The 115,343-nt window shown below is 71.5% G+C and carries 80 protein-coding genes and 10 pseudogenes (2 of these 90 only partly in view); 31 read left to right on the plus strand and 59 right to left on the minus strand.

The genetic code is table 11. The annotated features are described in order from the left end of the window. From CCZ36_RS34705 to CCZ36_RS04650, 8 genes and pseudogenes are all read left to right on the plus strand, one after another. On the plus strand, positions 1-198 hold the final stretch of the coding sequence (locus CCZ36_RS34705; RefSeq protein WP_164873485.1) for a non-ribosomal peptide synthetase. 2,208 nt of this gene lie to the left of the window's left edge; 198 of the gene's 2,406 nt are visible here — the last part of the coding sequence; the start codon falls outside the window, past its left edge; its stop codon occupies positions 196-198. A 71-nt stretch (positions 199-269) separates the two neighbouring features. Beyond that, a complete protein-coding gene (locus CCZ36_RS35520) occupies positions 270-974 on the plus strand; it encodes a condensation domain-containing protein (RefSeq protein ID WP_443069838.1) in 705 nt (234 codons plus the stop codon). After that, positions 971-14,701: pseudogene (locus CCZ36_RS34710) on the plus strand (amino acid adenylation domain-containing protein); the annotation flags it as partial. The gene CCZ36_RS35520 and the pseudogene CCZ36_RS34710, both read left to right, overlap by 4 nt. Further along, positions 14,701-20,925, plus strand: a complete 6,225-nt coding sequence (locus CCZ36_RS35530) for a non-ribosomal peptide synthetase (protein ID WP_128817072.1) — start codon at positions 14,701-14,703, stop codon at positions 20,923-20,925. The pseudogene CCZ36_RS34710 and the gene CCZ36_RS35530, both read left to right, overlap by 1 nt. Beyond that, on the plus strand, positions 20,922-22,946 hold the full coding sequence (locus CCZ36_RS36300; RefSeq protein WP_250645212.1) for a condensation domain-containing protein: 2,025 nt from the start codon (positions 20,922-20,924) through the stop codon (positions 22,944-22,946). The genes CCZ36_RS35530 and CCZ36_RS36300 overlap by 4 nt, the downstream gene beginning before the upstream one ends. Positions 22,947-22,966: 20 nt before the next feature. Continuing rightward, positions 22,967-26,377 (plus strand): annotated as a pseudogene (locus CCZ36_RS36305) (amino acid adenylation domain-containing protein); the annotation flags it as partial. Between the two features lie 43 nt (positions 26,378-26,420). Next, a complete protein-coding gene (locus CCZ36_RS04645) occupies positions 26,421-27,743 on the plus strand; it encodes a cysteate synthase (protein ID WP_069739844.1) in 1,323 nt (440 codons plus the stop codon). A 62-nt stretch (positions 27,744-27,805) separates the two neighbouring features. Continuing rightward, the gene (locus CCZ36_RS04650; protein WP_069739843.1) at positions 27,806-28,414 is read left to right on the plus strand and encodes a GOLPH3/VPS74 family protein; all 609 of its coding nucleotides are present in this window, start codon (positions 27,806-27,808) and stop codon (positions 28,412-28,414) included. Between the two features lie 49 nt (positions 28,415-28,463). On the opposite strand, the gene CCZ36_RS04655 is transcribed toward CCZ36_RS04650, so the two are convergent. After that, positions 28,464-29,831: a hypothetical protein gene (locus tag CCZ36_RS04655; protein WP_128817075.1), complete on the minus strand. Its 1,368-nt coding sequence runs from the start codon at positions 29,829-29,831 to the stop codon at positions 28,464-28,466. A 233-nt stretch (positions 29,832-30,064) separates the two neighbouring features. After that, positions 30,065-30,856, minus strand: a complete 792-nt coding sequence (locus CCZ36_RS04660) for a LysR family substrate-binding domain-containing protein (protein ID WP_128817076.1) — start codon at positions 30,854-30,856, stop codon at positions 30,065-30,067. Positions 30,857-30,914: 58 nt separating this feature from the next. Here CCZ36_RS04660 and CCZ36_RS04665 point away from each other — a divergent pair, with 58 nt between their 5' ends. After that, the gene (locus CCZ36_RS04665) at positions 30,915-31,316 is read left to right on the plus strand and encodes a DUF5997 family protein (protein ID WP_069739840.1); all 402 of its coding nucleotides are present in this window, start codon (positions 30,915-30,917) and stop codon (positions 31,314-31,316) included. Positions 31,317-31,710: 394 nt separating this feature from the next. Here the strand turns inward: CCZ36_RS04665 and CCZ36_RS04670 are convergent, their stop codons facing one another. The 4 genes from CCZ36_RS04670 to CCZ36_RS04685 form a co-directional block, all read right to left on the minus strand. After that, the gene (locus tag CCZ36_RS04670; RefSeq protein ID WP_069739839.1) at positions 31,711-32,208 is read right to left on the minus strand and encodes a peptidylprolyl isomerase; all 498 of its coding nucleotides are present in this window, start codon (positions 32,206-32,208) and stop codon (positions 31,711-31,713) included. A 75-nt stretch (positions 32,209-32,283) separates the two neighbouring features. Next, positions 32,284-33,453 carry a serine hydrolase domain-containing protein gene (locus CCZ36_RS04675; protein WP_128817077.1) on the minus strand — a complete coding sequence of 390 codons (1,170 nt, stop codon included), beginning with the start codon at positions 33,451-33,453 and terminating at the stop codon, positions 32,284-32,286. 129 nt (positions 33,454-33,582) lie between these two features. Continuing rightward, on the minus strand, positions 33,583-34,158 hold the full coding sequence (locus CCZ36_RS04680) for a histidine phosphatase family protein (RefSeq protein WP_069739837.1): 576 nt from the start codon (positions 34,156-34,158) through the stop codon (positions 33,583-33,585). 110 nt (positions 34,159-34,268) lie between these two features. Next, a complete protein-coding gene (locus tag CCZ36_RS04685; protein ID WP_128817078.1) occupies positions 34,269-35,723 on the minus strand; it encodes an aminotransferase-like domain-containing protein in 1,455 nt (484 codons plus the stop codon). On the opposite strand from CCZ36_RS04685, the gene CCZ36_RS04690 reads away from it, so the two are divergent. Together CCZ36_RS04690 and CCZ36_RS04695 are read left to right on the plus strand one after the other, a co-directional pair. Further along, positions 35,722-36,744, plus strand: coding sequence for a DMT family transporter (locus CCZ36_RS04690; protein ID WP_128817079.1), 1,023 nt, complete (start codon positions 35,722-35,724; stop codon positions 36,742-36,744). The genes CCZ36_RS04685 and CCZ36_RS04690 overlap by 2 nt on opposite strands. Positions 36,745-36,839: 95 nt before the next feature. After that, positions 36,840-37,049: a DUF1918 domain-containing protein gene (locus CCZ36_RS04695; protein WP_069744331.1), complete on the plus strand. Its 210-nt coding sequence runs from the start codon at positions 36,840-36,842 to the stop codon at positions 37,047-37,049. A 134-nt stretch (positions 37,050-37,183) separates the two neighbouring features. Here CCZ36_RS04695 and CCZ36_RS04700 read toward each other — a convergent pair whose 3' ends face one another. Further along, on the minus strand, positions 37,184-38,488 hold the full coding sequence (locus CCZ36_RS04700) for a glycoside hydrolase family 10 protein (protein ID WP_128817080.1): 1,305 nt from the start codon (positions 38,486-38,488) through the stop codon (positions 37,184-37,186). Between the two features lie 201 nt (positions 38,489-38,689). Here CCZ36_RS04700 and CCZ36_RS04705 point away from each other — a divergent pair, with 201 nt between their 5' ends. Then, positions 38,690-39,547, plus strand: coding sequence for a 3-hydroxybutyryl-CoA dehydrogenase (locus CCZ36_RS04705; protein WP_069739832.1), 858 nt, complete (start codon positions 38,690-38,692; stop codon positions 39,545-39,547). Positions 39,548-39,735: 188 nt separating this feature from the next. Here CCZ36_RS04705 and CCZ36_RS04710 read toward each other — a convergent pair whose 3' ends face one another. Further along, a complete protein-coding gene (locus CCZ36_RS04710) occupies positions 39,736-40,878 on the minus strand; it encodes a MerR family transcriptional regulator (RefSeq protein WP_128817081.1) in 1,143 nt (380 codons plus the stop codon). A gap of 71 nt (positions 40,879-40,949) precedes the next feature. Here CCZ36_RS04710 and CCZ36_RS04715 point away from each other — a divergent pair, with 71 nt between their 5' ends. The 3 genes from CCZ36_RS04715 to CCZ36_RS04725 are packed head-to-tail and all read left to right on the plus strand — an operon-like array spanning position 40,950 to position 43,254. Beyond that, a complete protein-coding gene (locus CCZ36_RS04715) occupies positions 40,950-41,354 on the plus strand; it encodes a GntR family transcriptional regulator (protein ID WP_128817082.1) in 405 nt (134 codons plus the stop codon). Then, on the plus strand, positions 41,351-42,247 hold the full coding sequence (locus tag CCZ36_RS04720; RefSeq protein WP_128817083.1) for an ABC transporter ATP-binding protein: 897 nt from the start codon (positions 41,351-41,353) through the stop codon (positions 42,245-42,247). The genes CCZ36_RS04715 and CCZ36_RS04720 overlap by 4 nt, the downstream gene beginning before the upstream one ends. Beyond that, positions 42,244-43,254, plus strand: coding sequence for a transporter (locus tag CCZ36_RS04725; protein ID WP_128817084.1), 1,011 nt, complete (start codon positions 42,244-42,246; stop codon positions 43,252-43,254). The genes CCZ36_RS04720 and CCZ36_RS04725 overlap by 4 nt, the downstream gene beginning before the upstream one ends. A 170-nt stretch (positions 43,255-43,424) precedes the next feature. Here the strand turns inward: CCZ36_RS04725 and CCZ36_RS04730 are convergent. The 11 genes and pseudogenes from CCZ36_RS04730 to infC form a co-directional block, all read right to left on the minus strand. Further along, positions 43,425-44,381, minus strand: a pseudogene (locus CCZ36_RS04730) (CocE/NonD family hydrolase C-terminal non-catalytic domain-containing protein); the annotation flags it as partial. Between the two features lie 32 nt (positions 44,382-44,413). After that, positions 44,414-45,310, minus strand: a pseudogene (locus CCZ36_RS04735) (ATP-grasp domain-containing protein); the annotation flags it as partial. A 396-nt stretch (positions 45,311-45,706) separates the two neighbouring features. Further along, a pseudogene (locus tag CCZ36_RS04740) lies at positions 45,707-46,236 on the minus strand (NUDIX domain-containing protein). 87 nt (positions 46,237-46,323) lie between these two features. Then, on the minus strand, positions 46,324-47,676 hold the full coding sequence (locus CCZ36_RS04745) for a transcriptional regulator (protein WP_069739827.1): 1,353 nt from the start codon (positions 47,674-47,676) through the stop codon (positions 46,324-46,326). Positions 47,677-48,140: 464 nt separating this feature from the next. Further along, positions 48,141-50,654: a phenylalanine--tRNA ligase subunit beta gene (gene pheT / locus CCZ36_RS04750; RefSeq protein WP_128817086.1), complete on the minus strand. Its 2,514-nt coding sequence runs from the start codon at positions 50,652-50,654 to the stop codon at positions 48,141-48,143. Further along, a pseudogene (pheS, locus tag CCZ36_RS04755) lies at positions 50,654-51,792 on the minus strand (phenylalanine--tRNA ligase subunit alpha). The gene pheT and the pseudogene pheS overlap by 1 nt, the downstream one beginning before the upstream one ends. Positions 51,793-51,959: 167 nt before the next feature. Continuing rightward, on the minus strand, positions 51,960-53,117 hold the full coding sequence (locus CCZ36_RS04760; RefSeq protein WP_128817087.1) for a sensor histidine kinase: 1,158 nt from the start codon (positions 53,115-53,117) through the stop codon (positions 51,960-51,962). Between the two features lie 173 nt (positions 53,118-53,290). Next, entirely contained in the window at positions 53,291-54,136 is an 846-nt protein-coding gene (locus tag CCZ36_RS04765; protein ID WP_069739823.1) for a TrmH family RNA methyltransferase, read from the minus strand. A 118-nt stretch (positions 54,137-54,254) separates the two neighbouring features. Beyond that, on the minus strand, positions 54,255-54,638 hold the full coding sequence (gene rplT, locus CCZ36_RS04770) for a 50S ribosomal protein L20 (RefSeq protein WP_003970214.1): 384 nt from the start codon (positions 54,636-54,638) through the stop codon (positions 54,255-54,257). A 107-nt stretch (positions 54,639-54,745) separates the two neighbouring features. Then, entirely contained in the window at positions 54,746-54,940 is a 195-nt protein-coding gene (gene rpmI / locus CCZ36_RS04775; protein WP_003970213.1) for a 50S ribosomal protein L35, read from the minus strand. Between the two features lie 121 nt (positions 54,941-55,061). Beyond that, positions 55,062-55,778: a translation initiation factor IF-3 gene (gene infC / locus CCZ36_RS04780; protein WP_079134319.1), complete on the minus strand. Its 717-nt coding sequence runs from the start codon at positions 55,776-55,778 to the stop codon at positions 55,062-55,064. Between the two features lie 378 nt (positions 55,779-56,156). Between infC and CCZ36_RS04785 the strand changes: the two genes are divergently transcribed. Beyond that, complete coding sequence (locus tag CCZ36_RS04785) at positions 56,157-56,474, plus strand: DUF1844 domain-containing protein (RefSeq protein WP_128817088.1); 318 nt, start codon at positions 56,157-56,159, stop codon at positions 56,472-56,474. A gap of 87 nt (positions 56,475-56,561) precedes the next feature. Here CCZ36_RS04785 and CCZ36_RS04790 read toward each other — a convergent pair whose 3' ends face one another. The 4 genes from CCZ36_RS04790 to CCZ36_RS36380 form a co-directional block, all read right to left on the minus strand. Further along, the gene (locus tag CCZ36_RS04790; protein ID WP_069739822.1) at positions 56,562-57,275 is read right to left on the minus strand and encodes an MIP family channel protein; all 714 of its coding nucleotides are present in this window, start codon (positions 57,273-57,275) and stop codon (positions 56,562-56,564) included. A gap of 119 nt (positions 57,276-57,394) precedes the next feature. After that, positions 57,395-58,123: an SseB family protein gene (locus tag CCZ36_RS04795; RefSeq protein ID WP_069744318.1), complete on the minus strand. Its 729-nt coding sequence runs from the start codon at positions 58,121-58,123 to the stop codon at positions 57,395-57,397. Positions 58,124-58,273: 150 nt separating this feature from the next. Beyond that, the gene (gene mycP / locus CCZ36_RS04800; protein WP_069739820.1) at positions 58,274-59,455 is read right to left on the minus strand and encodes a type VII secretion-associated serine protease mycosin; all 1,182 of its coding nucleotides are present in this window, start codon (positions 59,453-59,455) and stop codon (positions 58,274-58,276) included. After that, a complete protein-coding gene (locus tag CCZ36_RS36380) occupies positions 59,452-60,165 on the minus strand; it encodes a hypothetical protein (RefSeq protein ID WP_164873489.1) in 714 nt (237 codons plus the stop codon). Before CCZ36_RS36380 ends, mycP begins: the two co-directional genes overlap by 4 nt. A 958-nt stretch (positions 60,166-61,123) precedes the next feature. Between CCZ36_RS36380 and CCZ36_RS04815 the strand changes: the two are divergent. After that, a pseudogene (locus CCZ36_RS04815) lies at positions 61,124-62,330 on the plus strand (amino acid deaminase/aldolase). Positions 62,331-62,358: 28 nt separating this feature from the next. On the opposite strand, the gene CCZ36_RS04820 reads toward CCZ36_RS04815, so the two are convergent. Both CCZ36_RS04820 and CCZ36_RS04825 read right to left on the minus strand, forming a co-directional pair. Beyond that, the gene (locus CCZ36_RS04820) at positions 62,359-63,444 is read right to left on the minus strand and encodes a DUF2510 domain-containing protein (protein WP_128817090.1); all 1,086 of its coding nucleotides are present in this window, start codon (positions 63,442-63,444) and stop codon (positions 62,359-62,361) included. Positions 63,445-63,490: 46 nt separating this feature from the next. Next, positions 63,491-64,426, minus strand: coding sequence for a LysR family transcriptional regulator (locus tag CCZ36_RS04825; RefSeq protein ID WP_069738823.1), 936 nt, complete (start codon positions 64,424-64,426; stop codon positions 63,491-63,493). A 70-nt stretch (positions 64,427-64,496) separates the two neighbouring features. Here CCZ36_RS04825 and CCZ36_RS04830 point away from each other — a divergent pair, with 70 nt between their 5' ends. Continuing rightward, positions 64,497-65,693 (plus strand): TDT family transporter, encoded by a 1,197-nt coding sequence (locus CCZ36_RS04830; RefSeq protein ID WP_128817091.1) that lies wholly within the window; start codon positions 64,497-64,499, stop codon positions 65,691-65,693. On the opposite strand, the gene CCZ36_RS04835 is transcribed toward CCZ36_RS04830, so the two are convergent. The 4 genes from CCZ36_RS04835 to CCZ36_RS04850 all read right to left on the minus strand — a co-directional run bounded on the left by CCZ36_RS04835 (position 65,632) and on the right by CCZ36_RS04850 (position 70,776). After that, positions 65,632-66,342: a helical backbone metal receptor gene (locus CCZ36_RS04835; protein WP_069738821.1), complete on the minus strand. Its 711-nt coding sequence runs from the start codon at positions 66,340-66,342 to the stop codon at positions 65,632-65,634. The genes CCZ36_RS04830 and CCZ36_RS04835 overlap by 62 nt on opposite strands. A 27-nt stretch (positions 66,343-66,369) precedes the next feature. Then, a complete protein-coding gene (locus CCZ36_RS04840) occupies positions 66,370-66,915 on the minus strand; it encodes a helix-turn-helix domain-containing protein (protein WP_069738820.1) in 546 nt (181 codons plus the stop codon). A 164-nt stretch (positions 66,916-67,079) separates the two neighbouring features. Beyond that, positions 67,080-69,701 carry an ABC transporter permease/substrate binding protein gene (locus CCZ36_RS04845; protein ID WP_128817092.1) on the minus strand — a complete coding sequence of 874 codons (2,622 nt, stop codon included), beginning with the start codon at positions 69,699-69,701 and terminating at the stop codon, positions 67,080-67,082. Then, positions 69,694-70,776, minus strand: coding sequence for a quaternary amine ABC transporter ATP-binding protein (locus CCZ36_RS04850; protein ID WP_069738818.1), 1,083 nt, complete (start codon positions 70,774-70,776; stop codon positions 69,694-69,696). The genes CCZ36_RS04845 and CCZ36_RS04850 overlap by 8 nt, the downstream gene beginning before the upstream one ends. Positions 70,777-71,096: 320 nt before the next feature. Here CCZ36_RS04850 and CCZ36_RS04855 point away from each other — a divergent pair, with 320 nt between their 5' ends. Next, complete coding sequence (locus CCZ36_RS04855) at positions 71,097-72,005, plus strand: 5'-3' exonuclease (protein ID WP_069738817.1); 909 nt, start codon at positions 71,097-71,099, stop codon at positions 72,003-72,005. Between the two features lie 70 nt (positions 72,006-72,075). Then, positions 72,076-72,927: a siderophore-interacting protein gene (locus tag CCZ36_RS04860; RefSeq protein WP_069738816.1), complete on the plus strand. Its 852-nt coding sequence runs from the start codon at positions 72,076-72,078 to the stop codon at positions 72,925-72,927. 203 nt (positions 72,928-73,130) lie between these two features. Here CCZ36_RS04860 and CCZ36_RS04865 read toward each other — a convergent pair whose 3' ends face one another. Next, entirely contained in the window at positions 73,131-73,880 is a 750-nt protein-coding gene (locus tag CCZ36_RS04865) for a MerR family transcriptional regulator (RefSeq protein ID WP_128817093.1), read from the minus strand. A 177-nt stretch (positions 73,881-74,057) separates the two neighbouring features. On the opposite strand from CCZ36_RS04865, the gene CCZ36_RS04870 reads away from it, so the two are divergent. From CCZ36_RS04870 to CCZ36_RS04890, 5 genes are all read left to right on the plus strand, one after another. Continuing rightward, positions 74,058-74,972 (plus strand): hypothetical protein, encoded by a 915-nt coding sequence (locus tag CCZ36_RS04870; protein ID WP_206515710.1) that lies wholly within the window; start codon positions 74,058-74,060, stop codon positions 74,970-74,972. Then, positions 74,969-75,409: an ABA4-like family protein gene (locus tag CCZ36_RS04875; protein WP_128817095.1), complete on the plus strand. Its 441-nt coding sequence runs from the start codon at positions 74,969-74,971 to the stop codon at positions 75,407-75,409. The genes CCZ36_RS04870 and CCZ36_RS04875 overlap by 4 nt, the downstream gene beginning before the upstream one ends. Before the next feature lie 115 nt (positions 75,410-75,524). Further along, positions 75,525-76,109 (plus strand): sigma-70 family RNA polymerase sigma factor, encoded by a 585-nt coding sequence (locus tag CCZ36_RS04880; RefSeq protein WP_128817096.1) that lies wholly within the window; start codon positions 75,525-75,527, stop codon positions 76,107-76,109. Further along, positions 76,106-76,858 (plus strand): anti-sigma factor, encoded by a 753-nt coding sequence (locus CCZ36_RS04885; protein WP_069738811.1) that lies wholly within the window; start codon positions 76,106-76,108, stop codon positions 76,856-76,858. Before CCZ36_RS04880 ends, CCZ36_RS04885 begins: the two co-directional genes overlap by 4 nt. Positions 76,859-76,920: 62 nt before the next feature. Continuing rightward, positions 76,921-78,291, plus strand: a complete 1,371-nt coding sequence (locus CCZ36_RS04890; protein WP_069738810.1) for a cryptochrome/photolyase family protein — start codon at positions 76,921-76,923, stop codon at positions 78,289-78,291. Positions 78,292-78,352: 61 nt separating this feature from the next. Here CCZ36_RS04890 and CCZ36_RS04895 read toward each other — a convergent pair. The 5 genes and pseudogenes from CCZ36_RS04895 to CCZ36_RS04915 form a co-directional block, all read right to left on the minus strand. Next, positions 78,353-79,155 (minus strand): annotated as a pseudogene (locus CCZ36_RS04895) (DUF1295 domain-containing protein). Beyond that, complete coding sequence (locus CCZ36_RS04900; protein WP_128817097.1) at positions 79,152-80,504, minus strand: SAM-dependent methyltransferase; 1,353 nt, start codon at positions 80,502-80,504, stop codon at positions 79,152-79,154. The pseudogene CCZ36_RS04895 and the gene CCZ36_RS04900 overlap by 4 nt, the downstream one beginning before the upstream one ends. Beyond that, positions 80,501-81,765, minus strand: a pseudogene (locus tag CCZ36_RS04905) (class I SAM-dependent methyltransferase). Before CCZ36_RS04905 ends, CCZ36_RS04900 begins: the two are co-directional and overlap by 4 nt. After that, positions 81,762-82,487: a DUF1365 domain-containing protein gene (locus tag CCZ36_RS04910; RefSeq protein WP_128817098.1), complete on the minus strand. Its 726-nt coding sequence runs from the start codon at positions 82,485-82,487 to the stop codon at positions 81,762-81,764. The pseudogene CCZ36_RS04905 and the gene CCZ36_RS04910 overlap by 4 nt, the downstream one beginning before the upstream one ends. Beyond that, the gene (locus CCZ36_RS04915) at positions 82,481-83,755 is read right to left on the minus strand and encodes an NAD(P)/FAD-dependent oxidoreductase (RefSeq protein ID WP_128817099.1); all 1,275 of its coding nucleotides are present in this window, start codon (positions 83,753-83,755) and stop codon (positions 82,481-82,483) included. Before CCZ36_RS04915 ends, CCZ36_RS04910 begins: the two co-directional genes overlap by 7 nt. 218 nt (positions 83,756-83,973) lie before the next feature. On the opposite strand from CCZ36_RS04915, the gene CCZ36_RS04920 reads away from it, so the two are divergent. After that, the gene (locus tag CCZ36_RS04920; RefSeq protein WP_128817100.1) at positions 83,974-84,621 is read left to right on the plus strand and encodes a fasciclin domain-containing protein; all 648 of its coding nucleotides are present in this window, start codon (positions 83,974-83,976) and stop codon (positions 84,619-84,621) included. A gap of 152 nt (positions 84,622-84,773) precedes the next feature. Then, positions 84,774-85,211 carry an SPW repeat protein gene (locus tag CCZ36_RS04925; RefSeq protein ID WP_069738803.1) on the plus strand — a complete coding sequence of 146 codons (438 nt, stop codon included), beginning with the start codon at positions 84,774-84,776 and terminating at the stop codon, positions 85,209-85,211. 186 nt (positions 85,212-85,397) lie between these two features. Here the strand turns inward: CCZ36_RS04925 and CCZ36_RS04935 are convergent, their stop codons facing one another. The 12 genes from CCZ36_RS04935 to CCZ36_RS04990 form a co-directional block, all read right to left on the minus strand. Further along, positions 85,398-88,238 (minus strand): DEAD/DEAH box helicase, encoded by a 2,841-nt coding sequence (locus CCZ36_RS04935; protein ID WP_069743891.1) that lies wholly within the window; start codon positions 88,236-88,238, stop codon positions 85,398-85,400. 81 nt (positions 88,239-88,319) lie between these two features. Continuing rightward, a complete protein-coding gene (locus tag CCZ36_RS04940) occupies positions 88,320-89,213 on the minus strand; it encodes a diacylglycerol kinase (protein WP_128817102.1) in 894 nt (297 codons plus the stop codon). A gap of 18 nt (positions 89,214-89,231) precedes the next feature. Next, positions 89,232-90,197, minus strand: a complete 966-nt coding sequence (tatC, locus tag CCZ36_RS04945; protein ID WP_069738800.1) for a twin-arginine translocase subunit TatC — start codon at positions 90,195-90,197, stop codon at positions 89,232-89,234. A gap of 49 nt (positions 90,198-90,246) precedes the next feature. Continuing rightward, the gene (tatA, locus tag CCZ36_RS04950) at positions 90,247-90,543 is read right to left on the minus strand and encodes a Sec-independent protein translocase subunit TatA (protein WP_069738799.1); all 297 of its coding nucleotides are present in this window, start codon (positions 90,541-90,543) and stop codon (positions 90,247-90,249) included. Between the two features lie 217 nt (positions 90,544-90,760). Continuing rightward, entirely contained in the window at positions 90,761-90,958 is a 198-nt protein-coding gene (locus CCZ36_RS04955) for a hypothetical protein (protein ID WP_069738798.1), read from the minus strand. A 65-nt stretch (positions 90,959-91,023) separates the two neighbouring features. After that, positions 91,024-91,362, minus strand: a complete 339-nt coding sequence (locus CCZ36_RS04960) for a hypothetical protein (protein WP_176734669.1) — start codon at positions 91,360-91,362, stop codon at positions 91,024-91,026. Positions 91,363-91,385: 23 nt separating this feature from the next. Next, a complete protein-coding gene (locus CCZ36_RS04965; RefSeq protein ID WP_069738797.1) occupies positions 91,386-92,342 on the minus strand; it encodes a helix-turn-helix transcriptional regulator in 957 nt (318 codons plus the stop codon). Positions 92,343-92,355: 13 nt separating this feature from the next. Beyond that, on the minus strand, positions 92,356-93,309 hold the full coding sequence (locus tag CCZ36_RS04970) for a helix-turn-helix transcriptional regulator (RefSeq protein ID WP_069738796.1): 954 nt from the start codon (positions 93,307-93,309) through the stop codon (positions 92,356-92,358). A gap of 161 nt (positions 93,310-93,470) precedes the next feature. Continuing rightward, a complete protein-coding gene (locus CCZ36_RS04975; RefSeq protein ID WP_069738795.1) occupies positions 93,471-93,842 on the minus strand; it encodes an FKBP-type peptidyl-prolyl cis-trans isomerase in 372 nt (123 codons plus the stop codon). Between the two features lie 87 nt (positions 93,843-93,929). Beyond that, positions 93,930-94,910, minus strand: coding sequence for an FKBP-type peptidyl-prolyl cis-trans isomerase (locus CCZ36_RS04980; RefSeq protein ID WP_069738794.1), 981 nt, complete (start codon positions 94,908-94,910; stop codon positions 93,930-93,932). Positions 94,911-95,097: 187 nt separating this feature from the next. Further along, a complete protein-coding gene (gene pafA, locus CCZ36_RS04985) occupies positions 95,098-96,459 on the minus strand; it encodes a Pup--protein ligase (protein ID WP_006123373.1) in 1,362 nt (453 codons plus the stop codon). A 9-nt stretch (positions 96,460-96,468) separates the two neighbouring features. Then, positions 96,469-97,749, minus strand: coding sequence for an MFS transporter (locus CCZ36_RS04990; protein WP_069743889.1), 1,281 nt, complete (start codon positions 97,747-97,749; stop codon positions 96,469-96,471). A 135-nt stretch (positions 97,750-97,884) separates the two neighbouring features. Between CCZ36_RS04990 and CCZ36_RS04995 the strand changes: the two genes are divergently transcribed. Beyond that, the gene (locus CCZ36_RS04995; RefSeq protein WP_069738792.1) at positions 97,885-98,919 is read left to right on the plus strand and encodes a LacI family DNA-binding transcriptional regulator; all 1,035 of its coding nucleotides are present in this window, start codon (positions 97,885-97,887) and stop codon (positions 98,917-98,919) included. Between the two features lie 46 nt (positions 98,920-98,965). Here CCZ36_RS04995 and prcA read toward each other — a convergent pair whose 3' ends face one another. From prcA to arc, 6 genes and pseudogenes are all read right to left on the minus strand, one after another. Then, entirely contained in the window at positions 98,966-99,784 is an 819-nt protein-coding gene (gene prcA, locus CCZ36_RS05000) for a proteasome subunit alpha (protein WP_069738791.1), read from the minus strand. 59 nt (positions 99,785-99,843) lie between these two features. Then, positions 99,844-100,689 carry a proteasome subunit beta gene (gene prcB, locus CCZ36_RS05005; RefSeq protein ID WP_069738790.1) on the minus strand — a complete coding sequence of 282 codons (846 nt, stop codon included), beginning with the start codon at positions 100,687-100,689 and terminating at the stop codon, positions 99,844-99,846. After that, a pseudogene (locus CCZ36_RS05010) lies at positions 100,641-100,830 on the minus strand (endonuclease domain-containing protein); the annotation flags it as partial. The gene prcB and the pseudogene CCZ36_RS05010, both read right to left, overlap by 49 nt. A 105-nt stretch (positions 100,831-100,935) precedes the next feature. Continuing rightward, positions 100,936-101,154: a ubiquitin-like protein Pup gene (locus tag CCZ36_RS05015; protein WP_010057120.1), complete on the minus strand. Its 219-nt coding sequence runs from the start codon at positions 101,152-101,154 to the stop codon at positions 100,936-100,938. A 129-nt stretch (positions 101,155-101,283) separates the two neighbouring features. Continuing rightward, positions 101,284-102,795: a depupylase/deamidase Dop gene (gene dop / locus CCZ36_RS05020; RefSeq protein WP_030712229.1), complete on the minus strand. Its 1,512-nt coding sequence runs from the start codon at positions 102,793-102,795 to the stop codon at positions 101,284-101,286. A gap of 237 nt (positions 102,796-103,032) precedes the next feature. Beyond that, a complete protein-coding gene (arc, locus tag CCZ36_RS05025) occupies positions 103,033-104,799 on the minus strand; it encodes a proteasome ATPase (RefSeq protein WP_006123382.1) in 1,767 nt (588 codons plus the stop codon). Between the two features lie 240 nt (positions 104,800-105,039). On the opposite strand from arc, the gene CCZ36_RS05035 reads away from it, so the two are divergent. Then, on the plus strand, positions 105,040-105,351 hold the full coding sequence (locus CCZ36_RS05035; protein WP_069743886.1) for a ferredoxin: 312 nt from the start codon (positions 105,040-105,042) through the stop codon (positions 105,349-105,351). Between the two features lie 40 nt (positions 105,352-105,391). Here the strand turns inward: CCZ36_RS05035 and CCZ36_RS05040 are convergent, their stop codons facing one another. The 3 genes from CCZ36_RS05040 to CCZ36_RS05050 form a co-directional block, all read right to left on the minus strand. Beyond that, positions 105,392-105,973, minus strand: coding sequence for a hypothetical protein (locus tag CCZ36_RS05040; RefSeq protein ID WP_069738788.1), 582 nt, complete (start codon positions 105,971-105,973; stop codon positions 105,392-105,394). 200 nt (positions 105,974-106,173) lie between these two features. Beyond that, the gene (locus tag CCZ36_RS05045; RefSeq protein ID WP_069738787.1) at positions 106,174-107,091 is read right to left on the minus strand and encodes a tRNA (adenine-N1)-methyltransferase; all 918 of its coding nucleotides are present in this window, start codon (positions 107,089-107,091) and stop codon (positions 106,174-106,176) included. Positions 107,092-107,122: 31 nt separating this feature from the next. Then, the gene (locus tag CCZ36_RS05050; protein WP_069738786.1) at positions 107,123-108,373 is read right to left on the minus strand and encodes a site-2 protease family protein; all 1,251 of its coding nucleotides are present in this window, start codon (positions 108,371-108,373) and stop codon (positions 107,123-107,125) included. A gap of 177 nt (positions 108,374-108,550) precedes the next feature. On the opposite strand from CCZ36_RS05050, the gene CCZ36_RS05055 reads away from it, so the two are divergent. After that, positions 108,551-109,396: a RecB family exonuclease gene (locus tag CCZ36_RS05055; RefSeq protein ID WP_069738785.1), complete on the plus strand. Its 846-nt coding sequence runs from the start codon at positions 108,551-108,553 to the stop codon at positions 109,394-109,396. A 9-nt stretch (positions 109,397-109,405) separates the two neighbouring features. Then, positions 109,406-110,077: a response regulator gene (locus CCZ36_RS05060; protein ID WP_006123389.1), complete on the plus strand. Its 672-nt coding sequence runs from the start codon at positions 109,406-109,408 to the stop codon at positions 110,075-110,077. A 135-nt stretch (positions 110,078-110,212) separates the two neighbouring features. Here the strand turns inward: CCZ36_RS05060 and CCZ36_RS05065 are convergent, their stop codons facing one another. The 3 genes from CCZ36_RS05065 to metH form a co-directional block, all read right to left on the minus strand. After that, a complete protein-coding gene (locus tag CCZ36_RS05065; protein ID WP_128817103.1) occupies positions 110,213-111,811 on the minus strand; it encodes an ABC transporter substrate-binding protein in 1,599 nt (532 codons plus the stop codon). Positions 111,812-112,115: 304 nt separating this feature from the next. Continuing rightward, positions 112,116-112,826, minus strand: a complete 711-nt coding sequence (locus CCZ36_RS05070) for an HAD family hydrolase (RefSeq protein WP_069738783.1) — start codon at positions 112,824-112,826, stop codon at positions 112,116-112,118. 143 nt (positions 112,827-112,969) lie between these two features. Continuing rightward, a protein-coding gene (metH, locus tag CCZ36_RS05075) for a methionine synthase (protein ID WP_128817104.1) crosses the window boundary here: on the minus strand, positions 112,970-115,343 show its 3' portion. It continues 1,139 nt past the right edge of the window; only the last 2,374 of its 3,513 coding nucleotides appear in the window; its start codon lies off the right edge, out of view; its stop codon occupies positions 112,970-112,972.

The following is a 115,343-nucleotide window of genomic DNA, read 5'->3' on the forward strand; positions in this document are numbered from 1 at the left end:
CTCGCCCTGCAGGCCCACCACCTGGTCCGTGACCACACCACCCTCGAAATCCTGCTGGGGGGGTGCGCGCCCTGCTCGACGGCGACACGGGAGCGCTGCCGGTGCCGGTGCCGTTTCGGGAGTTCGTGGCGCAGGCGCGCCTGGGTGTGTCGCGTGCGGAGCACGAGCGGTTCTTCGGGGAGCTGCTCGGCGGCGTGAGTGAACCGACGGCACCGTTCGGGCTGCTGGATGTGCACGGCGACGGCTCGGACGTCGCCGAGGCCACGGCCGTGCTGGACACCGGTCTCGCCGCTCGACTGCGGGAACAGGCACGGCGTCTGGGCGTGAGCCCGGCGACGCTGTTCCACCTGGTCTGGGCCCGGGTCGTCGCGGTGACATCAGGCCGTGACGACGTCGTGTTCGGCAGCGTGCTGTTCGGCCGCATGCAGGCGGGCGCGGGCGCGGACCGGACACCGGGTCTGTTCATCAACACCCTGCCCGTGCGCGTGCCGACGGGGCAGGTGTCGGTGGGTGAGGCCGTACAGGGGATGCGGCAGCAGCTCGCCGACCTCCTCGTCCACGAACACGCCCCCCTCATGCTGGCCCAGCATGCCGCCGACCTCCCGGCGGAGACGCCACTGTTCACCTCCCTCCTCAACTACCGGCACAGCGCGGGCGCACCGGGTGACGAGCCGAGCATCGGCCTGGACGGGGTCGAGCTCCTGTCGGTCCGTGAGCGGACGAACTACCCCGTGACGGTGTCGGTCGACGACACGGGTGACGGCTTCGGTCTGACGGTTCAGACGGCCGCCCCGCTTGACGCCGAGTCCGTGTGCGGTCTGCTGGGTGCCGCGACCGAGGGTGTGGTTGCTGCGCTGGAGCACGAGTCGGGGGTCTGCTGCTGGGCCGGGTGCCGGTTCTGGGCGACGCGGAGCAGGACCGTCTGGTGCGGGAGTGGAGCGGTGAGTCCCGTCCGGTGGCGGAGGCGTCGCTGACAGAGCTGTTCGCGGCTCAGGCGGCTCGTACGCCTGATGCGACCGCGGTGGTCTTCGAGGGTGTCGCGTGGTCGTATGCGGAGCTGGACGCGCGGGCGAACCGGTTGGCGCGGTTGCTGATCTCGCAGGGTGTGGGCGCGGAATCACTGGTCGCGGTCTGTATGGAACGTTCCGCGGACCTGGTGGTGTCGCTCCTCGCGGTACTGAAGGCCGGTGGCGCGTACGTGCCGGTGGATCCGGAGTACCCGGCGGAGCGCATCGCGTACGTCCTGGAAGACGCACGGCCGGCCCTGGTCCTGACCAGTGAGTCGGTCCGGTCGGTCGTGCCGGTGGTGGAGGGACTGGAGCAGGTCGTCATCGACGACGCACGGACGGTCTCCGCACTGGCGGACCTGTCCGGTGATCCGGTTCGCTCTGTCGAGGTCCTGCCGTCGCACGTGGCGTATGTGATCTACACGTCGGGTTCGACGGGACGCCCGAAGGGTGTCGCGGTTCCCCACGGGAACGTGGTCGCGCTGTTCGGCGGGACGGATGGCTGGTTCGGTTTCGGTACGGACGACGTGTGGGCGTGGTTCCACTCCTTCGCGTTCGACTTCTCGGTGTGGGAGCTGTGGGGTGCGCTGCTGCACGGCGGACGCCTCGTGGTCGTGCCACGCGAGGTCTCACGCAACCCGCGTGAGGTTCTGGACCTGCTGGTCACCGAACGTGTGACCGTGCTCAACCAGACACCCTCGGCGTTCTACCAGCTGATGGCGGCCCAGAGCCGGGACCCGCAACTGGGTCAGCGGCTGGCATTGCGGTGTGTGGTGTTCGGCGGAGAGGCACTGGACCCGTCACGCTTGCGCGACTGGTACACACACCACGCGGCGGACGCGCCGGTGCTGGTGAACATGTACGGCATCACCGAAACCACCGTCCACGTCAGCTACAAGCCCCTCGACGAAACTGTGGTCGCCGCCGACACGGGCAGTGTGATCGGCGTGGGCATCCCGAACCTGCGGGTGTTCGTCCTCGGTTCGGACATGCGGCCGGTACCCGTGGGTGTCGCGGGCGAGCTGTACGTCGCGGGCGCTCAACTCGCCCGCGGATACCTGGGCCGCCCCGGCCTGACCGCCGAGCGGTTCGTCGCCAACCCCTTCGGCGGCCCCGGTGAACGCATGTACCGCACAGGCGACGTCGTCCGCTGGCGCACGGACGGAAACCTGGAATACCTCGGACGCGCCGACGACCAGGTCAAACTGCGCGGCTTCCGCATCGAACTCGGCGAAATCGAAACCGCGTTGCTCTCACACACGGCCCTCACGCAGGCGGCCGTGCTGGTACGGGAGGACACCCCCGGCGACAAGCGCCTCACCGCGTACGTCGTCCCGGCCACCCCCGGCGACACGATCGACACGGCGGCACTGCGGGCCCACGTGGGCTCCCGACTGCCCGAGTACATGGTCCCGTCCGCAACAGTCGTCCTGGACACCCTGCCCCTCACGGTCAACGGCAAGCTCGACCGCCGCGCACTCCCCGCACCCGAATACACGGCCGTCAGCTCCGGCCGGGCACCCTCGGGCGTACGGGAAGAGATCCTGTGCTCGGTGTTCGCGGAGGTCCTCGGTGTGCCCGGCGTGGGCGTCGACGACAACTTCTTCGAACTGGGCGGCCACTCCCTCCTCGCCGTCTCCCTCATCGAACGCCTGCGTGAGCGGGGCGTGTCGGTCAGCGTGCGGGACTTGTTCGCAGCCCCGACCGTGGCCGGCCTGGCGGCTGCTGCGGCTGACGGCGAACTGGTGCCGGTGCCGGAGAACCTGATTCCGGCGGGCTCCGAGAGCATCACGCCGGACATGCTGCCGCTGGTGGACCTGACGGCGCAGGAGATCGAGCGGATCTCGGCCCGCGTGCAGGGCGGCGCGGCGAACATCGCCGACATCTACCCGCTGGCCCCGTTGCAGGAAGGCATCTTCTTCCACTCGGTGCTGGGGGGCGACTCCGGCGCGGACGTGTATGTGCTCCCGACGGTCCTGGCGTTCGATACGCGGGACCGCGCCGACCGCTTCCTCCAGGCATTGCAGTCGGTCGTGGACCGGCACGACATCCTCCGTACGGGCTTCGCGTGGGACGGTCTGCGAGAGCCGGTGCAGGTCGTGGTCCGACGCGCCGAGGTTCCGGTGGATGAGGTGGATCTCGGCTGTGTCGACGGGGACTTGACGCAGGGGCTTCTTGATCTGTGCAGCCCGTCCCTGGACATTCGGCAGGCCCCGCTGCTGCGGGCCACTGTCGCGGCGGAGCCCGGCAGCGACCGCTGGCTGCTCGCCCTGCACGTCCATCACCTGGTGCAGGACCACACCGCTCTGGCCGTGCTGCTGGGTGAGGTGCGCGCCCTGCTCGACGGCGACGCGGGAGCGCTGCCGGTGCCGGTGCCGTTCCGGGAGTTCGTGGCGCAGGCGCGCCTGGGTGTGTCGCGTGCGGAGCACGAGCGGTTCTTCGGGGAGCTGCTCGGCGGCGTGAGTGAACCGACGGCGCCGTTCGGGCTGCTGGATGTGCACGGTGACGGCTCGGACGTCGCCGAGGCGACGGCCGTCCTGGACACCGGTCTCGCCGCTCGACTGCGGGAACAGGCGCGACGTCTGGGCGTGAGCCCGGCGACGCTCTTCCACCTCGTGTGGGCGCGGGTCGTCGCGGTGACATCAAGCCGTGACGACGTCGTCTTCGGCAGCGTGCTGTTCGGCCGCATGCAGGCCGGAACAGGCGCCGACCGCACACCGGGTCTGTTCATCAACACCCTGCCCGTACGGGTACCCACGGGGCAGGTATCGGTGGATGAGGCCGTACGAGGGATGCAGAGGCAGCTCGCCGACCTCCTCGTCCACGAACACGCCCCCCTCACCCTCGCCCAACAGGCCGCCGACCTCGCGGCCGAGACGCCACTGTTCACCTCCCTCCTCAACTACCGGCACAACGAGCGTCCGCGTGAGGAGATGGGTCTCGACCTCGCAGGTGTAGAGATCGTCTACACGCGTGAGCGGACGAACTACCCGCTGACGGTATCGGTCGACGACACCGGCGAAGGCTTCGGCCTGACAGTGCAGGCGAGTGCTCCGATCGACGCGGAGTCGGTATGTGGCCTGGTCGGCGCTGCGGCCGAGGGCATCGTCACAGCGCTGGAGGACGAAGCCGCGAGCCAGGCCCTGCACCGGATTCCGGTTCTGGGTGCGGTGGAGCGGGACCAGCTGGTACGTGGGTGGAACGAGACGCATCGGTCTGTTCCGCAGGTGTCGTTGACGGAGTTGCTGGCGGCTCAGGCGGCTCGTACGCCTGATGCGACCGCGGTGGTCTTCGAGGGTGTCGCGTGGTCGTATGCGGAGCTGGACGCGCGGGCGAACCGGTTGGCGCGGTTGCTGATCTCGCAGGGTGTGGGCGCGGAATCACTGGTCGCGGTCTGTATGGAACGTTCCGCCGACCTGGTCGTGTCGCTCCTCGCGGTACTGAAGGCCGGTGGCGCGTACGTACCGGTGGATCCGGAGTACCCGGCGGACCGCATCGCGTACGTCCTGGAAGACGCACGGCCGGCCCTGGTCCTGACCAGCCGGGCGACGGACGGCGCCGTTCCCGAAACGGCGGACGCCCCAGCGCGAGTCCAGGTGGACGGGTCCGACGTGCTGGCACAGTTGGAGACGCTGTCCGGTGACCCGGTTCGCTCTGTCGAGGTCCTGCCGTCGCACGTGGCGTATGTGATCTACACGTCGGGTTCGACGGGACGCCCGAAGGGTGTCGCGGTTCCGCATCAGGGCGTGGTGAACCGCCTGCTGTGGATGCAGGACATGTTCGCTCTGGACAGCTCGGACCGGGTGGTGCAGAAGACACCGTTCGGGTTCGACGTGTCCGTGTGGGAGTTCTTCTGGCCACTGATCACCGGCGCGGGCCTGGTGGTGGCGCGGGCAGGCGGCCACCGCGATGCCGGATACCTGGCAGAGCTGATCCGCCACGAAAAGGTCACCGTCGCGCACTTCGTACCATCGATGCTGCGCGTGTTCCTGCGCGAACCGGACACGGCCACATGCACCGGGCTGCGCTGGGTGGTATGCAGCGGCGAAGCACTGACAGCAGAGCTGCGGGACCAGTTCTTCGACGTGCTCGAAGACGTCGAACTCCACAACCTCTACGGCCCCACCGAAGCATCGGTGGACGTGACCGCCTGGCCCTGCACCCCGGACGAAGGACCGGCCGTGCCGATCGGACGCCCGGTATGGAACACCCGCGTCCACGTCCTCGACACGGCTCTGCGTCCCGTACCGGCAGGCGTGGCCGGCGAGTTGTACCTGGCGGGTGATCAACTCGCCCGCGGATACCTGGGCCGCCCCGGCCTGACCGCCGAGCGGTTCGTCGCCAACCCCTTCGGCGGCCCCGGTGAACGCATGTACCGCACGGGCGATGTCGTCCGCTGGCGGGCGGACGGGAACCTGGAGTTCCTCGGCCGCGCCGATGACCAGGTCAAACTGCGCGGGTTCCGCATCGAACTCGGCGAAATCGAAGCCGCGTTGCTCTCACACACAGCCGTCACGCAGGCCGCCGTGCTGGTACGGGAGGACATCCCCGGGGACAAGCGCCTGGTCGCCTACGTCGTCCCCGCCGCCCCCGGCGACACGGTGGATACGTCGGCGCTGCGGGGCCACCTGGGCTCCCGACTGCCCGAGTACATGGTCCCGTCCGCAACAATCGTCCTGGACGCCCTGCCCCTCACGGTCAACGGCAAGCTCGACCGCCGCGCACTCCCCGCACCCGAATACACGGCCGCCAGCTCCGGCCGGGCGCCCGCCAACGCGCAGGAGGAAATCCTGTGCTCGGTGTTCGCCGACGTCCTCAACGTCCCCCACGTGAGCGTCGACGACAACTTCTTCGAACTGGGCGGCCACTCCCTCCTCGCCGTCCGCCTCGTCAGCCGCCTGCGGTCGGCCCTGGGCGTGGAAATCGGCGTCCGGACAGTGTTCGAAGCACCGTCCGTAGAGTCCCTGCTGAAACGACTCGAAGACGCCGAACAAGCCCGGCCGGCCTTGTCCGCACAGACCCGCCCCGAACTGGTACCACTGTCCTTCGCCCAGCAACGGCTCTGGTTCCTCGGCGAGCTGGAAGGCCCCAACGCCACATACAACATCCCCGCAGGCATCCGCCTGCACGGAACACTGGACACCCAAGCCCTGAGCGCCGCACTCAACGACGTAGTGGCACGCCACGAGGTACTGCGCACCGTGTTCCCCACGATCGACGGCCAACCTCAACAACACATTCTCGACACGGACCAGGCCCACTGCGAGCTGAAAACCGTCCATGTCTCCTCCCCGCAGGAAACGGCAGAGGCGATGACCGAAGCCGCCGCGTCCGTATTCGACCTGTCAGCCGACCTCCCCCTGCGCGCATGGCTGATCCCCACCGGCCCGGACGAACACATACTGATGCTGGTACTCCACCACATCGCCGGTGACGGCTGGTCCATGGCACCCCTGGCACACGATCTGTCCCTCGCCTACACAGCACGCACCACCAACACCACCCCCGCATGGCAACCGCTCCCCGTCCAGTACGCCGACTACACCCTGTGGCAACGCGACCTCCTCGGCCAGGAAACCGACCCGCACAGCGTCCTGGCACGACAGCTCGCCTACTGGCGCCACACCCTCGCCGACCTCCCCGACGAACTCGCACTCCCCCTCGACCGCCCACGACCCGCCACCGCGACACACCACGGCGGCATCGTCGACCTCACCGTCGAACCCGACACCCACACCCGCCTCCTCCACACCGCCCGCACCCACGGCGTCACCCTGTTCATGGTCCTCCAAGCAGCCATGGCAGCACTCCTCAGCCGACTCGGCGCAGGCCGCGACATCCCCCTGGGCGTCCCCGTCGCAGGACGCTCGGACGAAGCACTCGAAAACCTCATCGGGTTCTTCGTGAACACCCTCGTCATCCGAACCGACCTGACCGGAGACCCCACCTTCACCGAACTCCTCGAACGAGTCCGCGACACCGGACTCGGCGCATACGCACACGCCGACATCCCCTTCGAACGACTCGTCGAAGAACTCGCCCCCACACGCTCCATGGCACGCCACCCCCTCTTCCACATCATGCTCAGCCTGGACACGCATGCGGACGCGGTCGTGGACCTGCCCGGGCTCGAGGCCGAAGTGATCGCGAGCAAGGACTCGGCCGCCAAGTTCGACCTCGACCTGAACGTGCGGGAGCGGTTCGACGCCTCCGGAGCCCCGGCCGGTCTCCGTGGCACGGTCGTCTACGCCGCGGACCTGTTCGACGAGGCCACGGTCGCGGAACTCGTCGAGCGCTTCGTGCGCGTACTGGAGGCCGTGACGGCCGATCCGCACCAGCCCGTGAGCCGGATCCGGATCCTCGGCAACGCGGAGCTGGACCGGATCCTGACCGAGTGGAAGCACTCCGCGGCGGGCGTCCCGACCCGCACGGTGCCCGTGCTGGACGCCGCCCCGCAGAGCGGAGCGGACGCCGGCGGCAAGGTGTTCGTGCTCGACGCGGCCCTCCAGCCGGTCCCTGTCGGTGTCACGGGCGACCTGTACGTCGCGGGTGGCCTGACAGACCACGGTTACGAGGGCCGCCCCGGCCTGACGGCGGAGCGCTTCGTCGCGTGCCCGTTCGAGACCGCCGGTGAGCGGATGTACCGCACGGGTGACGTCGTCCGCCGGCGCGCCGACGGCAGCCTGGAACTCGTGGGCAGCGCACACCAAGAGCACGAGGCGAACGCGTCGACGGCTGCCGGCGAGGGACAGTCCGCTCGGGGACGTGGTCCTTCGTCCGTTCAGGAGGAGATCCTGAGCTCGGTGTTCGCGGAGATGCTGGACCTGCCCCAGGTCGGCGTCGACGACAACTTCTTCGAGCTCGGCGGGCACTCCCTCATGGCCGTCAAGCTCGTCGTACGCCTGCGTGAGCTGGGCATGCCCGTGAGCGTGCGGAGTCTGTTCGCGACGCCCACGGTGGCCGGGCTCGCGGCCGCCGTCAGCGCGGAGGGCCAGAGCACGGTGACCGTGCCGGAGAACCTGATCCCCACGGGTGGTGCCGACCTCATCACTCCGGAAATGCTGCCCCTGGTCGAGCTGACGACGGAGGAGATCGAGCGGATCTCGGCCCGCGTGGGTGGCGCGGCGAACATCGCCGACATCTACCCCCTCGCCCCCCTCCAGGAAGGCATCTTCTTCCACTCCGTCATCGGCAACGAGAACGGGGCGGACGTGTACGTGCTGCCGACGGTGCTGCGGTTCGACTCCCGGGAACGGCTCGACCAGTTCCTGAGCGTGCTCCAGACTGCCGTGGACCGACACGACACTCTGCGGACGGGGTTCGCGTGGGAGGGGCTGCGCGAGCCGGTGCAGGTCGTGGTCCGGCACGCCGGGATTCCTGTGAATGAGGTGAATCTCAAGGGTGCTGAAGGTGACTTGACGCAGAGGCTCCTCGATCTGTGCAGCCCGTCCCTGGACATCCGGCAGGCCCCGCTACTGCGAGCCACTGTCGCGGCGGAGCCCGGCAGCGACCGCTGGCTGATGGTCATGCAGGCCCATCACCTGGTCCAGGACCACACGGCGATGGGCGTCCTCTTCGCGGAGGTGAGCGCGTTGCTCCGCGGTGACGCGGAGGAACTGGCCGCTCCGGTGCCGTTCCGGGAGTTCGTGGCGCAGGCGCGCCTGGGTGTGTCGCGTGCGGAGCACGAGCGGTTCTTCGGGGAGCTGCTCGGCGGCGTGAGTGAACCGACGGCGCCGTTCGGGCTGCTGGATGTGCACGGCGACGGCTCGGACGTCGCCGAGGCAACGGCCGTGTTGGACACCGGTCTCGCCGCTCGACTGCGGGAACAGGCGCGACGTCTGGGCGTGAGCCCGGCGACGCTCTTCCACCTCGTGTGGGCGCGGGTCGTCGCGGTGACATCAAGCCGTGACGACGTCGTCTTCGGCAGCGTGCTGTTCGGCCGCATGCAGGCCGGAACAGGCGCCGACCGCACACCGGGATTGTTCATCAACACCCTGCCCGTACGGGTACCCACGGGGCAGGTATCGGTGGGTGAGGCCGTACGAGGGATGCAGAAGCAGCTCGCCGACCTCCTCGTCCACGAACACGCCCCCCTCACCCTCGCCCAACAGGCCGCCGACCTCGCGGCGGAAACGCCGCTGTTCACCTCCCTCCTCAACTACCGGCAGAACGCCAACGCCGCCCAGCGACTGGGCAGGTCGATCGCGGAACTCAACACCGGCCTGGACGGGGTCGAGCTGCTGTCGGCTCACGAGCGGACGAACTACCCGCTGACGGTGTCGGTCGACGACACCGGCGAAGGCTTCGGCCTGACAGTGCAGGCGGCTGCCCCGATCGCCGCGCAAACGGTGTGCCACCTGGTCAGCTCCACGGCCGAGGGTGTGGTCGCTGCGCTGGAGGACGAGTCGGAGGGTCTGCTGCTGGGCCGGGTGCCGGTTCTGGGCGACGCGGAGCAGGACCGTCTGGTGCGGGAGTGGAGCGGCAAGTCCCGCCCGGTGGCGGAGGCTTCGCTGACAGAGCTGTTCGCGGCTCAGGCAGTACGCACGCCTGACGCGACCGCGGTCACTTTCGGCGATACGCAGTGGTCGTATGCGGAGCTGGACGCGCGGGCGAACCGGTTGGCGCGGTTGCTGATCTCGCAGGGTGTGGGCGCGGAATCACTGGTCGCGGTCTGTATGGAACGTTCCGCCGATCTCGTGGTGTCGCTCCTCGCCGTGCTGAAAGCCGGCGGCGCGTACGTACCGATCGACCCGCAGTACCCCGCCGACCGCATCGCCTACGTCCTGGAAGACGCACGGCCGGCCCTGGTCCTGACCAGCCGGGCGACGGACGGCGCCGTTCCCGGAACGGCGGACGCCCCAGCGCGAGTCCAGGTGGACGGGACCGACGTGCTGGCACAGTTGGAGACGCTGTCCGGTGACCCGGTTCGCTCTGTCGAGGTCCTGCCGTCGCACGTGGCGTATGTGATCTACACGTCGGGTTCGACGGGACGCCCGAAGGGTGTCGCGGTTCCCCACGGGAACGTGGTCGCGCTGTTCGGCGGGACCGATGGCTGGTTCGGTTTCGGTACGGACGACGTGTGGGCGTGGTTCCACTCCTTCGCGTTCGACTTCTCGGTGTGGGAGCTGTGGGGTGCGCTGCTGCACGGCGGACGCCTCGTGGTCGTGCCACGCGAGGTCTCACGCAACCCGCGTGAGGTTCTGGACCTGCTGGTCACCGAACGTGTGACCGTGCTCAACCAGACACCCTCGGCGTTCTACCAGCTGATGGCGGCCCAGAGCCGGGAACCGCAACTGGGTCAGCGGCTGGCACTGCGGTGTGTGGTGTTCGGCGGAGAGGCACTGGACCCGTCACGCTTGCGCGACTGGTACACACACCACGCGGCGGACGCGCCAGTGCTGGTGAACATGTACGGCATCACCGAAACCACCGTCCACGTCAGCTACAAGCCCCTCGACGAAACTGTGGTCGCCGCCGACGCGGGCAGTGTGATCGGCGTGGGCATCCCGAACCTGCGGGTGTTCGTCCTCGGTTCGGACATGCGGCCGGTACCCGTGGGTGTCGCGGGCGAGCTGTACGTCGCGGGCGCTCAACTCGCCCGCGGATACCTGGGCCGCCCCGGCCTGACCGCCGAGCGGTTCGTCGCCAACCCCTTCGGCGGTCCCGGTGAACGCATGTACCGCACAGGCGACGTCGTCCGCTGGCGCACGGACGGGAACCTGGAATACCTCGGCCGCGCCGACGACCAGGTCAAACTGCGCGGCTTCCGCATCGAACTCGGCGAAATCGAAACCGCGTTGCTCTCACACACGGCCCTCACGCAGGCGGCCGTGCTGGTACGGGAGGACACCCCCGGCGACAAGCGCCTCACCGCGTACGTCGTCCCGGCCACCCCCGGCGACACGATCGACACGTCGGCGCTGCGGGCCCACGTGGGCTCCCGACTGCCCGAGTACATGGTCCCGTCCGCAACAGTCGTCCTGGACACCCTGCCCCTCACGGTCAACGGCAAGCTCGACCGCCGCGCACTCCCCGCACCCGAATACACGGCCGTCAGCTCCGGCCGGGCACCCTCGGGCGTACGGGAAGAGATCCTGTGCTCGGTGTTCGCGGAGGTCCTCGGTGTTCCCGGCGTGGGCGTCGACGACAACTTCTTCGAGCTGGGCGGCCACTCCCTCCTCGCCGTCTCCCTCATCGAACGCCTGCGTGAGCGGGGTCTGCCCGTGAGTGTGCGGAGCCTGTTCGCAACGCCCACGGTGGCCGGGCTCGCGGCCGTCGTCGGCGCGGGAGGCCACGGCGCGGTGGCCGTGCCGGAGAACCTGATCCCGGCAGGCGCCGAGAGCATCACGCCGGACATGCTGCCGCTGGTGGACCTGACGGCGGAGGAGATCGAGCGGATCGCGGCCCGGGTGCAGGGCGGCGCGGCGAACATCGCCGACATCTACCCCCTCGCCCCCCTCCAGGAAGGCCTGTTCTTCCACCACCTGATGACCGGTGAGGGCGAGGCGGACGTCTACCTCCAGCAGACCCTGCTGCGGTTCGACGCCCGGCAGCGCGTCGACCGGTTCGTCGAGGCGCTCCAAGCCGTCACGGTGCGGCACGACATCCTCCGTACGGGCTTCGCCTGGGAGGGGCTGCGGGAGCCGGTGCAGGTCGTGGTCCGACGCGCCGAGGTTCCGGTCCACGAGGTCGCACTCGATGGGGTCTCCGAGGGGCAGGACGCGGCCCAGCAGCTGCTGGACGCCGCGGACAGGACCATGGACGTCGGCCGTGCTCCGCTGCTGCGCGCGTACATCGGTGCGGAACCGGGCAGCGACCGCTGGCTGATGCTCCTTCAGAACCACCATCTCGTCGAGGACCACACCGCTCTGGAGTTGCTCCTCGCCGAGGTGCGTGCCCATCTGGAGGGCCAGGAGGACACGCTGCCGGTGCCGGTGCCGTTCCGGGAGTTCGTGGCGCAGGCGCGCCTGGGTGTGTCGCGTGCGGAGCACGAGCGGTTCTTCGGGGAGCTGCTCGACGGCGTGACCGAGCCGACAGCGCCGTACGGTCTCCTCGACGTACGGGGCGACGGCACCGCGGTGGACGAGGTCATGAGCACTCTCGACGAGGCCGTGTCCGCTCGTCTGCGGGAGCAGGCGCGACGTCTGGGCGTGAGCCCGGCGACGCTGTTCCACCTCGTGTGGGCGCGGGTCGTCGCGGTCACGTCGGGCCGTGACGACGTCGTGTTCGGCAGCGTGCTGTTCGGCCGCATGCAGGCCGGAACAGGCGCCGACCGCACACCAGGCCTGTTCATCAACACCCTGCCCGTGCGCGTGCCGACCGGTCGGGTCTCGGTGGGTGAGGCCGTACGGGGAATGCAGAAGCAGCTCGCCGACCTCCTCGTCCACGAACACGCCCCCCTCACCCTCGCCCAGCAGGCCGCCGGGCTGCCCGCGCAGACCCCGTTGTTCACCTCCCTGCTCAACTTCCGGCACAACACGGCCGGCAGCACGGGTCCGGACGAGGTGATGACCGGCGCACTGGAGGGTGTCGAACTGCTCTCGGCCCACGAGCGCAGCAACTACCCCCTCACCGTGTCCGTCGACGACTCGGGATCCCGCTTCGACGTCGTCGTCCAGGCTGCCGCGCCCCTCTCGCCGCGGGCGGTGACCGGGCTGATCCACGCGGCCGCAGCGAACCTCGTCACCGCACTCGAGGAGGAGACCGGCGCCACCGGGCTCCACGAGGTGCAGGTCCTCGACGAGACGGATCAGCGTCAGCTCCTCACGCGGTGGAACGACACCGCGCACGAGGTTCCTGTCACGACGCTGCCGCGGCTCTTCGCCACCCAGGCAGGGCGGACCCCGGACGCCGTCGCCGTCACCTTCGAGGGCACGGAGCTGTCGTACGCCGAACTGGACGCCCGCACCAATCGTCTGGCCCGGCTGCTCATCGCCCGTGGGGTGGGTCCGGAGTCCGTGGTCGCCGTGTCCATGGAGCGGTCCGCCGAACTGGTGGTGGCGCTGCTCGCGGTGCTGAAGGCCGGCGGCGCGTACGTGCCGGTGGACCCGGAGTACCCGGCGGACCGGATCGCGTACATGTTCGGCGACGCCCGACCGGCACTCGTCCTCACCAGCCGGTCGGCGGCGGACGGCCTGCCCGTCGTGACCGGCCTCGAACAGGTCATCGTCGACGAGTCGCAGACAGTCGCCGCCCTGGCGGAGCTGGACGCCGGAGAGATCGCCGAGACCGAACGGCGCTGCGCGCTGCTGGCGGACCATCCCGCGTACGTCATCTACACCTCGGGCTCCACCGGCAACCCCAAGGGGGTGGCCGTCCCGCACCGCAACGTGGTCCAGCTGTTCGAGGCGGCGAAGAGCAGGTACGACTTCGGCGCGGACGACGTATGGACCTGGTTCCACTCCTTCTCCTTCGACTTCTCGGTCTGGGAGATGTGGGGCGCCCTGCTGCACGGCGGCCGCCTGGTGGTCGTGCCGCACGGGATCTCCCGGTCGCCCGGAGGCTTCCTCGATCTACTCGTCCGTGAGCGGGTGACGGTGCTCAACCAGACGCCGTCGGCGTTCTACCAGCTCGTCCAGGCCGAGGCCGAGGCTCCCGACCTGGGCTCCCGTCTCGCGCTGCGCTTCGTGATCTTCGGTGGCGAGGCGTTGGACCACAGGCGTCTGACCGAGTGGTTCGTCCGTCATCCCGAGGACGCTCCGGCCCTGGTGAACATGTATGCGCCGACCGAGACGACCGTCGTCTGCACGGCGTACCCGGTGAGCGCCCACGAAGAGGGCAGCACGGGGGTCCTGCCGATCGGCAGTCCCATGTGGAACACCCGGGCGTATGTGCTCGACGCCAGCCTGCGGCCCGTTCCTGTGGGTGTCGCCGGTGAGCTGTACCTCGCCGGGGCCCAGCTGTCGCGCGGCTACACGCATCGCCCCGGCCTCACGGCGGAGCGCTTCGTGGCCTGCCCGTTCGGGGCGGCGGGTGAGCGGATGTACCGCACGGGCGACGTGGTGCGCCGCCGCGCCGACGGACACCTGGACTACGTCGGACGCGCCGACGACCAGGTGAAGGTCCGCGGGTTCCGCATCGAGCTCGGCGAGATCGAGGCCGTCCTGGCCTCGCACCCGCTCGTCGGCCAAGCGGCCGTGGTCGTACGCGAGGACACCCCGGGGGACAAGCGGCTCGTCGGCTACGCGGTCGCGGACCCGGCCGCGGAGAGCAGCGGGGCGGCCGCGGACCTGTCCGCCTCCGCGCTGTCCGCGGCCGTGCGCGGGTACGTACGCGAGCGGCTCCCGGACCACATGGTGCCCTCCGCCGTCCTACGGCTCGACGTCCTGCCGCTGACCGTCAACGGGAAGTTGGACCGTCGCGCGCTGCCCGCGCCGGACTACCGGGTCGCCGGGTCGAACCGGGCTCCGAGCACGCCACGTGAGAAGGAGCTCTGCGACCTGTTCGCCGAGATTCTCGGACTGCCGGAGGTGGGAGTCGACGACTCCTTCTTCGACCTGGGCGGGCACTCGCTCCTCGCGACCCGCCTGGTGAGCCGCGTCCGCACCGCCCTGGGCGCGGAGCTGCCGATCAGGACGCTGTTCGAGGCACCGACCGTGGCGGGACTCGCGAGTCGCCTCGAAGCACAGACGAACACGAAGAGAGCACGGCCTGCACTGCGGCCGCGGCCGAGGCCCATGCAGGAGGAAAACTGATGATCCCGCTGTCGTTCGCCCAGAGGCGCCTGTGGTTCCTGGCACAGTTGGAGGGGCCGAACCCCACGTACAACATTCCCGCCGCCCTGCGGCTCAGGGGTGAGCTGGACGTGGCCGCACTGCGTGCCGCACTGCGGGACGTGGTGGAGCGGCACGAGGTGCTGCGGACCGTGTTCCCCGCCGCCGACGGGACTCCGCACCAGCGGATCCTGGACGCGAACGCGGTGTCTCTCGACCTGCCGGTGATCCCGACGGCCGGGGAGGAGACCCTGGCGCCGGCCCTCGCCGAGGCCACGGCGCTGCCGTTCGACCTGGCCGCCGACATCCCGATCCGCGCCCGGCTCTACGAACTGGAGCCGCAGGAGCACGTCCTGCTCCTCGTCCTTCACCACATCGCCAGCGACGGCTGGTCCATGGGGCTGCTCGCCCGGGACATGTCCGAGGCGTACGGTGCGCGCCGCGCAGGTCACGCCCCCCGGTGGGAGCCGCTGCCGGTCCAGTACGCGGACTACACGATGTGGCAGCTCGACCTCCTCGGGGACGAGGACGACCCGGAGAGCGTGCTCGCCGAGCAGCTCTCCTACTGGCGGACCACACTGGCGGGCGTACCGGAGGAACTCCGGCTGCCCGCGGCCAGGACGCGCCCGGCGGCGGCCTCCTACCGGGGCGACCAGGTGCCGCTCCGCATCGACGCGGAGCTGCACCGGAAGCTGACCGAACTGGCCCGTGCGGAGGGCGCCACCCTCTACATGGTTCTCCAGGCCGGTCTCGCCGTACTGCTCTCCCGGCTCGGCGCGGGTGACGACATCCCGGTCGGCACGCCCATCGCGGGCCGCATGGACGACGCCCTCGACGATCTCGTCGGCTTCTTCGTGAACTCGCTCGTCATGCGTACGGACCTGAGCGGGGACCCGTCGTTCACGGATCTGGTGTCCCGGGTGCGGGACGCCGCCCTCGGCGCCTTCGCCCACCAGGACGTGCCGTTCGAGCGCCTCGTCGAGGAGCTCGTACCGACCCGGTCCATGGGACGCCACCCGCTGTTCCAGGTGATGCTGGCCGTCCAGAACAACGCCCAGGCCGTACTCGGCCTCCCCGGACTCCGGGTCAGCGCGCTGCCCGGCGGAAACGCCCCGGCCAAGTTCGATCTGTCCTTCGATCTGAGCGAGGAGTTCGACACGCAGGGCCGCCCGGCCGGGCTCAAGGGGTCGATCACCTGTGCGCTGGACCTGTTCGACCGGGAGACGGTGGAGGACCTCAGCACCCGCTTCGTACGCCTACTGGACGCGTGCACCACTGACCCGTCGCTCCGCGTGAGCCAGGTCCCGGTTCTGGGTGCGGTGGAGCGGGACCAGCTGGTACGTGGGTGGAACGAAACGGATCGGTCTGTTCCGCAGGTGTCGTTGACGGAGTTGCTGGCGGCCCAGGCGGCACGTACGCCTGATGCGACCGCGGTGGTCTTCGAGGGTGTCGCGTGGTCGTATGCGGAGCTGGACGCGCGGGCGAACCGGTTGGCGCGGTTGCTGATCTCGCAGGGTGTGGGCGCGGAATCACTGGTCGCGGTCTGTATGGAACGTTCCGCCGACCTGGTCGTGTCGCTCCTCGCGGTACTGAAAGCCGGCGGCGCGTACGTACCGGTGGATCCGGAGTACCCGGCGGAGCGCATCGCGTACGTCCTGGAAGACGCACAGCCGGCCCTGGTCCTGACCAGTGAGTCGGTCCGGTCGGTCGTGCCGGTGGTGGAAGGACTGGAGCAGGTCGTCATCGACGACGCACGGACGGTCTCCGCACTGGCGGACCTGTCCGGTGACCCGGTTCGCTCTGTCGAGGTCCTGCCGTCGCACGTGGCGTATGTGATCTACACGTCGGGTTCGACGGGACGCCCGAAGGGTGTCGCGGTTCCGCATCAGGGTGTGGTGAACCGCCTGCTGTGGATGCAGGACATGTTCGCTCTGGACAGCTCGGACCGGGTGGTGCAGAAGACACCGTTCGGGTTCGACGTGTCCGTGTGGGAGTTCTTCTGGCCACTGATCACCGGCGCGGGCCTGGTAGTGGCGCGGGCAGGCGGCCACCGCGATGCCGGATACCTGGCAGAGCTGATCCGCCACGAAAAGGTCACCGTCGCGCACTTCGTACCATCGATGCTGCGCGTGTTCCTGCGCGAACCGGACACGGCCACATGCACCGGGCTGCGCTGGGTGGTATGCAGCGGCGAAGCACTGACAGCAGAGCTGCGGGACCAGTTCTTCGACGTGCTCGAAGACGTCGAACTCCACAACCTCTACGGCCCCACCGAAGCATCGGTGGACGTGACCGCCTGGCCCTGCACTCCGGACGAAGGACCGGCCGTGCCGATCGGACGCCCGGTATGGAACACCCGCGTCCACGTCCTCGACACGGCTCTGCGTCCCGTACCGGCAGGCGTGGCCGGCGAGCTGTACCTGGCGGGTGATCAACTCGCCCGCGGATACCTGGGCCGCCCCGGCCTGACCGCCGAGCGGTTCGTCGCCAACCCCTTCGGCGGCCCCGGTGAACGCATGTACCGCACAGGCGACGTCGTCCGCTGGCGCACGGACGGCAACCTGGAATACCTCGGCCGCGCCGACGACCAGGTCAAACTGCGCGGGTTCCGCATCGAACTCGGCGAAATCGAAGCCGCATTGCTCTCACACACAGCCGTCACGCAGGCGGCCGTACTGGTACGGGAGGACATCCCCGGGGACAAGCGCCTGGTCGCCTACGTCGTCCCCGCCGCCCCCGGCGACACGGTGGATACGTCGGCGCTGCGGGCCCACGTGGGCCGGTCACTGCCGGAGTACATGGTGCCGTCCGCGACGGTCGTCCTGGACGCCCTGCCCCTCACGGTCAACGGCAAGCTCGACCGCCGTGCCCTGCCCGCGCCCGAATACACGGCCGCCAGCTCCGGCCGGGCGCCCGCCAACGCGCAGGAAGAAATCCTGTGCTCGGTATTCGCGGAGGTCCTCGGCGTTTCCGGCGTGGGTGTCGACGACAACTTCTTCGAACTGGGCGGACACTCCCTCCTCGCCGTCCGCCTGGTGGAGCGGTTGAGGGCACGGGGTGTGCCGGTCGATGTGCGGGCGCTCTTCGCCGCGCCGACGGTGGCCGGGCTGGCTACGGCCTCCCTGGAGCGGGAAACCGTCACGGTGCCGGAGAATGTGATTCCGGCGGACGCCGAGGCGCTGACCCCGGAGATGCTGCCGCTGGTGGACCTGACGGCGGAGGAGATCGAGCGGATCGCGGCCCGGGTGCAGGGCGGCGCGGCGAACATCGCCGACATCTACCCCCTCGCCCCCCTCCAGGAAGGCCTGTTCTTCCACCACCTGATGACCGGTGAGGGCGAGGCGGACGTCTACCTCCAGCAGACCGTGCTGCGGTTCGACGCCCGAGGGCGGCTCGACCGGTTCGTCGACGCGCTGCAGAAGGTGGTCGACCGGCACGACATCCTCCGTACGGGCTTCGCGTGGGAGGGCCTCCGCGAGCCGGTGCAGGTCGTGGCCCGCGCGGCTGCTGTCCCCGTCGACGAGATCCGCCTCGACGTGCGGGCCGACGAGAATCCGGTCGAGCAGCTCCTCGCGGCGTGCGCCGCCTCGATGGATGTCGGGCGGGCTCCGCTGCTGCGTGCGTACGTCGCCACCGAACCGGGCAGCGACCGTTGGCTGATGGTCCTTCAGAACCACCACCTCGTACTCGACCACACCACCTTCGACGTCCTCCTGGACGAGGTTCGTGCGCTGCTGCGCGGTGACGCGGAGGGGCTCGCCGTGCCGGTGCCGTTCCGGGAGTTCGTGGCGCAGGCGCGCCTGGGTGTGTCGCGCGCGGAGCACGAGCGGTTCTTCGGGGAGCTGCTCGACGGCGTGACCGAGCCGACAGCGCCGTACGGTCTCCTCGACCTGCGCAAGGGCTCGGGCGGTATCACCGATGTGAGCATCACGTTGGATGCGGGGCTCGCCGCTCGTCTGCGGGAGCAGGCGCGGCGTCTGGGCGTGAGCCCGGCGACGCTGTTCCACCTCGTGTGGGCGCGGGTCGTCGCGGTCACGTCGGGCCGTGACGACGTCGTGTTCGGCAGCGTGCTGTTCGGCCGCATGCAGGCCGGAACAGGCGCCGACCGCACACCAGGCCTGTTCATCAACACCCTGCCCGTGCGCGTGCCGACCGGTCGGGTCTCGGTGGGTGAGGCCGTACGGGGAATGCAGAAGCAGCTCGCCGACCTCCTCGTCCACGAACACGCCCCCCTCACCCTCGCCCAGCAGGCCGCCGACCTCGCGGCCGAGACGCCACTGTTCACCTCCCTCCTCAACTACCGCCACGACATGGCCGGTAGCGGGGGCCCGGGCGCCGCGACGAGCGGGGCCCTGGAGGGTGTCGAACTCCTCTCGGCCCACGAGCGCACCAACTACCCGCTCGCCGTGTCCATCGACGACGCGGGCACGGACTTCGGCGTCACCGTCCAGGCCGCCGACCCGATCGCGCCGCACGACGTCTGCGCGCTGATCCACACCGTCACCGCCGAACTCGTCCGCGTACTCGAAGCCGAGAGCGCCACCGAACTGTGCCGCATCGAGGCACTCGGTGAGTCCGAACGCCACCACGTGCTCACCGCCTGGAACGACACGGCACGGGGAACGCGCCCGACCACGCTGACCGAGCTGTGGCACGCTCAGGTGGCCAGGACGCCCGAGGCCGTCGCTTTCGTCCACGAAAGCGTGCGACTGACCTACGCCGAGCTCGACGCGCGAGCGGATCGATGGGCAGAGGTGCTCGTCGACAGGGGCGTCGGGCCCGAGCAGCTCGTGGCGATCGCCCTGCCACGCTCCGCGGACACGGTGGTGGCACTCCTCGCCGTACTGAAGGCCGGGGGCGCCTATCTGCCCCTGGACCCGAGCCACCCCGCCGAGCGCACGGCCTACGTGCTGAAGGACGCCCGCCCCACCGCGCTGATCACGGCCAGGGCGTCGGCGGAAGGCTTCGCGAACCCGGCCGTGCCACGACTCCTCATCGAGGACATGGAGCGCGCCGAGCCGTCTGCCGGCCGTCCGCCCCGGGCAAGGGAAGTTCTGCCGTCCCACCCCGCGTACGTCATCTACACCTCGGGCTCCACGGGCCGCCCCAAGGGCGTCGTCGTCAGCCACGGGTCGGCCGCCGCGTTCTCCACCGGCATCGCTGCGGCCTACGGGATAGGCGAACAGGACCGCGTCCTCGGCTTCGCCGCCTTCACCTTCGACGTGTCCGTCTTCGAGGTGTTCACCACCCTGACCGCCGGGGCGACGCTGATCCTGGCGGGGGACGAGGACCGTCTGAACGCCGACCGGCTCCACGGCCTCATGGCCGAGCAGGAGGTGACGGTCGCCGAGCTGCCGCCCGCTTTGATGTCTTTGCTGCGTCCCGACGGACTGCCCGCGCTGCGCTTGGTGTCCACGGGAGGCGAGTTGCCCGCAGGTCGACTTGTCGACCAATGGGCACGTCCTGAAAGGGAGTTCTGGAACGGGTACGGACCGACGGAGACCACCGTCGCCATCACCCTCATGCACTGTCTCCCGCCGTCCCACGGCCAGGCCCCGCCGATCGGCCGCCCCATGCCGAACGCGCGTGTCTTCGTGCTGGACGCGGGTCTGTGTCCGGTGCCGGCGGGTGTGGCGGGCGAGCTGTATCTGGCGGGCGATCAGCTGGCCCGTGGATACCTGGGCCGCCCCGGCCTGACGGCGGAGCGGTTCGTCGCCAACCCCTTCGGCGGCCCCGGTGAACGCATGTACCGCACGGGCGATGTGGTCCGCTGGCGGGCGGACGGGAACCTGGAGTTCCTCGGACGCGCCGATGACCAGGTCAAACTGCGCGGGTTCCGCATCGAACTCGGCGAAATCGAAGCCGCGTTGCTCTCACACACAGCCGTCACGCAGGCCGCGGTACTCGTCCGTGAAGACATCCCCGGGGACAAGCGCCTGGTCGCCTACGTCGTCCCCGCCGCCCCGGCGACACGATCGACACGTCGGCGCTGCGGGCCCACGTGGGCTCCCGACTGCCCGAGTACATGGTCCCGTCCGCAACAATCGTCCTGGACGCCCTGCCCCTCACGGTCAACGGCAAGCTCGACCGCCGCGCACTCCCCGCACCCGAATACACGGCCGCCAGCTCCGGCCGGGCGCCCGCCAACGCCCAGGAGGAAATCCTGTGCTCGGTGTTCGCCGACGTCCTCAACGTCCCCCACGTGAGCGTCGACGACAACTTCTTCGAACTGGGCGGCCACTCCCTCCTCGCCGTCCGCCTCGTCAGCCGCCTGCGGTCGGCCCTGGGCGTGGAAATCGGCGTCCGGACAGTGTTCGAAGCACCGTCCGTAGAGTCCCTGCTGAAACGACTCGAAGACGCCGAACAAGCCCGGCCGGCCTTGTCCGCACAGACCCGCCCCGAACTGGTACCACTGTCCTTCGCCCAGCAACGGCTCTGGTTCCTCGGCGAGCTGGAAGGCCCCAACGCCACATACAACATCCCCGCAGGCATCCGCCTGCACGGAACACTGGACACCCAAGCCCTGAGCGCCGCACTCAACGACGTAGTGGCACGCCACGAGGTACTGCGCACCGTGTTCCCCACGATCGACGGCCAACCTCAACAACACATTCTCGACACGGACCAGGCCCACTGCGAGCTGAAAACCGTCCATGTCTCCTCCCCGCAGGAAACGGCAGAGGCGATGACCGAAGCCGCCGCGTCCGTATTCGACCTGTCAGCCGACCTCCCCCTGCGCGCATGGCTGATCCCCACCGGCCCGGACGAACACATACTGATGCTGGTACTCCACCACATCGCCGGTGACGGCTGGTCCATGGCACCCCTGGCACACGATCTGTCCCTCGCCTACACAGCACGCACCACCAACACCACCCCCGCATGGCAACCGCTCCCCGTCCAGTACGCCGACTACACCCTGTGGCAACGCGACCTCCTCGGCCAGGAAACCGACCCGCACAGCCTCCTGGCACGACAGCTCGCCTACTGGCGCCACACCCTCGCCGACCTCCCCGACGAACTCGCACTCCCCCTCGACCGCCCACGACCCGCCACCGCGACACACCACGGCGGCATCGTCGACCTCACCGTCGAACCCGACACCCACACCCGCCTCCTCCACACCGCCCGCACCCACGGCGTCACCCTGTTCATGGTCCTGCAAGCAGCCATGGCAGCACTCCTCAGCCGACTCGGCGCAGGCCGCGACATCCCCCTCGGCGTCCCCGTCGCAGGACGCTCGGACGAAGCACTCGAAAACCTCATCGGGTTCTTCGTGAACACCCTCGTCATCCGAACCGACCTGACCGGAGACCCCACCTTCACCGAACTCCTCGAACGAGTCCGCGACACCGGACTCGGCGCATACGCACACGCCGACATCCCCTTCGAACGACTCGTCGAAAAACTCGCCCCCACACGCTCCATGGCACGCCACCCCCTCTTCCACATCATGCTCAGCCTGCAGAACAACGCCCAGGCCGAGCTGGACTTCCCCGGTCTCCGGGCCGAGGCCGTGGCCACAGGCCATGTGTCGGCCAAGTTCGACCTGGAGATCGGCCTCAGCGAGCGGTTCGGCCCCGGGGGCGAGCCCGGCGGGCTGCACGGCAGCATCATCTACGCCACGGACCTGTTCGACCCCTCGACGGCCGAGTGGATGGCCAAGCTCTACGCCAGGTTCCTGGACGCCGTTACGGCCGCCCCCTCGACGCCCCTCGGCCGGGTGGACATCCTTGAGGCCGCCGAGCGGAAGACGATCCTCGAGGAGTGGAACGACACCGAGCACCGCACCACCGCGCGGAACCTCCCGGAGCTTCTTCAGCGTCAGGCCGAACGCACCCCCGACGCGGTCGCCGTGCTCTTCCAGGACGTGGCGGACGGCCTCGGGCACGACCGCGCCGAACTCACCTACGCGCAGCTGGACGCCAGGGCGAACCGCCTCGCGCGGCTGCTCATGACCCACGGCGTGGGGCCGGAGACGCTCGTCGCCGTGTGCATGGAGCGTTCGCCGGACCTCGTCGTGACGCTGCTGGCGGTTCTGAAGGCCGGTGGCGCGTACGTACCGATCGACCCGGAGTATCCGGCCGACCGCATCGCCCACGTCCTGGACGACGCGCGGCCCGCGGTCGTCCTCACCAGTCGCGCCACCGACGCGTCCCTGGGGCGGGTGCCGGTACCGGCACCGTCCGGATCGTGGTCGACGACCCGCGGACCGTGCCCGTGCTGACCGGCCTGGACGCCGGGCCGGTCGACGACGCGGAGCGGACGTCCCCGCTGCTGCCGTTCCACCCCGCGTACGTCATCTACACCTCGGGCTCCACCGGCCGCCCCAAGGGCGTCACCGTGCCGCACCGGGCCGTGACGAACTTCCTCGCGGCGATGGGCGACCGCTGCCCGCTGGACGAGCGCGACCGTCTGCTCGCGGTCACCACCGTGGCGTTCGACATCCACGTCCTCGAGCTCTATCTGCCGTTGCTCGCAGGCGCGTCCGTGGCGGTCGCGCCGCGTACGGCGGCACGGGATCCGCGCCTGCTCGTGGCGCTCGCCGAACGCCTGGACGTCACGGTCATGCAGGCCACGCCGACGCTGTGGCAGGCCGTGCTCGACGAGGACCCCACGGCTCTGAAGGGTGCCCGCGTCCTGGTCGGGGGCGAGGCGCTGCCCTCCTCCCTCGCCGAGCGGATCCTGGCGGCCCCCGGGGAGGCCACGAACCTGTACGGCCCGACCGAGGCCACCGTGTGGGCCACCACTGCCGAACTGGCCGCGGGCGGGCAGGGCCCGGTCGCCTCGATCGGCCGGCCCTTGTGGAACACCCGGGCGTACGTCCTCGACGACAGGATGCAGCCGGTGCACGCGGGTGTCGCGGGCGAGCTGTATCTGGCCGGTGACCAGCTGGCGCGCGGCTACCAGGGCCGCCCGGACCTGACGGCGGAACGCTTCGTGGCCTGCCCGTTCGGGGCTGCCGGCGAGCGCATGTACCGCACGGGCGACCTGGTGCGCTGGAGCTCCGACGGCAGCCTGGAGTACCTCACTCGCGTCGACGACCAGGTCAAGATCCGTGGGTTCCGGATCGAACTCGGCGAGATCGAGGCGGGGCTCACGGCCCATGCGGAGGTCGCCCAGGCCGCGGTGGTCGCCCGCGACGACGCCCACGGCTCGCGGCAGCTCGTCGCCTACGTGGTCCCGGGCTCCCGCGTGGCGGAGCGTGACCAGGAGGGCGAGGGCCGCCAGGTCGAGGGCTGGCAGAGCGTGTACGACTCGCTGTACCGGGACATGGCACCGGTCGGCGGCACCGAGCTCGGCGAGAACTTCGACGTCTGGGTCAGCGCCTACGACGGCAGCCGCATCCCGGAGAGCCACCTCCAGGAGTGGCGGTCCGTCATCGTGGACCGCATCCTCGACCTGGAACCCCGCCGCATTCTCGAACTCGGCGTCGGCAACGGACCGCTCCTGGCCCGCCTCGCGCCGCGCTGCGAGGAGTACTGGGGCACCGACCTCTCGGCCGAGGGCATCGAGGTGCTCCGCCGGGGAGTGGAGCAGCAGCCGGAACTGCGCGACCGGGTCCATCTGCGCGCGCAGGGGGCCGATGTCACCGACGGTCTGCCCCAGGACTACTTCGACACGATCGTGCTCAACTCCGTGGTCCAGTACTTCCCGAACACGGAGTACCTCCTGGAAGTGCTGCGCAACGCCGTGGACCTCCTCGCCCCCGGCGGGCGGATCTTCGTCGGTGATGTGCGCAACCTGCGTCTGCACCGCTGCCTGTCCGCCGCGGTCGCGCTGCGCAGGCACGAGGAAGGCAGCGGAGCGGACGCGGTACGCCGGGCCGTCGAGCAGATGCTCCTCAGCGAACAGGAGCTGCTGGTCGACCCCGACTTCTTTCCCGCGCTCTGCGCCTCCTCGGCGGAGCTGGAGCACGCCGACATCCTGGTGAAGCGAGGCGTGCACCACCACGAGATGTCCCGGCACCGCTACGACGTGGTCCTGCACAAGAAGTCCTCCGGACAACTCTCCGGACAGCCCTCCGGGCAGCCCTCGGGGCGGCTCTCCTCGCCGGCTGTCGCGGGCGCCGAGGAGACGACGTTGCGCTGGGGTACGGACGTGACCGACCTCGCCGAACTCGCCGGGCTGCTGCGCACCGGCCGGCCCGCGAGGCTCCGCGTGACCTTGGTGCCGCACCGCGGGCTCGCCGGTGAGATCGCCGCGCTGCGCCTCCTGGACGCGGGCGAGCCCGTGGACACGGCGCTCGCCGCGCTCGGGGCCGACGGCTCGGCGACCGGGGCGCTGGACGCCGAGGACCTCCACCTGCTGGGCGAGAGCCTCGGCTACCGGACGGCCGTCACGTTGACCGGTGCGGCCGACGACGGCTCCATGGACGCCGTCTTCGAGTCGGCCGCGTTCGAGGCGCCGGAGTCCGGTGCCCCTCGCGCCGCTGGCCCCGTCGGCGCGTACCGGCCCGCGGGCCCCGCCCGGTCCGTCCTCGCCTCCTGCACCAACAACCCCGTGGCCAGGAGCCGGAACACGGCGGCCCTGGTCGGCACGCTCCGCGACCACCTGAGCGACCGGCTGCCCGAGTACATGGTGCCCGCGGCCTTCGTGGTCCTGGACGCCCTGCCGCAGACGGCCAACGGCAAGCTGGACCGGCGGGCCCTGCCCGCGCCCGACCACACCCCGGGCGCGGCCGGGCGGGCCCCCGCTTCGGTGCGGGAGGAGGTGCTCTGCGGTGTCTTCGCGGAGGTCCTGAGGCTGCCCCGGGTCGGGGTCGACGGCAACTTCTTCGAGCTGGGCGGCCACTCCCTCCTCGGCGTGCGCCTCGCCGACCGGATCCGGTCCGTGCTCGGCGTCGATATCGGTATCCGCGACCTGTTCGAGGCGCCGACCCCCGAGGCGCTCGCCGCCCGCTTCGCGGACGCCGGGATGACCCGGGAGGCGCTCGGCGGCCTCCTCCCCATCCGCGCCAAGGGCGGCAAGCCTCCGTACTTCTGCGTCCACCCGGCCGGCGGCACCGGCTGGTGCTACGTCCCCCTGACGCGCCACATGCCGGAGGACCAGCCGCTGTACGCGCTGCAGGCGCGCGGTGTCGGCCCGGTGCCGGAGGAACTGCCGTCCTCGGTGAGGGACATGGCGGCGGATTACGTCGCCCAGATCCGCACGGTCCAGGAGACCGGGCCGTACCACCTCCTGGGCTGGTCCTTCGGCGGCATCGTCGCGCACGAGATGGCGGTACTGCTGCGGGCCGACGGCCACGAGGTCGGCTCCCTGGTGATCATGGACGCCTATCCGATGCCGGAGGAGGAGCGGGCCGGCGACAGCGCCGGGCCGGTGGACCTCACGGAGGTGGTGGTCCAGGGCGCGGGCCGGTTCGGTGCCGAGCTGACAGCGGAGGAGATCGACCGCTTCGCGCGGGTCATCGACAACAACGCGCGCATTCAGCGTGCCCACGTGCCGGGGGTCTTCGACGGCGACGTCCTCGTCGTCGTGGCGGCCGCGGACCGCGAGGAGAGCGGCGCCGACGCCGGGCTGTGGGCCCCTCACGTCTCCGGCGCGACGGCCGGGGCCGAAGTGCCGTGCCGGCACGACGACATGGCAGACCCGGACATGCTGCGACGGATCTGGGACGCCGTGTCGGAGCACGCGCACCCGGCCCAGGGGCAGTGAACCCGCCATCCCACGGAATTGGAACAAAGTGAAAAGATCAGAGATGTGTCACTACTCTCTGTCCTGTCCGGCGTGCGGGCTGAAGCAGGTGGACGACGGGCTGACGCTGTCCTGCGCCGGCGACCACGCGCCGGCGCTGTTGCAGACGGAGTACGAGGCGCGGACGTTCGAGCCGCTGCGGGACGTCGACGGGATCTTCCGCTACCGACCGTGGCTTCCGGTCGTCCGCACCTTCGCCGGGGCCGGGCGTACGACCGTGCTGCGCAGCGAGCGTCTGTGCCGCTTCCTCGACATGCCCGGTGTCCGCGTCGCGTTCAACGGCTACTGGCCGGAGCGGGGCGGATTCCTGGAGACCGGGACCTTCAAGGAACTGGAGGCGTACACGGTCCTCGGCCGGATGCCGGAGAACGCCCCGGTCCTCGTCGTCGCGTCGGCGGGCAACACCGCGGCCGCGTTCGCCGCGGTCTGCTCCCGGTACGCCGTGCCGTGCCTCCTGATCATTCCCGACACGGGGCTGGACCGGATCAAGCTGCGCGAGGACCTGCACCCCGCGGTGCGCCTCGTCGTGGTGGAGGGTGCCGACTACGCGGATGTGATCGCCCTGTCCGAAGAGGCCGCGAAATGGCCGGGGTTCGTCGTGGAGGGCGGCGTGCGGAACGTCGCCCGCCGCGACGGTCTCGGCACCGTGATGTACGCGGCGGCGGAAGAGACGGGCGAACTGCCCGAGTACTACTTCCAGGCGGTCGGCAGCGCCGCGGGGGCCATCGGCGTGCACGAGGCCGCCAAGCGAGTACGGGAGACGATGCCCGGGCCCGCCGGGCCCCTCCCCCGCCTGATGCTCTCGCAGAACGCCGGGTTCGCCCCGATCCACCGGGCCTGGCAGGGGCGGACGCGGGCCTTCACCCCCGCAGGAGGCGGCCGGAACGCCCTCCGTGACGTGTTCGCGGACGAGCTGACCAACCGGCGGCCGCCCTACGCGGTGCACTCCGGCGTGTTCGACGTGCTCACCGAGAGCGGCGGCGATGTGGTCACCGTCGACCGGGAGGACGCCGTGGCGGCCCGGCGGGTCTTCGACGACCTCGAGTCGATCGACCTCGAACCGGCCGCGGCCGTAGCGGTGGCCTCACTCTTCACCGCCGTCGCGGAGGGCAGGGTTCCGAGGAATGCGTCCGTGCTCCTGAACATCACGGGTGGCGGCCGGGCACGGATGGCCCGGGACCACACGCTGCGCCAGGCCGAGCCTCATCTCCGGGTACGGCTGGACGGCTCCCACGACGCGGTGCTCGGCGCCATCAGGGACCTGTTCGACACCGGGGCGGGGGATACTGGTCCTGGCAGTCGCCTCGCCGGGCGGATCGGGCGGTGAGGTCCCGTCCTTGTCCGATGCCCTGACCGATGTCCTGGTCGATGCCTTGAGGGGAGCCGTTCATGACCACGGCGAAAGATCTGTTCATCATCGCGATGGATCCCGCGTTGGAGCGTCCCGTGGGACAGGGCGACCTGTCGCTCGCCCTCGCCGGTGCCGAACTGCTCGACCTCCTCGACGCGGGGGCCATCACCGTGGACGGCGACCTCGTCGTGCCGGGCGGGTCGTCGGTGCCGGACGACCGGCTGCTGGCCGCGGCCGCTGCGGGGATCGTCCGGCAGCCGCCCCACGAGCGGGTCGAGGACTGGCTGTGGCGCCGGGGGCAGGAGCTCGCGGCCGCCTACCAGGACGCGCTGGAGGAGGACGGCGAGCTCCGGCGGAAGCGGAGCGGCCTGCTGCCGTTCGGCCCGAAGGAGGTGGAGCCGGTGGACACGCCCACCCGTCGCCGGGCCGTCGCGCGCCGGGAGGAGGGGGACCCCGTCCTCGCCTCCCTCGCGTCGGCCGTGGGTCTCGACGGCGAGCGAGCCGATGACGACGAGCCCTCCCCCGGCGACGAGACGGTGACCACCGTGCTCGCCACCGTCCATGAAGCGGTGATGGAGCTGGAGGCCGTACGGCAGCGGCGGACCATCGAGAACACCGCCTTCGCCAACGTCTGGCGCGGCCCCTGAGCCGGGGCCCGGCCTCCCTCGGTTCGGCCCTGGCACGGTGACCGGCTCGTCACTGCCGGGAGACGCCCACCCGGCCGTCGCCCGTCTGCTCCGGCTGCGCGGGGCCGGGTGAGGGCTCCCGGGCCGGCCGGTCCAGCAGCAGCGGGATCGCCAGGGCGGGCAGCAGCCAGAGGAACACGATGAGGCGGTAGCCGTACAACTGGCCCAGATTCGGGTGGCCCGCCTGGTTGAGAAGGCCCGCCGCGCCGGCCGCCACGGCGAGGGGCAGCACCACGGAGCGCCTCCTCAGCATCGCCCAGGCCGAGAGCGCGAGCAGGACGGGAAGCACGGGCTGGGTGATCTGGCGCCGCGACCACGCCGACCAGAAGACCCCCTCCTGGACGAAGAACTCGGGCCAGGGGTTGGGCAGATCGGGGCGCTGGTAGTGGTGGGTCAGCAGGTCCTGGGCGCTGTCCTGGCCCATGGGCCACCCCAGTAGGTGCGCCACGGCGTAGATGCACGCCGTCAGGCCGGCGCACAGTCCGGCCGCCCGGAGTACGGGGGCCGCCTCGCGCCGCCCTCTCCGGCGGAGCCAACCGGCCCGGGCCAGGAGGACCCCCGCGAGCGCGGCCGCCAGCAGCAGTGCCTGCGAGTAGCGGACGAGGAACATCAGGGCGAATCCGCCCGCGACGAGCGCAGCGCCCGTGCGGGGCCTCGCCGAGACCGTCCGGGCGCCCGCCCCCGGCCCGAAGCTCGTGCCGGATCCCCCGTCCGTACGGGGCCGGTCCCGCAGCAGCAGGACACAGCCGAGCACGATCGCCGTGCCCAGCGCCAGGGAGAGGCCGTCGCTCAGGGGGTTCATGGCGACGGTGCCGGTGGGCAGGGCGAGGTACAGGGCCTGCCCGGCCAGACCCGCGCGCCGGGAGGCGCCCGCGGCGCGGAGGGTGAGCAGGACGCAGAGGCTGCCGGACAGCGCGATGACGAGCCCCGCCAGCCAGAGGCCCCACGTGATGCCGAAGGCAGCGATGAAGGGGACCAGGAACAGCGGATAGCCGGGCCTGGCCTCGAAGATGGCCATGAACCGCTGGTTGGCGAACGGGGCGGTCATCCCCTCCGTGTTGCCGTGGCGGGTCCAGTACGCGACCGAGTCGTTCAGCCGGCGCACGCACTGCTCCTCCGACTCCCCCACGGCCTTCCTGTTGGTCCAGGGGACAGGGCTGAGGGACGGGTGCTGCCCGCTGTCGCAGGAGTACGCGATGGCCCTCCGGCCCGCCTCCTCGCGGCTCTCGCCGCTGAGGCTCAGGGCGTAGGAAAGGTAGTTCTTCGTGTCGGGCGAGGCCCGGCCGGTGACCGCCGTCAGCTGGAGCCCGGTGAAGGCCAGGGCGATGAGCAGCACCCCGACGAGACCGAGGTGCTGGGTTCTGCGGATGTTCGGCATCGGTCGGGCGCTCCCCTGCAAACGGCGGTTGCCTCATCAACGAGAGAACCGGCGCGGGGTGGCGTTCCGGAGCGGTGTGCGGGGCGGTTTCCGGGGCAAGGCGTGTCACGGGCCTGGCGTGTACCGGGCTCGGCGTGTACCGGTCCCGGGGTCCGGGCTCGTGCCGGGAGTCCGGGCTCGTCCCGGGCCCGGTGCGTTCCCCGTCCCGACAGGCTCGGCGTGCCCGATGCCCGCTACCGGCCGCGCGGCTTCCCGCGCTTGCCGCTCGGGCCGCCGGCCCGGCCGCCCGAAGAGGGCTTCCTGCCCGCCGCGGGCTTGTGCCGGGCGCCGCCGCCCTGCCCGCCGCCCGCGCCGGCCCGCTTGCCCTTCGCCTTCTCCTTGGCCTTGGCCGTGGGGCGCTGCGGGGTGGCCGCGCGGCCGCGGGTGCTGTTGACCGTGCGGCCCCGGACGATCCCGATGAACTCCTCCACCAGGTCGGGGGCTTCGTCCGCCTGGGGCCACGACAGGGCGACGCGTGACTCGGGGGTCTCCGGGACCGGGCGGTAGGTGAGGTCCTTGCGGTGGTGCAGCCTGGCCAGGGACTGCGGGACGAGGAGGACGCCCACGCCCGCCGCCACCAGTTCGATCGCGTCCGCCGTGGTGGCCGGGCGTTCGACGGCGGGGCGGCCGGGCAGGGTCTCCCAGTCGAGGACGTCGTCCAGCGGGTGCAGCACGATCTCGTCGGCCAGTTCGGCGAGCGACACCTCTTCGGCGGCGGTCGCCACGTGGTCCTTGGGGATCACCACGACGGTCGTCTCGGTGTAGAGGGGGATCGCGGCCAGGACGTCCCGGTCGACCGGCAGGCGTACGAGACCGGCGTCCGCGCCGCCGTCCGCCAGCAGTCCGGGGGCGTCCGCGGCGGTCGCCTGGACGAGCTCCAGGGGGGTGTCGGGCAGCCGCTCGCGCCAGACCCTCACCCACTTGGTGGGCGTCACGCCGGGAACGTACGCGAGCCGGAAGGATGAGGGGATGTCCGAGCCTGTCACGGGACCAGGCTACCGGTCGGTGGTCGGAGGTATGTCTCATGGTCGATACCCTGGACCCATGACGTCGCACAAGACCGCCCAGACCATGAAGCCCGCCACGGCGGCGAAGAAGCTGGGTGTGTACCTCCAGGCCACGCCCGCCGAGTTCCAGGAGGGTGCCGTCTCCCGCACCGAGCTCAACGCCCTCCAGACCGACCCGCCCGCCTGGCTGGTGGAGCTGCGCCGCACCGGCCCGCACCCCCGTCCGGTCGTCGCCGCGAAGCTCGGCGTCTCCATCGCGGGGCTCGCCCGCGGCGGGGTCACCGAGGCGCTCACCACCGAGCAGATCGACGCCCTGAAGGACGAGATGCCCGAGTGGCTCCGCAAGGAGCGCGCCACGCAGGCCGAGGTGCGCAAGGAGGCCGCTCGCATCAAGGAGCGCAACGCCGAGCGGGCCGCGCGCTCCGGCGATCAGCAGTAACCCCGGCGGTCAGCGACACCCCGGCGGTCAGCGGTAAGCGGATCCCCGCCCGTCCGGGCCTGCGGCCCCGCCCCTGAGGAATCTCGCCGGAGGCTCACCGCACGGTGGATCGTGGCGGCCGGTTCGCGCGCGTCCTCCGTGAAGGTGTCCACCCGGATCTTCCGCGCGTCACGCGGTTCGATGGCGAAGCCGAAGCCCGTCCCCCGGGCCTCGGCCGGCGTCCGATCAAAGCGATGGTCACCGGCACGCCGAAGGCGCGGGGGCCGGCATCACGGAAACCTACGGACGCACGCCACGGGCCCGTGGCCGGTCCGCCCCGCCGACGCGTACGTCGGTGGCGCGGCCCTGCCACGGGCCCGTCGGGTACCGGATCGCTCGTCGGGTACCGGTGCGGTCAGAGGACGCCGGACTCGGCGATGGTGACCTTGGCGCGGGTGCGGCCGCTGGAGGAGCCGAGCGCCTCGATCTTGCGGACGAGCTTCATGCTGTCCTCGTCGGCGACCTCGCCGAAGACGACGTGCTTGCCGTCCAGCCACGGGGTGAGCACCGTGGTGATGAAGAACTGCGAACCGTTGGTGTTCGGGCCGGCGTTGGCCATCGAGAGCAGGCCGACACGGTCGTGCTTGAGCTTGAAGTTCTCGTCGGCGAACTTCTCGCCGTAGATGCTCTTGCCGCCGGTGCCGTCCCCGCGGGTGAAGTCACCGCCCTGGAGCATGAAGTCCGTGATGACGCGGTGGAAGGACGAACCGGCGTAGCCGAAGCCCTTCTCGCCGGTGGCGAGCGCGCGGAAGTTCTCCGTCGTCTTGGGGACGACGTCGTCGAACAGGTTGAACGTGATCCGCCCTGCGGGGGCGTCGTCGATGGTGATGTCGAAGTAGACCTTGGTTGTCATGGTGACATCCTCACATTCCTGGCAACCGCAGGTGAAACCCGGGTTGGGTCGGCACGCTGGAAGCCTGGATTCCGCTCACCCCGCGGCGGCTCCCCGGTGGGCCGCGTAGACGGCGTTCACCAGGGCCGTCTTGCGCGGGTCGTCGGCGAGCCGGGAGCCCATCCGGTTCATGACGTATCCGAGGGAGATGGCGCCATCCGGGTCGGCCAGGCCGCAGGAACCGCCCGCGCCGTCGTGACCGAGCGCCCTGGGGTCGGGGCCGTAGGAACGGTTCGCGCCGCTCAGCCAGAAGCCGAGGGCGATCTCCGTCTCGTGCCGGAAGCCGTCGCCGAGGACCAGGTCGCGGCAGGCCCCCTGCCCTTCCCCGGCGCGGGCGGCCGCCTTCTCGGAGAGGATCCGGTGGCCGTCGAGGCTGCCGCGTCCGGCCAGGATCCCGTAGAGCGCGGCGACCGCCCGGGCGGTGCCGTGGCCGTTGGCGGCGGGGATCTCCGCGGCGCGCCAGGCGGGCGTGTTGGCGACGGCCCGGCCGGTGGGCGGGTTGAGCAGGGAGGCGACGGCCACCGGTGTCATCCGGTCCAGGAGGGCCGCCTGGGCGGCCCGGTCGGCCCGTTCCTGGACGAGTTCGGCGAGCCGGTGGGTCTCGCTCTCCGGGAGGCCGAAGGTGAAGTCGATGCCCAGCGGTCCGGTGATCTCCTGCCGGAGAAACGCCCCGGGCCGCAGTCCGGTGATCCGGCGGACCACTTCGCCGACGAGGAATCCGTAACTGATCGCGTGGTAGCCGGAGCGGGTTCCGGGCTCCCACCAGGGGGCGGTGGCGGCGAGCCGGGCGCAGACCGCCTCCCAGTCGTAGAGCTCCTCCAGGGTGAGCGGGGCGTCGGGCCCGGCCACTCCGGAGCGGTGCGAGAGGAGGTGGCGCACCAGGACTGATTCCTTGCCGTGCGCGGCGAATTCCGGCCAGTAGTCGGCGACCGGGGCGTCGAGGTCGAGCAGTCCGCGGTCGGCCAGGACATGGGCGCAGAGCGCGGTCGGGCCCTTGCCGGTGGACCAGACGTTGACCAGGGTGTCCCGCTCCCAGGGGCGGGTGCGGGCCGCGTCCGCCCAGCCGCCCCAGAGGTCCACCACCGGGGCGCCGTCGACCAGGACGGTCACCGCCGCGCCCAGTTCGCCGCGCTCGGTGAAGTTCTCCTCGAAGGCGTCCCGGACGCCGGCGAACCGGTCGTCGCAGTGGCCGTGGATCTGCGGCACGGGGCCTCCCTCGTCGCGGGCGCGCGTCCGGCGGCGGAACCGGGCACCCCACGCAACGTACCGACTGGTCGGACCGGAGGGAAGGGGCGGACTCCGGTAGGGCCCAGGGCTCGGCCGCCGCCGCCCGGATCAGCGGACGCCCGCCTCCAGGCTCAGGCTCCAGCGGCCCGGCAGGCCGGTCACGGTGACGGTGGACAGGGGGCGGACGTCGACGTTCCAGTACGTGGCGGGCGGGGCGTTCAGGGCGTAGACGAGGGCCGCCCGGATCACGGCGGGTTCGGCGACCGCGACGACGAGGCCGTCGTCGGCGGGGCGGGTGTCCAGCCAGCCGCCCACGCGCCCGATGAAGCCGAGCATCGACTCGCCGCCGTGCGGGGCGCTGCGCGGGTCGGCGAGCCACAGGTCCACGGCGGCCGGTTCACGGGCGGTGACCTCGCCCAGGGTCAGCCCCCGCCAGCGGCCCATCTCCCAGTCACGCAGGGCCGGTTGAGCCATCGGATGAAAGCCGAGGGCGTCGCCGGTGGCGCGGCTGCGCGGGGTGGGCGAGCAGTAGCGCAGTTCGGCGGCGCCGAGCGGGACGAGCGTGTGGGCGACGAGCTGCACCTCGTGCCAGCCGGCCTGATCGAGCGGCCGGTCGTCGCCGAAGCGCTCGGCCAGCCGGGAGGAGCTGCGCGCCGCTGCGACCAGGGTGACCCGAAGCGTCATGGCGGGATCGTGGTGCCGAACGCGTGTTTGGTCAAGGGGGCGGGTACGAGGGCATGCGTGAGGGCGTGCACACGGAAGCCCACGAGGGCCTCCGTATCGGGCAGCCGCCCTCAGGCGCCCCGGAGGCCGTCGAAGGCGGTACGGAGACGGCGGACGCCTTCCGCGATCTCGGCCGCTCCGGAGACCGCGGCGAAGCTCAGGCGGACGTGTCCGCCCGGGGGTTCGGCGCAGAAGTAGGGGCGACCGGGGGCGATGGCGACCGAGGCCCGCAGGGCGGCCGATACGAGGGCCGGCTCGTCGGCGCCGTCCCCCGCGCCGCCGCCGGGGAGCCGGAGCCAGAGGCTGCCGCCGCCCGCCGGGAGGTGCGGCAGCACGAGTTCCGGCAGCTCGCCGCCGAGGGCGGTGGCCAGGGCCGTACGGCGGTGGCGCAGCTCGGTGGCGACGGCGGCCAGGTGGCGGCCCCAGGAGGGGGAGCCGACGAGTTCCAGCGCGGCTTCCTGCAGCGGCCGGGGCACGAAGAAGCTGTCGACGACCTGGATGGCACGCAGGCGCTCCAGCACCGGGCCACGGGCGGCCAGCGCGCCGACCCGGAGGCTGGGCGAGGTGACCTTGGTCAGCGAGCAGACGTGGACGACGGTCCCGTCGGGGTCGTCGGCGGCCAGCGGCGCGGGGAGCGGTCCGGCGTCGTCGTGGACGAGCCGACGGGCGAAGTCGTCCTCGACCACGAACGCCCCGGCCGCCCGGGCGATGGCCAGGATCTCGGGCCGGCGGGCGGGCGCGAGGGTGGCCCCGGTGGGGTTCTGGAAGAGCGGCTGGGTGACGAGGACCCGGGCGCCGGTGGCCCGGAACGCGTCGGCGAGCAGCTCGGGGCGCACCCCGTCGGCGTCGACCGGCACGGGGACGGGGCGCAGTCCGGTGGCGCGGGCGGCGGCGAGCATCCCGGGGTAGGTCGGCGACTCCACGAGGACCGGGGCGCCGGGCGGGGCGAGGGCGCGCAGGGCGGTGGCCAGGGCGCTCTGGCCGCCCGCGGTGATCAGGACGTCGGCGGCGCTGACGGTGGGGCCGATCTCGCGGGCGAACCAAGACCGCAGCTCGGGCAGTCCGTCCGTCGGGGGGCGGCCCCAGGCCCCCGGTCTGCGGCCCGCACGGGCCAGGGCCGCGGAGAGCGCCCGTTCGGGCTGGAGCGAGGCGTGGAGATAGCCGCCGTTGAGCTCGATGACGCCGGGCGGCGGAGCGGCGAGGGTGACCAGCACCCCGGAGGCGTCGACCGTACGGGGCACGACCTCGGGTCCGCCGTCGCCGCTCAGCGACACCTCCTGCCAGGACGTGTCGCCCGGGGCGGGCAGTGCCGCGCGGGGCTCCGCCCGGAACGCGCCGGAGCCGGGGCGGGTGGTGACGAGCCCCTCGGCGGCGAGCTGGGCGATGGCGCGGGAGACGGTGACGGGGCTGACCCGGAACCGTTCGACAAGTGCCCGACTGGACGGCAGCTTTCCACCGGGAGAGTAGCGGTTGAGCTCGGCCCGCAGGGAAGTGACCAGTTCGGCGACGCTGCTACGCTCTTGCATGAGAGCACAGAATAGCGCTACCCCGCCTATAGCGATAGCGGTCGCCGATCCGGCGGCCACCTCGCACCCCCTTTCGGCGGCCGCTTCCTCGGGAGCCTCTTCGGCCGCATCCTCGGCAGCTTCTTCAGCCGCTCCCCCGGGAGCCGCTTCGGCCGGCCGGAGCGGCACCGTGCTCGCCGGGCTCGGCGTCGTGGCGTTCTCGCTCACCTTCCCGGCCACGGCCTGGGGGCTGGAGAGCTTCGGCCCCTGGTCACTGGTGGCCCTGCGCAGCGTGCTGGCCGCCGTGGTCGCGGGCGGGGTGCTGCTGGCCGCACGCGTCCCGTTGCCCGCGCGCCGCCACTGGGCCGGGCTCGCGGTGGTCGGGGGCGGAGTGGTGGTGGGCTTCCCGCTTCTGACGACGCTGGCCCTCCAGACCTCCACCACCTCGCACGCGGCCGTGGTGGTGGGCCTGCTGCCGCTGACCACGGCGGTACTGGGGTCCCTTCGCACCGGCGAGCGCCCCTCACGTGTGTTCTGGATCGCGGCCCTCGCCGGGGCGGCCGTCGTGATCGCCTTCACCGTGCAGCAGAGCGGCGGTGCCCTGACCTCCGGTGATCTGTATCTGTTCGGCGCCCTGCTGGTCTGCGCGGCCGGGTACACCGAGGGCGGCCGGTTGGCCCGGGTGATGCCGGGGTGGCAGGTGATCGGCTGGGCGCTGGTCCTGTGCCTGCCGCTCGCGGTCGCGGGCAGCCTGGTGGCCCTGCCGCTCGAACCCGTGCACCTGACCGCCCACGGCGTCGTCGGCCTGGTGTGGGTCGCCGCCGGATCGACCTTCCTCGGGCTGTACGTCTGGTACCGGGGGATGGCGGCGATCGGGGTGGCCCGCGCCAGCCAGCTCCAGCTCGCCCAGCCGCTGCTGACGCTCGTGTGGTCCTTCCTCCTGCTCGGCGAGGAGCTGTCGGCGGCGGCTCCGGTCGCGGCGGTGGCCGTACTCGTCTGCATCGCCGCCACCCAGCGGGCCGGCCGCCGCGCGGCACGGTGAGCCGGGACCGTACGGTCAGGACGGGTATCCCGGCCCGTACGGTCATAGACTTGTCGACACGGACACCGTCTCCCCCTGTGAGGAGGTCGCTCCCGATGGAGGCACACACGGGCGACCGGCTGCTGATGCACGGCAGGACCGTGGGACAGCACGACCGGGTCGCCGAGATCATCGAGGTGCTCGGTGACGGGGGCGCTCCCCCGTACCGGCTCCGCTTCGACGACGGCCATGAACATCTGATGTCACCGGGTCCCGACAGCGTCGTCCAGCACATGGACGCGCCGAAGGACGAGCGGGCGCGGTAGCAGCGCCTGGGGCCGGGACCGTGCGGAAGGGTCCCGGCCGCCGGCGTGGGCGGCTCGGCCCGGCAGCCGCACCCGGCTGCTCGGCCCGGGAGCGGTTCCGGTCCGGCTCGGCCCGGGAGCGGTCCGGGTCCGGCTCAGCCCGGGTAACGGCCCCGGCGGCGGGAAAGGGCGCGGCCCCGGTCCGGATAGAGCCGGACCCGGTCCTGGTAGTGGTCGGCCACCACGCGTCGCATCGCGCCGATCCGGTCGGCCATCACGCTCTTCGCGGAGAAGAAGACATGGCCGCCCGCCTCCTCGTGGTTGCGGGCGAGGGTGAGGTGGCGGGAGAGTTCCGCCGGGTCCTGCCAGGCGTCGGCCTGGGCGGGGTCGCCCGCCTTGTACAGCGCCTCGCCCACGTACAACTCGACGCCCGTGCCGCGGACCGTCCGGCTCCACCAGGCGAGGACCTTGGCGTAGTCGGCGGCGGTCTGGCCGATGTGCCAGTAGATCTGCGGGCAGATGTAGTCGATCCAGCCCTCCTTGACCCACTTACGGGTGTCGGCGTGCAGGTCGTCGTACGTCTGCACCCCCGCCCGCGTGTCCGACCCCAGCGGATCGGTCGCCTTGTTGCGCCAGACCGCGAAGGGGCTGATGCCGAAGCGGACGTGCGGCTTGATCGCCCGGATCCGCTCCCCCGTCTCGCGCACGAGCCGGTCGATGTTGTCGCGCCGCCAGGCCGCCCGGTCGGCGAAGCCGCCGCCGTACCGCGCGAACTCCGCGTCGTCGTCGAAGGTCTGCCCGGCCACCGGATACGGATAGAAGTAGTCGTCCCAGTGCACGGCGTCGATGTCGTAGCGGCGCACGGCGTCGAGCATCGCGTCCTGGACGAAGCGGCGGACCTCCGGCAGCCCGGGGTTGTAGTAGAGCTTCCCTCCGTACGGGACGACCCAGTCCGGGTGCTTCCGGGCGGGATGGGAGGCGGTCAGGCGGGACGGGTCCGTGTGGTTCGCCACCCGGTACGGGTTGAACCAGGCGTGCAGCTCCAGGCTCCGGTCGTGGGCCGCGCGCACCGCCGTGCCGAGCGGATCCCAGCCCGGGTCCTTGCCCTGGGTGCCGGTGAGGCAGTGGGCCCACGGCTCGTACGGCGAGGGCCACAGGGCGTCGGCGGTCGGCCGGACCTGGAACATCACCGTGTTGAGCCGCAGCTCCACCGCCCGGTCCAGATGAGCCAACAGCTCGGCCTCCTGCCGTACCGCCGTGAGGCCCGGCTTCGAGGGCCAGTCGATGTTGGCGACGGTGGCGATCCACATGCCGCGCACCTCGCCCGCCGCCCGCGGAAGCCCGCCGCCCCTCCGCCGCCCCGAGGGGGAGGCGACCGCGTCACCGGCGGTCGTCATCGCCGCCAGCAGCCCGGCCGCGCCCAGTACGAACGTCCTTCTCGCCACACCCGTGCGCCGCATCCCGGCCCACCTCTCTCCGCCGTGTCCCGCACCCGACTCCGATGGCTCTACGTAACCGCATCATGCCCATCCGTAGCCGTCATGACCCGCGGGTCGTCCGCGTCGGCATTCGGAGTAACGTCGTGGGGTCGAGGCGGGCACCGGAATCACACGGGACCCTGCGATACGGAGAACAGCGAAAGGCACGAGGTGACGGACCTTATGGCCGACATTGCACGCGTCGGAGTGGTGGGCTGTGGCCAGATGGGCGCAGGTATCGCGGAGGTGTGCGCGCGCAGCGGCCTCGAAGTGAAGGTCGCCGAGACCACCGGCGAAGCGCTGGAGATCGGCCGCACCCGTCTGCACAACTCCCTCTCGAAGGCCGCCGAACGCGGCAAGATCACGGCGGAGGAGCGGGACGAGACCCTCGGCCGGCTGAGCTTCACCACCGACCTCGGGGAGTTCGCCGACCGCGATCTCGTCATCGAGGCCGTCGTGGAGAACGAGCAGGTCAAGACGGAGATCTTCCAGGTGCTCGACCAGGTGGTGACCCGGCAGGACGCGATCCTGGCCTCCAACACCTCCTCGATCCCGCTGGTGAAGCTGGCCGTCGCCACCTCGCGCCCGGACCAGGTCATCGGCATCCACTTCTTCAACCCGGCCCCGGTGCAGAAGCTCGTCGAGCTGATCCCGGCGCTGACCACGTCGGACGAGACGATCAAGCGCGCCGAGGCCGTGGTGCAGGACGTGCTCGGCAAGCACCCGATCCGCGCCCAGGACCGCTCCGGGTTCGTCGTGAACGCGCTGCTGATCCCGTACCTGCTCTCCGCGATCCGGATGTTCGAGTCGGGCATCGCCAGCCGCGAGGACATCGACAACGGCATGGAGATGGGCTGTGCCCACCCGATGGGCCCGCTCAAGCTGGCGGACCTGATCGGCCTGGACACCGTGGCCTCGGTCGCGGACTCGATGTACGCCGAGTACAAGGAGCCGCTGTACGCGGCTCCCCCGCTGCTCCAGCGGATGGTCGACGCGGGGCGGCTCGGCCGCAAGACGGGGTCGGGTTTCTACGCCTACTGACCGCCCTGCCGGCGGGCCCGGCGCGCTCACGCCGTCGGGCCCGCGCATCGAGGTCAGGGCCGTGTACGGCCCCGAAGAGTCTCATCCCCTCCTGCAGACCCTCCGCCGTGCCGGGGTCCTGTCGCAGCGCCGCACACGCCCGGTGGGCCTTCCAGGAGCCGCCGTCAGCACAGACACCGCGACGAGGTTCAGGCTACGAGCAGGCGGAGGCCGAGATCTGCCGCGCCGAGATCGACGAGGTCGCTGTTGCGCTCGGCCCACCGGCCGGATGCGAGGTCGTCGCTGAGGCTTCGTACCGCCCGTTGCTCCGCCTCCGGCCCGACCCTCGTCCAGACCGACATCGCGCGGCGCACGTGCTCCTCCAAATACGCCCCCGGTCGGCGCCAGTAAGCCTCGAACAGGCCGTCAGCGCAGTCCCACGGGATCGGCACCGGCTCAGGACGGGCCCCGATCACGCCGGCCATCCCGGCGAGCGAGGGGAAACCCGCGAGGATGCCGGCGAACTCGGGCAGGTAGTCGCGGGTGAGCCAGAACCTGCCCTGCCAATCGGGCTCGTCGGTGTCGAACGTGAGCACCACCACGCGTCGGGCCACTCGCCGCATCTCGCGCAGCCCCGCGATCGGATCCCCCCAGTGGTGAACGGTGGAGACGGCCATCGCCACGTCGAAGGAGCGGTCCTCGAACGGCAGGCTCTCCGCGGCGGCGGCCACGCACGGTGCCGAACCGGCGGGCCGCTGGGCCCGCATGACCGCCGATGGCTCCACCGCGGTGACATGCCGGTCGGCGGGCTCGTAGGAGCCGGTGCCGGCTCCTACGTTCAGCACCGTCCGCGCGTCGCCGAGCGCGTCCCAGATCTGCGCGGCGATCCGCGGATCGGTACGCCGTGTGGCGGTGTAGGCGCCACCGATCGCCTCGTACAGACGTGCGCCGAGCATCTCCAGTTGCTCCTCCGGTGTCACCTTCAGCCCCTTCGCTCGCGCCTCGAGTTCCCTGTCGATTGCCGTCACCATGGCGTCAGCGCGGTCACGCCGCTCCACCAGCAGGCCGCGCAGCCGGCGCAAGTGCGCGACCGCGTCGGTGGACGGGTCGCCGACCAGTTCCGCCACCTCCCGCAGCCCGAAGCCCAACCTCCGGTAGGCCAGCACCTCCCGCAGCCGCTCCACGTCGGCCGCGGAGTAGGCCCGGTACCGGGCGGCGGTCCGCGTCGACGGACGCACGAGCCCGATTTCGTCGTAGTGATGCAGCGTGCGGACGCTCACGCCGGCCAGCTCGGCCACGCGTCCGACGGTCCAGTGGTCTTCCACGGCACCGACTATGCGGCCTGACGCCACGTGAGGGTCAAGAGCCTGCCCTGTTGACCAACCATCACCTGAGGAAGCTAAAGTGCTAGGCAACTAGATAAATGGAGGAACCGGTGATTGAGTTCCATCTGAACAGCCGGTCCGGCCTGTCCCCGTACCAGCAGCTCGTCCAGCAGGTCCGACACGCACTGCGCCTGGGTCTGCTGGATGTGGGGGACAGGCTGCCGACGGTCAAGGAGGTGGCGAAGCAGATGGCGGTCAACCCGAACACGGTGCTCAAGGCGTACCGGGAGCTGGAGCACGACGGCCTGGTGGCCGCCCGTCCCGGCGTCGGGACGTTCGTGACCCGGACGCTGGCCGACGGCTCGCTCGCCGCGCAGGGACCGCTGCGCAAGGACCTGCAGCGCTGGCTGACCAAAGCCCGCCTCGCCGGGCTCGACGACGAGAGCATCGAGGCGCTGTTCATGAACACGTTTCGCAATGCCGCCGGAGAGGACGTGGCGTGAGCGCCGTCTTGCGAGCCCAGGGCCTGGGCAAGAGGTACAAGCAGCGCTGGGCGCTGCGGCAGTGCGACTTGGACGTCCCCGCCGGTCGGGTGGTGGGCCTGGTCGGCCCCAACGGCGCGGGCAAGTCGACCCTGTTGAAGCTGGCCTCCGGCATGCTGACCCCGACGGCCGGCACCATCGAGGTCTGCGGTGGCCGTCCCGCCGCCGACGTGGAGCAGCTGGCCAAGGTCGGTTTCGTCGCCCAGGACACCCCGGTCTACGCCGCGCTGAGCGTCGCCGACCACCTCGCCCTGGGCCGGCGCCTCAACCCGACGTGGAACGACGCCGTGGCGCGCGACCGGGTCCGTCGGCTCGGCCTCGACCCGCAGCAGCGGGCCGGCAGGCTGTCCGGCGGCCAGCGCGCGCAGCTCGCCCTGACCCTGGGCATCGCCAAGCGCCCGGAACTGCTCATCCTGGACGAGCCGGTCGCCGCCCTGGATCCGCTCGCCCGCCGGGAGTTCATGCAGGACCTGATGGAGGCCGTCGCCGAGCACGAACTGAGCGTCGTGCTCTCCTCGCACCTGGTCTCCGACGTGGAGCGGACCTGCGACTACGTCATCGTCCTGGTGGACTCCCGGATGCAGGTGGCCGGCGACATCGACGACCTGGTCGCCTGCCACCACCGTCTCACCGGGCCGCGCCGGGACTCGGACACACTCCCGGCTGGTCAGCACGTCATCACCGCCAGCCACACCGACCGGCAGACCACCCTCCTGGTGCGCACCGACACCGCAGTCCACGATCCGTCCTGGACCGTCAGTCCCCTCGGCCTGGAAGACATCGTCCTGGCCTACATGACCCGGCCCGCCGATGCCGTACGTGACACCCGGCCCGCACTGGAGGTGCTCCGATGATCTGGCTGACCTGGCGCCAGTTCCGCACCCAGGCCGCCGTGATCTTCGCCGCGGTGGCCGCCCTCGCCGCCGCCCTCGCGGTCACCGGCCCACAGTTGTCCGACCTCTACCGGACGGCCGGCAGCAGCCTGGTGGACCAGGTCTCCCGTGCGGACCAGACCCTCTACTACACCGGCCTGCTGGTCGTACTCGCCGTGCCGGCGGTCATCGGGATGTTCTGGGGCGCACCACTGATCTCCCGCGAGCTGGAGACCGGTACCCACTACCTCGCGTGGAACCAGGGCGTCACCCGCACCCGCTGGCTGGCGACCAAGCTGGGCTTTGGCGCGGCGGCCTCCATGACCGCTGCCGGACTGACCAGCCTCGCGGTGAGCTGGTGGAGCAGCCCCATCGACCGGGCCATCAACGGCGGCGGCGCAACGGACACCTACTTCCCGCGCCTCGATCCCGTGGCCTTCGCCGCACGGGGTGTCGCCCCCATGTCCCACGCCGTCTTCGCCTTCGTCCTGGGCGTCACCCTCGGTCTCGTCATCCGCCGCACGTTGCCCGCGATGGCCACCACGTTCGCCCTATACGCCGCCGTCCAGATCGCCGTGCCGGTGTGGGTCCGGTCCCATCTGGCAGCTGCGGACCGGACCACCGTGCCGATCGAACCAGGCGGCGGCCCCATCAGCGTCCAGGACGGAGCCCGGCAGCTCGTCGCGCATCCCGAAGACGTGCCCGGAGCCTGGGTCACAGCCCAGCAGACGCTCGACGGGGCCGGCCGGCCGACCCCCGTGCCGTCGTCCTTCGCCGACTGCCTGCGTACCGAGTCGGGCCCACCCGCCCTGCAGCAGGTCGAGGGCTGCCTCGCCGACCTCGGCGCCCTGGGCTACAGGCAGCAGGTGACGTACCAGCCCGCCGGCAACTTCTGGGCCCTTCAATGGGCCGAGACCGGGCTCTACCTCGGCCTCGCCCTGGCCCTGACCGGGTTCTGCGCCTGGTGGATCCGCCGCCGAGTGACCTGACCGGGGAGCAGCTCCGGGGCGCTGCGCCGGACCGTTGAAGGAAGTGCGAGGGGCAGCCGGGACCCGGCGGCCCCTCGCGGTGTTCGGCGACGTCGCACCCCGGGTATCGCCGCGGCCGGCGGTACCGGGGGCGCCCCGTGGGCCGGAGCACCGGCCGTGGACGTCCGGGCCTAGACGCTCGTTCGGGGGACGTCCTCGTTCCACGTACGGGAGAACACGCGGCGGCCGCCCTCGTAGCCGTCCAGTGTCGCGTCCACGTGGAAGGCGTGCTCGGCCGACGTCAGGACGGTACGCGTCTCCACCCGCACGTCCCACCCGGGCCGGCCGAAGCTCATGGTCCAGGCCGACTCGCCACGCACCGAGTCGAAGTCCTCGGCCACCCAGCTGTAGCGTTCGCGCGCGCGCAGGCCGACGTCGATGCCGGAGTCCTCGTACCGCCGCCGTCCCTGGTCCTTCACGATGTCGAGTACGGACCGGTAGTTCACGAGGTCACGGGTGACCGTCCATGCCTGTTCCGGTTCGCCGAGCTGGGTGACGGCCGACGGTGCGCAGCCCTCGGGCTCGCCGAACGGGCGCAGCTCCGTGTCCGTGGCGACGTCCTGGTCGCGGACCGGAAGGGTGAGCGCGCTGCCGTTCTCGTACACGGTGAGCAGGACCGGCTCGGGGGCGGGCCAGACCAGCGGCCAGTAGGAGGTGGACAGGGAGAGCCGGATGCGGTGGCCGGGCGGGAACGCCTGCGCCACAGCGTGCAGAGGAACGCGGACCGTGTACCGCTCCCCCGGGGTGAGCTCGCTCGGCTCCGCCTCGCTGTCCCTGTGGGCGAGGTTGAGTACGCCGTAGGTGACCCGGGTGGAGCGTCCGTCCGGGGCGACGTCGGAAAGGCGGACGTTCACCTGTGCGACAGGGGCGTCGGCCGACACGGCGACGGTGACGGAGGGGGCCCCCAGGATTTCCACGCGTTCGGTCAGGACGTCCGTCTGGAACACGAGCGAGCCGCCGTCCTCCTCGCGCTGGTCGTAGGGCAGATCCGGCGGAGCGTTGTAGGACGCCCACTTGCCGGCGAACTGGCCCACGGACAGCGGGGACTGGACGGTGTGGGTGCGTTCCTGGCCCTCCGGGCCTTCTGCGTCGGCCCCGGTCCCGTCGTGCATCAGGAGCCGGTGGTGGGGTCGTAGAAGTACTCGATGCTGAAGGTGGCCGTGTCGAAGCCGATCTGGCGCATGGTGCGCTCGCTGATGTCGTGCAGGGTCCGGATGACGTCGGGCGGCAGAGTGCTGGGGTACTGGTGGCGCAGGAAGCAGGGCGAATCGGGGTAGTTGATCGAGTCCAGCACGCCGTAGACGGTGGGCCGGCCCTCGTGAACGTAGCCTTCGACAGCCACCTGTATCCCGGTCATCGCCTCTTCGGCGAGGCAGACCTCGCCGCCGATGCCGTCCATCTCCTCGGGCAGTTCCAGCATGCCGAGCACGGTCTCGAAGGGCCGTCCGACACGACCGATGCCGCTGCGGATCTCCTTGGCCGCGGCCTGGAACTCGCGCTCGTCCTTGACGCCGAAGGCCAGTTCGGACGAGTAGGCGAGGGCGGGCTTGAGCCACATCGGGAAGGAGACGCCCTCGGGCGGCCGCGGGTCGTCGGTGTCGAGGTCGACGCGGCCGAACCGCGGACAGGCGTCGACCGCCTTGCGCTGCTCGAGCCGGCTCCAGTACTTGTGCTCGCACTTCACCACGGACTCCAGGCTCGTGGTGCGGGTGCCGTACTCCTTGCCGAGGATCGGGACCATGGTGCTGACGGGGAAATCCCAGTAGCCCACGATGGCGTCGATGCTCCCCTCGTGCGCGTCCAGCACCTTCCGGGCCCGGTCGAGGAGGTCATTCACGCTGACCTCCCCCTCCTGGAGCTCCTCGGGGGTGAGCAGTCCGTGGAAGCGGTAGGCGTCCGCGCCCGGGACGGCTCGCAGAGTGGGCAGGTTGGCCTCGTCGAGGCCGACGACGAAGATGTTCAGACGATGGTCCTCAGGCACGCGACGGTCCTTCCGGTGGGGAATGCTTGTGTGCATCCGGCCGCGTGCCCGGCGACGGCGTGCCCATGCGTCGGCGCTCCTGTGGGCCGGCGCTCCGCCGCCCGGCTGTTTCCGCCCGTACCCCTGGGGCAGCCGTCCGGGCAGGCAGATCCGCCGCAGATCCGGTGGTGCCCGTACGAACATGGGCCGCGCGGTCACCGCGTGCGTGGGCGAACCGCAGGACCGGCGCGGTCTGCGACGCCCGCCGGCGGTCCTCGTGGCGGGCCCGGTGCTCACGCGGCCGGACCCGCCGGTGCATGCTTCCCCGAGGTCAGGAGCCGTGTGCGGCCGAGGCGTTGACCGCCGTGCGCCGGCCCCCGATGCGAGGCCGGCGCAGATCTCCTCTCCATCGGATCCCCCTCGCGCACACGAGGGCTTCGTCGCGGCCCGAGGTCAGCCCAGCCTCAGATGGTGCAGCATCATCAGCGCTGCCGCCATGTTCGCGGCGGGCACCTCCCCCGGGCGATCATGTCCGGGACCACCTTGAGGGGTATCCACTCGCGGCGCGACGACTCGAAGGGGTCCTGCGGGTGGCCGGTCCAGTGGGCCTCCTCGGACCAGTAGAGGTGGTGGCGGGCGTCGGTGAGGCCGTTCGACGGTTCCACGGTGAGCAGGGGGCGCAGCTCGCCGGGGCGCCAGCCGGTCTCCTCCTCCATCTCGCGGGCCGCCGCCGCCACGATGTCCTCGCCGTCCTCGACGACGCCCGCGGCCAGCTCCCACCCCCAGCTGTCGGTGATGAACCGGTGCCGCCAGAGCAACAGCACCTCGTTCGCCTCGTTGACGACGGTGGCGGCCGCGACGGCACGCAGCCGGATGACGAAGTGGTCGAGGTGGCTGCCGTCGGGCAGTTCGACATCCGCCAGATTCACCCGGAACCACGGGTTCTGATACACATTCTGTTCACTTAAGTTCGTCCACTGCACAGTTCTGCCGCCTTTCGACATGTTGGGGTCAACATGCCAGCAGGCTCGGCAGTCGGAGGGAACGGGCGACGGGGGCGACGGCGGAGCTCACAGAGGCACGCGGAGCGCCTCGTCGATGAGATCGGCGGTCCCGACGGCATCGGCGCAGCCGCTCGCGGCCAGTTCGCCGCGGACCTGCCGCAGCCGGTCACGCAGCCGCTGGGACTCCATTCCCCGTGCCCGTACGGCCATTTCGGCAGCTGTACCGGCCGCGCGGTCGGCCTCGCCCTGGAGCAGTTCGATATGGCTGAGCATCGCGAGGCGGTGCACGCGCCCCCGGTCGTGCGCCGGGGCGCGCACGGCGGAGGCCGCGTGCTCCCGGGCGGCGGGCAGATCACCGAGACCGATCAGCGCCTCGGCCACCTGGACGTCGACCAGGCCCGGCTGGACGTACCCGGTCTCGTCCGGCTCCCGCCCGGTGTGGATCCGCCCCGCCTGCGCCTCGGCCCGCCCGATGCAGGCGCGGGCGCTCGCCGCGTCGCCGAGCTGAGCGTACGCCTTGGCCTGCATGGCGTGCAGATCGGCGGCGAGGGCCGGGGTGATGTGGCCGCCGGCGGCCCGCAGAGCGGCCTCGGCGAAGGCGATGGAGCGGCGGTAGTCGCCGAGGAACAGCGACTGGGTGACCAGCAGGGCGATCACATAGCCGCCGAGCCCCCGGTCCCCGCTGGACTTGGCGAGCCGCAGCGCCTGGTGGAAGTAGCGCTGGGCGAGCCCGTGGGCGTCGGAGTCGTAGGCGCAGATCCCCGCCACCGCCACCAGCCCGGCCGTCGCCCGGTGCAGGCTCCGGCCGAGCGCGTCGCTGTGGCCGCCGCGCAACAGCGGCGCGGCCTCCGCGTTGAGGAAGCGGACGATCCGGGACCTGGTCGCGATGCCGCCCGTCTTGCGGTACATCTGCTCGTAGTGGTCGCGGGCCGCCTTGAGCATCGCTATGTCGGCGGGGCTCACCCGTCCGGGGCCGGGGCGGGAGACGTCGGTGTCCTCCGGGGGGTTCTCCCACTCCCAGACCGGCATCACCGCCGAGGTCCCCGTGACGGCGGGCACGGCGGCGAGGTGCGGGCGCTGCTGTTCGTCGGAGCGCCACAGCGCGGTGGCCCGCTCGACGAACCCGGAGAGGGAGGCGCTCCCGGATCCGGTGTCCGTCCCCGCCGAGGCGGCCGAGGCGCCCATCCCGATGTCGTCGAGCCCGACGGGCCTGCCGAGCCGTGCGCCCAGCACCTCGCAGATGAGGTCGGGCACCTGGCCGCGCGGGCGCTGGCCCTTGAGCCAGCGGGAGACGGCGGTGTGTTCGTACCGCAGGCTCAGCCCGCGGGACCGGCCCGCCCGGTTGACGTGACCGGCGAGGCCCGCCCGGGAGACACCGGACTCCTCGATCAACGATTCGAGCAGGACATTGGGCTCCATCGTCCCCCCAGGTGCGTGTCGCAATGAGCCTAGTGGAGCACGATTCACACGGGGTGTGAACGGAATGCCCGAACCCTCCTGCCGTGCGCTCTGCCGCAAGGGTCCCGGGCTCGGTTGAATGAACTCCCTCGCAAGAGGCGGCCGGGTCGTCGGCTCCCCCTCGTAACGGCCCACGACCCGCACCCGCGCCGTCCGCACCGCTACCTGCCCGACACTCCGAGGCGGTGCGGACGGCGCCCGGACCGCACGGCCCACTGACCGACGACGAAGGAGGGTGGCTGCGGAACGGCGGCCGGAACCGCGCTTCCTCCCGGTTCCCGCCCCCGATCCGGCGTGTGGTCCCTCCGCCGACCGGCGGGACGGAGAAGGGGCGTATCCGGTGGCCGGATACGCCCCTTCTCGACGCCCGGGGGAGTTACGCCCCGGGGACCCAGGGCTTTACGCCCCGCGCAGCACCACGGGGTTCACGCCCCGCGCAGCACCGCGCCCGTACGCTCGGCGGCCAGGGCCACCGCGCTGTCGCGGGCGGCCGAGGCCTCCTCGACGGTCAGCGTGCGGTCGGCGGCGCGGAAGCGCAGCGCGTACGCCAGGGACTTGTTGCCCCCGCCGATCTGCTCGCCGGTGAAGACGTCGAACAGCCGCAGCGATTCGAGGAGTTCGCCCGCGCCCTCGCGCAGCGCCCGCTCCACGTCGGCGGCCGGGACGTCCTCGGCGACGACGAGCGCGACGTCCTGGGTCGCCACCGGGAAGGTGGAGATCCGGGGCGCCTGGAGCGCTCCGTCGACGGCCTGTTCCAGGACGTCCAGCTCGACCTCGGCGGCGCAGGTCCGCTCGGGCAGGTGGAGCGCCTTGATCACGCGCGGGTGCAGTTCGCCCGCGTGTCCGAAGAGGGTCTCCTCGCCGTTCACGTTGACGTACAGCGCGGCGCAGCGGCCCGGGTGCCACGGGGCGTGCTGGTCGGCGCGGACGATGACCTCGACGCCTGCCTCGGCCGCGACGCACCGGGCGGCCTCGATCGCGTCCGCCCAGGTCGCCGGGGTGCCCTTGCCCCACCAGCCGGACTGCTCACGGGCGCCCGCGAGGGCGACGGCGGCGCGGCGCGGCTGACGCGGCAGGGCCGCGTTCAGACCGGCGATCTCCTCGTCGGTCGGGCGGCGGTCGACGGGGAGCCGGACGGCCTGCTTCTCCTCGCCCGTCGGCCGGAAGACCAGGCCGGTCTCGAAGAGCGCCAGGTCGTGGCTGCCGCGCCCGTCGTTGCGGCGCAGGGCGCCGAGGAGGCCCGGCAGCAGCGTGGTGCGCAGCGCCGGCTCCTCGTCGGAGATCGGGTTGACCAGCTTGACCGTGCGGCGGCGGGCGTCGTCCGCCTCCAGGCCGAGCTGGTCGAGGACCGCGTCGCCGATGAACGGGTAGCTCAGCGCCTCGACGTATCCGGCTCCGGCCAGCACCCGGCCGATGCGGCGGTGCAGCCGCTGCCGGTCGGTGAGACCGCGCCCGGAGGGGGGCGTGGGCAGCGTGGAGGGCAGGTTCTCGTAGCCCTCCAGGCGGATGACCTCTTCGGCGAGGTCGTTCGGCTCGCCCAGGTCGGGCCGCCAGGACGGGACGGTGACGATCAGCTCGTCCTGCCCGTAGACGTCGCAGCCGACCTCCTGGAGGCGGCGGACGACGGTCTCGCGGCCGTACTCCACACCGGCGACCTTGTCCGGGTGGTTGGCCGGCATCGCGATGGTGCGCGGCGCGTGCGGCGAGGTGATCTCGGTGACCCCGGCCTCGGCGGTGCCGCCCGCGAGGAGGACCAGCAGGTCCACCGTGCGCTGCGCGGCAGCGGCGGCGGCCTGCGGGTCGACGCCGCGCTCGAAGCGCTTGGACGCCTCGGAGGACAGCTTGTGGCGGCGCGCGGTGCGGGCGATCGAGATCGCGTCGAAGTGCGCGGCCTCGATGACGACCTCGGTGGTCAGCGCGTGCTCGCCGTCCGCGTCGGCGATCTCGGTGTTGGCACCGCCCATGACGCCCGCGAGGCCGATGGGCCCGCGGTTGTCGGTGATGACGAGGTCCTCGGCGTCCAGCACGCGCACGGTGCCGTCCAGCGTGGTGAGCTTCTCGCCCTGGGTGGCACGGCGCACGCCGATCGGCCCGTCGACCCGGTTGCGGTCGTAGGCGTGCAGCGGCTGGCCGAGCTCCAGCATCACGTAGTTGGTGATGTCGACGGCCAGCGAGATCGGCCGCATCCCGGCCTTCTGGAGGCGACGCTGCATCCAGATCGGCGAGCGGGCCTCGGGCTGGAGACCGGTGACGGTGCGGGCGGTGAAGCGGTCGCAGCCGATCGGGTCGGAGATCTGGACCGGGTAGCCGTACGCGTTGGGCGGGGGCACGTCCAGGAGCGCCGGGTCGCGCAGCGGCAGCCCGTAGGCGGTCGCGGTCTCGCGGGCGACACCGCGCATGGACAGGCAGTAGCCCCGGTCCGGGGTGACGGCGATGTCGAGGACCTCGTCGACGAGCTGGAGCAGCTCGATCGCGTCGGTGCCGACCTCGTGCTCCGGCGGCAGCACGATGATGCCGTGGGTGCCGTCGTCGCCCATGCCGAGCTCGTCGGTGGAGCAGATCATGCCGTGCGAGGTCTTGCCGTACGTCTTGCGGGCGGCGATCGCGAAGTCGCCGGGCAGGACGGCGCCCGGGAGGACCACGACCACCTTGTCGCCGACCGAGAAGTTACGGGCGCCGCAGACGATCTCCTGCGGCTCGCCGGTGCCGTTGGCGGTGCCGACGTCGACGGTGCAGAAGCGGATGGGCTTCTTGAACCCCTCCAGCTCCTCGATGGTCAGGACCTGTCCGACGACCAGGGGGCCCTTGAGGCCCGCGCCGATCTGCTCGACGGTCTCGACCTCGAGGCCGACGGAGACGAGCTTGGCCTGTACGTCACGGCCGGTCTCCGTCTCCGGCAGGTCGACGTACTCCCGCAGCCAGGAAAGCGGGACGCGCATCAGATCTCCATCCCGAACGGCCGGGTGAACCGGACGTCACCCTCGACCATGTCTCGCATGTCTTCGACGTTGTGGCGGAACATCAGCATCCGTTCGATGCCGAACCCGAAGGCGAATCCGCTGTACTTCTGGGGTCGACGCCGCAGGCGGTGAGCACCTTGGGGTTGACCATGCCGCAGCCGCCCAGCTCGATCCAGCCCTCGCTGCCGCAGGTGCGGCAGGGGCGGTCCGGGTTGCCGACGGACTCGCCGCGGCAGACGTAGCAGACCATGTCCATCTCGGCGGACGGCTCGGTGAACGGGAAGAAGTTCGGCCGCAGCCGGGTCTTCATGTCCGGCCCGAAGAGCGCCTGGACCATGTGGTCGAGGGTGCCCTTGAGGTCGGCCATGGTGAGGCCCTCGTCGACGGCGAGCAGCTCGATCTGGTGGAAGACCGGGGTGTGCGTGGCGTCCAGCTCGTCGGTGCGGTAGACCCGGCCGGGGCAGACCACGTAGACGGGGGGCTTGCGCTCCAGGAGCGAGCGCGCCTGGACCGGGGAGGTGTGCGTACGCAGCACGACGCCGGACTCGTCGCCCTCGGTGACCTTGCCGTCGGGCGTGGTGCCCTGGACGAAGAAGGTGTCCTGCATCTGGCGGGCCGGGTGGTCGGGCACGAAGTTCAGGGCGTCGAAGTTGAACCACTCCGCCTCGACCTCGGGGCCCTCGGCGATCTCGTAGCCCATGGCCACGAAGACGTCCGCGACGCGCTCCATGATCGTCGTCAGCGGGTGGCGGGCGCCGGCCGGGGTGCGGTCGTAGGGCAGCGTGACGTCCACGGCCTCCTCGACGAGCACCCGGGCGTCGCGCTCCGCCTCCAGCTCGGCCTGGCGGGCGGCCAACGCCTTGGAGACGGCGCCACGGGCCTGGCCCACGCGCTTGCCCGCCTCGGCCTTGGCCTGCGGGGGCAGGGCGCCGATCTCGCGGTTGGCGAGGGACAGCGGCGAGGTACCTCCGGTGTGCGCGGTCTTCGCCTGGGCGAGCGCGTCGAGGTCACCGGCGGCGGCGAAGGCGGCGAACGCCTCGTCCCGCATGCGCTCGATCTCTTCCGGTTTCAGTGCCTCGACCTCGACTGGGTCGTACGACTTGTTCGGTGCCGACATCTCTTCCCGTGCTTCCGATTGGCTGGTGGCGCGACCCGGCTGGAGACCGCTGGACGCAAAGGTGCCAAAGGTCGAGTCTAAGGGCCGCAGGACGGTCGGGGCGCCCGTGGGCCGCTCAGCCCTCCCGTCGCCCACCACCACCCTGCCTGATTGCTACGCAAACCCCTCTACTTCAGATAGGCGGGCGTGCTCACGGGCAGAATAAATCGGAACTCTGCCCCGCCGCCGGGCCCCCGGCCGACGGTGATCGTGCCGCCGTGGGCCTCGATGATGCCCTTGACGATGTAGAGGCCCAGGCCCGTGCCGCCGCGCTTGCTGCCCCGCCAGAAGCGGGTGAAGACGCGGCTCATCGACTCCTCGGGGATGCCGGGGCCTTCGTCGCTCACGGTGACAGCCGTTCCCATCTCGTCGTCGGCGCCCGGCGCGGATGCCGGGGCGATCTCAATGGTGACGGTTCCCTCACCGTGGCGCACCGCGTTTTCCAGGAGGTTGCCGAGGACCTGGTCGACCTTGTCCGGGTCGGCCCACAGAGCGGGCAGCGGCCCCCGGGTGCGGACGAGAAAGCGCTCGGCGGCCTGGCCGCCGGTGATGAGCGCCTGGATGTGCCGGGCCACGGCGGCGGAGATGTCGACGGGCTGGCGGCGCAGCTCCAGGCGCCCGGAGTCGATGCGGGAGATGTCGAGCAGTTCGGCGATGAGCCGGGTGACCCGGCCGGCGTCGGCGTCGACGGTCTCCAGCATCAGCCGCTTCTGGTCGTCGGTGAACCTCTCCCACTTGGCGAGCAGCGTGGCGGTGAACCCTTTGACGGAGGTCAGCGGGGAGCGCAGTTCGTGGGCGACGGTGGCGATCAGCTCGGCGTGGCTGCGTTCGGTACGCCGACGGGCTTCGGTCCCCCGCAGGCAGACCACGACCCGGCGCACCGGTCCGGTCGGGTGCTCGCGTACGTAACGGGCGGAGACGAGCACCTCGCGGCCGCCGGGCAGCAGCAGATTGCGCTCGGGCTGGCCGTTGCGGGTGGCGAGACCGCCGTACGGGTCGGTCAGCGGCCACCAGCGCTTCCCCTTGAGGTCCTCCAGCGGAAGGACGGCGTCCAGCGGCCGGCCGATCGCGTCGGCGCGGGGGGTCGCCGTGATCCGGACGGCGGCGGTGTTGAAGCAGACGACGTGTCCGCGCTCGTCGGCGACGACGAGACCGTCGGGAAGATCGTCCGGGTCGAGACCACCGGCGAGGCTGTCCGGACCGGCCGCAGGACCGGCCGGCTCCTCGGCCGCGGCGCGCACGGCGGTGGTGCGCGCCGGTCGCGGCGAACTCATGCCGACAGCCATCTTCCCGTATCCCCACCTTTCGAACAGGTGCAGTGGGCCCCCGAGTTCGTCACCCTACTAGTCGTCGGTGAACCGGCGACACCCTGTGGGGGCGCGGAGAGGAGTGCGCCGGTGGGAGGGGGCGCGGGGATGGCCGGGATCGTGTGCTGACGGGCTGTGAGGACGGCGGCTCGTTACGCGTCGGGGGCGCGCCGCGGACGCTGCGCGCGGGCGGAGGCGTAGAGGCAGACGGCGGCGGCGGTGGCGAGGTTGAGGCTCTCCGCCTTGCCGTGGATGGGGACGCGGACGACGGCGTCGGCGAGCGCGCGGGTCTCCTCGGGGAGCCCCCATGCCTCGTTGCCGAAGATCCAGGCGGTGGGGGTGCCCATGGTGCCGGCGTCCAGCTCGTCGTCCAGGTCGTCGGCGCCGGCCCCGTCGGCGGCGAGGATCCGCACCCCGGCGTCCCGAAGGCCCTGGACGGCCTGCTCGACGGGGACGCCGACGGCGACGGGGAGGTGGAAGAGCGAACCGACCGAGGCGCGCACGGACTTGGGGTTGTAGAGGTCGACGGAGGCGTCGGTGAGGATCACCGCGTCCGCGCCCGCGGCGTCCGCGCAGCGCAGGACCGTCCCGGCGTTCCCGGGGTCGCGGACGTTGGCCAGAACGGCCACCAGGGCGGGCCTGGCGTCCAGGATCTCCTGGAACGGGGAGTCCAGGAAGCGGCAGACGCCGATGAGCCCCTGCGGGGTGACGGTCTGGGAGACGTCGGCGAGGACGTCGGCGTCGGCCAGGTGGACCCGGGCGCCCGCCGTGTGGGCGGCCTCGACGATGTCGGCGTACCGGTCGGCGGCCTCGGGGGTGGCGAACAGCTCGATGAGGGTCGGCTCACCGTCCCCGCCGCGGTGGGCGGCGGCCTCGCGCACGGCCTGGGGCCCCTCGGCGATGAACCTGCGCTCCTTGCCCCGGAAGTTGCGGCGGGCCAGCCTGCGGGCGGCGGCGACGCGCGGGGAGCGCGGGGAGATCAGTTCGGGGGTGCCCATGGTCGGCGGCGAGCCTCTCTGCGTACGGCGGTGGGGTTCAGCGGCAACGCACCGGACCCGCAGGCGGCGTGCGCCTGCGGGTCCGGTTCACGTACTGCCTGGGAAGGCGGCGCCTGGATCAGGCGGCCTTCGGGGCGTTGACGTCGCTCGGGAGGGCCTTCTGCGCGACCTCGACGAGGGCGGCGAACGCGTTGGCGTCGTTGACCGCGAGCTCGGCCAGGATCTTGCGGTCCACCTCGATGTTGGCGGCCTTCAGACCCTGGATGAGGCGGTTGTACGTCATGCCGTTCTGGCGGGCAGCGGCGTTGATGCGCTGGATCCACAGCTGACGGAAGTCGCCCTTGCGCTTCTTGCGGTCGTTGTAGTTGTAGACCAGGGAGTGGGTGACCTGCTCCTTGGCCTTGCGGTACAGACGCGAGCGCTGACCGCGGTAGCCGCTGGCGGCTTCGAGGATCGCCCGGCGCTTCTTGTGGGCGTTGACTGCCCGCTTGACGCGTGCCACTTGTTAACTCCTTGTAGCGGGGCCGTGGGTGTCTTCACACGGCCCGGAAACGAATTGGTCCCGGTGTGATCGAGGTCGTGCCTCCGGGGCGAGCCGGAGGCCGGGCCTCACTTGCCGAGAAGCTTCTTGATCTTCTTGGCGTCGGCCGGAGCCACGACGACCGTGCCGGTCAGCGAGCGGGTCTTCTTGGACGACTTGTGCTCGAGCAGGTGGCGCTTGCCGGCCCTCTCGCGGAGCACCTTGCCGGAGCCGGTGATCTTGAAGCGCTTGCTGGCACCGCTGTGCGTCTTGTTCTTCGGCATCGCGCCGTTCTCTCCTCGTCAGTGGCGCCCCTCACGGTGCGGAGCACCGGACTGCAGGGGCGTCAGATCTCTATGGGGTTCCGGGATGACCCGGGGGCGCCTGGGTGGCGGCCCCCGAAGGTCACGCCTCGGAAGGTGTCTCGGCCGGAGCCTCGGCCGCGTCGGCCTGGGCCTCGGCGGTCTCGCCCTCGGACGCGGCGTCGGAGGAACCCTGACGCTCCGCCTTGCGGGCGGCCTGGGCCTCACGGGCTTCGGCCATGGCTTCGGTCTTCTTCTTGTGCGGGCCCAGAACCATGATCATGTTCCGGCCGTCCTGCTTCGGGTTGGACTCGATGAAGCCCAGGTCCTCGACGTCCGAAGCGAGACGCTGGAGCAGTCGGAAGCCCAGCTCAGGACGGGACTGCTCACGACCACGGAACATGATCGTGATCTTGACCTTGTCGCCCTGCTTGAGGAACCGGACGACATGACCCTTCTTGGTGTCATAGTCGTGCGGGTCGATCTTCGGCCGGAGCTTCATCTCCTTGATGACCGTGTGCGCCTGGTTCTTGCGCGCCTCACGGGCCTTCATGGCCGACTCGTACTTGAACTTCCCGTAGTCCATGAGCTTGCACACGGGCGGACGGGCTGTCGCCGCCACCTCGACCAGGTCGAGGTCGTACTCCTGTGCGAGTTCCAGGGCCTTGGCAAGCGGAACAATCCCGACCTGCTCGCCACTGGGACCGACAAGTCGGACCTCGGGAACGCGAATCCGGTCGTTGATGCGGGGCTCGGCGCTGATGGATCCTCCTCGGTAGCACCACGCGACCGCCTGGCGGACAGCCGCGTAACGTCTTATAACGTCAAGACCAACCGCGCCGGAACCGCAAAAAATGCCCCGGACGGAACACAAGGCGAGGCTCCAGGAACTACCGGAACACCGCCACGGTGGACCGTGGGGCTATCGGGCGGGCCCATCGTCCGTACGGAACGATGGTCGCCGCCTGACCGGTGACCCGCCGTCCTCGACGGACGGCCAGGTGGGAGATCGGAGCCTCCACTTGTGGGCCGGGCACATAGATGTCCGGCCGGTCGTTCCACCAGACTACCGCACGATCCCCGGGGCCCGCACCACGGAGGCGGGAGGGACGCCCGCGGACGGCAGGGCGGTGGCCTGGCCTTATCGTGTGGGCATGAGCGACGCGACCCCAGCAGTGAGAACCCCGGCTTCGACGACATGGCCCGCGACATCGCGGAGGTCCCCGCGGTCGAGGTGATCGTGACGGTCGCCGTCAACCTGATGAGCGCGGCCGCCGTGAAGCTCGGCCTCACCGAGGAGGGCGAGGACCACAAGGACCTGGACGAGGCCCGCAAGCTGGTCCACGCCCTGGCCGGACTGCTGGACGCGAGCACCACGGAGATCAGCACCTTCCACGCCTCGCCGCTGCGCGACGGCCTGAAGTCGCTTCAGCTCGCCTTCCGCGAGGCCTCGCTGGTGCCGGACGAGCCCGGTCACGGCCCCGGCGAGAAGTACACCGGCCCCGTCTACGGCTAGCCGCTGCCCCCCGTACGCCAGGGAGCCCGCCGTCCCCCCGTGGGGCGGCGGGCTCCCGCGCGTGTGCGTCGGGCCCCTTCGCGGGCCTCAGATGGCGTCCTCGGTCTCCTCGGGCAGGACGTTGGGGAAGGGGTGGGTGAGCCGGTGGGCGTAGGCCGCGACGACGCCGCCGACCAGCGGCGCGACGATGAACAGCCAGAGCTGGGAGAGGGCGGCGCCGCCGGCGAAGAGCGCCGGGCCGAAGCTGCGGGCCGGGTTGACCGAGGTGCCGGTCAGCGGGATGCCCACCAGGTGGATCGCCGCGAGCGCCAGGCCGATGGGCAGGCCGTCGAAGCCGGTGACCGCGACCTTGTGGGTCACCGCCAGGACCACGTAGACGAGCAGGAACGTCAGTACGACCTCGGCGAGGAACGCGCCGCCGATGTTGATGCCGACGGCCGACCGGTCGTCGTAGCCGTTGGTGCCGAACTCGCCGCTGGTCTCCAGACCGGGGATCTGCTTCGCCAGCAGGAACAGCAGAGCGGAGCCGACGATCGCGCCGAGGAACTGGGCCACCCAGCGCTCCACAGCCGTACGGATGTCGATGCGGCCGGCCATCAGCATGCCCAGCGTCACCGCCGGGTTGACATGGCAGCCGGAGATCGGGCCGAGCGCGTAGGCCAGGGCGAGGAGCGTGAAGCCGAAGGTGAGGGCGATCCCCACCGTGCCGAGGTATTCGACGGCGACCACCGCGGACCCCACGGCGAAGAACACCAGCAGCAAGGTGCCGAGAAACTCTGACGCCACGATCCGCTTCTGCATGGAACCACCTCGCGATGTCGTCCGTTAGATCGGATTCCTCCGAATTTCCCGACAATTCTCATGGCGGTGGACGCTTCGCGCTCGTCGGGCCGGTGCCGGCCAGACGACCAGGGGGGCGATCAGCGGGCGAAGAGGGGCTCCCCCGGCAGGGCCGTCCCGGCCGGGAGGAGGGCCAGGTCCAGGCCGCTGACCAGCCGGGCCCGCAGCACCTCACTGGCCGACAGGGCCTGCGCGACGCGGCGCGCGGCTTCGGCGGGGACCGCGTCCGGGGCGAGGACGAGCGCGAGGGTGCCGTCGGCACTGCCGGGGCCGAGGTGGGCCCGGACCACGGCGGGGTCGGCGGCGACGATGTCCCGCACGGCCTCGGTGACGGCGGGGTCCTGGAGCGGGTCGGTGCTGGTGCGGTTCTCGGCCAGCGCCAGGAGCGCCTGCCCGCTCAGCTCGAAGGGGACGGGCCCGGCGAGGTCCAGCACGACGGTGTCGGCCTTCTCGTGGGCTGCGGCCTGGAGAGCCTGGTGCAGCGGTACGGCGACGGGGCGCGCCTCGGGGTCCCAGAGCGCGAGTGAGGCGGTCGAGGTGAAGGCGGGCAGCGCGCGCCGGTCGCCGGCCTTGAGGGTGGGGACGGCCATGTCGCTGGTCTTCTCGCGCCGCAGCCCTCTCTCGTCCTCCTCGACCTCGCCGAGGACGGCGACGACGGGCACCAGGAGCCGGGCGTCCCGCAGGGCCGAGAGGACCGGGCCGACGGCACCGCGGTCCCGGGACCAGGCGTCCAACGCACTGGTCAGGGCCGGGGACGCCGAGCCGTCGTCGTCGGAGAAACCGGGGTCCGGAATGTTCTTGAGCTCCACGGGACGAGGGTAGTGCCTGACGTCCGGGGGTCTGCTCGCAGGTGTCGCGGCGGCCGGACTCGACGGCGCCCGTGCTCGACGGCGGCGGGTTCGGCGGCGACCCGGCTCGGTGGCGGCCCTCCTCGTCGTACGCCGAGGAAGCGAACGTGCTCAGCGGCGGCCGGGGGCGTTCCGGCCGCGCCACAGGACGACGGCGGCGGCCAGCAGCGCCGCACCGAGGCCGCCGGCGAGCGGGGCGGCCCAGTTGGCCGTCCCGTCGGCGGTACGGGGCGGGGTCGGGCCCGCGCCGAAGTACCGCCCCCGGTGTCCGGCCGGGGCGGCCTTGGCGTCCAGGTCCGCCGGGCGCAGCCGGGCGCCCGCCTCGATGGCCTCCGCCGGGTCGACGATGCCGTAGCCGCGGGAGTCGTCGCGGCCCTGGGCGGGGGCGTCGCGGGCGGTGTCGGCGAGGAGCTTCTTGATCTGGGCCGGGGAGAGACCGGGGTGGGCGGCCCGGACCAGGGCGACGGAGCCGGAGACGAACGCGGCGGCGGCGGAGGTGCCCCACTCGATGTAGTAGTGCCCGTCCGGGTTGGCGACCACGATGTCCACACCGGGGGCGCTGACGGTGGCGTACCAGCGGCGGGTGGAGAACGAGGCGTGGGTGCCGTACTCGTCGACGGCGGCGACCGCGATCACCCCCGGATAGGCGGCGGGGTAGGAGATCCGGTCCCCCTTCTCGCCGCCGTTGCCCGCCGACGCGATCACGGGGATGCCCTTGGACAGGGCGTACTGGATGGCCGCGTCCTCGCCGGGGTCGGGGTGGGCGGACTTGCTGTCGTCGCCCAGGGAGAGGTTGATGACGTCGGCGCCGTTGTCGGCGGCCCACCGGATGCCGTCGGCGAGGGCGGCACCCCGGGTCTTGCGGGCCTTGGCGCGGGCCGGGTCCTTGGATTCGAGGATGACCCGGACCGGCAGGATCCGGGCTTCGGGGGCGATGCCGAGGATGCCGTCGGTGCGGCCGGGGCCGTTGCCGTGTCCGGCGATGATGCCGGCCATGGCGGTGCCGTGCAGGGCCCAGGAGGAGTCGCCGCGGGCGGCGCCGAAGCCGACGAGGTCCTTGCCGGGGAGCACCTGGCCGGTGAGGTCGGGGTGGGCGTCGTCGACGCCGGTGTCCAGGACGGCGACGGTGATCCCGTCGCCCCGGGTGGTCTGCCAGGCCCGGTCCGTGTGCAGGGCGTCCAGGGCCCACTGCTGGTCGCGGATGGCGTCGGCGGCGGCGGGCGCGGCGGGGGTGAGGACGAGAACGGCGGCGGCGCACAGCGCGGCGAGGGCGCGGCGGGGTCGGCGGTTCATCCGGACTGCTCCGCGAGGTCGGCGACGGCTGCGCGCAGTCCGCGCTCCACCCGGTCCGCGACGCCCTTCGCCTCGTGGCCGAGCCCGGCCTGGGCGACGGCCGTCTCGGCGCCGGAGGCCATGGCGTCGGCGGCGGGCTGCGGTTCGGCGACGGCGCGGCCGTCCGCGAAGCCGGAGACGGCGAGGACGACGACCGGGATCTCCGTGAGCGGGTTGACCGTCCAGCTGGCGCGCTGTCTGTCTCCGAAGGAGGCTGCGGAGGTGCCCTCGGGGGCGTACGTACGCGGCATCAGGTCCTTGCGCGCGCCGAGCCTCTGCTCGGTGAACCGGGTGCGCAGGGCCTGCATGCCGGAGGCGTCGGCCTCGGTGAAGACGAGGCCGACGGTGGTGACGGCGGAGCGGGTGGCGTCGGTGTACGTGGCGCGCACCAGCCGCTCGCAGCCGACGGACCGGAGCGTGGTGAGGAGCAGCGGGTCGAGGCCGTCCTTGCAGGTGCTGTCGGCGGCGACGGCGACCCGGGTCCAGGTGCGGTGGGTGCCGCCGGGGCCCGCGCCCCGGCCCTTCAGGGTGCGCGGGAACAGCGTGTCGACGGGGACGCTGTGCCAGGCGTCCCGGGCGGTGGTGTACGGGCTCCTGGTGGTCCCGGCCGAGGAGTCGCCGGTCAGCCAGGCGCCGGTGACGGCCCCGCCGATCAGCCCGAGCCCGAGCACGACACAGGCGGCGGCCGCTGCCGTACGCCACCGCTGCCGGGGCCGGACGGGGCGCAGCCGGGTGGTGGTCTCGACGGGTGTCTCGGGGAAGCCGTGGCGGACGGGCGCCCGGTAGCCACCGGGGGCGGCGGAACGGCCCCCGGCGCGGGCGTCAGGTCGACGGCCCCGACGGGTCTGCGCCAGGTGCCGGGGGGGGGTGGGGCCGGTGGCGGGCGGGGTGTGGGTGGGGGCTTGCGCGGGGCGGCGGGCGGGGCGGGATGCGCGGGCGGCGCAGGGGCCTGCGCGGGGCTCGCGGGGGCCTGCGGGGGCGCGGGCGTCCTGCTGGGCGCGGGCCCCGGGTGGGCGGGGGGGTGCGCGGGGCGCGGAGGAGGTCGGGGTCGCGGCAGGCGGGCCGGGGTGCGTCGAGCCCGTTGCGGACGGGCCGGGGTGTGCCGGGCGCGCAGCCGGCGGGCCCGGGCGCGCAGCCGAAGGGCCCGAGCGCGTGGTGGGCGCGGGGCTCACAGCGGGCGCGGTGGGCGGGCCGGGGTGTGTCGGGGCCGCCCGGCGGTCTGATGCGCCCTGCTGGGTGAAGGCTGCCGGTGGACCGGGCCGGTCCGATGCCGTCGGCGGGGTGGTGGGAGCCTCCGGGGCGGGCCCGGAGGCTCGGCGGCCGAGGCCGCGGGGGCCGGAGGCGTGCCGGGCCGGGGCGGTGCCGGGGGCTTCGCTGCGGGGGGTGCGGGAGGGGTCGTCGGGCGGGGCGGGACAGGAGCGCGTCGCGCTTCGGTACTCATCCGGCCCCCCGCTGACACATCCTCGTACCGACCACGGATCACCGCCGGTGACAGGCCCGTTGGTGCTCGCGTGCAGGTCACTCTACGGGCTGCGGGCGGGCCGCGGGGAACGGGACTCCCGGGCGGTGGAGGATCTGTCCCGATCGTCCCCCTACCCAGCCGTAGCGGCTCTCTGGCAAGCTGCGGCCATGACTGCCCGCGCCGCTGACCGGACCCGCTACAACCGGGCCACCGCCCATCTCGACGCCCCGATCGCCATCGTGGATCTGGAGGCGTTCGACGCCAACGCCGACGATCTGGTGCGGCGGGCGGCCGGGAAGCCCGTCCGGGTGGCGAGCAAGTCGGTGCGGTGCCGGGCCCTGCTGGAGCGGGTGCTCGCGCGGCCCGGGTTCGCCGGGATCATGTCGTACACGCTGGCGGAGTCGCTGTGGCTGGCGCGGGCCGGATTCGACGACGTACTGCTGGCCTATCCCTCGGCGGACCGGGCCGCCTTCGCGGAGCTGGCGGCCGACCCGAAGCTGGCCTCGACCGTGACGGTGATGGTGGACGACCACTCCCAGCTGGAGCTGATCGACGCTTCCCGGGCCGGTGGGCGCGAGGAGATCCGGGTCTGCCTGGAGCTGGACACCTCGCTGCGGATGCTGGGCGGCCGGGTGCGGATCGGGGCCCTGCGTTCACCGCTGCGCTCCCCCGCCCAGCTCGCCGAACTGGCCCGCTCGGTGGCGCGCAGGCCCGGCTTCCGGCTGGTGGGCCTGATGGCGTACGAGGGCCATGTCGCCGGGGTCGGGGACGCGGTCGCCGCCGGCCGCTGCGGTCCCGGGCGATCCGGCTGATGCAGGCCGCCGCCCGCAAGGAGCTGGCGGTGCGCCGGGCCGAGGTGGTGCGGGCGGTTCGCGCGGTCGCGCCGGAGCTGGAGTTCGTGAACGGCGGCGGCACGGGCAGCGTGCAGCACACGGCGGCGGAGAGCGCGGTGACGGAGATCGCCGCCGGTTCGGGTCTGTACGTGCCCCGGCTGTTCGACAACTACACGTCGTTCACCGCCCGTCCGGCGGCCCTGTTCGCCCAGCCCGTGGTGCGCCGGCGGGGTGGGGTGTGGTGTGGTGACGGGTGCTCGGGGGTGGGCTATCCGGCGTCCGGTGCGGCCGGCGCGGACCGCTCCCCGGTGCCGTATCTGCCGGAGGGGCTGCGCTACGACCCGCAGGAGGGCGCGGGCGAGGTTCAGACGCCGCTGCTGGGTTCCCCGCCGACGATCTGCTCATCGGCGACAAGGTGTGGTTCCGGCACGCCAAGGCCGGGGAGCTGTGCGAGCGCTTCGACACCCTGCACCTGATCGAGGGCGACCGGGTCACGGCGAGCGTTCCGACGTACCGGGGCGAGGGGCAGACCTTCCTCTGACCGCGCCCGCTCCGGCCCCGATGCCCGGTCAGGGGCTGATCGACGCGCCCACGCCGCCGCTCGTCCCGTCGTCGCCGAGCGGGCGGATGCCCCGGGTGATCGTGTCCATCAGCGAGAGCGGCAGCTCGGCGACGTCCGCGTCGAAGACGAGCCGGACGATCACGGGGGTGCCGCTGCCCACGGACGAGGGGAAGGCGACGGACTGCACGTATCCGCCGGGTCCCCTGCCGGTCGTGACCTGCCAGCGCACCAGGTAGCCGGCGCGTCCGGCGACGGACAGCTGCTCGGCCCTGAGCACCTTGTGCGAGGTGATCCCGCCGTGGTTGCGGCGGCCGAGGCTGTCCTCCTCGTAGGCGAGATCGGCGGCGGTGGTGATGTCGGCCTCGGCCAGGGCCCTGGGGTCGGTCTCGGCGCTCCGGGCGGTGTGGGTGGTGACCGTGCCGTGGTAGCAGAACGACGAGCCGCCGGGGCAGTCGTAGGACTGGACGGTGCGGATGGTGGGGACGTCGGAGGAGCTGCTCTTCGGCTTCTCCCAGCCCTCGGGCACCGGCACCGTGACCCCGTTGAGCTGGTCGACGAGAACGCCCGGGTTCTCGTCGGGATCGGGTTCGTCGGAGGCCGTGGCGGTGGCCGAGGGGGTGGTGACGGGGGCCGACGTCGAGGTGGTCGTGGTCGGGGCGGCCGGCGTGCCGCCGTCGTCGCGGCCCAGGAGGATCACGCCGGTGACGGCCGCGCCCAGGACCAGCGCCCCGGAGAGCGTGATCGCCAGGATCTTCGTCCGGTTGCCGCCCCCGGGCCCGTCGTGCGGGCCGCGCTGGTGCGGGAGCGGAAACGACGGCGGGCCGAACCCGGCCGGGGCCGCCTCCGCCGGACCGAAACTCCCGGAGCCGGGATCCGCCGGACCGAAACTCCCCGGTCCGCCCTCCGCCGGGCCGAACCCGCCCGGGCCGGACTGCGCGGGGCCGGGATCCGACGATGCGGAGGGCTGGTGCGATGCGGCCGGGCCGGCGGCGGGCGGGCGGGTGTGCGCGGTCCAGGCCGTGCCGTCCCACCAGCGCTCCAGGCCGGGTGTGCCCGTGTCCGGATACCAGCCGGGCGGCGTCGCGTAGCTCATGCCCACACTCTAAAGTCCGCCTCCGGCACGGTCACGGGCGTCCGGTTCAGACGCCGCGGCCGGTCAGTGACAGAAGATCGCGGGCGGGGCCTGCGGGGCGGTGGCCGCCGGGCCAGACGGCGCGGAGTTGGCGGCGCAGCCGTACGCCCGCGACCGGGACCTGGACGAGGCGGCGGGCGGACAGCTCCTCGCCCAGGGCCAGTTCGCTCAGGACGCAGGGGCCCGCGCCGCTCTCGGCCGCGCCCTTGACCGCCGTGGTGGAGGAGAGTTCCAGCAGCGGCTGGGCCAGTCCGCCGTGCACGGCGAGCGCGGCGTCCAGGACCTGGCGGGTGCCGGAGCCGTGTTCCCGAAGGATCAGCGGGGTGGCGGCGAGTTCGCCGGGCAGCAGCGGGGTGCGCCGGCGGGCCCAGGGGTGGGTGGGGGCGACCACGACGACGAGGCGGTCGTGGGCGATGACGGTGCCGTCGAGGCCCTCCGGTATCGACAGGCCCTCGACGAAGCCGAGGTCGGCCTCGCCGGTGACCAGGCGGCGGGCGACGGCCGCCGAATTGCCGACGAGGAGCGAGACCGCGGTGTCCGGGCGCTCCCCGCGCAGGGCGATCAGCCAGCCCGGCAGCAGGTATTCGGCGATCGTCATGCTGGCGGCGACCCGCAGCCTGGAGTCGCGGCGGTCGCGCAGCGCCTGCGTGCCCGCGTCGAAGGCCTCGGCCGCCTCGACGACCCGGCGAGCCCAGTCGGTGACCAGCGCGCCCGCGTCGGTGAGCCGGGAGCCGCGCGGGGAACGGTCCAGCAGGGTGACGCCGAGCTGCCGCTCCATGGACCGGACGCGGCTGGAGGCGGCGGGCTGGGTGATGCCGACGTCCCGGGCGGCCCGGCCGAGGCTGCCGTGGCGGGCGACGGCGAGCAGCAGTTCCAGCGCCCCGAGGTCGGGGACCCGGTGGGCGAGGGGGATGTGGGGTGTGCGCAGGTCGTCGCCGGTCATCAAGCCAGCTTATGACCTCATAGGAACGGGGTCCCTGGTGGGCGGGGGCTCCGCCGCCAAGAATCGTGGCATGGCCATCTTTCCGCAGACCAGGACCGCCGCACCGCCTCCCTCCACCGCGCCGCTGACGTCCCCGGGGCAGGCGTCGGGAACGTCCGGCGACGCGACGCGGCTGCCGTCCCTGCGGCACATCGGCCCGAACTGGTACGCGAGCGTGATGGGCACCGCGATCGTCGCGGGCGCCGGGGCCGCGCTCCCCGTCGACGTTCCCGGGCTGCGGGCCGCGATCACCGTCGTGTGGGCGCTGTCGGCCGTGCTGCTCCTGGCCGTCCTCGCCGCGCGGGCCGGGCACTGGATCCACCACCGCGACCAGGCCCGCGCCCATCTGCTGGACCCGGCGATCGCCCCGTTCTACGGCTGTCTGTCGATGGCGCTGATGGCCGTCGGCGGGGCCACCCTGACGGTGGGCGTGGACGTGGTGGGCGCGCGGGCGGCGCTCGCGGTGGACGTGGTGCTGTTCTCGGCGGGTACGGCGGTGGGGCTGGCGGCGGCCGTCGTCGTGCCGTACCTGATGGTCGTACGCCACCGTCCCGCGCCCGGGACCGCGTCGCCGGTCTGGCTGCTGCCGCTGGTCGCCCCGATGGTGTCGGCCTCGCAGGGCGCGCTGCTGGTGCCCCACCTGGGGGCCGGGCAGGGGCGTGAGGCGCTGCTGCTGGCCTGCTACGCGATGTTCGGGCTGTCGTTGCTGGCGTCGCTGGTGGTGCTGCCGCTGGTCTTCTCGCGGCTGGTCCACCACGGTCCGCTGCCGCTCGCGCTGACCCCGACGCTGTTTCTGGTGCTGGGGCCGCTCGGCCAGTCGACGACCGCCGTCAACCAGCTGGCCGATGTCGCCCCAGGGGCGGTGGCGGCCCCCTACGCCTCGGCGTTCGGCGCGTTCGCCGTGCTGTACGGGGTGCCGGTGATGGGCTTCGCGCTGCTGTGGCTGGCGCTGGCGGCCGCGATGGTGGTGCGGGCGGCGCGGAACGGGATGGGGTTCGCGATGACGTGGTGGGCGTTCACCTTCCCCGTCGGTACGTGTGTGACGGGGGCGGCGGGTCTGGCGCGGCACACCGGTCTGGACGCGCTGACCTGGCTTGCGGTGGCGCTGTACGTGTTCCTGGTCGTGGCGTGGGCGGCGGCCGGGACGCGGACGGTGCGCGGGGTGGTCAGCGGAGCGCTGACGGCAGCACCCGTGCCGCCTCGGTCAGTGACGGCCCGTACCACGTGAGCAGCCGCCCGTCGACGAGTGCGGCGGGCAGGGTGGGGAAGGCTTCGGGCCCGTCGTCGGCGGTGAAGCGGTAGGGCTCGTCGGGCAGCACGACCAGCTCGGCCCCGGAGGCGTTCAGCTCGTCGACGGGGACGCGGGGGTAGCGCTCGGGGTGGTCGGCGTACACGTTGCGGATGCCGAGGCGGGCGAGGAGGTCCCCGGCGAAGGTGTCGTGCCCCAGCACCATCCACGGCCTGCGCCAGATCGGTACGACGGCGGGGCGCGGGCTTGCGGAGGGCGCGGGCAGGGCGGTCCAGGCGGCCTCGGCCGTATCCAGCCAGCGGGGCCGGGCGAGCCCGCAGCCGTCGACGAGGACGTGGTGGAGTTCGGTGAAGGCCTGGTCCAGGGTGCGGACCTCGGTGACGAGGACGTCGAGCCCGGCGGCCCGGAGCGCGTCGAGGTCGGGGGCCCGGTTCTCCTCCTCGTTGGCGATCACGAGGTCGGGGGCGAGGGCGGCGATCGCGGCCACGTCGGGGTTCTTCGTGCCGCCGATCCGGGCGGCGGCGAGGCCGGCCGGGTGGGTGCACCAGTCGGTGACGCCGACGAGCAGCCCGGGGGCGGTGCGGGCGACGGCCTCGGTGAGCGAGGGGACCAGGGAGACGACGCGCACGGAACGCCTTTCGGGCAGGGGCGGGGCTCAGCGGCGCGAGTCGAAGGTGGCGTCGATGTGCTCGGCCACCGAGACGACGAGGAGCCGGGTGTCGGGCACGGTGGCGCGCCAGCGGTGGCGGACCCCGCCGGAGAGGAACAGGGTGTCGCCGCTCTCCAGCCGGTGCACCTGGCCCTCCGCCTCGACGTCGACGGCGCCCGCGACGACGTACATCAGCTCGTCGTTGCGGTGCTGGAACTCGCGGCCGAGGTCCGGTTCGCCGGAGAACTCCAGGGCGCTGAGCTGGTGGCGGCCGCGCACCAGGCGGCGTACGCCCTCGCCCTCCTCGCCCCGGACGACGTCCACGGCGCGGGCGGAGTCGGCGGCGTCGTGGAGCTTCTTGGTGGTGGTCTCCAGCGCTTCGGCGACCCGGTCGAGGGAGCGGGCGCTGGGGCGGGCCCGTTCGTTCTCGATCTGGCTGAGGAAGGGCACGGAGAGCCCGCTGCGCTCGGCGACCGCGGCCAGCGTGAGACCGAGGGTTCGGCGTCGACGCCGGACCGCGGCGCCCACCCGCGGTGTGTCCTTGTCGTCCATGTCCGAGCTCCCTCCCGCACCCGCCCATCCTCGCGGTTGCCAGCACCTTACGCACATGGTTGCGCACGACGTCCGGAAAACGACCTGCGGGCAGCCGGAAAGGGGTGGCCCCGCCCGAAGGCGGGGCCACCCCTCTCCTACCTGTGTTTTTCTGCCCGTGAGCCCTACTGGGGCGCCATGGTGTCCGCGATGCCCGGGTTGTCGTCCATCCAGGCCTTCACGGCTTCCTCCTCGTGGCCCGCGCCGCGCTTCTGGATCTCGTTCTCCAGGCCGCCGAGCTGCTTCTCGGTGAGCTTGAAGTCCTTGAACCACTTCGTCAGCTGCGGATACTGCTCCGGGAACTTTTTGGAGGCGATGGTGTGCAGCCGGTCGCCGTCACCGAACGCCTTCTTCGGGTCCTTCAGCTTGGTCATGCCGTACTCGTTGTACGCCCAGTGCGGGGTCCACAGCAGGACCGCGATGGGCTCCTTCTTGGCGTATGCGCGCTTCAGCTCGGCCAGCATGCCGGGCGTGGAGGAGTCGAGGACCTTGAACTCCTTGTCCAGGCCGTACTGCGGCAGGACGTTCTTCTTGAGGTTCTCCATCGCGGCGGCGCCGGGCTCGATGCCGACGATCCGGCCCTTGAAGTCGGAGCCCTTGCCCTTCAGGTCGTCGAGGGTCTTGACGTCCTTGACGTAGTCGGGGACGGCGATCTCGACAGAGGTCGGCCCGTACCAGGAGCCGATGTCGGTCAGCTTGTCGCCGTACTTGTCCCAGTAGTTCTTCTGGGTGTATGGCAGCCAGCCGTCGAACTGGACGTCGATCTGACCGCGTGACATGGCGGCGTACATCGGCCCGACGTCGAACTGCTTGAGGTTGATCTTGTAGCCGCGCTCCTCCAGGACCGCCTTCCACAGGTACGTGGCGGCGATGTCCTCCTCCCAGGGGAACCAGGCGACCTCGACCGGGCGCTTGCGCTCGTCGTCACCGCTCACGGCCCGGGCGTCCTTCGGGGCGGGGGCCCACCTGTCGACGACGCCGGAGTTGTCCTTCAGCCAGGTGCGGACGGCTTCCTGCTCCTTGCCGGAACCGGCCTTCTGGATTTCGGCCTCCAGGCTGGTGAGCTGCTTCTCGGTCATCTTGAAGCTCTTCAGCCACTGGGCGACCTCGGGGTTCTCCTGCGAGAAGCCCTTGCGCGCCAGGGTGTGGATGCCGTCGCCCTCGCCCCACAGACCCTTGGGGTCCTTGAGCTTGGTGAGGTCGAAGTCGTTGTAGGCCCAGTGCGGCGACCAGAGCGGAACGACGATCGGTTCCTTCTTGGCGTACGCGCGCTTCAGCTCGGCCAGCATGGACGGCGTGGAGCCGTCGATGAGCTTGTACTCCTTGTCCAGGCCGTAGCCCGGCAGGAGCTTGTCCTTGAGCAGGCCCATCTCGCCCGCGCTCGGCTCGATGCCGACGATGCGGCCCTTGAACTCGGAGGCCCGGCCCTTCAGGTCCTCCATCGACGTGACGTCCTCCATGTACGCCGGGACGGCCAGCTCCAGCGAGGTGGGGGCGTACCAGGAGCCCATGTCCTCCAGACGGTCCTGGTACTTCTCCCAGTAGCTGGCATGGGTGACCGGCAGCCAGGAGTCGGTCTGGAAGTCGATCTGCCCGTTGGCCATGCCGGTGTACAGCGCGCCGGCCTCGTACTGCTTGACGTCGACCTCGAAGCCGCGCTGCTCCAGCATCTCCTTCCAGAGGAACGTGGAGGCGATGCCCTCGTCCCACGGGATGTAGCCGATGGAGATCTTCTTGCCGTCGCCGACCTGTGCGCTCCTGCCGGCGGTGGCGTCCTTGGAGCCGCCGAAGACGCTCATGCCGCCCGCCACGAGGGCGAGGGCGACGATCGCGGCGACCGCGACCACGGGCTGCGGGCGGTAGGTCCAGATCTTCCAGCCCTCGGCCATCGCGCGGGTCTTGGCGACCGCGCGGCGGCCCAGCGGGGAGACCACCGTGCCGAGGGCGCCGGTCATCCGGTCCAGGTACATGGCGAGGATGACGATGGAGATGCCCGCCTCGAAGCCGAGGCCGACGTCGACGTTGCCGATGGCGCGGTAGACGGAGCCGCCGAGGCCGCCGCCGCCGACCATGCCCGCGATGACGACCATGGACAGGCCGAGCATGATGACCTGGTTGATACCGGCCATGATCGTGGGCAGCGCGAGGGGCAGCTGGACGCGCAGCAGGGTGTTGCGCGAGGTGGTGCCGAAGGCCTCTGCCGCCTCGACGAGTTCGCCGTCGACCTGCCGGATGCCGAGTTCGGTCATCCGGACGCCCGGGGGCAGCGCGAAGATGATCGTGGCGATGATGCCGGGGACCACGCCGACGCCGAAGAAGATGACGCCGGGGATCAGATAGACCATGGCGGGCATGGTCTGCATGAAGTCCAGGACCGGGCGGACCACCGCGCTGACCGTCCTGGACCGGGAGGCCCAGATGCCCAGCGGTACGGCGATGGCCAGGGTGACGAGGGTCGCGACGAGCACCAGGGTGAGGGTGTCCATCGCCTCGTCCCACAGTTCGACGGAGTCGATGAGGGCGAATCCGACGAAGGTGAGCAGGGCGGCGGGCAGGCCGCGCAGCCACCAGGCGATGACGGCGACGATGCCCGCGAACAGCAGCGGTGCGGGGGCGGACAGGACGGCGGCTATGCCGTCGAACATGCCGCTGACGATCGAGCTGATGGCGTCGAAGAGCCAGACGAGGTGGGTCTGCAGCCAGTCGACAGCGGAGTCGACCCATTCGCCGAGGGGAAGCCTAAACACCGGCCACCTTCTTCACGTCGGCGCCGGCCGCGGCCGCGGGATCGGCGTCGTGGGGGGCCTCGGCCGGGGTCATCGGCTCGCCGAGGACGGCGAGCAGCCGGGAGCTGGGGACGACACCGACGAGCTTGCCCTTGGCGTCGGTCACGGCGACCGGGTCCGGGCTCTGCGAGCAGGGCGTGAACAGGTCGATGATCGGCGTGGACTCCGCGACCGCGGCGGGGGCGGCGGCGAGCACGTCCTGCGGGGTGCGCAGTTCCGTACCGTCCGCGGCCCTGCCGCCCATCGCGGTGTGCGGCTCGGCCATGATCGCACCGGCGGTGAGCACCCGGGAGCGGTCGACGTCCTGGGTGAAGGAGGCGACGTAGTCGTTGGCCGGGGTGACGAGGATGTCCTCGGCGCTGCCGAGCTGGACGATCTTCCCGTCGCGCATGACGGCGATCCGGTCGCCGAGGCGCATGGCCTCGTTCAGGTCGTGGGTGATGAAGACGATGGTCTTCTTCAGGCGCTTCTGGAGCTCCAGGAGCTGGTCCTGCATGTCACGGCGGATCAGCGGGTCGAGCGCGCTGAAGGACTCGTCCATGAGGAGCAGGTCGGCGTCGGTGGCCAGGGCACGGGCGAGGCCGACGCGCTGCTGCATACCGCCGGACAGCTCGTCGGGCCAGGACTTCTCCCAGCCTTCGAGGCCGGTGAGCCGCAGCGCCTCGGCGGCGCGCACCTCGCGCTCCTCGCGCGGGACGCCCTGGACCTCCAGGCCGTACGCGGCGTTCTCCAGGACGCTCCGGTGGGGGAAGAGCGCGAAGTGCTGGAACACCATGCTGATCTTGGTGGAGCGGACGTGGCGCAGCTCGCGGGGGCTCAGGGCGGTCAGGTCCTGGCCGTCGAAGAGCACCCGGCCCGCGGTGGGGTCGAGGAGGCCGTTGAGCATCCGCAGCAGGGTGGACTTGCCCGAGCCGGACAACCCCATGACGACGAAGATCTGGCCCGGCTCGACGGTGAACGACGCGTCGATCACCGCCGCGGTCGTTCCTTCGGCGCGCAGCTCGTCGCGGTCCGCACCGCTCTCCAGCTTCCGCACGGCTTCATCGGGTCGTCTGCCGAACACTTTGTACAAGTGCTCGGCCTTCAGCCTGGACACATACACCTCACGCGTTGAACCGAAAAACGGTCTGCCACCCCCTCCGGCAGACCGTGGAGCAATGCGGGCTCTGTCCGCGTGGCACATGCACTGGTTGAAAATGCGACGTGGTCCGCTCCGGTGCCGCGCCTGCCCGCACTTACACAGCCCAAACGCGACCGTGACTCACGTCACTGACCTGCGACGGAGCGCAGGTAAGCGGTTACTGGGGGCGACTGTCGGCGGGGTGGGGCATCATCGGGTCTGTGACGCGACGCCTGATGCTCCTCGACACCGCTTCCCTGTACTTCCGCGCCTACTTCGGAGTGCCCGATTCGGTGCGCGCGCCGGACGGGACGCCCGTGAACGCCGTGCGCGGCCTCCTCGACTTCATCGGCCGCCTGGTGCACGACCACCGGCCGGACGAGCTGGTCGCCTGCTGGGACAACGACTGGCGCCCGCAGTGGCGGGTCGACCTGATCCCGACGTACAAGGCACACCGGGTCGCCGAGGAGACGCCCGTCGGGCAGACGGACGAGGAGGAGATCCCCGACACGCTGTCCCCGCAGGTCCCGATCATCGAGGACGTGCTGGCGGCGCTCGGGATCGCCCGGGTCGGCGTCACGCCGTACGAGGCGGACGACATCATCGGCACGCTCACGGCGCGGGCGACGGGCCCGGTCGACATCGTCACCGGCGACCGCGATCTGTATCAGCTGGTCGACGACGCCCGCCGGGTCCGCGTGCTCTACCCGCTCAAGGGCGTCGGCACGCTCCAGGTGACCGACGAGGCGTGGCTGCGTGAGAAGTACGGCGTGGACGGGGCGGGGTACGTGGATCTGGCACTGCTCCGCGGCGACCCGAGCGACGGACTTCCGGGCGTCCCCGGCATCGGCGAGAAGACGGCGGCGAAGCTGCTGGACGCGTACGGCGATCTCGACGGGATCATGGCGGCGGTGGACGACCCGAAGGCGAAGCTGACCCCGTCGCAGCGCAAGCGGCTGGACGAGTCGCGTGCCTATGTCGCCGTCGCGCCGAAGGTGGTCCGGGTGGCCGGAGACGTCCCCCTGCCCGACTTCGATCCGGCGCTGCCGCGCGAGCCGCGCGACCCGGCCGCGCTGGAGGCGCTGGCGGAGCAGTGGGGGCTGAGCGGGGCGATCCAGCGCCTGCTGACCGTTCTTCAGCACTGAGGGGTCGACCGGGGTTCCGGCCGGGGTGTTAACTTAGGCATACCTAAGTCTTCGAACCAGGGAGTACCTCGTGGCAGAGCGGCCGGCCCGGCAGGGACCCAAGGCCCAGGGGGCGCAGGTCGTGCGCACCGAGCAGATCACCCCGCACATGGTGCGGGTGGTCCTCGGCGGCGAGGGGCTGGCGGACTTCTCCCTCTCCGGCTTCACCGACCACTACATCAAGCTGTGCTTCGCACCCGAGGGCGCGGACTACGCGCACCCGTTCGACATGGCGGCCATCCGGGAGTCCTACCCGCGCGAGCTGTGGCCCACCACCCGTACGTACACGGTGCGTTCGTGGGACCCGGTCGCCCGGGAGATGGCCGTCGACTTCGTCGTGCACGGCGACGAGGGCCTGGCGGGACCGTGGGCCCAGCGGGCGCGCGTGGGTGAGCAGGTGACCTTCCTCGGGCCCGGCGGCGGTTACGGCCCCGACGCCTCGGCGGACTGGCACCTGCTGGTCGGCGACGAGAGCGCGCTGCCGGCGATCGCGGCGGCGCTGGAGCAGATGCCCGTGGGCGCGCTCGTGCACGCCTTCGTCGAGGTGCCGGACGCCTCGGAGGAGCAGAAGATCGTGACGCCCGACGGAGTGGCCGTGACCTGGCTGCACCGGGGCGACCGGCCCGTCGGCGAGCTGCTGACGGCCGCCGTGAAGGGGCTGGACTTCCCCGAGGGCGAGGTCCAGGCGTTCGTGCACGGGGAGGCGGGCTTCGTGAAGGAGATCCGCCGCCATCTCCGCGTGGAACGGCAGATCCCGCTGGCCCAGTTGTCCATCTCGGGCTACTGGCGCCTCGGCCAGAACGACGACGCCTGGCGCGCGGTGAAGCGCGAGTGGAACGAGCAGGTGGAGCGCGAGCAGGAGGGCGGCACGACCGCCGCGTAGCGGCTGCTTGCCGGGCGGACCGGGTCACCTGACCTCCGGGTGGCCCGGCCGCAGGGTCATCCCGACAGCCGGTCCGCCAGACCCTGGCTGCTCGGCGCTCGGCGAGCAGAGCACACCCCCGGACCCCGTCCGCCGCACATCACGGCGAGCGGGGTCCGTTCGTTCAAGGGCGCGCGCCGACCCACGACGGGCCAGTCCCGGTCTCAGGCGCCCGGAGCGTCCCCATCCGCACCCCCGGCCCCCTCCCTCTCTCCCTGCCCCTGCCCCTGCCCCTGCCCCTGCCCCTGCCCCTGCCCCTGCCCCTGCCCCTGCCCCGACAGATCTTCCGGCGACTCGAAGCGCCGGTAGGACGCATCGATGTGCGCCAGCCTCCGCAGCGCGCCGAACATCGCCTCACCGAGGACGGTCCCCACCACGACGGTCTCGACCAGGTCCTCGCGCGCCACCCTCCGCTGCACGTAGTCGAGGTCGGCGCGGGCGACCGGCTCGGCGGCGTCCGCGTAGAGGTCCAGCAGGTCGATGTAGCCGCCGTGCCCGGCCCTGCGCAGCGCGCACAGCACCCCCGCCAGCGACTCGGCGGCCGAGCCCCGCGCGTCGGCCTGCCAGTCGCGCCGCCGCAGCAGTTCGGCCACCTCCTCGCGGGCGTCCTCCAGTTCGGGCCCCGCCTCCTCACCGCCGGCCGGCGTGACACGGTCCGCCGCGGCCCCGAGCACCTTGTGCACCGGCTGCCGGGGATCATCCATGGCCTGCAGGACCTCACCGATGGCGGCGAGCGAGAGGCCGCCGACATCGAGCAGCGCCCGGATCAGCCGCAGTCTCCGCTCGTGCCCGGGGCCGTAGTGCGCCTGGTTCGGGCTGGTCAACTCCCCTGCGGCCAGGAGTCCTTCACGTAGGTAGTACTTGATCGTCGGCACCGGCACCCCGGACCTGCGACTCAATTCACCGATGCGCACCGCGTGTTCGCCCTTTCGCCCTTGCCAGAAGCCGTCCTCATCATAGATAGTCCCCCTATCGGATAGCGGACAGTGCGGCTATCCATATCGATCGCATCACCGTCGCATCACCCCAGGGGGTCTTTCATGTCGTCATGGCGTTCCTGGCATCGCCCGTTAGTCGTCTTCTCCGCCGCGATGGCCGCTCTCGCCGTCGTCTCCGCCGTCGGTCTCATGGTCGACGACCGGGTTCTGGTGGGGGCACCGATCTGGGCGAAGCCGTTCAAGTTCAGCGTGTCCTTCGTCGCGTACTGCCTGACGCTGGCGTGGATGCTGACGCTCCTCACGCGCGGGCGGCGGATCGGCCGGTGGGCGGGGCACGCCGTCGTGCTGACGGCGCTGATCGAGATGGTGATCATCACCGTGCAGGTGGTCCGGGGGAAGCGCAGCCACTTCAACACCGCGACCGCCTTCGACTCGGCGCTGTGGAACGCGATGGGGATGACCATCGTCGTGCTGTGGGCGGCCACCCTGGTGATCGCCGTCCTGCTGTCGCGCACCCGTATCACCGACCGGGCGACGGCCCTCGCCGTCCGGGGCGGACTGCTGATCGCCCTGGCCGGCGCGGCACTCGGGTTCCTGATGACGCTGCCGAGCGAGAGCCGGCAGGCCGTCGAAGGTCTCGACGCCTCCGACACGATGGGCGCACACTCCGTGGGCGTACCGGACGGCGGCCCGTCCATGCCCCTGACCGGCTGGTCGACGACCGGCGGGGATCTGCGCGCCCCGCACTTCGTGGGCATGCACGCGCTCCAGCTGATACCGCTCCTCCTGATCGCACTCGTCGTGCTCGCGCCCCGCTTCGCTCCGCTGCGCGACGCCGGGGTGCGGCTGCGCCTCGTCCGGGTCGCCGTCGGCGGTTACGCGGCGCTCGTCGCGCTCATCACCTGGCAGGCGCTCCGCGGCCAGCCCCTGATCCATCCCGACGCCATCACGCTGACCGCCGCCGGGGCGATTCTCGCGGCCGTGGCGTACGGGACCTGGAGGGCGCTGCGCCCAACCGCCCCCACACACCCGACCCGTAACGCCGCCGACAAGGAGCCTGTGGCATGACCGGTGCGCTCTTCGAGATCACCTTCTATCTGGCCGCCCCGTTCTGGCTGCTGATGATCTTCGCCCCCACCTGGTCCGGCACCACCCGCGTCGCCGCCTCGCCACTGACCGTGCTGCCGGTGCTCGCCGTGTACACCGTCCTGGCCGTCCCGGTCTTCCCGGAGCTGTGGACGGCGGTGAGCAGCCCGGACATCGACACCTTCCGCGATCTGACGGCGCTGGCCGGCGGAGCGGGTGCCCTCTGGGCACAGGTGATCGCCTGGGATCTCCTGCTCGGCCAGTGGATGTTCCTGCAGAGCCGGAAGCTGGGGCTGTCGCCGCTGCTGATGGGCCCGCTGCTGGTGCTGACGATCCTGCTGGCGCCGTTCGGGCTGCTGGTCTTCCTCACCGTCCGCGCCGTCCGGCTGCGGAAGCGGCGCGAAACGCTCGCCGGCTGAGTCGCGCGCCCTCCCGGGGCCCGGTCTGGAAAGATCGTCGACATCCGACCAATCCGCACGGGCGCCGGCTCCGAATCACTTCCGGAACCGTCGATCGCCCCGGGAGGAAACCCGCGTGAAGGAATCCGTACACATCAGTGGGGTGCCCTCGACCGGTCCCGATCTCCAGGAACTTCTGGTGCGGGTCGCGCGGGGCGACCAGGACGCGTTCGCCTCGATGTACGACGCGGTGAGCGGGCCCGTGCTCGGCCTGGTGCGCAGTATCCTCCGCGACCCGGCCCAGTCGGAGGAGGTGGCGCAGGAGGTGCTGGTGGAGGTGTGGCGCACCGCGCCCCGCTTCCAGGCCTCCCGGGGCAGCGCGATGAACTGGGTGCTGACTCTGGCCCACCACCGGGCCGTCGACCGGGTGCGCTCCGCCGAGGCGGCCGCCGCCCGGGAGCACAAGGCGGCGCTGCTGGAACGGACGCCCGCCTTCGACGAGGTGTCCGAACAGGTCGAGACCCGGCTGGAGAGAGAACAGGTCCGGCGCTGTATGCGCACCCTGTCCGAGCTGCAACGGGAGTCGGTGACCCTCGCCTACTACCGGGGCCTGACCTACCGTGAGGTCTCCGAACTCCTCTCCGTGCCGTTGGGCACCATCAAGACACGACTCCGCGACGGCCTCATCCGGCTGCGCGACTGCCTGGGGGTGAGCGCATGAGCACGGCCGAACTGCACACGCTGACCGGGGCCTACGCCCTGCATGCGCTGCCGGAGTCCGAACAGCGGGCGTTCGAACAGCATCTGGAGGACTGCGAGGCCTGCGCCCAGGAGGTGCGGGAGCTGTCGGCCACCGCGGCCCGGCTCGGTCTCGCCGTCGCCGAGACCCCGCCGCGCGAGCTGCGCGAGAGGGTGCTGCGGGAGATCACCACCGTACGCCAGGAGGCTCCGGCGCACGCCAGACGTGAACGGACCGGCGGCAGGGGGCGCACCGGACGGTGGTACGCGTACGCGCTCGCCGCCTGCGTCGCGGCGGCCGCCGCGTTCGGCGGGGTCGCGGTCTGGCAGAACCAGCTGGCACAGGACGCGCGGCAGGAGGCGGACCGGGCGCAGCGGCAGAACGAGCAGCTGGCGCAGGTGCTCTCCGCCCCGGACGCGAAGACCTCCTCGGGCGAGCTGACGGGCGGGGCCCGTGGGACCGTCGTCGTCTCGCAGAGCCAGAACCGCGCGGTGTTCCTGGCCTCGGGCATGGCACCGCCGCCGAGCGGCAAGATCTACCAGATCTGGTTCAACGACGAGGGCACCATGCGCTCGGCCGGGCTGATGGACCCGAAGGCGAGCGACGACGCGGTCCTGCTGGACGGACCGGTGGACCAGGCGTCCGGGATGGGCATCACGATCGAGCCCGCCGGTGGCTCCGCCGAACCGACCTCGGATCCGGTGGCGCTGATGGACTTCCCGACCGCCTGACGTTTCCCCTCCACGAGTACGGCGTTTTCCCCCCACGATTAGCGCAAGGGAGCACACGTTCCATGAGTAGTGTCGCGGTGGTGCTGTTCACCTCCGACCTGCGTCTGCACGACCACCCGGTGCTGTGTGCCGCCCTGCGGGACGCGGACGAGGTCGTCCCGCTGTTCGTGCGGGACGACGCCGTCCACCGGGCCGGGTTCGACGCGCCCAACCGGCTGGCGTTCCTCGCGGACTGCCTGGCGGACCTGGACGCCGGACTCCGTGACCGCGGCGGAAGGCTGATCCTCCGTCGGGGTGGGACGGCCCGCGAGGTGAAACGGGTCGTCGAGGAGACCGGGGCGGAATCCGTGCACATCGCCGCCGGGGTCAGCGGGTACGCGGCGCGGCGTGAGGAGCGCATCCGGGAGGCCCTCTCGGGCACCGGCTGCGAGCTGCGCGTCCATGACGCGGTGGTCACCGCGCTCGCCCCGGGCCGCGTGGTCCCCACGGGCGGCAAGGACCACTTCGCGGTGTTCACTCCGTACTTCCGCCGTTGGGAGGCGGAGGGAGTACGGGGCACACTGGCCGCTCCCCGCACGGTCCGGGTCCCCGCCGGCGTGTCCGGCGACGCGCTCCCGGACCGGGACACGGTCAAAGACGTCTCCCCCGGCCTCGCCAGGGGCGGCGAGGAAGCGGGCCGCAAGCTGGTGAAGTCCTGGCTCAACGGCCCCGTGGCGGACTACGAGGACAGCCACGACGACCTGGCCGGCGACGCCACGTCCCGGCTCTCCCCGCATCTGCACTTCGGTACGGTCTCCGCCGCCGAGCTGGCCAACCGGGCGCGGGAGAAGGGCGGCCCCGGCGGCGAGGCGTTCGTGCGGCAGCTGGCCTGGCGCGACTTCCACCACCAGGTCCTCGCCGCCCGGCCCGACGCCTCCTGGTCCGACTACCGGCCGCGCCACGACCGGTGGCGCTCCGACGAGGACGAGATCGAGGCCTGGAAGTCCGGGCACACGGGCTATCCGCTGGTGGACGCGGCGATGCGGCAGCTCGCGCACGAGGGCTGGATGCACAACCGGGGCCGGATGCTGGCCGCGAGCTTCCTCACCAAGACGCTGTACGTCGACTGGCGGGTGGGCGCCCGGCACTTCCTGGACCTGCTGGTCGACGGGGACGTGGCGAACAACCAGCTCAACTGGCAGTGGGTGGCGGGGACCGGCACGGACACCCGCCCCAACCGGATCCTGAACCCGGTGATCCAGGGCAAGCGCTTCGACCCGGACGGCGCCTACGTACGGCGGTGGGTGCCGGAGCTGGCGGAGGTGGAGGGGCCCGCGATCCACGAACCCTGGAAGCTGGAGGGCCTGGACCGGGCGGGCGTCGACTATCCCGACCCGGTGGTGGACCTGGCCGAGGCGCGGTCCCGCTTCGAACGCGCGCGCGGCCTGGACTGATCCGACGCCTCCGGAAGGGGCCTGCTCCGCGCGGCTGCGGAACAGGCCCCTTCCGGGTTTCTCACGCCCGGCGCGGCGGCCGCGGGAAGAAGCCGCTCGTCCGGGCCCGGTACTCGGCGAACCCCGGCCGGTCGGCCATATGACGCTCCAGCAGGGCCGCGCCGCTGCCCCTGGTCAGCAGGAAGCTCATCACCAGCGGGGCGACGACGGTGACGGCAGCGGCGGCGGGCGCCTGGCAGACGAAGAGGAAGAGACCCCACCAGACGCAGAAGTCGCCGAAGTAGTTGGGGTGGCGGGTCCAGGACCACAGCCCCCGGTCCATGATCCTCCCCTGGTTGGCGGGGTCGGCCTTGAACCGGGCGAGCTGGGCGTCACCGATCGCCTCGAAGGCCAGCCCGACCGCCCACAGCAGCGCCCCCGCCCAGGCCCACCAGGCCAGCGGGGCGGTGAGGTAGTGCGCGGCCTGCACCGGGAGCGAGACGATCCAGACCAGTGCGCCCTGGAGCAGATACACCTTGCGCAGGGCGTACAGCTGGGGTTGCCGGGGGCCTTGGCCAGCATCTTCGCGTAGCGCGGGTCCTCTCCGCGGCCCTTCCCGCGCCGCCCGATGTGGATCGCGAGGCGCAGCCCCCAGATCACGGTCAGCGCGGTGACCAGGAGTCGGCGGCCGTCGTCGCCGACCCCCGCCGAGAGCCCGTAGGAGACCAGGGCGACGACGGCGAACCCGAGGCCCCAGGCGATGTCGACGATCCGGTGCACACCCTTGTTCAGGGCGACGGCGAAGGTGACGAGCATGACGCCCAGGGCGGCGACGGCCGCGCCCGCGAGCCCGCTCGCGAACGCGTCCCAGGCGAAGCCGCTCACCGCTCCTCCTCGGGCCCTGCCGGTGCGTGCCACTCGCGCCGGGTGGCGGGCATCGCGGCGGAGCCGGCCGGGTCGGGCCGTACGGACAGGATCTGGTCGACGCCCATCCGCCGTTCCTCGAACGCGAGCGCCCCGCCGACGAGATAGAGCCGCCACACCCGCGCGGTCTCCTCCCCCACCAGGGCGACGAACTCCGCCCAGCGCTCCTCCAGGGTGCGCCGCCAGGCCTCCACGGTCCGTACGTAGTGCTCGCGCAGCGATTCGACGTCCCGCACTTCGAGGCCGGCGCCCTCCAGCAGGCCGACGGTCTCGCCGAGCGGCCGCATGTGCATGTCGGGGGCGATGTAGGACTCGATGAACGCGCCGCCGCCGGGGGCGGTCGCGCCCCGGGACATCTGCTGGACGAGTGCCCGCCCGCGCGGCCGCAGGGAGTCGTGCAGGATGCGGGTGAACGCGGGGTACTCGGCGTCCCCGACGTGTTCGCCCATCTCGACGGTGGACACGGCGTCGTACGCGCCCCGGGTGCCGGGCCGCTCGGCGATGTCCCGGTAGTCGATATTCAACACCTCGACGAGGTCGTCAAGACCGCGTGCCGTGACCTGCTGCCGTACGTACGCGGACTGTTCGGCGGCGAGGGTGACGGCGGTGACGTGGACGCCGTGGCGCTCGGCGGCGTACAGGGTCAGCGAACCCCAGCCGCAGCCGATGTCCAGCAGCCGGGCGCCGGGCCGCAGTCCGAGCTTGCGGCAGATCAGCTCCAGCTTGTCGCGCTGGGCGTCGGCCGGGCCGTAGCCGGGTGCGTCGCTGGTCCAGTAGCCGCAGGAGTACGCCATCGTCTCGTCGAGGAGCAGGGCGTAGAAGGCGTTGGACAGGTCGTAGTGGTGGCTGATCGCCGCCCGGTCGCGGGCCTTGCTGTGCAGTTCCCCGCGGAGTCCCGCGCGGGCGGCGGGCACCGGCGGCCGGGGGCCGACCGCGCCGAGGCGCAGGGCGAGGCCGGCCGCCTTGACGCGGTCGGCGAGGGCGGGCGCGGGCGCGGTGAGGCCGCGTTCCCGTACGGCGCGGCGCATCGCGCGCAGCCCGTCGCCGAGATCGGCGTCGAGGTCGATGTCGCCGGTGATGTAGGCCTCGGCGAGGCCGAGTTCGCCCGGCTCCCACAGCAGGCGGCGCAGGGCTCTGCGGGTCCGCACATGGACGGTGGGGGCGTCCTGCGGGCCGGTCTCGCTGCCGTCCCACATCCTTACCCGGACCGGCAGTCCGCCGCCGAGGAACCGCTCGATCAGCGGTTCGACGCGCTGGGCGGCCCCGGTCGGGGTGCGCCGGGCGGGCGGCCTGGTGGCGGCGGTGGTCACGCGGTCTCCTCACGGGTCAGCAGCAGTTGCTGCACGTCGAGATATCCGGAGCGGAAGCCCGCTTCGGAGTAGGCGAGGTAGAAGGTCCACATCCGGCGGAAGACGGCGTCGAAGCCGAGGGCGTCGACCTCGGGCGTTCGCTCGGTGAACCGCTCGCGCCACAGCCGGAGCGTCTCGGCGTAGTGCGCGCCGAACCGGATGCGCTGGGTGGTGCGCAGCCGGGTGTACTCGGTGGTGACCCGCTCGACGGCCTCGGTGGAGGGCAGCAGCCCGCCGGGGAAGATGTACTTGCTGATCCAGGTGTAGGTGGAGCGACTGACGCGCAGCCGGTCGTCGGGCATGGTGATGGCCTGGAGGGCGACCCGGCCGCCGGGGGCGAGCAGCCGGTCCAGGGTCTGGAAGTAGACCGGCCAGAACTCCTCGCCGACCGCCTCGATCATCTCGACGCTGACGATGGCGTCGTAGTCGCCGGTGACCTGGCGGTAGTCGCTCAGCCGTACCTCGACGAGGTCATCGAACCCGGCCTCGCGGATGCGGGCCCGGGCCAGTCCGCGCTGTTCGGCGGAGAGGGTGACGGTGGTGACCCGGGCGCCGCGGGCGGCCGCGCGGATGGCCAGTTCGCCCCAGCCGGTGCCGATCTCCAGCAGCCGGGTGCCGTCGGTGACCCCGGCGGCGTCGAGCAGCCGGTCGATCTTGCGGTGCTGGGCGGCGGGCAGCAGGTCGTGTTGGGCGGGGAAGCCGCGGAAGACGGCGGAGGAGTAGGACAGCGTCTCGTCGAGGAAGAGGGCGAACAGCTCGTTGGACAGGTCGTAGTGGTGGCTGATGTTGTCCCGGGAGCCCTCGGGGTGTTCAGCTGCGCGGCGGGCCTGCGCAGATGCCAGATGCCGCGCAGGCGTTGCAGCGGCCGGGGGACGAGGTCGGCGGCGTTGTCGGCGAGCACGGTCAGCACGGCGACGAGGTCGGGCGCGTCCCACTCGCCGGCCATGTAGGACTCGCCGAAACCGATGAGTCCGCTCGCGCCGATCCGCCGGAAGAAGGCGTCGGGGTCGCGGATGTCCATGAGCGGCCCGCCGAGGCCGATGTCGCCCTGGCCCGCGAGACGGGCGCGCAGGGGGAGCCCGCCGAGCGCGCGGCGGACGATGCGTTCCGCGACGGCGGTCCGGGCGCGGGAGACCCGGGGCGGGGTGACGATGTCGGGCCAGCGTTCCGGGTCGGTCCCGGGGGTGTGCTCTGCCGGCAGCGCCGAGGTGGGAGCGGTCACTGCATGCCTTCCTGTGTGCGGTGCGGGGGACGGGGTTGCACGGGGAGCCCGCGCAGGTAGAGCCGGATGCCGTGCAGGCGGATCGCGGCGGAGACGAGGACGGTGGAGAGGGGGTGGCGCAGGGCGAGGCGCACCAGTTCCCGGGACGTGGCCGGGCGGCGGACGCCCCGTACGGTCGCGGTGAACGGGCGGGCCCCCTCGCGTTCCAGATGGACGCTCAGGTCGAGCCGGGGCCCGGGCTCGGGCAGCCGCATCCGGTAGCGGCCGTCCACGGGGAAGAACGGCGAGACGTAGAACTCCTTGCCGGTCGCGGCTCGGTCCTTACCGTCGGGGCGCAGGAGGTAGCCGTGCCGTCCGCCGTACGTGTTGTGCACCTCGGCGACGACGCAGAGGGGACTGCCGTCGGCGCGGTGGCACCAGTAGACGGTGATCGGATTGAAGACATATCCAAAGACCCGGGCCTGGGTGAGCATGGTGACGGTGCCGTCGCCCAGCTCCACGCCCCGGGCCCGCAGGAAGCGTTCGAGGCCGGCCCGGATGGTGGGGGCGGTGCCGCCGAAGTGGTCGCGGGCGTCGAACCGCGCCAGCGGGCGCAGCGCGCGCGGCAGCTCGGGCGGCCGGTCGGGGTCGATCAGCCACAGGTAGGTCCGGTGCCGGAAGGCGTACGTCGTCGGCCGGTTCCGTACGTGTGTGATCGTGCACGAGTAGAGGGCGCTCACCACCTCACCCCCAGGGCGGCGGCTGCCTCGACGCCCGAACGGCAGCCGTCCTCGTGGAAGCCCCAGCCGTGGTACGCCCCCGCGTAGGCGGTGACGGGACCGGACAGGGTGGGCAGCCGGGCCTGGGCCGCGACGGACTCCGGGGTGTAGACGGGGTGCTCGTAGACCATGCGGACGCGGACGGAGTCCGGGTCGACCCGGTCGGCGCCGTTCAGGGTGACGACGAAGGTGTCCGGGGCGTCGAGCCGCTGGAGCCGGTTCATGTCGTAGCTGACGGTGACCCGGTCGGCGTCGGCGGCGCACGAGGGAATGAGGTAGTTCCAGGAGGCCCTGGCCCCTCGGGCGCGCGGCAGCAGCGTGGTGTCCGTGTGCAGCAGCGTCGGGTTGCGGGAGTACCGGAACGCGCCGAGCGTGCTGCGCTCGGCGTCGGTCGGGTCGGCGAGCATCCGCAGCGCCTGGTCGGGGTGGGTGGCGATGACCACGGAGTCGTACGGGGTGGTCGTGCCGTCCTCGGTGGTGAGGTCGACGCCGTCCGCGTGCCGGGTGATGGCCCGGACCGGGGTCGCGGTGTGCACGGCGGCGAGCTGCTTGACGACAAGGTCGACGTAGGAGCGTGAGCCGCCGGTGACGGTGCGCCAGACCGGGGAGTCGCCGACGGTGAGCATGCCGTGGTGGTCGAGGAACCGGAAGAGGTAGCGGGCCGGGTAGCGCAGGGCGGTGACCGGGTCGCAGGACCAGACGGCGGAGACCATGGGGGTGAGGAAGTGGGCGTGGAAGTACGGTGAGAAGCGCCCGCGCCGGGCGAACTCCCCCAGCGTCATCTCGCTCGTCCCGCTCTGCGGCAGCGCGAGCAGGGCCCGGGCGGCACGGTGGAAGCGCGGCACCTCGGCGAGCATCCGCAGATAGGGGCCGCGCACGGCGGAGCGCGGCTGCGCGAAGAGCCCGGCGGGCCCACGCGCCCCGGCGTACTCCAGACCGCACCCCTCGCACCGTACGGACATCGACATCTCGGCCTCCTGGGTGGCGACGCCCAGTTCGTCGAAGAGCCGCAGCAGGTGGGGGTAGGTCCGCCGGTTGTGCACGATGAATCCGGAGTCGACGCGGTGCACCCGGCCGTCGGACGCGTCCAGCTCGTGGGTGTGGGCGTGGCCGCCGACCCGGTCGTCCGCTTCGTACAGCGTCACCTCATGCGCGTCGCGGAGGACGTGGGCGGCGGTCAGTCCCGCCACTCCGGCTCCCACTACGGCCGTCCGCCGCCGTTCCCCTGCCATTCCGGCTCCCTCCGGTGCCTCCGCTTGGTCGGCGCGCTTCTGAAGCGCGCCTCAGCTGGCATTCGTGGCCGGAGGCCGGGCGGATTGGTCGATCACCGAATCTGCTCCGAACGGGTGATTGAAGAGCCCGGGACCAATCCGCCGACCGCCCCGGCGCCGAACCCCCCGTGTCAGAACAGACCCTCTTCGCACGACACTTCCGATCCAGGAGAAACGCCATGAACACGCTCCTCTTCCGCCGCGCAGCCGTCGCCGTGTCAGCAGCGGCCGTCCTGCCGCTGACGCTGACCGCCTGCTCGTCGGACGACTCCTCCAAGGACTCGGCGGCCGGCTCCACGCCCAGCGCGTCCGCTCCGGCGAGCCCCTCGGCCGACGACACGGCGACCACGACCGAGCCGTTCGGTCCGGCCTGTTCGTCGGTGCCGAAGGAAGGCGCGGGCTCGTTCGACGGCATGGCGAAGGACCCGGTCGCCACGGCCGCCTCGAACAACGAGGAGCTGTCGACGCTGGTGGCCGCCGTCAAGCAGGCCGGCCTGGTCGACACGCTCAACAACGCGGAGAACATCACGGTGTTCGCCCCGACCAACGACGCCTTCGCGAAGATCCCGAAGGCCGACCTGGACGCGCTGCTGGCGGACAAGGCCGAGCTGACCAAGGTCCTGACCTACCACGTGGTGGGCGAGAAGCTGACGCCTCAGCAGCTGGAGAAGGGCTCCTTCGACACCCTGGAGAAGAGCAGGCTGACGACGGCCGGCTCGGGCACGGAGTACACCGTGAACGACTCCTCGAAGGTCGTCTGCGGCAACGTCCCGACCGCCAACGCGACCGTCTACATCGTCGACACGGTCCTGATGCCCCCGAAGTAGTCCTCCACCGGCTCCCGCCCCTCGTCACCCCGGGGAAAGTTCACCCGAAATGTGCACATAAGCGCCAGATAAGCGCACTATGGAGGTATGGGCGCCTGCCGCATCCATCCGCACAGCGGCAGGGCCCGCAGGACCGAAGGAGACGAAATCTCATGAGCAACGTCTCACACGCGAGGAGTGACCTGTCGGGTCACCCCGATGCCTCCGAAATGCGTGCGCGGTACGACCGCGTGATGGGCGGCCGCGATGTGGCGCTGGTGGACGCGCCGGTCTTCCTCGTCGGCCTCTACTGCGCCGTTTCCCCGTGGGTGCTCCACTTCACGGCGAACCAGCCCGCCCTGGTCACGCACAACCTGGTGATGGGGATCGCCATCGCGGTGCTGGCTCTCGGCTTCACCGTGATGCCCGAGCGCATGTACGGCCTGAGCTGGGCGATGTGCGCCATCGGGGCGTGGATCATCGTGTCGACCTGGGTGGTGGGCAGCAGCCCGGACGCCGGAATCGTGATCAACAACATCATCGTCGGCGGACTGACGGTACTGCTGGGCATGGTCTGCGCGGGAGCAGCGGCCAGAACCCGCAGCACGTGACCGACGAGCACAACGCGCGACCCCGACGACCCCGCTCCTCACGTCGGCCTGAGGCTTCCCGCCCCTCCGGCGCTTGAGGAGCAGGGTCCGGGCCAGAGCCCCGGCTATGGGAAGGGGCGGGGAGGGACAAGCCCGCCGCAGGCGCCCGCACCCGCACCCCCACCCCGCCCGGCACCAACTCCTCGCTCACCCCACCGAGCTGTACGCCACCACTCCCCGCAACACCGCGTCCACCGCCTTACGCGCACTCTTCGCCACGCCGGACGCCCCCTCCCCCGCATCCCGGGGCGCCGCCGCGGCCACCTGCCCCAGCACATCGATCACCTGCTTGCACCACCGCACGAAGTCCCCCGCCGGCATCTCCGCCTCGCGCAGCACCTCGTCCAGCGTCCGGCCGGAGGCCCACATGTAGACCGCCCAGGCGAAGCCGAGATCGGGCTCGCGCTGCCCGACCCCTTCCGTCTGGTTGATCTTGAAGTCCTCCTCCAGAGCGTCCAGCCGCCCCCAGATCCGCACCATCTCGCCCATGGCGACCTTGGCAGGACCGGACGGCAGCTTCGGCGCGACCGCGTCATCGGCCTGCCGCGCCTCGTAGACCAACGCCGAGACGCACGCGGCCAGCTCAGCAGGGTTGAGCCCCTCCCACACACCCTCCCGCAGGCACTCGCTGGCGAGCAGATCCAGCTCCCCGTACAGCCGGGCCAGCCGCCGGCCGTTGGCGGTGACCTCGTTGCCCCGGAGGTAGTCCAGCTCGGTGAGGAGCGCGACGATCCGGTCGAAGGTCCGGGCGATCGTGTTCGTCCGCCCCTCGATCCGCTTCTCCAGCTGCCGCGTGTCCCGCTGCAACCGGTGGTAGCGCTCGGCCCACCGCGCGTGGTCCTCCCGCTCGTCGCACCCGTGGCAGGGGTGGGCGCGCAACTCGGTCCGCAGCCGGGCGATCTCGCGGTCGTCGGCAGCCGGCGCCCGCCCCTTGCGGTGCCGGTCGGGCACGATGTGCCCGGCCTTGGACCGCAGTGCGGAGGCCAGATCGCGGCGGGACTGCGGCGAGCGCGGGTTGAACGACTTCGGGACCCTCATCCGGTCCAGCGCCTCCACCGGCACCGGGAAGTCCATCGAGGCCAGCCGCTTGACCTGCCGCTCGGCCGTCAGCACCAGCGGCCGGGGCCCGTCGTGGTGGTCGAAGCCGCGGTGCCCGTTGGCCCGCCCGGCGGGCAGCCCCGGGTCCAGCACCAGCGCGAGACCCGCGAACTTCCCCGTCGGGACATGGATGACGTCCCCGGGCTTCAGCTTCTCCAGGGACGAGGCCGCCGCCGCGCGCCGCTGGGCCGCGCCCTGCTTGGCCAGCTCCGTCTCACGGTCCTTGAGGTCGCGCCGCAGGCGCGCGTACTCCTCGAAGTCCCCGAGGTGGCAGGTCATGCCCTCCTTGTAGCCCTCCAGGCCCTCCTCGTTGCGCTGCACCTGCCGCGAGATCCCGACCACCGACTTGTCGGCCTGGAACTGGGCGAACGAGGTCTCCAGCAGCTCCCGCGACCGGTGTCGCCCGAACTGCTGCACCAGGTTGACCGCCATGTTGTACGAGGGGCGGAAGCTGGAGCGCAGCGGATACGTACGCGTGCCCGCGAGGCCGGCCAGGGCCGTCGGGTCGAGGCCGCGCTGCCACAGGACCACCGCGTGGCCCTCGACGTCGATGCCGCGGCGTCCGGCCCGGCCCGTGAGCTGGGTGTACTCGCCCGGGGTGATGTCGGCGTGCTGCTCGCCGTTCCACTTGACGAGCTTCTCCAGCACCACCGAGCGCGCGGGCATGTTGATGCCGAGCGCCAGGGTCTCGGTGGCGAAGACGGCCTTGACCAGACCCCGGACGAACAGCTCCTCGACGACCTCCTTGAACGTCGGCAGCATGCCCGCGTGGTGGGCGGCGATGCCCCGCTCCAGGCCTTCGAGCCACTCGTAGTAACCCAGGACGTGCAGGTCCTCGCCGGGGATGGACGCGGTTCGCTCCTCGACGATCTCGCGGACCAGCCGGCGGTTGTCCTCGTCGTTGAGCCGGAGTCCGGCGTACAGACACTGCTGGACGGCGGCCTCGCAGCCCGCCCGGCTGAAGATGAACGTGATTGCGGGGAGCAGACCCTCGTTGTCCAGCCGGTCGATGACCTCGGGCCTGCCGGGCGTCCAGATCCGGCCTCGCTGGCGCCGCTCGCGCTCGCGATCGGCCTCGCGCACCATCTTGCCCCGGCGGCGGTCGCGCGGGTTGTAGATGTTCTGGCTCTCCTGGCGGGCGAGCCGGACCAGGTCAGGGTTGACTTCGCGGCGCCCGGCGCCCCGGCCGCCGTGGTCGGTCCCCTCCTCGAAGAGGTCGTACATCCGGCGTCCGGCCATCACGTGCTGCCACAGCGGCACCGGGCGGGTCTCGGAGACGATCACCTCGGTGTCGCCGCGCACGGTGTCCAGCCAGTCGCCGAACTCCTCCGCGTTGGACACGGTCGCCGACAGGGAGACCAGCGTCACCGACTCGGGGAGGTGGATGATCACTTCCTCCCACACCGCGCCCCGGAAGCGGTCGGAGAGGTAGTGCACCTCGTCCATGACCACATAGCCGAGACCGGACAGCGACTGGGAGCCCGCGTACAGCATGTTCCGCAGGACCTCGGTGGTCATCACGACCACCGGCGCCTCGGAGTTGACACTGTTGTCGCCGGTCAGCAGACCGACCTTGTCCGCGCCGTACCGCCTGACCAGGTCGGCGTACTTCTGGTTCGAGAGCGCCTTGATCGGCGTGGTGTAGAAGCATTTGCGGCCCTGCTCCAGGGCCAGGTGCACGGCGAACTCGCCGACAATCGTCTTGCCCGACCCGGTGGGCGCCGCGACCAGCACCCCCTTGCCCGCCTCCAGGGCCTGGCAGGCCTCGATCTGGAACGGGTCCAGGCCGAAGTCGTACATCTCCCGGAAGGGCCCGAGGGCCGTCGCCATCTCGGCCGCACGGGCGCGGGATGCCTGGTATCGCTCAGCTGGTGAGAGGTCCTCTGTCATCTTGGCTACGAGCCTACCCGTCACCTCTGACAGTCAGCCCGATCTTTAAATCTCCTCGGGCTTCCGCCCGGTCGGCGCCGGTCAGCGCCCCGTGAGCACCCGCACGGCCCCCGGTACGCAGGTGGCGGTGAGCGGCAGAGCGCCCAGCGGTTCGCCGTCCGCGTACGCCGTGATCCCGGACGCCGCCAGCTCGATCGAGGAGACGCGGTGCGTGGTGACGGCGGGGTGGCCCAGATGCGTGCCCTTGTAGACCTTCGGGAACACCTTGAGCAGCTCGGTGCGGGTGCACTCGCCGACCACGGTCACGTCGAAGAGCCCGTCGTCCATCTCGGCGCCGGCGCAGATCCGCATGCCTCCGCCGTACGTGGTTCCGTTGCCGACCGCGATGAGGGTGGCCGCGATCTCGGTGGCCTCTCCCCCGTCGAGCCGGATGCGGTACGGGATCGGCTTGAAGGCGGCCAGTTCGGCCAGGATCGCGAGGTCGTACGTGAACCGGCCGCCGACGAGGCGCATCCGGTTGCCCCGGTCGTTGACCCGGGAGTCGAAGCCGGAGGCGAGGACGGTGCCGAACCAGCGGTCCCCGGCCCGGCCCAGGTCGATCTCGCGGTGGCCGCCGTCCTTGAGGGCCCGTGCGGCCAGCCGTCCGGCGGCGGCCGGGTCGCGGATCGGCAGCCCCAGCGCGCGGGCGAAGTCGTTGCCGGTGCCGACGGCGACGACCCCGAGCGGGGTGGCGGTCCCGGCGACGGCCTGGAGGGCGAGGGACATCAGGCCGTCCCCGCCCACGGCTATCAGTGCCCCGGTCCCCGCCGCGACGGCCTCGCGGGCCCGGCGCAGGGCGTCGTCGGCGTCCTCGCCCAGCACCGTACGGACGGAGAATCCGGCGTCCCGCAACGCGGAAGCGGCCGACTGCGCGGCGTGCGCGCCCCGGCCGCGTCCCGCGGTGGGATTGACGAAGAGGGTGATCTCGCTGGTCACCCGCCGGACCCTACAAGGTCAGGTGATGTCGTCGTAACCGTTCAGCCGGTGCGAGCCGGGCCCGTCCGCCTCGCCGGTGTTCTGGCCGGGCAGCGCGGGGCGGGGGGAGGAGACGTTCTCCACGCGGCCCACGGGCTCGGGTGTCAGATCGAGCGTCGAGGCCTCGTCGTCGCTGAGCTCGGCGTCGGGGTTGTTGCGGTTGCGCCGCTTGTCGTTCAGTAGCGAGAAGCCGGTGGCGATGAAGTAGAGGAGGGCGAGCGGTCCCGCGAGGAGCAGCATCGAGATGGGCTCGCCGCCCGGGGTGGCGATGGCCGCGAAGGCGGTGAGGCCGACGACCATGCCGCGCCACCAGGTCAGCATCCGCTTGCCGGAGACGACACCCGTCATGTTCAGCGCGATGAGGAGCAGCGGCAGCTCGAAGGCGAGGCCGAAGACGATCACCATGCGGACGAGCAGGTCCAGATAGCTGTCGAGCCCGATCTGGTTCTGGACGTCGTCCGGGCTGAAGCCGAGCATGATCTCGGCGGTCTGCGGCAGGATCGCGTAGGCGAGATAGCCGCCGGCCAGGAAGAGCGGGGCGCCGACGACGGCGAAGGCGTAGGCGTAGCGCTTCTCGCCCTTGTGCAGACCCGGGGCGACGAAGGCCCACAACTGGTACAGCCAGACCGGGGTGGCCAGCAGCACACCGGACATCAGCGCGACCTTGAGCGCGTTGGTGAACGGGCCGATGAGGGTGTCGGTCTTCAGCAGTGCGCAGGACTTGCCGTCGACCGTGGTGACGACGCCGTTCTTGCAGCCGACCGAGTCCTGGATGGGAGCCAGGAGGAACTCGTAGATGTCCTTCTGGTAGAACGCCGCGACGATCATCACGACGACGATCGCCAGCACGGCCTTCAGCAGCCGGTTACGCAGCTCACGCAGGTGATCGAGGAGAGGCATCCGCCCCTCGTCGTCCTTCTCCTGCTTGCGGGCAGACTTGAGCAACCCACTTCCCTCGTCTCGTGCGGCGGCTGTCGGCGGAGCGCGTCGGCGGTCAGCTCTGGGTGGTGGGCTTGGCCTCGTTGACCGGGCGGGAGCTGGTGACGTCTCCCGGCGCGGCCTGGATGGTGCGCGCGGTGGTGGACTGCGGCGGGGCCGTGTCGTCGACGGTCTCCGTGGTGGGCGCCGCGGTCGCCGCGTCGTCCTTCTTCATGGCCTTGGCCTCGCTCTTGAGGATGCGGGCCGACTTGCCGAGCGAGCGCGCCATGTCGGGGAGCTTCTTGGCACCGAAGAGCAGCAGGATGACAGCGATGATCAGAACGATCTCGAGGGGCTTCAGATTGCCGATCATGTGCGACTTCCTTCTCACTGAGGCGGCTGGGGGTGGGCTCGCTACCCGTTCGACCGGGCATATGTCCGATCGTTGCGCTTGGCAGCGATCGTAACCCGCAGGGGTAAACGCGAGGCAATGCCCGTGCGTACTGCGGCTTGCGGCCCCGCACCTCCCTGCCTGGGCCGACCCATGCAGCGTACCCCCCTGTGCCGTGGGGCATCAGGCCCCCGGGCCGTTATCGCAGGCCGTCACCGGTGGCCGCGAGGCGGGTGGCGGCCCGTTCCAGGTCCTCGGACGCCCGGTTGATGCGCTCGGTGGTGTCGGTGACCTGGCGGCCGAGACGCCGCGCCTCGACGAAGACCTTGATGCCGAGGACGCCGAGGACGGCGATGCCCAGGAATCCGAGGGCGATGGCGAGCATGGGCCAGAACATACGGGGTGCCTCTTCCTACGAGCTTGCCGCGGGCTTCCGGCGGACGGGCCGCTGCGGTCGGGGCGCTACAGGGCAGTGTGGAGGCGCAGGGTGCGTACGCCGCCGCCGGTGAGCAGTTCGATGATGCGCTCCCCGGCCGGCTTGCGGACCGAGGCGCCGCACTCGGGGCAGGTGAAGGTGTAGAAGGTGGTGCGGTGGGTGGCGCCGATCGCCAGGCGCAGTGCGGCGGCGGCCAGTTCGAAGCGCCCCCGGCAGTCGGGGCAGGCGGCCCGGAAGCGTACGGCGGCGGGGACCGGCACGGGGACGGGGCCCGGGCCGGACCGGGGCGCCGAGCGTGTCCCGGTGCCGGACACAGCCTCCGGGCGGGCTCCGCCGGCGGCCGGGAACAGGGGCGTCCGGTTCATCGTCGTCTCCCTTCCCCGGGCCCTCAGACCGCGTCCTCGTAGGCGGCGAGCGCCTCGCGGGCGGCGTCGCGGGCGCTGTCCGCGAGCTCCGGCGGGGTGACGATGCGGCCGTCACCGCCGAGGCGCAGGGCGAGCCGGCGCAGCGAGGCCGGGTCGGGGGTGCGCAGGGTGATGCGCAGGCCGCCGTCGGGGAGTTCCTCGGCGCTGTCGTGCGGGTAGTACTCGGCGACCCAGCGGCCGCCGGTGCCGACCTCGATCACGACTTCCGGGTCCTCGGCGGCGGGCTGGACGAGTCCGGCGGACAGATCGCGCAGTTCCAGCTCGGGCGGGGCGGCGGGGGCGTCGAGGAGGCGGATCTCGGCGACCCGGTCGAGCCGGAAGGTCCGGCGGGCCTCGGAGAGCCGGCACCAGCCCTCCATGTAGGTGTGGCCGACGGCGAAGAGCCGGATGGGGTCGACCTCGCGCTCGGTGAGTTCGTCGCGGGCGGGCGAGTAGTAGCGCAGCCAGAGCCGGCGGCGCTCGGAGATGGCCCGGTCGACGTCGGCGAAGACGCCGCCCTCGGCCTCGAAGGTCACCGAGAGCCGGGAGCTGGCCGCGCCGGACTCGCCGGCGGCCGTCTCCAGCTTGGCGGTGGCGCGGACGAGGGCCTCGCGGTCGCTCTCGCGCAGGCCGGGGAGGGTGGCGACGGCGCGGGCGGCGACGAGCAGCGCGGTGGCCTCGTCGGCGGCGAGCCGGAGCGGTTCGGCGACGTCGTCCGGGTTGTGCCACCAGATGCGGTCGCCGTCGGTGTCGATGTCGAGGAGGTCGCCGCCGCGGAAGCTGGTGCCGCACATGGGCAGGACGTCGAGGTCGGAGATCAGCTCGTCCTCGGTGATCCCGAAGGCCCGCGCCACGTCCTGGACGTGGGCGCCGGGGCGCTCGCGCAGATACGTCACCAGGGACAGCATCCGGCGGGTCTGGTCGATCGCGTTCGTGGCCATCGTTTCTTTGCCCCTAGTCCTTGGCCACGGCTCGGAGCCGGTCCACCACATCGGCCCGCAGATCGGCGGGCTCCTCCACGACGACGTCCGGGCCGAACTCGACGAGCCAGGCGTCCAGCCCGTGTCCGTACGGGATCTCCAGCTCGTCCCAGCCGTCACCGCGGGTCCGTACGGCGGTGGCGCGGGATCGGAGCGGGTAGCCGGCTCCGGCGCGGAGCCTGATCCGGGCCGTGCGGGTCGCGGTCTCGCCGGCCCAGCTCTCGACGGTCTCGCGGACGGTGACCACGTCGGGCACCTCGGCGCTGAAGGCTCCGGCGCGCGAGCGGACCTTGCCGGTGATGCGGGAGAGCCGGAAGACGCGTTCGGCGCCCCGCTCGCGGTCCCAGCCGGCCAGATACCAGTGTCCGCGCCAGCATTCGAGCGTCCAGGGTTCGACCTGGCGCTGTTCGGCGCGGGCGGAGTTGGCCTTGCGGTAGTCGAAGGTGACCGGGCGGCGGTCGCGGCAGGCCAGCATGAGGGGCTCGAAGGCGGCCTCGTGGACGGGGATGCGGGGTTCGAGGGCGCTGTGGACCTCGTAGGCGTCCTCGGCCTCGGGCATTCCGGCGGCGCGCAGCTTCTGCAGGGCGCCGCTGGCGGCCCCGGCGAGGCGGGCCTGCTGCCAGACCTTGGCGGCGAGGCCGAGGGCGGCGGCCTCCTCGGCGTCCAGGGTGATGGGGGGCAGCCGGTTGCTGTCGCGGCGGGCGAGATAGCCGGTGTCGCCGTCGAGGTTCTCGACGGTCTCGATGACGAGTCCGAGCTCGCGCAGATCGTCCTTGTCGCGCTCGAACATCCGGTTGAAGGAATCGTCGGAGCCCGCTTCGAGGTAGGCCTCGATGGATCCGCGGAGTTCACGCTTGCTGAGGGGGCGCCGGGTCCCCAGCAGGCACAGCGCGAGGTTCATCAACCGCTCGGCCTTGGCAATCGCCATCGACGCCCTTTCTCCGGTGCTCTACGACGGTCGACCGTACCGCCCCGGGGTGTGGGGATCCAAAGCCGGGCCGTCGGGCGGAGGGCGGGGACGGGCCCCTGGACGGCCCTGAGGGCCCCCGCCGTGCGGCGGGGGCCCTCAGGGGTACGTGCGGGAACGGATCAGGCCGCGACGAGGTCGCAGACGAAGATCAGCGTCTCACCGGGGGCGATCTTGCCGCCGGCGCCGCGGTCGCCGTAGGCGAGGTGGGCGGGGATGATCAGCTGGCGACGACCGCCGACCTTCATGCCCTGCACGCCCTTGTCCCAGCCGGAGATGACCTGGCCGGCACCGAGCTGGAACTGCAGCGGGGTGCCGCGGTTCCAGGAGGCGTCGAACTCCTCGCCGGTGGAGAAGGAGACACCCACGTAGTGGACGGCCACCGTCTGGCCCGCCTGGGCCACCGGGCCGTCGCCCTCCCAGATGTCCTTGATCTCCAGATCGGCCGGCGGCTCGCCGCCCGGGAAGTCGACCTCGGGCTTCTCGATGCTCACTGAACTGCTCCTAAAAGAATCTTGGGGAAAAACCCCACAAGTCTTGCACGGGTCGCCCCGTCACCCGGACCGTACGGAGAAGGTGTCTCAGACGGTCCCGAGGATGTCGACGACGAAGACCAGGTTGTTCTTGGCCAGCTGGTTGGAGGGGTCGGCTCCGTAGGCCTGGTTGGGCGGGATGGTCAGCAGGACGCGGTCGCCGACGTGCTTGCCGACCAGTCCCTTGTCCCAGCCCTGGATGACGCCGCCGACGCCGATCGGGAAGGCGCTCGCCCCACCGTGGTCCCAGGAGGAGTCGAACTTCTCCCCGTCCTCCCACTTCACCCCGGTGTACTGGACGACCAGGCCTTCACCGGCCTTGACCGCGGCGCCGTCGCCCTTGATCAGGACCTGCTCCTTGAGGTCCTTCGGGGCCTTCTCGCCCTTGGGGATGGTGATGGTCGCGGCCTTCTGCGACGCGGCCTTCACCTCGGGCATCCCGGCCTCGCTGGCGGCCTGGGCGCCCTTCGCCTCGCCCTTCTTGTCGACCTTCTTGGCGTTGACGATGTCGACGACCCAGACCAGCGGGTCGGTGGGCTTGATCCCGGACTGCGGGTTCAGCTGCTCGCCGACGATCGCCTCGGCCGTGCCTTCGACCTGGACCCGGCTGCCGACCTTGTGGCCGGCCAGTGCGTCCGCGACCTTGGTCGGCAGCATCTGCCCCTGCTTGCCGACCTCCTGCACGACCTGGGCGCGGGGGGCCTTCGGGTCGGCGCCCTGCCGCTGGGCCCAGGTGGAGCCGAGCGCCTCGATGTTGCCGGCGAAGTCCAGGCGGACGATGTCGCCCTTCTTCACCTCGGCGCCGTCACCGGTCGAGACGTCGCTCGTGACGACCTCGTCGGACACCTTGGCGTCCTTGGCGATCTCGATCTTGGGCTCGGCACCGAACTTCCCGGAGACCTCGGCGACCGGCCCCGAGCTCTTCGGCGCGGCGTCGTCCTTGGAATCGGAACCGCAGGCGGCGGTGATCAGCAGAGCGGGCACGGCCAGTACGGCGGCGGCACGCCGGGCAGTTTTCGTGGGGATCATCAGTCCAACTCGCGTAGGGGGCTCCGGGCACTCCCGCCACTCTACGACTTCGCCCCAGCGGCATCACGGGTACCGACACGGCTGTACGCCGGGGCGGCCGGCCCCGGCGTACACTGTGCCCTTTTCCCGCGAGTCCCGAGAGTCCCGCGGGTTCCGCTTCCCCGGGTGCCTCCGCGCGGGCGGCCCGTCACATGCCGGCGATGAGCTTCTCCACCCGTTCGTCCACGGACCGGAACGGGTCCTTGCACAGCACCGTGCGCTGCGCCTGGTCGTTCAGCTTGAGGTGGACCCAGTCGACGGTGAAGTCCCTGCGCTGCTCCTGGGCCCGGCGGATGAAGTCGCCGCGCAGCCGCGCCCGGGTGGTCTGCGGGGGCACCGTCTTGCCCTCGAAGATCTTCAGGTCGTTGCAGATGCGGGCCGTCTGCCCCTTCTTCTCCAGGAGGTAGAAGAGACCGCGACGGCGGTGGATGTCGTGGTAGGCGAGGTCTATCTGGGCGACCCGGGGGTTCGACATGGTCATGTTGTGCTTGGCCCGGTACCGCTCGATGAGCTTGTACTTCATGACCCAGTCGATCTCGGTGTCGATCCGGTCGAGGTCCTGGGCCTCGATCGCGTCCAGGGCGCGGCCCCACAGCTCCAGGACCTGGTCGACGGTGCCGGTGCGGATACCCCGGCGCTCGACGAAGTCCACGGCCTTCTCGTAGTACTCGCGCTGGACCTCGATGGCCGAGGCCTCCCGGCCGCTGGCGAGACGCACCTTGCGCTGGCCGGTGAGGTCGTGGCTGACCTCGCGGATCGCCCGGATCGGGTTCTCCAGGGTCAGGTCGCGCATCACGGTGCCCGCCTCGATCATGCGGAGCACCAGGTCGGTGGCGCCGACCTTGAGCAGCATGGTCGTCTCGGACATGTTCGAGTCACCGACGATGACGTGGAGGCGGCGGTACCGCTCGGCGTCGGCGTGGGGTTCGTCACGGGTGTTGATGATCGGCCGGGAGCGGGTCGTCGCGGAGCTGACACCCTCCCAGATGTGCTCGGCACGCTGGCTGACGCAGTAGACCGCGCCCCGCGGAGTCTGGAGCACCTTGCCGGCGCCGCAGATCAGCTGCCTGGTGACGAGGAAGGGAATGAGGATGTCCGCGAGCCGGGAGAATTCTCCGTGCCGGGCCACGAGGTAGTTCTCGTGGCATCCGTAGGAGTTTCCCGCCGAGTCGGTGTTGTTCTTGAAGAGATAGACGTCGCCCGCGATTCCCTCCTCGTGCAGGCGGCGTTCGGCGTCGACGAGCAGGCCTTCGAGAATGCGCTCGCCGGCCTTGTCGTGGGTGACCAGTTCGGTCACGTTGTCGCATTCCGGGGTTGCGTATTCCGGATGCGATCCCACGTCGAGGTAGAGGCGGGCGCCGTTCCGCAGAAAGACGTTGCTGCTGCGGCCCCATGACACGACACGGCGGAAGAGGTAGCGCGCCACTTCGTCAGGTGACAGTCGGCGCTGTCCCCTGAACGTGCACGTGACGCCGTACTCGTTCTCCAGCCCGAAAATGCGGCGGTCCATGACTGAACATTACGCCTTATGACCCGAGCTGAAACCGGGTTCGACGGCACCGTTTCGATCATTTTCCGATCCCGTCACGACGGCGGCCGTACGGACGGGAGCGGTCCCGGGCGCCGGGACACCCCCCAGGACCTTCCCGGTGGCCAGCAGGACGACCAGGGCGGCCACTCCCCCGGCCCCCGCGACGGCGAAGCTCCAGGCGGTCGAGCCGAGTTCGACGGCCGGTCCGGCGACGGCCGTGCCGACCGCCGCGCCTACGCCGAACGTGGTGACGAGCCAGGAGAACGCCTCGGTCACCGTGCCGCGCGGGGCGTGCCGGTCGACCACGATGAAGGAGCAGGCGATGGCCGGGGCGAGGAAGACCCCGGCGAGGGCGGCGAAGACGGTCATGAGCGGCACCGAGGGGGTGAGCGTCAGCGGCAGATAACCCAGTGCCAGCAGCCCCACGATGACCCGCAGCCGCTTCTCGGGGGCGCCGGCCCACTGCCGCGCCCCGTAGGCCAGACCGCCGATCAGCGCACCGAGGCCGAGGGCGGCCATCAGCCAGCCGTACACCGCCTCCCGCCCGTGGTCGTCGGCGTACGCGACCCCGGCCACGGTGATGGAGCCGAGGGCGAGCCCCACGAAGAAGAACGCGCCGAGGAGCGCGAGGAGTCCGGGCGAGCGCAGGGCGCCGAGCCAGTGCGCCTCGCGGGGCGCGGAGCGCCAGGTGCGCGAGGGCTCGGACAGGATGACCGAGAGGGCGCCGAGGACGCCGATGGCGTTGATGACGAGCAGGGCGGCGGCCGGGGACCAGAGCGAGACGAGCAGCGTCACCAGGAGCGGTCCGACGGTGAACATGATCTCCTGCGCCACGGCGTCCATGGCGTAGGCCCGGTGCACCTGGCCCTCGCCCTTGAGGACGCTCGGCCACAGGGCCCGCAGACCGCCCTCCAGGGGCGGTGTGGCGACTCCGGCGACGATGACGGCGAGGTAGGCCAGCGGGAGCGAGCCGAGGCCGGTGAGGGCCAGCAGGGTCATCCCGAGCGCGGAGAGCACGGCGGCCGGGAGCTGGACGCGCGGCTGCCCGTACAGGTCGACCGCGCGGCCGAGCAACGGCTGCCCGACTGCGGTGGCCAGGCCGTACGCGGCGGCGAGCGCGCCGGCCAGGGTGTAGCTGCCGCCCTCCGCGCGGGTGAACAGCACGATCGCGATGTGCGCGGTGCCGTTGGGCAGCCGCCCCACCAGGGTGCCCGTCAGCAGCCGGGCGGCGTGCCGCGCCCGGAGGATGTCCAGATATCCCGCGGCCATTCCCGCCCCTCTCCGCCCCGGCCGGCCGTGCGCCCGCCGAAGTGTTACGTATAACGTCGAGCTTCATACGTACCATGTGCGCAGTTCGCGGGTCCACCCCGCGACGCCAGGGAGACGTTCCGCACGGAGGCACGAGTGACCAGCCCGCAGCAGCCCGTACCCGCCCGGCCCACCAGTCGTGACGTGGCCCGTGCGGCGGGCGTCTCCCAGGCGACGGTCTCCCTGGTGCTCGGCGGGAAGTGGCCCGGCCGGGTGTCGGAGGTCACCGCCCAGCGGGTCCGGGACGCGGCGGCGGAGCTCGGCTACCGGCCCAATCTGGCGGCCCGCAGCCTGCGGCTCGGCCGCACCAGGACGGCGCTGCTGGTGGTCCCGGCGCTCACCAACGAGTTCTTCGCCCGGGTGTACGCGGGAGCCGCGGCGCTCGCCGCCGAGCACGATTTCGGCGTGGTGCTCTACCCCTCGCCGGACGGTACGGGCCCGGCGCGGGACCCCTTCGCCTCGGCCCGGGCGGCGCTCGACGGGGTGATCGCGTCCTCGATGGCCGCCGACGCGCTGGACGCGCTGCACGGGGCGGATCTGCCGCTGGTGATGCTGGACAGCGACCCCTCGGACACCGGGCCCGCCGCCCATGTGAACCTCGACATCGCGGACGGGATGCGGCAGGTGACGGGCCATCTGCTGGGGCTCGGCCACCGCCGGTTCCTGCATCTGGCGTCCGCCGTGGACACCTGGACGTTCGCGGTGCGCGCCGAGGCGCTGCACGAGGCGCTGGGAGCGGCGGGCGGCGCGACGGTGCGTACGGTACGGGCACCGCTGGACGTCGGAGCGGGGCGCGAGGCGGCCGAGCGGGCTCTGGCGGTCACCGGGGAGCGGCCCACCGCGATCATCTGCGACGACGACATCCTGGCCGCCGGGGCCTGCAAGGCGGCGCGCAGGCTCGGGCTGCGGGTGCCGGACGAGCTGTCGGTGTCCGGCTTCGACGACCTGGCGCTGGCCACCGCGCTGGAGCCGGAGCTGACCACCGTGCGGCTGCCGGCGGAGCAGGTCGGGGAACGGGGCATGGAGGCGCTGCTCGCCGTGCTGGACGGCCGCCCCGCCGAGCAGGACGGCCTACCGGTCGAGCTCGTCGTCCGCGGCTCCACGGCGCCGCCGCCCGCCGCCCGGGCATGACGGTGCCCCCGGGCCAGGGCCCGGGGGCATGGCGGGCGTCGCTCGGCTACGTGCCGCTCTCCTCCGTGGAGCCGGGCTCGGAGCCGGACGCGCTGCCGTTCTCCGTACCGGTGGGGCCGTCGTCCTCGGCGTCGGACGGGGCGTCCGTGGGCGTGCTGGCGGCGGCCTCCGTCTCCAGCAGCCGGGCCAGCTGACGGCCGACGATCCGCTTGAACTTGCGCTGCTGGGGGCGGGTGCGGTCCAGGACCGCGACCTCCAGGCGCTCCGCGGGGATCTCCCGCTCGCCGCCGCCCGGCTCCCGCGAGAGGGCCTGGACAGCCAGCTTGAGCGCCTCGGCCAGCGTCATCCCGTCGCGGTGCCGCTGGTCGAGGAAGCCGCTGATCTGTTCGGCGTTGCCGCCGACCGCGACCGAGCCGTGCTCGTCCACGATCGAACCGTCGTGCGGCAGCCGGTAGATCTGGTCGCCCTCGGGTTCGGTGCCGACCTCGGCGACCACCAGCTCCACCTCGTACGGCTTCTCGGCCGCACTGGAGAAGATGGTGCCGAGCGTCTGGGCGTAGACGTTGGCCAGCCCACGGGCCGTCACATCGTCCCGGTCGTAGGTGTATCCGCGCAGATCGGCGTAGCGCACGCCGCCGATGCGGAGGTTCTCGTACTCGTTGTACTTGCCGGCGGCGGCGAAGCCGATCCGGTCGTAGATCTCGCTGAACTTGTGGAGCGCGCGGGACGGGTTCTCGCCGACGAACACAATGCCGTCGGCGTACTGCAGCACAACGAGGCTGCGACCACGGGCGATGCCCTTGCGGGCGTATTCCGCCCGGTCGGCCATGGCCTGCTGGGGTGAGACATAGAACGGCGTCGACACCGGCTATCCGTCCCTTCCTGTCAGTGACGAGTGCATCGGAAAAAGGCTGGGAGTCCGGATCAGAGCAGCGCGGCGCGCGGGCCGTCGGGCTGCTCGAGTCGGCGCTCCAGGACGGAGCGCGCGATCTCGGAGGACTCCTGGTCGGTCAGCCTCCGGAAGCCTTCGTCGGTGATGACGGTGACGATGGGATAGATGCGGCGGGCCACGTCCGGGCCTCCGGTCGCCGAGTCGTCGTCCGCCGCGTCGTACAGCGCCTGCACGACCAGGGTGAGGGCCTGCTCCTGCGTCAGGTCCTCGCGGTAGAGCTTCTTCATCGAGCCGCGGGCGAAGATCGACCCGGAGCCGGTGGCGGCGTAGCCGGTCTCCTCGGAACGGCCGCCGGTGACGTCGTAGGAGAAGATGCGGCCCTTGTCGCGGTCGATGTCGTAGCCCGCGAAGAGGGGAACCACGGCGAGGCCCTGCATGGCCATGGCGAGGTTGGAGCGGATCATGGTGGAGAGCCGGTTGGCCTTGCCCTCCAGGGAGAGCTGGGCGCCCTCGACCTTCTCGAAGTGCTCCAGCTCCAGCTGGAACAGCTTGACCATCTCCACGGCCAGTCCGGCGGTGCCCGCGATGCCCACCGCGGAGTACTCGTCGGCCGGGAAGACCTTCTCGATGTCGCGCTGCGCGATCATGTTGCCCATGGTGGCGCGCCGGTCGCCGGCCAGGACCACGCCACCGGGGAAGGACGCGGCGACGATGGTCGTCCCGTGCGGCGCCTCGATCGCCCCCTGGAGCGGCGGGAGGCTGCGGTTGCCCGGCAGCATCTCGGGCGACTGGTCGGACAGGAAGTCCATGAACGAGGACGAACCCGGCGTCAGGAAGGCAGCTGGTAGACGCCCGGTGCTACGAGTGTTGGCTTCCACGCGTTTCCCTCCAGGTATGCGATGGCCCAGCGCAAGAGAGTCAGGATCATCCCCCAACTTGCCGATGGCCGAATTGCCGTTGAAGCAGCTTGTGCCACGGACCCTACCCGCCTCGCGGGAGTGATCCACATGTTCGGCGGGGATATCCGTCCCGATCCGGCGGCCCGTCGTCCGGGCCCCGGTCGGCGGGCGGGGTGACGGCGTGCGCCGTCACCCCGCTTCCTACCGAGCGTTCACACCCGTGAACTACTCTCCGCCCTTCTGGACGAACGACCTCACGAAGTCCTCGGCGTTCTCTTCGAGCACGTCGTCGATCTCGTCCAGCACCGAGTCGACGTCGTCGCTCAGCTTCTCCTGTCGCTCCGCAAGGTCCTCGGACGCCTGCGCGTCCTGCGCCTGCTCCTCGACCTCCTCGGTGGAACGTGTCGCCTTCTGCTGTCCGCCGCCGGTGTCCTTGGTCGCCATGTAGCTCACCCCGCTCGGTTCGAAGCAATCGAAGCTCTTGATCAGACCCTACCCACCGGGTCCGACATTTGGCCCGGTAGTTGAGGCAAGCCCGTGCCTCAGGTGATTGATTCCCAGCCCGGAGGCCTTTCAGCCGCCCGACAGCGTCCGGACCAGCTCCTCCGCCGTACGGCAGCGGTCGAGGAGGTCCTTCACGTGCTCCTTGGTCCCGCGCAGCGGCTCCAGGGTGGGCACGCGCTGGAGGGAGTCGCGGTCCGGCAGATCGAAGATCACCGAGTCCCAGGAGGCCGCCGCCACGTCGTCGGCGTACTGCTCCAGGCAGCGGCCGCGGAAGTAGGCCCTGGTGTCCTCCGGGGGCGCCGTACGGGCCCGGGTGACCTGGTCCTCGTTCAGGAGGCGCTTCATCTTCCCGCGCGCCACCAGGCGGTTGTAGAGGCCCTTGTCGGGCCGGACGTCCGCGTACTGGAGGTCCACCAGGTGCAGCCGGGGGGCGTCCCAGTCCAGCGCGTCGCGGCGGCGGTAGCCCTCCATGAGCTCCCGCTTGGCGATCCAGTCCAGCTCGCCCGACAGACTCATCGGATCGGTCTCCAGCCGGTTGAGGGTGTCCTCCCAGCGGGTCAGGATGTCCTTGGTCTGCTCGTCGGCGTCTGCGCCGTACCGCTCGTCGACGTATTTGCGGGCCAGCTCGAAGTACTCCATCTGGAGCTGGACCGCGGTGAGTGTCCGGCCGCTGCGGAGCGTGATCAGCTGCCGCAGGTCCGGGTCGTGGGAGACCTGGTGCAGGGTGCGCACGGGCTGGTCGACGGCCAGGTCGACGTTGATGAACGCGTCCTCGATCATCGACAGCACCAGGGACGTGGTGCCGAGCTTGAGATAGGTGGAGATCTCCGAGAGGTTGGCGTCGCCGATGATCACATGGAGCCGGCGGTACTTCTCGGCGTCGGAGTGGGGTTCGTCCCGGGTGTTGATGATGGGGCGTTTGAGCGTGGTCTCCAGGCCGACCTCGACCTCGAAGTAGTCGGCGCGCTGGCTGATCTGGAAGCCGTGCTCGTGGCCGTCCTGCCCGATACCGACCCGGCCCGCGCCCGTGACGACCTGGCGCGAGACGAAGAACGGCGTCAGATGGCGCACGATGTCCGAGAACGGCGTCTCCCGCTGCATGAGGTAGTTCTCGTGCGTGCCGTAGGAGGCGCCCTTGTTGTCGGTGTTGTTCTTGTAGAGGTGGATCGGCTGGGCGCCGGGGATGGCGGCCGCCCGCTCGGCGGCCTCCGCCATGATCCGTTCGCCGGCCTTGTCCCAGAGCACCGCGTCGCGCGGATTGGTGATCTCCGGGGAGCTGTATTCGGGGTGCGCGTGGTCGACGTAGAGCCGCGCGCCGTTGGTGAGGATGACATTGGCCAGGCCGATGTCCTCGTCGGTGAGCTGGCTGGAGTCGGCGGTCTCACGGGCGAGATCGAAGCCTCGCGCGTCACGCAGCGGGTTCTCCTCCTCGAAGTCCCAGCGGGCGCGTCGCGCCCGGTGCATCGCCGCCGCGTAGGCGTTGACGATCTGGGACGAGGTGAGCATGGCATTGGCGTTGGGGTGACCGGGGACGGAGATCCCGTACTCCGTCTCGATGCCCATTACTCGCCGTACGGTCATGCGGCCCTCCTTGCCCGGCGTCGGCCCCTCCCGGAGCGACGCTCACGTACCGCTGCTGTGTCCGGTGCGTCTGCGCGGTGCCCGTCACCGCACTGCGCGACTCGGCGGTACCGCAGAGCCTAGAGCGCCTCTGCGCCGGTGGGGAGCTCCATTACGACTTTGGCTCCGGCATGGCCGGAACGTGGGAATGAAACCGGCTGCGGAGGCCCCTGGGGGCTTCCGCAGCCGGTCCGGGTATTACAGGTACTGGCCGGTATTGGCCACCGTATCGATGGAGCGTCCGGTGTCCGCGCCCTGCTTTCCGGTGACGAGTGTGCGGATGAAGACGATCCGCTCACCCTTCTTACCGGAAATCCTGGCCCAGTCGTCCGGGTTGGTGGTGTTCGGCAGGTCCTCGTTCTCCTTGAACTCGTCCACGCAGGCCTGCAGGAGATGAGCGACCCGCAGCCCCTTCTGGCCCTGTTCCAGGAATGCCTTGATGGCCATCTTCTTTGCCCGGTCGACGATGTTCTGAATCATCGCGCCGGAGTTGAAGTCCTTGAAGTACAGGACTTCCTTGTCGCCGTTGGCGTAGGTGACCTCGAGGAAGCGGTTTTCCTCGGATTCCGTGTACATCCGCTCCACGACCGACTGGATCATGGCGTGGGCAGCGGCCTCGCGCGAGCCGGTGTGCTCGGAGAGGTCGTCCGCGTGCAGCGGGAGCGACGGGGTCAGGTACTTCGCGAAGATGTCCTTCGCCGCCTCGGCGTCCGGGCGCTCGATCTTGATCTTCACATCGAGCCGGCCGGGCCGCAGGATGGCGGGGTCGATCATGTCCTCGCGGTTGGAGGCGCCGATGACGATGACGTTCTCCAGGCCTTCCACCCCGTCGATCTCGGCGAGCAGCTGCGGGACGATGGTGTTCTCCACGTCCGAGCTGACGCCGCTGCCGCGGGTGCGGAAGAGGGATTCCATCTCGTCGAAGAAGACGATGACGGGGGTGCCCTCGCTGGCCTTCTCCCGCGCACGCTGGAAGACCAGGCGGATGTGCCGCTCGGTCTCGCCGACGTACTTGTTGAGCAGCTCGGGGCCCTTGATATTGAGGAAGTAGCTCTTCCCCGCGGGCTGCCCGGTCACCTCGGCGACCTTCTTGGCGAGCGAATTGGCGACGGCCTTGGCGATGAGCGTCTTGCCGCAGCCGGGCGGGCCGTAGAGCAGGATGCCCTTCGGCGGACGCAGCTCGTGCTCCTTGAAGAGGTCGGGGTGCAGATACGGAAGCTCGACCGCGTCGCGGATCAGCTCGATCTGGTCGCCCAGGCCGCCGATCTTGTCGTAGTCGATGTCCGGGACCTCTTCGAGGACGAGCTCCTCGACCTCGCTCTTGGGGACCACCTCGTAGACGTAACCCGACCTGGAGTCCAGGAGCAGGGCGTCGCCGGAGCGGATGGTGATGTCGAGCAGCGGCTCGGCGAGCCGCACCACCCTCTCCTCGTCGGTGTGGCCGACCACCAGGGCGCGCTCGCCGTCCTCGAGGATCTCCTTGAGGGTGACGATGTCCCCGGCGCGCTCGAACTCCATGGCCTCGACCACGTTGAGCGCCTCGTTGAGCATGACCTCCTGGCCACGCCGCAGGTCCTCGAGCTCGACGCTGGGGCTGACGTTCACCCGGAGCTTGCGGCCCCCGGTGAAGATGTCGCAGGTGCCGTCCTCGTTGGCCTGCAGGAAGACGCCGAAGCCGGCCGGCGGCTGCGCGAGCCGGTCGACCTCTTCCTTGAGGGCCACGATCTGGTCACGCGCCTCACGGAGCGTGTTGGCGAGCCGCTCGTTCTGGGCGGACACGCCTGCCAGATTCGTCTGCAACTCGACGATCCGCTCTTCGAGAATCCTCGTATGACGCGGAGAGTCGGCGAGCTTACGTCGCAGGACGGCGATTTCCTGCTCGAGATAGGCAACCTGGCCGGCTGGGTCCTCGGACCCGCGCGCGGGCCGGATGCCGCGGTTGATGTCGTCGTCGTGGGCTGCCACGGTCCTCACCTCCTCCATGGGGAGCTGGACGCTTCCTGACCCTACCTGGGTGGGTGGTGATTGAAACCCCTAGATCACAAAGACTGCGGGGCGTGTCCGATCTTCACCCTTGCGCTCTCCCTCACGACAAGGGAATACCCACCCTTCGGCACCGGAAAGCCGCCGGTTGTATCGTCGAACTGTTCAACACCCTTCAGGGCTGGCTCCAATTGGTTCGGATACGCAGGAACGGCAGGACACATGACCGTGCAGCAGGACTCGCCGGGCGACAGTGACACGCAGGACCTGGAGGTCTGGATCGACCAGGACCTCTGTACGGGGGACGGTATCTGCGTGCAGTACGCCCCCGATGTCTTCGAGCTGGACATCGACGGCCTGGCGTATGTGAAGAGCTCCGACGACGAGCTGTTGCAGGACCCGGGGGCGACCACTCCGGTGCCGCTGCCGCTCCTCCAGGACGTCGTCGATTCGGCCAAGGAGTGCCCCGGCGACTGCATCCACGTGCGGCGCGTCAAGGACAGCGTCGAGGTGTACGGGCCGGACGCGGAGTAGCCGTCCGGGGGTGCGAGCCCCCGGGACGTGCGGGCGACGCTCAGACGCTGCGGGCGAGCTCCCCGGAGCTGCGGACGAAGGCCTGCCCCTTCCACCGCCAGGAGGCCTGTTCCTCCTGGTCGGGGCAGCAGCGGGGCACTTCCAGCGAGGAGTAGCCGAGGAGGGTCGCCGAGACGACGCCGTCGCGTACGGCGAAGTCCCCGACGGTCTTCTTGTCAGCGGGGTCCACCAGGGTCGCCACGACCCGGGGTGCGGCCCCGCTCGTCTGTGTCAGGACGTAGATGCCTCCGGGCGGGGTGCCCGATCCGGCGGCGCAGTGCACCACGGCGACGGTTTCCGGCCGCCCGTCGCCGTCGAGGTCCCCGGGGGCCTGCTTCGCGACGGTCGTCCCGGCGCCGCCGCACTGGAGCGGGAAGTCCACGCCGGCCGGGTCCGGGGCGGGCGCGGGGGCGCCGTGCCGGGTGGTGGTCCGCTGCTCGGAGGCCGTGGCGGTCGCCGTGGCCGTACGGGGCTGGAGCAGCCCGGCCAGCGCGACGACGCCCGCCATCGCCGCGGCCGTGGCGAGCCAGTGCATCGGCTTGGCGGCGGTGTGGGCGAGGTCCGGGAGCGCGGAGGTCTGCACGCGGTATGTCTCCTGATGGTTCCTGGGAGCCCGGTGGAGGGGTGGGAACACCCCGAGGGGTTGCCCGGCATCGTGCCACACCTCACACCCGGGCGGAACGGCGGGGTCTCGACGAATGAGGGTGTCGACGAAAAGGCGCCGCCGCGCCGTTCTCCGGTCGGACGGGGAACTGCGCGGCGGCGCCGGTGCCGTTGTGCGGGTCAGCCGCGGTCGGCGGCGGAGCCTCCGCGGCTCTGGCTGCCCGGTCCTTCGTAGTCGTCGCCGTAGGCGCCCTTGGAGGGGCGGCGACGGCGCAGCGGCGGCTCGACGCCGTCCGCGAGGCGGCGGGCGGTGACCAGGAAGCCGGTGTGGCCGATCATCCGGTGGTCGGGGCGGACGGCGAGGCCCTCGACGTGCCAGTTGCGGATCATCGACTCCCAGGGCTGCGGTTCGGCGAAGCAGCCGATCTCGCGGATGGACTCGACGGTGCGCGAGAGCTGGGTGGTGGTGGCGACGTAGGCGCAGAGGATGCCGCCGGGTACCAGGGCCTTGGAGACGGCCTCCAGGCACTCCCAGGGGGCGAGCATGTCCAGCACGACGCGGTCGACGTCGGTGTCGGAGAGGTTGTCCTGGAGGTCTCCGACGGTCAGCTGCCAGGCGGGGTGCGGCGAGCCGAAGTAGCGCTCGACGTTCTGCTGGGCGATCTCGGCGAAGTCCTCGCGGCGCTCGTACGAGTGCAGCATGCCCTGCTCACCGATGGCGCGCAGCAGGAAGGTGGAGAGCGATCCGGATCCGACCCCGGCCTCCACGACGCGAGCGCCGGGGAAGATGTCGGCGAAGGCCAGGATCTGGCCCGCGTCCTTGGGGTAGACCACGGCGGCGCCGCGGGGCATGGACAGGACGTAGTCGGGGAGCAGGGGGCGCAGCGCGAGGTAGGCGACGTTTCCCGTGGTGCGGACAACACTGCCCTCGGGAGCACCGATCAGCTCGTCGTGCTGGAAAGAACCCTTGTGGGTGTGGAAGCTCTTTCCGGCTTCGAGCGTGAAGGTGTAGTGGCGTCCCTTGGGGTCGGTGAGCTGTACCTGGTCCCCGACCTTGAAGGGCCCACGTCGGCGGGCGGCACCGGTCGGTTCAGACATGTGACCAGCCTACCGGTGTTCCGGGGGGCCTTTAGGCCTCGGGGCGGGCCATGGCCTTGACGAAGGCGCGCTCGACGTCGGCGGTGGAGAGGACGCCGTAGATCTCGCCGGTCTCCTCGACGACCAGGTACTCGGTGGCGGGGGTGGCCTTGAGTCGGTCCAGGAGGGCTTCGCCGGCCAGTTCGGCGGGGACCTTCATGCCCTCGGTGAGGTCCTGGGCGAGGCCGCTGACGGCGACCCAGGGGCGGCGGTGCTCCGGGACGCCGGCGATGGCGGCCTCACGCACGACGCCCTTCGGGTTGCCCTGTCCGTCGACGACGACCAGGGCGCGGGCGCCGGCCTCGTTGGCCCGGCGCAGCGCTTCGGAGAGCGGGGTGGCGGACTCGACGGGGACGGCGCGGCGGGTCAGGGTGCGGGCCCTCAGGTCGGGCAGGTGCTCGCGAAGGCGGGCCATGCGCAGGCTGTTCCCGGCGCCGGTCCAGATGATGCCGGCGAGGATCGCGGCGAGCAGCGCGTCCATCACGGTCTCGACGCCGCCGATGTCCTGGGCGGTGCCGCCGAGGGCTCCGGTGTGGGTGAGCAGCGGCAGTCCGACGAGGACGGTGACGGCGAGGCCCCGGCCGACCCAGGCGGCGGCGATGGTGCCGCTCATGGGCTTGCCGGTGATCTTCCAGACGACGGCGCGGAGCATCCGGCCGCCGTCCAGGGGCAGCCCGGGCAGCAGGTTGAAGGCGGCCACGATGAGGTTGGAGATCATCAGGCCCGCGAGCAGGACGCCGGGGACGGTACCGGGCTCGACGAGCTGCATCGCGCCGTAGAAGACGCCGCCGAGGACGAGGGAGAGGAGCGGTCCGACGAAGGCGAGGACGAACTCCCGGCCGGGGGTCTCCGTCTCCTTCTCGATCTCCGAGACACCGCCGAAGAACTGGAGCTGGATGCGGCGGACCGGGAGCTTGTAGCGCAGGGCGGCGACCGTGTGGGCCAGTTCGTGGACGAGCACGGAGGCGTAGAAGGCGATGGCGAAGAACAGGGCGACGAGGTAGCGGGCGCCGCCCAGCTCGGGCAGCACGCGGTCGAGCTGACCGCCGAAGACCCAGGTGATCAGCGCGGCGACGACGAACCAGCTGGGGGCCACGTAGACGGGCACGCCGAAGGGGCGGCCCATGAGCAGGCCGCCGCCCGGCTCCGCGGGGCGTGGGGGCTTGCCGTCGTCCGGGTCGGTGCCGGGGGCCGTTCCCCCCGCGCCGGGCTGCGGCCGCCCGCTGTCGCCGCTGTCGTCCACGGGGTCCCTTCGGTTCGGTGAGTGGTCTGTGCCACGATCATGCAGTGTGCGAGGGTCTGCCGTCGATGGTATGCCGCTCGATGTCAGTGGCGGGCCGTAGGGTCTTGAGACATGACCTCCGTGCCCCGGCCGCCTCAGCCACCTTCGTCCCTGTCGCCGTCGCGGGCGAGCGATTTCATGCAGTGCCCCTTGCTGTACCGCTTCCGGGTCATCGACAAGCTGCCGGAGAAGCCCAGCGAGGCGGCTACCCGCGGCACGCTGGTCCATGCGGTGCTGGAGCGCCTCTTCGACGTCCCGGCGGCCGACCGTACGGCGCCGCGGGCGCGGGCGCTGATCCCCGGTCAGTGGGACCGGTTGCTGGAGTCGAAGCCGGAGCTGAGCGATCTGTTCGCCGGGGACACCGAGGGTGAGCGGCTGACGCGGTGGCTGGGCGAGGCGGAGCGGCTGGTGGACCGGTGGTTCTCGCTGGAGGACCCGACGCGGCTGGAGCCGGCCGAGCGCGAGATGTTCGTGGAGACGGAGCTGGAGTCGGGGCTGCGGCTGCGTGGGGTGATCGACCGGGTGGACATCGCGCCGAGCGGCGAGGTCCGGATCGTCGACTACAAGACGGGCAAGGCGCCGCGGCCGGAGTATTCCGACGGGCCGCTGTTCCAGATGACGTTCTACGCGCTGGTGATCTGGCGGCTGAAGGGCGTGGTGCCGCGCCGCCTCCAGCTGGTCTATCTGGGCAGCGGGGACGTCATGACGTACGACCCGGTGGTGGCGGACCTGGAGCGGGTGGAGCGCAAGCTGCTGGCGCTGTGGGACGCGATCCGGCTGGCGACGGAGACCGGCGACTGGCGGCCCCGGCCGACGAAGCTGTGCGGCTGGTGCGACCACCAGGCGGTGTGTCCGGAATTCGGCGGGACTCCCCCGGTCTATCCGCTGTCGGTCCGCCCGACGGATCCGGGTGAGGATGGCCAGGGCAGAATGGGACCGGTCCGGGCCGAGGCCGGCCGAGCCGTGGCCCTTGAGGGCCCTTAAGGAGTTCCTGTGGCGATCCGCGTCCTTCTGGTCGACGACCAGCCTCTGCTGCGCACCGGTTTCCGGATGATCCTGGAGGCGGAAGGCGATCTGGCGGTGGTCGGCGAGGCCGGTGACGGTCTGCAGGCCATCGATCAGGTGCGGGCGCTCCAGCCCGATGTGGTGCTGATGGACATCCGGATGCCGCGGATGGACGGGGTGGAGGCGACCCGTCAGATCACCGGCCCCGGGAAGGACGGCCCGGCGAAGGTGCTGGTGCTGACGACGTTCGATCTCGACGAGTACGTGGTGGAGGCGCTGCGTGCGGGGGCGAGCGGCTTCCTGCTGAAGGACGCTCCGGCGGCCGAGCTGGTGCAGGCGATCCGGGTGGTGGCGGCGGGCGAGGCGATGCTCGCGCCGAGCATCACGCGCCGGCTGCTGGACAAGTACGCGGACCATCTGCCGTCCGGCGAGGAGCCGGTGCCGGACGCCCTGCACACGCTGACGGACCGCGAGGTCGAGGTGCTGAAGCTGGTGGCGCGGGGGCTGTCCAACGCGGAGATCGCGGCGGAGCTGTTCGTCAGCGAGACGACGGTCAAGACGCATGTGGGCCATGTGCTCACGAAGCTCGGTCTGCGCGACCGGGTGCAGGCCGCGGTGTACGCGTACGAGAGCGGGCTGGTGCGCCCCGGCGCGCAGTAGCGGCACTGCGCTCTCACAAGAAGGCCCGCGCAAGCGAGGCCCGCGCGAGAGGCGTCGTCCGCACACAACGCCGTCCGGCCCGCCTCTTCCCGTCGCAGGGAAGAGGCGGGCCGGACGGCGTTGGGCGGTCGGGGCTCAGGCGTTCTGCCGGTTGAGCTCCCAGAGCTGGAGTTCGGAGGTGGCGCTGACGGAGCGCTCCACCCCGGCGATCCCGTCGCGGGAGGCCACGTACTGCTTGCCCTGCCAGATGGGGAGCACCGGCACATCGTCGGCGACGATGTCCTGGAGCTTCTCGTAGGTGGCGGCCGCGGCACTGCGGTCGGCCTCTCGGCGGGACTGCGGGATGAGGACCTTCTCCGCCTCGGGCGACCGGTAGGGGGAGTTGAGGAAGTTGTTGGCGTCCAGGAAAGGCGCGGTGTAGTTGTCCGGGTCCGGGAAGTCGGGGAACCAGCCCATGCCGTAAGCCGCGTAGTCGCCGCGCTTCTGCTCGGGGCGGTACTTCGACCACTCCGTGCCCTGGACGGAGACGTCGAAGAGGCCCGACTTGTTCAGCTGCTGCTGGATCGCCTTGAACTCGGCGGCGGTGGCCGGGCCGTAGTGGTCGTTGGTGTAGTGCAGGGTGAACTTCACCGGCGTCTTGATCCCAGCCTCGCGCAGGATGGCCGCGGCCTTGGCCGTGCTGGGCTCGCCGTACTTGTTGAAGAAGGCGTTGGTGTGCCCGGCGATGCTGGAGGGGATCAGCGAGTAGAGCGGTTCGGCGGTGGTGCCGTACACCTTGCCCGCGATCTGGCCCCGGTCGACGAGCTGCGCCATGGCCTGCCGGACGGGCTTGTCGACCACGGGGTTCTTGGTGTTGAACCCGAGGTAGCTGATGGCCAGTCCGGGCAGCTCGGTGAGGTCGATGCCCTCCTTCGGCGCCACAAGCATGTCGTGGGCCTGCTCGGGCGACATCGCCCGGGTCATCAGGTGGATCTTCTTCTCCTCGAGCGCCTTGCCCATGGCGTCGGCGTCGGGGAAGAGGTCCATCTCGACCTTGTCGTTGAGGACCTTCAACTCGCCCTTGTACGAGGGGTTCTTCTTGAAGGCGATCTTGACGACGCGGCCGTCCTCGACCTCCGGCTTCATGGTGTACGGGCCGGAGCCGTCGACCTGGAAGCCGGTGCGGGCCTGCTTCGCCGGGTACTGCGCCTTCGGGACGATGCCGGCGGCGGGGGTGGCGAGCTTGTACGGGAAGGTCGCGTCGGGCGTGTTCAGGTGGAAGATCACCTGGTCCTCGCCCTTCGTCTCGATCATGTCGATGTTGGCGAGCAGGCCGACCGGCCCGCTGTCCGAGTCGATGTCGATGACGCGCTGGATGGAGTGCTTCACGTCCTCGGCGGTGATGGGCGTCCCGTCGGCGAAGGTGAGGCCCGCCCGCAGGGTGCAGCGGTAGCTCTCGTTCGCGGTGTCGGTGAAGGTGCAGCTGCGGGCGGCCTCGGGCACCGGCTCGCCGCCGCCGCCCGGCACCGTGGTCAGGGTCTGCACGGTCTGCCGCAGGACGTTCCAGACGCCCGCTTCGTAGCCGATGGCCGGGTCGAGCGGCGCGGGGTTCTCCTTGGAGGCCACGAGCTGGTCCGTGGTGCCGACGACGATGGCCCCCTTGCCACCGGCGCCGCTGTCCGTGCTGCCGCAGGCGGCGAGCACGGGGGCGAGCAGGCCGACGACGGCCGGCAGCACCAGGGTCTTGCGGTTCATCTGGACGTTCTCCCTCATCCCGGCAGGTGAGGAATCCAAGTTAGTAGCCGTGGGTGGACCGTCCGACCGCCCGACGAACGGTTCACGCTCCCCCGGCCACCAACGAGCAGGACATACGATCACCATTACGGACAGCATGCTCGTTTCGGCGGGCCACCTAAGCCTCCTGAGTGAGCAAGGTCACCCGTCCGACCTCTTCACAGAAACACCTTGCGGCTGATCCACATGCACGGAACGTTGTCGGAACACACACGAAGGCGAGCAGGAAATCCACGACTCCTTCACAAGCTCGGGGGCGGACCGGTCAGCCGGTGCCGCTGGAACCGGTGATGAGCCCGCGCAGGAAGGCGAGGTCGACCTCTTCCAGGGAGCCGACGACCACGCGTCCTGCGGCCGGGGTGATGGGGGCGACGGACGGCACCGCGACGACCCGGCAGCCGGCGGCCTCGGCGGCGGCCACGCCGGTCGCGGTGTCCTCGATGACCGCGCAGCGCCAGGGGTCGGCGCCGAAGCCCGCGGCGGCGGTGAGGTAGGGCTCGGGGTGCGGCTTGGTGCGGGCGACCTCGTCCCCCGCGACCGTGAGCGCGAAGTGGTGACGGCCCACGGACTCCAGCACCCGGTCGATGATCCGGCGGTGGGAGGCCGAGACGAGCGCGGTGGGCACCTCGTACACGGCCAGCTCGGCGAGCAGCCGCTCGGCACCCGGCATCAGCGGCACACCCCGGCTGATGCGGTTCTCGAATCCGTCGTTGAGCAGCACGGTCAGCTCGTCCAGCCGGATGTCGGCCCCGGTGACGTCGATGAGGTAGCCGGCGCTGCGGGACATCGGGCCGCCCACGACCACGTCGCGCCAGGCCTCGTCCAGGCGGTGTCCGAGGCCCGCGAAGACCTCCTTCTCGACGTCCCACCAGAAGCCCTCGGTATCGACCAGGGTTCCGTCCATGTCGAGAAGGACCGCCTGCAGGGCGGCCTCTTCGGCCGTGCGGGTCAAGGACGCGGGGACCGTACTGGTCATCCGGCACACCTTCCGTAAGGGACGAGAAGGCCGGCCGCCATTCCCAGAAGTGGGAGGGCGACCGGCCTGCGCTGGACCGACCAGTGTACGACGTGTCGCCCCGCGGTGCGCGGCAGGCGCGTGACCGCGGGACGAAGTTCGTCCTACCGGGCGTTGAAGTACTTCGCCTCGGGGTGGTGGATGACGATGGCGTCGGTGGACTGTTCGGGGTGGAGCTGGAACTCCTCGGAGAGGTGCACGCCGATCCGCTCCGGCTGGAGGAGCTCGGCGATCTTCGCCCGGTCCTCCAGGTCCGGGCACGCTCCGTATCCGAGGGAGAACCGCGCGCCCCGGTACTTCAGCGCGAACATGTCCTCGACGTCGTCCGGGTCCTCTCCGGCGAAGCCGAGCTCGCTGCGGACCCGGGCGTGCCAGTACTCGGCGAGGGCTTCGGCGAGCTGGACGGAGAGGCCGTGCAGCTCCAGGTAGTCGCGGTAGGAGTTGGCGGCGAACAGTTCGGCGGTGGCCTCGCCGATCCGGGAGCCGACGGTGACGATCTGGAGGCCGATGACGTCCCTCTCGCCGGACTCCTCGGGGCGGAAGAAGTCGGCCAGGCAGAGGCGGCGGCCGCGGCGCTGGCGCGGGAAGGTGAAGCGGGTGCGCTCCGAGCCGTCCTCGTGGAGGAGGATCAGGTCCTCGCCCTTGGAGACGCAGGGGAAGTAGCCGTAGACGACGGCGGCTTCCAGGAGGTTGTTGGACTGGAGGTGGTCGAGCCAGCCGCGCAGGTGGGGGCGGCCCTCGGTCTCCACCAGCTCCTCGTAGGTCGGTCCGTCTCCGGTCCTGGCCTGCTTGAGGCCCCACTGGCCCTTGAACAGGGCGCCCTCGTCGAGCCAGGAGGCGTACTCCTTGAGCGGGATGCCCTTGATGACCCGGGTGCCGCGGAAGGGCGGCTCGGGGACGGGGTTGGTGGTGGAGACGTCGGATCGCACCGAGCCCTCGGGCTCCTCGACCTCCAGCACGGCCACATCCTTCTTGGGGACCCGGCGCTGCTTCAGCTCGGGCAGGGCCGCGCCCGGCACGCCGCGCTTGACGCCGATGAGCGCGTCCATGAGGCGCAGGCCCTCGAAGGCGTCGCGGGCGTAGCGGACCTCGCCCTCGTAGATCTCGTGGAGGTCCTGCTCGACGTAGGCGCGGGTCAGGGCTGCGCCGCCGAGGATGACCGGGAAGTCGGCGGCCATCTTGCGCTGGTTGAGCTCCTGGAGGTTCTCCTTCATGATCACGGTCGACTTGACCAGGAGACCGGACATGCCGATGACGTCGGCGCGGTGCTCCTCGGCGGCTTCCAGGATCGCGGAGACGGGCTGCTTGATGCCGAGGTTGACGACGTTGTAGCCGTTGTTGGACAGGATGATGTCGACGAGGTTCTTGCCGATGTCGTGGACGTCGCCGCGGACGGTGGCCAGCACGATGGTGCCCTTGCCCTCGTCGTCACTCTTCTCCATGTGCGGCTCCAGGTGGGCCACCGCGCTCTTCATGACCTCGGCGGACTGGAGGACGAACGGCAGCTGCATCTGCCCGGAGCCGAACAGCTCGCCGACGACCTTCATCCCTTCCAGCAGGGTGTTGTTGACGATGTCGAGGGCCGGGGTGTCCTGGAGGGCCTCGTCGAGGTCGGCCTCCAGGCCGTTCTTCTCACCGTCGATGATGCGGCGCTGGAGCCGTTCGTCGAGCGGGAGGGCCATCAGCTCCTCGGCCTTGCCCGCCTTCATCGACTTCATGTTGACGCCCTCGAACAGCTCCATGAGCCTCTGGAGGGGGTCGTAGCCCTCGGCGCGACGGTCGTAGATCAGGTCGAGGGCGACCTTGACCTGCTCCTCCTCCAGCCGGGCGATCGGCAGGATCTTCGAGGCGTGCACGATCGCGGAGTCCAGGCCCGCCTTGACGCACTCGTCGAGGAAGACGGAGTTCAGCACGACCCGGGCCGCCGGGTTGAGGCCGAAGGAGATGTTGGAGAGGCCCAGCGTGGTCTGGACGTCCGGGTGGCGCTTCTTCAGCTCGCGGATGGCCCCGATGGTGGCGATGCCGTCGCCGCGGGACTCCTCCTGGCCGGTGCAGATGGTGAAGGTCAGGGTGTCGATGAGGATGTCGGACTCGCGGATACCCCAGTTGGAGGTGAGGTCCTCGATCAGCCGCTCGGCGATGGCGACCTTGTGCTCGACCGTGCGGGCCTGGCCCTCCTCGTCGATCGTCAGGGCGATCAGGGCGGCCCCGTGCTCGGCGGCCAGCGCGCTGACCTTCGCGAACCGGGACTCGGGGCCGTCGCCGTCCTCGTAGTTCACCGAGTTCAGCACGGCCCGGCCGCCCAGCTTCTCCAGACCGGCGCGCAGGACGTCCAGCTCGGTGGAGTCCAGCACGATCGGCAGGGTGGAGGCGGTCGCGAAGCGGCCGGCCAGTTCGGTCATGTCGGCGACGCCGTCGCGGCCCACGTAGTCGACGCAGAGGTCGAGCATGTGCGCGCCCTCGCGGATCTGGTCGCGT

Origin of the sequence: Streptomyces sp. S063 (genome assembly GCF_002832675.1) — a bacterium.
GTDB classification, from domain to species: domain Bacteria; phylum Actinomycetota; class Actinomycetes; order Streptomycetales; family Streptomycetaceae; genus Streptomyces; species Streptomyces sindenensis.

What these genes read in the sequence shown, in the direction of transcription:
- CCZ36_RS35530 (WP_128817072.1), top strand. Translation starts at nt 14,701, where the DNA reads ATGATCCCGCTGTCGTTCGCCCAGAGGCGCCTGTGGTTCCTGGCACAG.
- CCZ36_RS04645 (WP_069739844.1), top strand. Translation starts at nt 26,421, where the DNA reads ATGTGTCACTACTCTCTGTCCTGTCCGGCGTGCGGGCTGAAGCAGGTG.
- CCZ36_RS04650 (WP_069739843.1), top strand. Translation starts at nt 27,806, where the DNA reads ATGACCACGGCGAAAGATCTGTTCATCATCGCGATGGATCCCGCGTTG.
- CCZ36_RS04655 (WP_128817075.1), bottom strand. Translation starts at nt 29,831, where the DNA reads ATGCCGAACATCCGCAGAACCCAGCACCTCGGTCTCGTCGGGGTGCTG.
- CCZ36_RS04665 (WP_069739840.1), top strand. Translation starts at nt 30,915, where the DNA reads ATGACGTCGCACAAGACCGCCCAGACCATGAAGCCCGCCACGGCGGCG.
- CCZ36_RS04670 (WP_069739839.1), bottom strand. Translation starts at nt 32,208, where the DNA reads ATGACAACCAAGGTCTACTTCGACATCACCATCGACGACGCCCCCGCA.
- CCZ36_RS04680 (WP_069739837.1), bottom strand. Translation starts at nt 34,158, where the DNA reads ATGACGCTTCGGGTCACCCTGGTCGCAGCGGCGCGCAGCTCCTCCCGG.
- CCZ36_RS04690 (WP_128817079.1), top strand. Translation starts at nt 35,722, where the DNA reads ATGAGAGCACAGAATAGCGCTACCCCGCCTATAGCGATAGCGGTCGCC.
- CCZ36_RS04685 (WP_128817078.1), bottom strand. Translation starts at nt 35,723, where the DNA reads ATGCAAGAGCGTAGCAGCGTCGCCGAACTGGTCACTTCCCTGCGGGCC.
- CCZ36_RS04695 (WP_069744331.1), top strand. Translation starts at nt 36,840, where the DNA reads ATGGAGGCACACACGGGCGACCGGCTGCTGATGCACGGCAGGACCGTG.
- CCZ36_RS04700 (WP_128817080.1), bottom strand. Translation starts at nt 38,488, where the DNA reads ATGCGGCGCACGGGTGTGGCGAGAAGGACGTTCGTACTGGGCGCGGCC.
- CCZ36_RS04705 (WP_069739832.1), top strand. Translation starts at nt 38,690, where the DNA reads ATGGCCGACATTGCACGCGTCGGAGTGGTGGGCTGTGGCCAGATGGGC.
- CCZ36_RS04715 (WP_128817082.1), top strand. Translation starts at nt 40,950, where the DNA reads ATGGAGGAACCGGTGATTGAGTTCCATCTGAACAGCCGGTCCGGCCTG.
- CCZ36_RS04725 (WP_128817084.1), top strand. Translation starts at nt 42,244, where the DNA reads ATGATCTGGCTGACCTGGCGCCAGTTCCGCACCCAGGCCGCCGTGATC.
- CCZ36_RS04745 (WP_069739827.1), bottom strand. Translation starts at nt 47,676, where the DNA reads ATGGAGCCCAATGTCCTGCTCGAATCGTTGATCGAGGAGTCCGGTGTC.
- pheT (WP_128817086.1), bottom strand. Translation starts at nt 50,654, where the DNA reads ATGCGCGTCCCGCTTTCCTGGCTGCGGGAGTACGTCGACCTGCCGGAG.
- CCZ36_RS04760 (WP_128817087.1), bottom strand. Translation starts at nt 53,117, where the DNA reads ATGGCTGTCGGCATGAGTTCGCCGCGACCGGCGCGCACCACCGCCGTG.
- CCZ36_RS04765 (WP_069739823.1), bottom strand. Translation starts at nt 54,136, where the DNA reads ATGGGCACCCCCGAACTGATCTCCCCGCGCTCCCCGCGCGTCGCCGCC.
- rpmI (WP_003970213.1), bottom strand. Translation starts at nt 54,940, where the DNA reads ATGCCGAAGAACAAGACGCACAGCGGTGCCAGCAAGCGCTTCAAGATC.
- CCZ36_RS04785 (WP_128817088.1), top strand. Translation starts at nt 56,157, where the DNA reads ATGGCCCGCGACATCGCGGAGGTCCCCGCGGTCGAGGTGATCGTGACG.
- CCZ36_RS04790 (WP_069739822.1), bottom strand. Translation starts at nt 57,275, where the DNA reads ATGCAGAAGCGGATCGTGGCGTCAGAGTTTCTCGGCACCTTGCTGCTG.
- mycP (WP_069739820.1), bottom strand. Translation starts at nt 59,455, where the DNA reads ATGAACCGCCGACCCCGCCGCGCCCTCGCCGCGCTGTGCGCCGCCGCC.
- CCZ36_RS04820 (WP_128817090.1), bottom strand. Translation starts at nt 63,444, where the DNA reads ATGAGCTACGCGACGCCGCCCGGCTGGTATCCGGACACGGGCACACCC.
- CCZ36_RS04825 (WP_069738823.1), bottom strand. Translation starts at nt 64,426, where the DNA reads ATGACCGGCGACGACCTGCGCACACCCCACATCCCCCTCGCCCACCGG.
- CCZ36_RS04830 (WP_128817091.1), top strand. Translation starts at nt 64,497, where the DNA reads ATGGCCATCTTTCCGCAGACCAGGACCGCCGCACCGCCTCCCTCCACC.
- CCZ36_RS04840 (WP_069738820.1), bottom strand. Translation starts at nt 66,915, where the DNA reads ATGGACGACAAGGACACACCGCGGGTGGGCGCCGCGGTCCGGCGTCGA.
- CCZ36_RS04855 (WP_069738817.1), top strand. Translation starts at nt 71,097, where the DNA reads ATGCTCCTCGACACCGCTTCCCTGTACTTCCGCGCCTACTTCGGAGTG.
- CCZ36_RS04870 (WP_206515710.1), top strand. Translation starts at nt 74,058, where the DNA reads ATGGCCGCTCTCGCCGTCGTCTCCGCCGTCGGTCTCATGGTCGACGAC.
- CCZ36_RS04875 (WP_128817095.1), top strand. Translation starts at nt 74,969, where the DNA reads ATGACCGGTGCGCTCTTCGAGATCACCTTCTATCTGGCCGCCCCGTTC.
- CCZ36_RS04885 (WP_069738811.1), top strand. Translation starts at nt 76,106, where the DNA reads ATGAGCACGGCCGAACTGCACACGCTGACCGGGGCCTACGCCCTGCAT.
- CCZ36_RS04890 (WP_069738810.1), top strand. Translation starts at nt 76,921, where the DNA reads ATGAGTAGTGTCGCGGTGGTGCTGTTCACCTCCGACCTGCGTCTGCAC.
- CCZ36_RS04915 (WP_128817099.1), bottom strand. Translation starts at nt 83,755, where the DNA reads ATGGCAGGGGAACGGCGGCGGACGGCCGTAGTGGGAGCCGGAGTGGCG.
- CCZ36_RS04920 (WP_128817100.1), top strand. Translation starts at nt 83,974, where the DNA reads ATGAACACGCTCCTCTTCCGCCGCGCAGCCGTCGCCGTGTCAGCAGCG.
- CCZ36_RS04925 (WP_069738803.1), top strand. Translation starts at nt 84,774, where the DNA reads ATGAGCAACGTCTCACACGCGAGGAGTGACCTGTCGGGTCACCCCGAT.
- CCZ36_RS04935 (WP_069743891.1), bottom strand. Translation starts at nt 88,238, where the DNA reads ATGACAGAGGACCTCTCACCAGCTGAGCGATACCAGGCATCCCGCGCC.
- tatA (WP_069738799.1), bottom strand. Translation starts at nt 90,543, where the DNA reads ATGATCGGCAATCTGAAGCCCCTCGAGATCGTTCTGATCATCGCTGTC.
- CCZ36_RS04955 (WP_069738798.1), bottom strand. Translation starts at nt 90,958, where the DNA reads ATGTTCTGGCCCATGCTCGCCATCGCCCTCGGATTCCTGGGCATCGCC.
- CCZ36_RS04960 (WP_176734669.1), bottom strand. Translation starts at nt 91,362, where the DNA reads ATGAACCGGACGCCCCTGTTCCCGGCCGCCGGCGGAGCCCGCCCGGAG.
- CCZ36_RS04965 (WP_069738797.1), bottom strand. Translation starts at nt 92,342, where the DNA reads ATGGCCACGAACGCGATCGACCAGACCCGCCGGATGCTGTCCCTGGTG.
- CCZ36_RS04970 (WP_069738796.1), bottom strand. Translation starts at nt 93,309, where the DNA reads ATGGCGATTGCCAAGGCCGAGCGGTTGATGAACCTCGCGCTGTGCCTG.
- CCZ36_RS04980 (WP_069738794.1), bottom strand. Translation starts at nt 94,910, where the DNA reads ATGATCCCCACGAAAACTGCCCGGCGTGCCGCCGCCGTACTGGCCGTG.
- pafA (WP_006123373.1), bottom strand. Translation starts at nt 96,459, where the DNA reads ATGGACCGCCGCATTTTCGGGCTGGAGAACGAGTACGGCGTCACGTGC.
- CCZ36_RS04990 (WP_069743889.1), bottom strand. Translation starts at nt 97,749, where the DNA reads ATGGCCGCGGGATATCTGGACATCCTCCGGGCGCGGCACGCCGCCCGG.
- CCZ36_RS05015 (WP_010057120.1), bottom strand. Translation starts at nt 101,154, where the DNA reads ATGGCGACCAAGGACACCGGCGGCGGACAGCAGAAGGCGACACGTTCC.
- dop (WP_030712229.1), bottom strand. Translation starts at nt 102,795, where the DNA reads ATGACCGTACGGCGAGTAATGGGCATCGAGACGGAGTACGGGATCTCC.
- CCZ36_RS05035 (WP_069743886.1), top strand. Translation starts at nt 105,040, where the DNA reads ATGACCGTGCAGCAGGACTCGCCGGGCGACAGTGACACGCAGGACCTG.
- CCZ36_RS05045 (WP_069738787.1), bottom strand. Translation starts at nt 107,091, where the DNA reads ATGTCTGAACCGACCGGTGCCGCCCGCCGACGTGGGCCCTTCAAGGTC.
- CCZ36_RS05055 (WP_069738785.1), top strand. Translation starts at nt 108,551, where the DNA reads ATGCAGTGCCCCTTGCTGTACCGCTTCCGGGTCATCGACAAGCTGCCG.
- CCZ36_RS05065 (WP_128817103.1), bottom strand. Translation starts at nt 111,811, where the DNA reads ATGAACCGCAAGACCCTGGTGCTGCCGGCCGTCGTCGGCCTGCTCGCC.
- CCZ36_RS05070 (WP_069738783.1), bottom strand. Translation starts at nt 112,826, where the DNA reads ATGACCAGTACGGTCCCCGCGTCCTTGACCCGCACGGCCGAAGAGGCC.